Raw genomic sequence first — 114,660 nt, 5'->3', positions numbered from 1 at the left:
TGGTGGCACTGCCGGAACCCTGCCGCGGGGGCGCCGCGGCATTCGAGACTAGGAGGTGGATTTGATGGCTGACTCATCAAACGTCTCACTTTCGGGTCTGACCGAAAGCGAAGCTCGCGAGGTCCATTCGTTCTTCATCCAAGGCTTCCTGATCTTCACGGCGATCGCTATCGCCGCGCATGTTCTGGTCTGGATGTGGCGCCCGTGGATCCCTGGGCCCAATGGTTATGCCTCTCTGGAAGGCATTGGCCAAACGGCACAATCACTGCTGCCGATGATCGGCTAAGGAGAAAGCGACATGTGGAGAATCTGGCTGATGTTCGATCCGCGCAAGGCGCTGGTCGCACTGTCCGTGTTTCTGTTCACGCTCGCCATCCTGATCCATTTCGTCCTGTTGAGCACTGAACGGTTCAACTGGCTGGAGGGCAAGCCCCTCAAGACCAGCGCGATCGAACATTCGCTCTCCTTGGATGCGGATCAACCGAGCGTCGGCTGAGAACCTCAAGACGGCAGCAGGCGTGGCCGGTGACGGCCCCGCCCGCCGCCAACTTTCACCAAAAGACATCGCCAACTGGATGACCAACTGGCTGGCCTCTCTCGGAGGGCACGTACATGGCGCTGCTCAGTTTTGAACGCAAATATCGCGTGCGCGGTGGAACGCTGATCGGCGGCGACCTGTTCGACTTCTGGGTCGGGCCCTTCTATGTCGGGTTCTTCGGCGTCACCACCGCCTTTTTCGCCGCTTTGGGTACGGCGCTGATCCTGTACGGGGCGGCGATCGGGCCAACATGGAATATCTGGCAGATTTCCATTGCTCCCCCTGACTTGTCCTATGGGCTGGCGCTTGCGCCGCTGAAACAAGGGGGGCTTTGGCAATTGATCACCGTCTGCGCCTTGGGGGCCTTCTGCTCCTGGGCATTGCGCGAGGTGGAAATCTGCCGAAAGCTGGGGATCGGGTACCACGTGCCGTTCGCCTTCTCCTTCGCCATCTTCGCCTATGCAACGCTGGTGGTGTTCCGCCCGCTGCTGCTGGGCGCCTGGGGGAACGGCTTCCCATACGGCATCTTCAGTCATCTCGACTGGGTGTCGAATGTCGGGTACCAGTATCTGCACTTCCACTACAATCCTGCACACATGATCGCCGTGTCGTTCTTCTTCACGACGACGCTGGCGCTGTCGCTGCATGGTGGTCTGATCCTGTCCGCCGCCAATCCCGGCGCCTCGCTCGACGAGCCGAGTAAACAGGCAGAGGTGAAGACGCCGGAATATGAAGACACCTTCTTCCGCGACATCATCGGCTATTCGATCGGCACGCTGGGTATCCACCGTCTGGGCCTTGTCCTGGCGCTGAACGCCGGCTTCTGGAGTGCCGTCTGCATCATCATTAGTGGGCCCTTCTGGAACAAGGGCTGGCCCCAGTGGTGGAGCTGGTGGCTTGAACTTCCGATCTGGCGCTGAGGAGGAAGTGTGATGGCACAATATCAGAACATCATCACCCCGATCCAAGTCAGCGGCCCCGCCGAAGAAGGCATGCCGCTGCCCCGGGGAGACAGTCCGCGAACCGGTAAACCGTTCTTCGTGCGTCTGTTCGGCATGATCGGCAATGCCCAGATCGGGCCGATCTATCTGGGATATCTGGGTACCCTGTCGCTGGTCTTCGGTTTCATCGGCTTTGAGATCATCGGCCTCAACATGCTGGCCTCAGTCGGGTGGGACCCGATTGAGTTTGTCCGGCAGCTATTCTGGCTGGGCCTGGAACCGCCGGCGGCCAAATATGGTCTGAAGGTGCTGCCGCCGCTGGCGGAAGGGGGATGGTGGCTGATTGCCGGCTTCTTCCTGACCCTGTCGGTCCTGCTCTGGTGGGTTCGGGTCTATCGCCGCGCCCGGCAGCTGGAGATGGGCACGCATGTGGCCTGGGCCTTTGCGGCGGCCATCTGGCTGTTCCTGGTGCTGGGCTTCATCCGCCCGCTGCTGATGGGCAACTTCTCCGAGGCCGTGCCGTTCGGCATCTTCCCGCACCTGGATTGGACGGCCGCCTTCTCCATCCGCTACGGCAATCTCTACTACAACCCCTTCCACTGCCTCTCCATCGTCTTCCTGTACGGATCCGTCCTGCTGTTCGCCATGCATGGCGCGACGATCCTTGCGGTGGGCAAGTATGGCGGCGAGCGTGAGTTGGAACAGATCACCGACCGGGGCACCGCCTCGGAACGTGCGGCCTTGTTCTGGCGCTGGACGATGGGTTTCAACGCAACCATGGAATCCGTTCACCGCTGGGCCTGGTGGTTCGCCATCCTGACCCCGCTGACGGGCGGCATCGGCATCCTGCTGACCGGCACCGTGGTCGACAACTGGTACCTGTGGGGCGTCAACCACGGGCTTGTCTCACCGCTGCCCGATATGTGGCCCAACGTCGTCGATCCGGCGCAATAAGGGAGGGAGGACCATGAAACTCTGGTTACCATTCGCCGCCTCCGCCGGCGCCCTGCTGGCCGTGGCCAGCTTCGTCGGGGCCGGCTGGGATGCACCGCCTGTCGCCACCGATCAGCTCGGGTTCCGCGGAACCGGCATGTATCACCACCGCGACGTGGAGACGGAGGCTGCCCTGAAGGCCGCCAACGTCGCCCCGCCCGCCCCGTGGGAAGCTGATCCGTCAGGTGACAAGGCCTCTGCCCTTTATCAGAATGTCCAGGTCCTGGGCAATCTGTCGGGCGACCAGTTCAACCAGTTCATGGCGTCGATCACCGAATGGGTGGCGCCGGAAGCTGGCTGTAACTACTGCCATAACCCGGACAATATGGCGTCGGACGAGATCTATCAGAAGGTCGTCGCCCGCCGCATGATCCAGATGACCCAGTCGATCAATGTCGACTGGAAGGCCCATGTCGCGGAAACGGGCGTCACCTGTTACACGTGCCATCGCGGCAAGGGTGTGCCGGCACAGGTGTGGAGCACCACCCTGGACCCCAAGCCGGCGGGCAACATGACCTCTAACCGCAGCGGCCAGAATGTCGTCGCGGTCAATGCCGGCAAGACTTCCCTGCCGCAGAACGCCCTGTCGGATTATCTGCTGGGTGAGAAGCCGATCCGGGTCCATTCCACAACGGCCCTTCCCACGGGCATGAACCCCGCCGGAACCAAGGAAACCGAGGAAACATGGGCGCTGATGGTGCACATGTCGGAATCGCTCGGCGTAAACTGCACAACCTGCCACAATACCCGCGCCTTCAATGACTGGGACCAGAGCCCGCCGCAGCGGGTAACCGCCTGGCACGGCATCAAGATGGCCCGTCATCTGAACGTCAACTATATGCAGAGTCTCACCCCGGTATTTCCGGCCAATCGTAAGGGTCCGGAGGGCGATGTCCTGAAGATCGGTTGCGCGACATGCCATAACGGCGTGCAGAAGCCGCTCTATGGTGTGTCCATGCTGAAGGATTATGTCGACGCGGTCGCGGTCAAGGGTTCGACCGACGTCCCGAACTTCAGCACCTATATTCCGGGCAAGACCGAAGTGCTGGGTGGCAGCGCCGCCACGCCCGTTACCCAGCCTTAAAGGGCCTGCGGGCGGGTCCCGCAGCTTCCCTGTCATGGGCCGTCGTTCCCCCATGACGGCGACAACTTCAGGGGAGGCCGCAAAGCCTCCCCTGATTTCTTTTGTGCGGCATCTTCACAGGCATGGCACAAGGCGGACACGATTTTACGCCAGCAGATGGGCTGCCGGTGCTCGCATTGAACTGCGTTTTTGAAAATCAGGCCGCTTGGCCGAAGGACAGGTCGGGAAACCGGTCCAGATAGATCCGCAACCACGGTGTGAAGCTGTTCGGATCGCGCGTGATTTCGCGCCGAAGGTTGGCCAAGCTGATCCAGCGGGTGGCCTCAACCTCTTCCGGGTCGGGAAATGGGACCAGACAGGTCCGGTCGGCCGATGCGCTGAACAGCGTCACACGCTCATGTTCGCGCAGGCCGGCGCCGACATCGGCCTGATAATCGACGGTCTGGTGACGCCGCAGGGGCAGCGTGATCCCCAGTTCCTCCGTCAGACGGCGGGCGGCGCAATCTTCTACCGTTTCCCGCCAATGCGGGTGGGAGCAGCAGGTATTGGCCCAGAGGCCACCGCAATGATACTTGCCCTGCGCACGCTTCTGCAGCAGCAGCCGGTCCCCGTCAAAGACGAAGACCGACACCGCCAAGTGCAGCTGGCCCGTGATATGGGCCTGCATCTTTTCAATCGGATAAAGCGATCCGTCGGCGGCCACCGCCGGGATGACGATTTGTCGATCAATCATGCCCATGGCCGCCTCCCGTGATCAGGCGACCTTGCGCGCCAGGGCACATTGCGACCAGAGCGACGACAGCGCATCGGCCAGATGCTTAATCTCAGCATCGGTATGCAGCGGCGTCGGCGTGATGCGCAGGCGTTCGGTGCCGACCGGTACGGTGGGATAGTTGATGGGCTGCACATAGATTCCGAACTGATCCAGCAGGATATCGGAAATCCATTTGCACTTGGCGGCATTGCCCACCATCACCGGCACGATATGGCTGGGATTATGCATATGCGGGATGCCGCGAGCGTCCAGCGCTTGGCGCACCTTGGCGACGGCGGCCTGGTGGCGGGCACGCTCGACCTGGCTGTCCTTCAGATGGCGGATCGCTTCCGTTGCACCGGCGGCCAACGCCGGCGGCAGGGCCGTGGTGAAGATGAAGCCCGAGGCGAAGGAGCGGACGAAATCCACCAAGACCTCGGTGCCCGTGATATAGCCGCCCATGCAGCCATAGGCCTTGCCCAGCGTACCTTCGATGACCGTGATCCGGTCCATCAGGCCTTCGCGTTCGGCAACACCACCGCCACGCGGCCCGTACATGCCCACGCCATGGACCTCGTCCAGATAGGTGATGGCGCCGAACTCATCGGCCACGTCACAAATCTCACGCATCGGCGAGATATCGCCATCCATGGAATAGACGGATTCAAACGCCACCATTTTCGGCAGCTTGGGATCGTCGGCGGCCATCAACTGCCGCAGATGCCGATAGTCATTGTGGCGAAACACGCGGCGCTCACAGCCGGAATGGCGGATACCCTCGATCATGGAGGCATGGTTCAGCGCATCCGAATAGACGATGATCCCCGGAATACGCGACAGCAGGGTGCCCAGCGCGGCCCAGTTGGAGACATAGCCAGAGGTGAAGATCAGGGCCGCTTCCTTGCCATGCAGGTCGGCCAGCTCCTTCTCCAGCTGTACATGATAATGGTTGGTGCCGGAGATGTTGCGGGTGCCGCCGGCCCCTGCCCCACACTTGGCGATGATCTCTGTCATCCGGGCGGTCACCTTCGGGTGCTGGCCCATGCCGAGATAGTCATTGGAGCACCACACGGTCACTTCGCCTGTCTCGCCATCGGCCCGGTGGACGGTCGCCCTGGGAAAGGCTGTGCATTGACGCTCCAGTTCGGCGAAGACCCGGTAATTGCCCGCTGTCTTCAAGTCGCGCAATGCCTGCTGCATATGAGCGAAAACGTCCATCTTTAATCCCCTTTCCGTCCCTGTGTCCCAGAATTATTGCTGCTTGTCGGCTGCCGGCCCGACGATGGGCGGCCGGCCATGTTTAACCCCACCCGGTACCGCCCAGCGCCAGAGCGCCGTATCGGAAACGGGAAGGACGAGAACCAGATGTTCAAGGATGGCCAGCGCCATGAAGGTCGCCAGCAGTGAGTGCCCGACCACCGAATGATCCTGTGTCGCCTCATTGGCCGCGATGACCAGAAGGACGAACAGGGCCACCGCCCCCCCCATCAGAAGATAGAAAAGCGGCGTCAGGTGATCGGTCTTGAAGTAGCTTTTCAGATGCGCGATGCGGCTTGGCATCAATTCGCTGATCGCGTTGGGCGCCCCGAAGAAGATCAGCAGCTTTGCGGAAATCCGCATCCCCCACAGCAACCCGAATGCCGCCAGACCGAACGGGTTGGGACTGTCCGACAGCATCAGCCATAGTATCAGCCCCGTGATCAGGATGGCGATCTCATGATCGCAGACCGCCTCCCACGCCGCGCGGAACCGCGCGAACCCAGACAGGGCCGGCGGGCATTCCCCAGACCGACCGCCCATCAGCACGCCGGTCAGAAACGCCGCCTCATGCCAAGCCCATACCAGCAGGGCGCCAAAGAACCCGGCATAGGACCCGAAGGATGTTTTCTCCTGCGCCCCGATCCACATCAGACCGACGCCGGCGACACCGAACAGCGTCATCAGCGGCATGACCTGCACCGGACCCCAGCCACCACGTTCGGTCCGATGGACCATGGCCAGCACAAGCCCGGTCGACAGCCACCAGACCCCGATAGCGATCAGCACAACGATGACCGGGTTGGCGACTTCCATGGCGCCCTACCAGACCGGCTGAAGGCGCGAGGTCGCGGGGATCGCGTTCGTCTTTGCCGGGATCATGTACATGCGCAGGAAGTTGACGCCCGCAGCCGCGCCCCACAAAGCCTTGCCGACCGCGCCCACCACGCCACCGCGCTGCTTGGCCGCCATCATGCGCTGGTTGATCCGTTCCATGCGCCGGAACCCCTCGCACAGAGCGGGATTGTCCAGGTCCAGGACCAGCGGGAAGCATTGGCGCGAAATCTCCGACGTCAGGCGGAAGACGCGCATGTCGTAATCATCGATATTCACGCCCATGGCGGCATGGAAAGCCGGGCGCATATGGTCGCGCACATACATGGTAGCGAACACGGCCAGCAGGAAGAACTTGATCCACAGCTTGTTGACGCCCTGCATCAGCCGTTCATCCGAACGGATGATCAGGGAGAACGCCTCACCATGCGAGAATTCGTCGTTACACCATTCCTTGAACCATTTGAAAATCGGGTGAAACCGGCGATCCGGGTTCTTTTCCAGATGGCGGAAGATGGTGATGTATCGGGCATAGCCGATCTTTTCCGACAGATAAGTGGCGTAATAGATGAACTTGGGTTTGAAGTAAGTGTACTTCTTGGCCTTGGCCAGGAAGCCCATATTGACGCCGATGCCGAAATCCTTCAGCGCGTCATTGATGAAGCTGGCATGGCGGGACTCATCCCGGCTCATGTAGCCGAATAGCTCACAGATTTCCTTGTTAGTCCCCCGGCGCTTCATTTCCTTGTAAAGGACGCAGCCGGAAAATTCCGACGTCAGTGACGAAACCAGGAAATCGGTCAGTTCTTCGCGCAGCGCCGGTTCAAGATCGTTGATGTCGATATTGTCCCAGTCGGCATTGCGGCGGAAATGGCCCCTGTTCGGATCGCTGCGCATCTGTGCGATCAGGGCGTCCCATTCGGCGCGCACCGGCTCCACATTGATCCGATCCATCTCGTCGAAGTCGGTGGTGTAGAAGCGCGGCGCCAGCATGGTGGAGACCAGCGCGCTGCGCGTGGTGTCATTGACCGCGGCCAGCTTTTCCTCGATCGAGGGTTCATGGTCGTGGAGATCGGCCCTCAGTGCGTTGCTCATGACAGTGCCCTCTCCGTGAAGTTGAATTCGCACAGTTCCAGCATGTCCAGGTCACCGGTCGCCCGCGTCCAGGCACGTTCCAGCGCACCGGCGCGGGTGATGGTCGCCTGCCGCCGGAAGCTTTGGCTTTGGCCGTAGGGCACCTGCACCGGCGCGCCATGCACCAGGACCTCATCACCAGGATGGACAATCACACCATTGTCGAAGCGCAGATGGGCTCCCAACGCCTCAAACGTATTGTTGATCTCGACAGTGCAGTCGACGGTCTCGCGCCGCCGCATCATGGCAAAGACGGGGTTCATGGCTTTGCTCCCCCTTTCAGGCCGAGCAGGGCGGCAAAGGCTGCCGCATTGTCCCGGCCAAATGCGTCAAGATAGATGCGTTCGCCCGTCGCGGTGTCGGACAGGCTGACCCGCCCGGACTCCCAACGGATCAGACGGTAGGGCGCGTCCTTGGGTGCCGCCGCCACATCGCGCATCCGTTCAAAGGCCCGCAAGGAGCCACGGACGAACCCGCCCTCATCAACGGGGTAGTCAGCGATCACCACACCCGTCGTGGCGTCCGTGACCATCACCCTGTCGCCTGCGGCGCGGGTGATGGTGATGTCGCGGATCGCGACAGGACGGCTCGCCTCCTCCCGCACCACGCCGATGCCCGTTTCCTGACCGAACATCACGGCGGCAGTGGCGAAGATCAGAAGCGTGGCGGTGGACAGCAATATCCAGCGCGGGAACCGGTTCGTCCCCCGCCGCTTCCGGCTGTCGAGATAACCCAGGCTAAGCGCGGATGGCATCATCCCCTCCTATTCCGCATCAACAGCATGCGGGATGGTATCAACCGAATTGGCGGCCACCCGCAGACGCGGATGGTCGGACCGGGCGCTGGCATTCTGCCCATAGGCCAGGGTCATGATGGCGGCCACCGCTTCGGCGTCGGCCAAGCAGATCAGACTGGGTTCCGGGGATGCAAACCGCCAGCCGCGCACATGCGGCCATTGCACCATCCAGGACAACCGGTAGCCCTTGCGCAGGGCCATGGCGATGGTTCCCGCCTTACCGCCCAAACGGCCCAGGGCCACCGTATCAATCTGGCTGAAGGGCAGGTTGAGGGTCATCGACAAGGCGACACCGAACCGCATCACCACCCTTTCGCTGGTGACGGTGTAAAGCGTCGTCCGCTCCACCGCCCAGGCGAACAGTTCCAGCAGGCCAAGCGCCAGCGCCGCCAGACCGATCAGGACAGCGACAGAGAACAGGATGCCGCCCGCCGGCTGGCCGTCAGCCATACCGGCAGCGGCGGCCCACAGGCCCAGGATGACGAAATAGCCGCCGATCCAGTTGCTTTTGAGCACATGCTTGGCTACCAGCCGGGCAGAGGGACGCCCCTGCCAGAGGATCTCCTCACCTGCCGGCAGATTCCCCGGCAGGCCGGGGACCGGCTCAATCTCATGTTCGCGGGCAATGAACTGTTTCACAGCAGCGACTCCTGTCTGTCACTGACGGCGTACAGAAGACCGGCGCCGAAATAGGCGGCGATCTTGTCTTCCTCACGCAGGGTCACAATCCCGTCCTGCGCCGTGGCCGGCACATCCGCGAACTGCGCCGCGGTGACGGCGTGAACATAAAGCTGACGCCGGTTACCGCGACCCGTCTGGATCACAACGAAGTTGTTTGGCAGCAGCACGTTGCGCGCCGTTTCACCGGCGGCGACGGCCACTTCGTAATAGCGGATCAGATGCTCTGACCGGTCCACCCAGACATCGGCAACGGTGCCCGCCACCTTGCCATCACAGGCGACGACGGACAGGCCGCGCGGATCGGTTTCGCCTTCGGCAATCGCAAAGCCGGCAGCCAGGCGCAGCGGCACGATGCGCGGATCGCCATGGGCCGTCATATCAGGATGTTCGGCACGTTCCGCCCAGGAACCCGGACCGACACCAGCCAGAAGCGGGTTACCCAGCGGCTCGATCGGGGAACCCGGCGCCTTGGCAAAACGCTTGGCCGACAGGGGGCGCGTGTCGCGCACAAAGTCCGGCACCTGCCTGGCACCCTGACCATGCGGCAGAACGAAGGTCTTTTTCGGGGGAATGAACAGAAACGGGTTCTTGTTGTACCGTCCCGTCGCATCCTCCTCCAGCGGGTAGCCTTCCCGCCGGTCCTCCTGCCGCAGATACCAGATAAGGCCCGCAAAGAAGAGCCAGAAGGCGTAAAGCACCATCTGCGCCACATCAAGGCTGCCGCCGAGAGAACCGGTCATTTTTGTCCCTCCAGTTGATGGCGCTTGCGCCGGCGATCAGCCGGGCATCTCCGCCAGGCCCAAACGCATGTCACCAGAACCCACCGCCCGATAGCGCAGGCCCGTCAGGGGGCCGATCACTGCCAGGCAGACGAAAAGCAGTATAATTTCAAAACTGTAGACAGTGAGATAGCCGGCAGCACGGGTCGTCATCGCCTCACCCAGGCGCCCATCAAGCGCCAGCGAGTTGACGCCATTCTTGATCAGACCCGCCGCCAGAAGGGAGCAGCCCATGGCCGTGGACTGAACCGCCCCCCAGGCACCGACCACGATGCCGCTTTCCGACCGTGCCGATACCGCCATGGCCCCCAGCAGAGTGCCAACGGAGAACAACCCGCCCCCCAACCCGACACCGGCAGCGCCCACATAGAACAGGCCGTGAATTTCCAGCGGCTCCGCCAGAATGATCACCGAAAAGGCGCTGATCCCGATCAGCAGGCCGCGTGCGGCGATGCGGTACATCTCCCCGCCCCGGCCCAGGCTTTTGGCGGCCCAGGCGAAACCCGCCATTGTGCCCATCGCCCAGAATCCGGTGAGCAGGGTCGTGCGCCCCACCGACATGCCCAGTATTTCACCGCCATAGGGTTCCAGCAGGATATCCTGCATGGAGAAGGCGGCCGACCCGACCGCAACGGCCAGCAGCAGACGTACCGTTCCGGCATCGCTGCGATACTGGGCAAGCGCGTCCCAGAAGCCGGCGCGGGTACCGCGTTCGGCGACCCGGGCGGGATTGCGGGCCTCCTGCTTCCAGATGGCGATGACATTGAGGACGATGGTGAAAACCGCTGTCCCCTGGATCACCTGGATCAGGTGCATGGCGGAGAAATCAACCAAGGCCACGGAGTAGAAGGCAGACGCCCCGATCATGCCGACCAGCAGCATCACATACAGCAAGGCCACCACGCGCGGACGCTTGTCCGCCGGGACCAGATCACTGGCCAGCGCCAGCCCCGCCGTCTGTGACATGTGCATGCCAAAACCGGTCAGCATGAAGGCAGCGAAGGCGCCAACCGCACCCGCCCATTCTGGCCCCACCGTCTGCGATTGCAGCAACAGCAGGGCGAACGGCATGATGGCCAGCCCCCCGAACTGCAATAGGCTGCCCAGCCAGACATAAGGCACGCGACGCCAGCCAAGGACGGAGCGATGAGCATCAGACCGGTAGCCGAAGAACAGGCGCAGCGGCGCGGCCAGGACCGGGATGGCGATGGCCGCAGACACCAGTTCCACCGGCACACTCAGTTCCACGATCATCACACGGTTCAAGGTGCCGTTCAGCAGCACCATGACGCAACCCACCGAGATCTGGAACAGGGCCAGCCTCAGCAGGCGCGAAAGCGGCATCTCCGTAGACGCCGCATCCGCGAACGGCATGTAACGGGTCCCCAGCTTTTGCCAGAGCCCGATAATCCTGCGGTTGGCGGCGCCCATGCTCATGGCCGGAAGACCTCCATGGCCTGGGATTTGTAGAAACCGATGGAGACGCGTTCCGTCCGCCCCACCAGCCACCCCGCCATGTCCGAGCCGGCGACGAGGTTGGCGACAAGATCGTCAGTATCCACCGGATAGATAGAAGGAGAACGGTTGCCGCGCGGGAAGGCCCGGCCTGCCGCCAGCATGGTGCGCAAGAAGCGCGAACCCGGCGCCAGCGTAAAAACCATCTTGCGGTCGGTACGTGCCGCCAGTTGTTCCAAGACGCGCGTCGCGTGCGCGGCCTCATAATGGATCAGCACATCCATGGCCATCACGGCATCAAACCGGCCATGCCGCACATCCAGCATGTCGCCGCTGTCGAACCGCACCGTGCCCACATGCGCGCCAGCGGACCGATGCTCCGCCGCGCGCTGACGGGCGAATTCCACCATCTGTGCCGACAGGTCGATACCCAGAACATCGGCACCGCGATCCATCAGTTCCAGCGACATCACGCCTGATCCGCAACCGGCGTCCAGAATACGCCAGCCCGTCAGATCCTTCGGCAGCATGCCCATCAAGATCCGGCGCATGGTGTCCCGGCCCCGCCGGACAGTTGCGCGGATGCCGCTGACCGGCTGTTCACCGGTCAGCTTCTTCCAGGCGTCCAGTGCGGTGCGATCGAAGTAATGTTCGATCTCTCCGGTTCGGCGTATGTGATCGACATGCGTCATCGCGGGCTCCCTGTCACTCGAACCCAAGAAAATCAAAGATCTGCCGGTCCTTCATCGGCTCCACCAGCAGCCCCGGCGTCCCCGCCCATAGCGTTTCGGCCAGTTTCAGATATTCCTGCTGAATGGCCACGATCTCCGGGCTGTCACCCATTTCGAACAGGGTGCTTTTCTTCAGGCGGCTCAGGCGCACCTGATCGCTGTCCGGGATATGGGCCAGTCGCTTCAGGCCGATGGCGGCGTTGTAGCGATCGATCTGGTCCGTCTCCCGTGACCGGTTGGCGATCACGCCACCTAGCCGCACTTCGTAATTCTTGGACTTGGCCTTGATCGCCGCCACGATGCGGTTCATGGCGAAGATGCTGTCGAAATCATTGGCCGCCACGATCACGGCCCGTTCGGCATGCTGCAGCGGAGAGGCGAAGCCACCGCAGACGACATCGCCCAGCACGTCGAAGATCACGACGTCGGTATCGTCCAGCAGGTGATGTTCCTTCAGCAGCTTGACCGTCTGCCCCACGACATAACCGCCGCAGCCGGTACCCGCCGGCGGGCCGCCCGCCTCGATGCATTGCACGCCGTTATAGCCCTGGACCATGTAATCCTCGGGCCGCAACTCCTCGGAATGGAACCCCACCTTCTCCAGCACGTCGATGACGGTGGGGATCAGGCTTTTGGTCAGGGTGAAGGTCGAGTCATGCTTGGGATCGCAGCCGATCTGAAGCACGCGCTTGCCCAGCTTGGAAAAGGCGACGGCCAGGTTGGAGGAGGTGGTGGATTTGCCGATCCCGCCCTTGCCATAGACGGCGAAGACCTTGGCCCCGTCGATCTCCATGGTGGGATCGAGATGGACCTGCACGCTGCCCTCCCCGTCGGCGCGCTCGCGCAGCGACTGAACCAGCCGTGCATCCTGTTCCACGCTACGGGTATTGATTTGAATGTTCATTCGGCAGCCTCCCTTGCCACGCCTTCCAGACGGTCTTCCAGTTCCTCGCCCGCCCGACGCAGGGCATTGAGGGTTTCTGTGTCCGGCTGCCAGTAATTGCGCTCATGCGCCTCCATCAACCGGGCCGCGACGCGGGCCGTAGAGGCGGGATTAAGGCTCGACAGACGCTGGCGCATCTCGGGGTCGAGCACGAAAGTCTCGGTCATCTGCTGATAGACCCAGGGGTCGATGCCACCCGCCGTAGCCGACCAGCCCAGTGTGTTGGTCACCTGCGCCTCGATATGGCGCACGCCCTCATAACCATGTTTCAGCATCCCCTCGAACCATTTCGGGTTCAGGGTGCGGGTACGGGTTTCCAGCGCCACCTGTTCGCCGAGCGTGCGAACCTTGCCCTCACCCTGCGTCTGGTCAGAGATGAAGACCGGCAGGTTGGCCTCTCCCTTGGCCCGCGATACGGCCTTGGTCAGGCCGCCAAGCGTATCGAAATAATGTTCGATGGTGGTGACCCCGACCTCGACCGAGTCCAGGTTCTGATAGGCCATGTCCACATCGCTGAGGATGGAGTCCAGCACTGCAGCCTGATGGCTGGTCTTGCCCTTGCGGTTGATGGCAAAGCTTTTGCGCTGTGTATAGGTCTCGGCAATTTCCTCATCATCCGTCCAGGAGGAGGAGCCGATCAGCATGTTCACATTGGCGCCATAGGCCCCTTCGGCATTGGAGAACACGCGATAGGCTGCCGCCTCCAGCACGCAGCCATGCGCCGCGCAATAGGCCAGGGCATGCTTGCGGATAAAGTTCATCTCCACCGGCTCGTCCGCCGTGGCGGCCAGGTAACTGGCCTCGGCCAGCATGCTGGCCTGGATGGGGAGCAGGTCGCGGAAGATGCCCGACAGGGTCATAACCGCGTCGATGCGGGGACGCTTCAGTTCCGACAGAGGGATCAATTCCGCCCCACAGACGCGGTTATAGGCGTCCAGACGGGGGCGGGCCCCCATCAGGGCCAAGGCCTGCGCCATCGGCGCGCCGCCGGTCTTCAGATTATCCGTACCCCAGAGGACGATGGCGACCGTTTCCGGCAGACGTCCGTCGATCTGACGATACCGTTCCAGGACGCGGGCCGCCTGCCGCTCCCCATCCTGCAAGGCATAGGCGCTGGGGATGCCGAACGGGTCGAAACCGTGGATATTGCGGCCCGTGGGCAGCAGGTCGGGCGTGCGCAGCAGATCGCCCGAGGGTGAGGGCATGATGAACCGCCCATCCAGGGCGCGGACCAGCCCGTCCAGTTCCTCATTCCGTGCGAGACCGGCATTCATGGTCGAAAGGCGGGCAATGGTGGCACGCTTGGCGTCGTCGGCACCACGCAGCGCCAGGTCGATGGTGCGGGCATCCTGATCGACAATGGCGGTGGTCAGGGTGGCATCACCGCGCAGGAAGGCCGCATCGTCCATCCCCGTCACGACATGACCCAGCAGTTCAAGCCGCTGTGCCCGATCCATGCCCTGGCCTGCGACATGCAAGCCGTGGGGGATCAGGGCATATTCCAGCTCCATCATCTGCTGCATCAGATACTGCACCACCTGCGCCTCATCGGCGTCGGGTGGAGCGGGGCTGAGGTCCAACTGTTCGGCCTGTACCCGGATAAGGGCCATCATCCGGCTGCGTTCCACCGCCGCATCGGGTTCGGTCGTGCGGTAACGGTCGAGGCTGATCTTCAACTCGCTCAACCCCTTATACAGCCCGGCCTGGGTGATGGGCGGGGTCAGGTAGGAGACGAGCGTGGCCGCTGACCGGCGCTTGGCGATGGAGCCTTCGGACGGGTTATTGGCGGCATAGAGATAGATATTGGGCAAGGCGCCCAGGATGCGGTCGGGCCAGCAGGTGGCCGACAGGCCCGTCTGCTTGCCCGGCATGAATTCCAACGCGCCATGCGTGCCGAAATGCAACACGGCATCGGCGCGGAACGTTTCGCGCAGATAGGTGTAATAGGCGGCGAAGGCATGGGTGGGGGCGAACCCACCCTCAAACAACAGCCGCATCGGGTCGCCCTCATACCCGAAGGAGGGTTGCAACCCGACCAGCAGATTGCCGAACTGCCGGCCCAGCACAAAGATACCGCGCCCGTTGCTCAGGATACGGCCCGGTGCCGGACCCCATTGCGCCTCGATATCGGCCAGATGGCGTTCGCGGCGTACATGATCATCCGCCGTTACCACGGCATGGACATTGGCCTCCGTCCCGTGAAGGGCGGCGTTGCCTTCCAGCAGCATGGTACGCAGCGTGTCGACGCTGTCGGGCACAGCAACATCATAGCCTTCGGTGGCCAGACGCTGCATCGTGGCATACAGGCTTTCAAATACCGCCAGGAAGGCGGCAGTGCCGATGCTGCCGCTGTTGGGCGGATAGTTGAAGATGGTAACGGCGATGCGCCGTTCCCGCCGCTGCTTGCGGCGCAGGTCGACCATGGCAGCCAGCCGACCGGCCAGCAGTTCTACCCGTTCCTCATCCGGCTGCATGCAGGCACGGTTGGTTGGGCATTGGCCCAGCTGGCGGGCACAGGTGCAGGTTTTGGGCTTGGTGCCCCCCTCCGACCGACCGCCGATGACCATGGCACCCGTGGCCCCATCCAGCTCCGGAATGGCGACCATCAGTGTGGTTTCAATAGGGGTCAGGCCCTGACCGGATTTCTGCCAGCCTTCCTTGGACTGAAACTCCGTCACGAAGGCGGAAATATAGGGAACGTCCAGCTTGCCCAGGGTGCGGGCAGCAGCGGCACTGTCACTATAGGCCGGACCACCGACCAGCGAGAAGCCGGTCAGCGAGCATAGCGCGTCGACGGCCACACCGCCGCCATCCGTTTGCATGAAACGCTCCACCGCCGACCGCATGTCCAGGCCGGAACAGAAGGCCGGCACCACACGATAGCCCCGACCCTCCAGCGCCGCGATCACCCGGTCATAATGGGCGGTGTCGCCCGACAGGATATAGGTGCGCATCAGCAGCAGGCCGATGGTACCGCGCGGTGACGGCACGCCGGGCAGTATCGACAGCTGCGTAGTGACACGCGGGTTCAGGCGCGGATGGTAAAGGCCGACATCGGGATATTCGACAGGATCGCCCGCCGTGACGCGGGTTTGCAGGCCTTTACGGTCGCCGCGCGCATATTTGGCGACCAGCAGGCGGATCATGTTGGCGACATTGTCTTCCGACGCGGCGATCCGGTACTGCAGGGTCAGGAAATAGTTGCGCACATCCTGCGCCGTGCCGGGGATGAAACGCAGCAGCTTGGGCAGGCGGCGCAACATGGCCAACTGCCGCTCGCCCGCCGTCTTGCCGCTGTCCCGCCCGCCACGCGAACTGGAGCCCCGGAGCTTCTTAAGAAGCGCCAGGGGGCCCTTCTGCTCGTCACTCATGCTGAAGCGGCCCATGGTCGTGTATTTCATGACCGTGCCGGCGGACATGCAGCAGACCATGGCGTCGCATTCGCGGTGCCGTGCCTCCAGCACATCCGCAATGGCCTTCACATGTTCTTCCACGAAGATCATGGAAACGATGATGATGTCGCCGGCCAGAATGTCCGACCGGCAGGCCGCCAGACGGCCCGGATTCTCCGCCCAATCCGTGGCGGCATGGACCGTCAGCGTCAGACCCGGCAATTCGCGCGTCAACGCCAGACGGGCCGCGTCCACGGCCGCCACAATGTGATTGTCCAGCGTTACCAGCACCACCCGAACGGGAGTGCTGTCAGCGGGCGAAATGAGCTTTCGCGTCATACAGCGTCTCCACGGTTATCGGATGAATCCCATTGCCCTGGGCAAAGAGTTCGGTGTTGCGGCGGGCCTTGCCCCGGACAAAGAACGGGACCTTCTGCAGTTCCCTTTCCGCCTCCAATGTCCAGGTGGCGATCACCCCGATCGGGGCGGCTGCCACGACCGGGGCCGGCGCTGCCTCCACCGGCTTGATGGCCGGTGCCTGCGGATGCAGGTGCGATGCCGACGCGCCGTCGTTGAATTCGAAATCATCCCGGAACATCTGCAACAGATGTTCCTCCAGCCCCATCATCAACGGATGAACCCAGCTGTCGAAAATGACATTCGCCCCTTCGAACCCCATCTGGGGGGAATAGCGGGCCGGGAAATCCTGCACATGCGTCGGCGCAGAGATGACGGCGCAGGGCACACGCAGCCGCTTGGCGATATGGCGTTCCATTTGTGTGCCCAGCACCAGTTCGGGCCGGGCGGCCACAATCGCGGCCTCCACCTCCAGATGATCATCGCTGATCACCGCCTCGACGCCATATTTGGCGGCGGCATCGCGCACATCGCGCGCAAATTCACGCATATAAGTGCCAAGACCGCAGACGCGGAACCCCAGTTCCTCCGACGCGATACGAGCAGCGGCGATGGCGTGGGTGGCATCGCCGAAAATGAAAACCCGCTTGTTGGTCAGATAGTTGCTGTCGATGGAGCGGCTGTACCAGGTCAGGCGGTCGCGGGTGCGGCCCTCGCGCGCCGGCAGGCCGGCCATGGCCCGCACCTCATCAACAAAACTCTGCGTCGCCTGCACCCCGATGGGAATAGTGGAGATGAACGGCATGCCATGCGCGGTTTTCAGCCAGCGGGCCGTGACATCGGCAATTTCAGGATAAAGCACGATGTTGAAGGCCGCTTCCGGGATACGCGCCAGATCGGCGGGCGTCGCCCCCATCGGGGCCACGACGCGCACGTCCAGCCCTTCTTCCGTCAGCAGCTTCACGATTTCCGTCACGTCATCGCGACAACGGAAGCCCAGCGAGGTGGGGCCCAGAATATTGCAGCTGTTGGCGGGAATGTTGTCGGGGCGCGGGTTACGGCCCACAAAGGCACGAACCAGACGATAGAACGTCTCCGCCGCACCCCAGTTTTCCTTCTTCTGGTACGACGGCAATTCCAGCGGCACCACCGGCACTGACACATCAAGGGTGCGGGCCAGACCGCCCGGATCATCCTGCAACAGCTCCGCCGTGCAGGACGCCCCGACCAGCAGCGCCTCCGGCGTGAAGCGGGCCACCGCATCACGGCAGGCCTTCTTGAAGATATCCGCCGTGGACCCGGCCAGATCGCGGGCCTGGAAGGTGGTATAGGTGACCGGCGGGCGGGACTGCCGCCGTTCGATCATGGTGAACAGAAGGTCGGCATAGGTATCGCCCTGCGGCGCATGCAGCACATAATGCACGCCCTGCATCGAGGCGGCGATGCGCATGGCGCCCACATGCGGCGGGCCTTCATAGGTCCACATGGAAAGCTTCATTGCACAGCCTCCCGCCGTTCGACACCATTGGTCAGGATGGCATTGCGCATCAGGGGGCGGGCGAACAGCTCCGCCAGATCGCCTGCCTGTTCAAAGCCCTGGATGGGGGTGAAGCTGAACTCGATGGACCATTTGCTGACCCGTCCCTCCGCCTCAAACGGATTGGCAAGGCCAAGGCCGCAGACAATCAGATCGGGGTTGGCGGTACGGCAGCGATCGATCTGTTCATCGACATCCTGGCCCTCCGACAGGGTGACACCCGGCGGCAGCAGGGCCAACTCACCGGCTACATGCTCACGATGCAAATAGGGGCTGCCAACCTCCAGTAGTTCCGACCCCATTTCCCGCGACAGGAACCGCGCCAGCGATGGCTCCATCTGGGAATCGGGGAAGAAGAAGACGCGGCGCCCTTCCAGCCAGGGCCGGTAATGGGCCATGGCCTCTGCGGCGCGGCGGCGCGGCTGTGCCACCACCGCATCAAGCAGGGCCATGTCGACTCCAAATGTCATGCAGATGGCGCGCAGCCAGGCACTTGTCCCCTCCGCACCCAGCGGAAAGATGGAGTCGATGCGCCGCGCACCGCGCGCTTCCAGCGCAGCGGCAGCGGCCCCCAGATAGGGCTGCGCCAGGATGAAACGGGTTTCGGGACCGACCACCAGACCCTCGATGGCATCCCGGCCCGGCAGGAAGCTGACACCGGACAGGCCCAGCTCCGCGAACAGGCGGGAGAATTGATCCTCCACCACATCGGCCAGACAGCCCAGAACCACCAGCTTCGCGGCCTCACCAGCCGACCGGGTCGACGCCTTGTCAGCGATCAGGGCGGCCAGGAAATTATCCTCACCCTGGGTAAAGGTCGTCTCAATCCCGCTTCCGGAATAGGCGATCACGCGATGGCGGGGGGCATGCACGGCATTCAGCCGGGATGCCGCCCGTGACAGGTCCAGCTTGATGACTTCCGACGGGCAGGAGCCGACCAGGACCAGCATGCGGATATCGGGCCGGCGCTCCAGCAGGCGGGCAACCACATTGTCCAACTCATCATGCATGTCGGCCATCCCGGCCAGATCACGTTCTTCCATGATGGCGGTGGCAAAGCGCGGTTCGGAAAAGATCATCACGCCCGCCGCCGATTGCAGCAGATGTGCGCAGGTGCGCGACCCGACGACAAGGAAGAAGGCGTCCTGCACCTTGCGATGCAGCCAGATGATGGAGGTGAGGCCGCAGAAAACCTCATGCTGGCCGCGTTGACGGATGGGGGCGGGCTCGTTGCAGGCGACAGGTTGGGCCACGCTCATGACACCCTCCCAGCGGCGGACAGAACCGCCTCAATGCTACCGGGATTGCCATCCGCCAACGTATTGGCGCGCCGTGCCGCGTCCAGCCGCGCAAGGCGCAGCTTCCACACGAACTGTCCTGCATTGACGATGTAGGTGGCATAAGCCGCCAGGGCCAAGACCATCAGTCCGGCAGCACCCAGGCCACCCATCCACAACGCCACCAGATAGGCGCTGTGCAGGGCCAGGACCAGCATGGAGAACACGTCTTCCCAGAAGAAGGGACGGGCGAAGAGGTAAACCCCAAACACCTCCTTCTCCCAGATCGAACCGGTGATCATGATCGCATAGAGGGTCAAGGTTTTGACCACGACCGACATCTGCGCCATGGCCAGACCTTCGCCGGTGGCGAGGTAGCGCATGATCAAACCCAGGCTGATCAGGAAGACCAGGAACTGAACAGGGGCAAGTATGCCCTGGACCAGAGTCCAACCGCTCGCGTCGCGACGGCGCCGTTCCTCGTCGGTGTACAGAGCAGGGCCCGGATGAGGTTGGTTGATCTTACCGATCACGCTGTCTCCTTCTCCCCGTCCGGCTGTCCATCGGGCTCTCGGGATAGGCAACAGTCCCATCGAAATGCAAAAGTGTCAATCTAAGTTGACGTAAATTTTGATTTACATCGTCGGGCAAGCCGGCCATTCTGAGGACGCTCGCCAGTGTGCTGGTCCCCTGAACCACACCCGCACCTTGCGCCGCGCAGGCTCTGGGTTGATAGGGGGGCGTTCTCGCGGCGGACAAATGGGCAGAATATTCGCAGACACCGACCATCATTACCAAGAGCGCTCGGCCCTGCGGGCCGAGGGGCCGATGGGAGGGGTATCGCTTGCCCCCCAAGGCCAACCAGGGTACCTAGCGTCAAGCGAACGGGACGGGCTCCGCCGCATTATCCAAAGGACCGTGGCGCCAATGACCGCCGGAAAGCTGGCAGCGCGCTATGACATCGGACTTGAGCATGACCGTCGTTACGACGCGGCTCTGTCGGATTTCTGCGCCCAGGTGGTCCGACCGGGGGTGCGCGCGTCGGCCCTGCGCGAGTTCATGCGGCGCGAAATCCCCCACGACCAGCCGGATATCGTCTCGGTCCTATTCATCGAGGCGGTGGCCCGCCTTCTTGGCCGCAGATGGGTCGATGACGATTGCGACTTCATCGATGTAACCATCGGCACCGCCCGGCTTCAGGAGATTATCCGACTGCTCTCCTTCGAGTTCCGTGGCCGGCAGCCACGCAGTTGGGTGCCGTTTGTCGCGCTGGTCACTCCGTTCGGCGAGCAGCACACATTGGGCTCCCACATTCTAGGGCTGCTATTCGATGCCATGGGCTGGTCCAACCAGATCCTTGAAGGGAACGATCCGCAGGGGGCGAACCTGCGCTCCACCCTGAAGCGGGCGGACATCGTCTGCATCGGGTGGAGCAACCACCGGCTCAAGAAGGAATTCGAGGATATTGTGGTCGCGGTGCGAGCTGTGTCGCCCGGTGCGCGGACACCGATTGTCGCAGGCGGGGTCGCTGCATTAGAGTTTGTTGATTTTCTTGTGGGTTTGGGGATTGACTGCATCTGTGACAGTGTTTACTCCGCGTCAAAGATATGTGAGAAATTTTATGAGCTGGAAGCATTCGGCCATCAGGCACAAGCATCTGGCCAAAGGGTCCTTGTCAATGACAGACGACCTGATTGGCTTCTGAGATGAAGACGCTCAACGGTAAGAACGCGATGCACGGCACCGAAGTTGCCCTCAGCCTGCTGAAATCGCTGGATGCCGATTCTATTTTGGCTCTTGTTGGACTGGGCGCCGATATCGTCATGCTGGTCGGTCAGGATCATACCGTCCATCGTATTCATTTTGCAGATCCTGATATGGGCAGCTATGGCCTGACCAAGGCGGTCGGCAAGCGGCTTCAGGATCTGGTGACTGTGGAATCCGTGCCCAAGATCGACGCCATGCTGACCGGTCAGGACAGCGCGCGGCAGGCCCGTGGCTACCAGGTAAACCATAGCTGTGATGGCAAGCCGGACCTGCCCGTACTCTATTCGGGTTTTTCCGTGGCCGATTCCCCCTACATGCTGGTGGTTGGTCGTGAATTGCGCCAGCAGATGAAGGATCAGCAGCGTCTGGTAGAAACCCAGATGGAGTTGGAGGCTGATTACCGCGAGCTGCAGGAGGCGGAGGCCCGGTACCGCACCGCCTTCCGCGTCTCAACCATCGCGCATGTCATGCTGGATGGTGAGCGTAAGACGGTGCTGGACGCCAATGCCGCAGCCATGAGTCTGGTCGGCGGCGGTTCGACCGGTATCGTCGGCAAGCCGTTCCGCGACCTGTTCCGCAAACAGGATCGCGACGCGTTGAGCGATGCCATCGGCGAGGCGCGCCACAGCGCCAGTCCCGTCCGGCTGGATACGCTGAAAACGGTCAAGGGCGAACCTGTATCGCTCTCCCTGCGTTCTTACCGCGAGAACGGCATCACCAATCTCATCATCTCTGCCTGGCAGAGTAGCGACGCGCAGGAAGCCCGGCGTCAGCAGGTGGAAAAGCGGAACGAGCGGCCGGTCGATCTTACCGATGTGCCGGAACCCGCAGTCCAGACCAATGATCAGGGCCAGATCGTGGGTGCCAACACCCTATTTCTGGATCTGGCGCAGGCACCGTCCATCGCACAGGTCGTTGGACGCAATCTGGGAACTTGGTTCTCCAAGACATCGCTCGACCTGCATGTTTTCTATTCCAGATTGGCCGAAGAACAGGTGGTGCGGGGCTTTGCCACGACCCTGACCGACAATCTGTCCGGTGATCGTCCGGTGCTGGTTTCGGCGCGGCGCAATCCGGAAACCAGCCTGACCCAGGTGATTTTTGTTCCGCAACCGGTCGTCACGACGGAACGGCTGTCCATACCCGCCCCCGGCGCGCCGGAACAGGCCGATGGCTTTGCCAACCTTGTCGGGCGCGTTCCGCTGAAGGATCTGGTGCGCGAGTCGCTGGAAGTGATTGAGAAAATCTGTATTGAGGCGGCGCTGGACCAGACCAACAATAACCGCGCATCAGCGGCGGAGATGTTGGGCCTGTCACGTCAGAGCCTCTATATCAAGCTGCGCCGGCACGGTCTGGAAGATTACCGCCCTTCCAACTGACCCTAATCCGCCCTCCACTCCCCACCCCCGGCCCTCCTGGTCCGGGGTTTCTGCGCGCGTGCGCAGACAATGGCATGCAGCAAAAGTGTCAAATCGGCGAAGTGTCAATTCAGGTTGACACTTCCCTTTGGGCAGGCATAGCATCGCCCCATGGAAATCACCCGCACCGAGATATTGCGACGTGACTGGCCGGGCCCCTCAGCGGTGCTCGCGCTGCTGAAGCCCATTACCTGGTTTCCGCCGATGTGGGCCTATGCCTGCGGGGTGATTTCGTCGGGCCAACCGCTAAGTGCGGCTTTCATCGCGGCGGCACTGGGCGTTCTGCTGGCCGGCCCCCTGCTCTGCGGGACCAGCCAGGCCGTCAATGACTGGTTTGACCGGCATGTGGACGCCATCAATGAACCTGATCGTGTCATTCCATCGGGCCGGATGCCCGGGCGATGGGGTCTGTATATCGCGATCCTGATGTCGCTGCTGTCGATGGCCGTTGCCTCCTTGCTGGGGCCGCTGGTTTTTATCGCGGCACTGGCCGGCCTTGCACTGGCCTGGGGATACAGCGCCCCTCCCTTCCGGTTTAAACAGAATGGCTGGATCGGCAACGCCGCTGTCGGGTTGAGCTATGAGACATTGCCCTGGATCACCGCAGCGACAGCCATGACAGGGCTGATGCCGGCGAACCCCATCCTTATGGTGGGCCTGCTCTATGGCATCGGCGCGCATGGCATCCTGACCTTGAATGATTTCAAGTCGATCCGGGGCGACAGCGAAATGAAGATTTCGACACTGCCCGTCCTGCACGGCGCACAGGCAGCGGCCCGCATCGCCTGTATCGTGATGGCGCTGCCGCAACTGACCGTGGTCGGGCTTCTGGCCTATTGGTCGCTGCCCTACCACGCCCTGGCGGTCGGGGGATTACTGGCGGTGCAGATGGTGTGCATGCGCCGCTTCCTGGGCGATCCGGTGGGGCGTGCCGTCTGGTATTCGGCGGTCGGCGTCGGCCTTTATGTAACTGGCATGATGGTGACCGCCTTCGGCCTGCGTTACGCCGCGCTCTACCCCTCTCTCGGTTGAGGATACTGAAATGAGCCAGAGCGCAAAGGCCCTGTCCCACCGCGACGGTTCCCGGAAAACAGGTCCAAGTGGCAGGCTGGGCTGGATCGATATCCTGCGCCTGGGTCTTGTCCAGGCGGCGCTGGGGGCCATTGTGGTCCTGACCAACTCAACCCTGAACCGCGTGATGATTGTCGAACTGGGGTTGGCTGCCATTGTGCCGGGTCTGCTGGTCGGTGTGCATTACGGCGTCCAGATTACGCGCCCCCTCTGGGGTCATCGCTCGGATACGGGCGGTTCCCGTACTGTCTGGATTCTACTGGGTCTGGCGCTGCTGGCATTGTCGGGCACGCTGGCATCGGCGACCACACTGCTGTTTGCAGACAGCCACGCCCTGGGCCTGACCATCGCCTTTATCGCCTATGTGCTGATTGGCGTTGGAATTGGGGCCAGCGGCACCTCGCTGCTGGCGCTGCTGGCCACACGTACCCCGCCGGAACGGCGGGCGACGGCGGCCACGATCACCTGGATGATGATGATCATGGGCATCATCGTGACATCCATCATCACCGGGATAGCACTGGAGCCCTACTCCCACCTGCGCTTGATCGAGGTTACGGCGGCCACAGGTGCCGTCGCCTTCCTGATCGCCTGGCTGGCCGTGCTGGGGATCGAGCGTAAGCCGGCGATCACGCCGATGCAGACCGCATCAGGACCGCCGGCCCGGTTCAGCGACAGTCTGCGGGAGGTCTGGCACGATGGCGAGGCACGGCTGTTCACGCTGTTCATCGCCATGTCGATGCTGGCCTATTCAACACAGGACCTGATCCTGGAACCTTTCGCAGGCTTGCTATTCGGCATGTCACCCGGCCAGTCCACGCAATTGTCGGGCACGCAGCATGCGGGCGTTTTCGCCGGCATGGCCGTGGTCGGGCTTGGTGGTTTTCTGTTGGGCAAGCGGGTGCCGGGCCTGTCCCGGCTGTTCATCATTGCTGGCTGTCTTGGCTCCGCCGCCACATTGGCGCTGCTCTGTCTGGCGTCCACCGTCGCGCCGCATTGGCCGCTGGCCCCGCATATCTTCGTGCTGGGCTTTGCCAACGGCATGTTCGCGGTTGCCGCCATCGGCACCATGATGCAACTGGCGACACGCGGACGGACTGGCAATGCCGGCATGCGGATGGGCGTGTGGGGCGCAGCACAGGCGATATCCTTCGGGTTTGGCGGTCTGCTGGGCAGCATCGCACTGGACCTGGGCCGGCTTATCACCGGTTCGGATGGCAGTGCCTTCGGTCTGGTCTTCGGCCTGGAGGCGCTGCTTTTCCTGGCCTCCACCATGGTGGCCCTGCGGATCGGGCGGGGCGCCGCGCGGTCCGGCGGCATGGCGACAACGCATTCCCCCTCCATCCAGGCGGCGGAGTAGATGATGATTACGACTGGTACACACACGAACCACACCATGATTGGGAATGACTGGCCACCCTTGTTCGATGTGGCAGTGATTGGCGGCGGCCCCAGCGGGGCGATGGCGGCAGAGCGTCTGGTGGAGCTGGGCCATGATGTGTTGCTGGTCGATCCAGGCAACCGGATCAAACCCTGCGGCGGCGCCATCCCATCGCGCACCTTGCGTGATTTCGGCATTCCAGAGGAAATGCTGGTGGCGCGCGCCGGCGCGGCGCGGATCATCGCACCGTCGGGCCGCGAGGTCGAAATGCGGATCGGCGATATCGGATTTGTCGGCATGGTGGACCGTGCCACCTTCGACCCCTATCTGCGCGCCCGCGCCGAACGGGCCGGTGCACGCCTGTTTGTCGGCAAACTGGCGGGGCTGGAAGAGCGGTCGGACAAGACCTTGCTGCTGACCCTGACCGCCACGGGTGCCGATCCCGCGTCCGTGCCAGTTACATTGTCCGCCCGGATGGTGATCGGTGCGGACGGCGCCAATTCCACTGTTCGCCGCCTGATGTTTCCCGCCGGCAAACGGCCGCCCTATGTCTTTGCCTATCATGAGATCATTGAAAGCCCCCCCGATGGCGAGGTCCGGGCCTTTGCGCCCGATCGCTGCGACGTCATCTATGACGGGCGCATTTCCCCCGATTTCTATGGCTGGGTTTTCCCCCATGGAAGCCACACATCGGTCGGGTGCGGATCCGGCGTGAAGGGCCATGACCTGCGTGGTGCGACGCAGGATCTGCGACGTGCCGCCGGTCTTATGCACTGCAAGGTCATCCGCCGCGAAGGTGCGCCATTGCCGTTGAAACCCATGCGCCGGTGGGATAATGGCCGCAACGTCCTGTTGACCGGTGATGCCGCCGGTACCGTCGCTCCGGCCTCGGGCGAGGGTATCCATTACGCCATGCTGTGCGGGCGCCTTTGTGCGGATGCCGTCCATACCAGCCTGGAAACGGGGCACGCCTCCGCGTTGCGGCAGGCAAGGCGGCTTTTCATGGGGGCGCATGGCCGCGTCTTCCTGATCCTCGGGATCATGCAGGCGGTCTGGTACCGCAATGACCGGTTCCGGGAGAAATTCGTCGCCATGTGTGCCGACCCCGATGTGCAGCGCCTGACCTGGGAATCCTACCTGAACAAGGCCCTGGTGCGGCGCGATCCGCTGGCCCATATCCGCGTGTTCTTGAAGGATACGCTGGCCTTGCTTGGTATCCGGGCAGGTGGACATGACCCTGTTGCTTGATGGGCTGGCGAACGGCTGGATCAGCCTGATCGCCATCCTGATCCTTTGGGTGGAAACGCTGGTCCTCTCCCTGCTGTCCAGCCGACCCCAGCGGCGGTTTCGCGCCCTCTGGGCCAATGCCTGTTCAGGAACTTGCCTTCTTGCCGCTCTCGGGCTTGCCCTTCGCGGGGTTGGACCTATCTGGATACTCGTCTTGCTGGCAGGCTCTCTGGTCGCGCACGGCATTGACATCCTGCTGCGCGCACCGTCTCACGGACGGGTGTTCAGTCGCAGGACGGAATAGTTGAGAAATCCAGCTGTTGTGACCCACGCCAGATAGGGGAGGAACAGAAGTGCCGCGAGGTCCGAAACCGGCCAGGCCGTCAGGATGAAGCCGAGAATAGAGGCCCAGAGAACTATGATATCCGCCAGCGCCAGGCGCATCCGGCGCAACCCGAAAAACATCCATGACCACATGGCATTGACCACAATCTGGAGGCCCCAGAAAACCATCGGCAGCGACCATCCGGCCAGGGTCCAGACCCGCCAGCCGGCATAGGCGATGGCCATGTAAAGCAGCGTCCAAACGACCGGAAAGGCCCATTTAGGTGGGGTCCAGGATGGCTTGCGGAGGCTCTCATACCACTCTCCGGGCTTGAAAACAGCCCCGCTGGAAGCGGCAGCGAATACGACCAAAATAAAGACGAGCGCCGCCATGGAATGCTCCTTTGTCCCGATAGGCAGTTGCGACAGTAAACGAATGACGAGTTTGTGCAACGACGTGTTCGGGCTGTTGCCGTAATCGGCCATCAGCCACTGAAAATCTTGTTGGCCCTTCGGCCTCAAGAACTGCAACTACGTTTCGGGAGGTAAGTATGCCGAAATTCCTCATACTCGCTTGTTTGATGACCCTGGCCATTACGCCTACGGTCGCCCATGCCGATGACGGCGATGCAGCAGCGGGCAAGCTTGTATTCAACAGATGCATGGCCTGCCACAATGCCGAAAATGACAAGCCGAAGGTCGGGCCGTCGCTGATGGGCCTTTTCGGGCGGCAGCCGGGAACGGTCGCAGGCTACACCTATTCCAAATCGATGGTCGATTTCGGGGCCGGCAAAACCTGGGATGAGGCGCTGCTGAAGACCTACCTCCCCAACCCCAAGGCGCTGGTCAATGGCACGAAGATGGCCTTTCCCGGCCTGAAGACCGACAAGGAAATCGCCGACCTGATCGCCTATCTGAAGCAGTTCAGCCCCCGGAAATAAGGGCATAAAGGGCGCCACCCGTTTATCGGGTGGCGCCAAAATCATCAAAAAGTGTAAATAAAAGTTTACACACAAGCTGGTTTACCTGACAATCAATCTTGTCACGCCTTGCCATAAAGGCTTCTGGCGTCCACGCAAAAAGAACGCAGGAACCACCTGCGTGCGCGGGGCGGTTGGTGCTCATGCGCGGGAGGATACGCAATGAGCCTTGTATCCCTATATTCACAGACGCCGCTGCTCGACGCCATTCAGGAACCGTCGGACATGCGGGCCTTATCGGATACCGATCTCCTGTGCCTTGCCGGGGAATTACGGTCGGAAACCATCGATGTGGTCTCCCAAACGGGGGGGCATCTGGGTTCGAGCCTGGGGGTTATCGAACTGACCGTGGCCATCCATGCCGTTTTCGATACGCCACGGGACAAGCTGATCTGGGATGTGGGGCATCAATGCTATCCGCATAAGTTGCTGACGGGCCGGCGGGAAGCCATGCGGACGCTTCGGAAAAAGGGCGGGGCATCCGGCTTCACGCGGCGCGCCGAAAGCGCACATGATCCGTTCGGGGCCGCCCATTCCTCCACCTCCATCTCCGCCGGGCTTGGATTCGCGGTGGCACGCGATCTCGGGGCTGATATTGGTGATGTGATCTGCGTGATTGGCGATGGCGCCCTTTCCGCCGGAATGGCGTTCGAGGCGATCAATAATGCAGGTGCGCTGGGCCGTCGGATCTTCGTCATCCTCAATGACAATGCGATGTCGATCTCCCCACCCACTGGCGCCCTGTCAACCCATCTGGACCGGCTGGCCGGGCCGGTTCGGGCCGGTTCGGGGGACACAGCGCCCGCTGGCGTGACCAGTCTGTTCGAACAGATGGGCTTTGCCTATCATGGTCCGGTTGATGGTCACGACCTGACGGGTCTCCTCGACACGCTCCGCCATCTGCGGCAAACCGCCGACGGTCCTGTCCTGCTGCACGCCATAACGCGCAAGGGTGCAGGTTATGTCCATGCCGAACGGGCAGCGGACAAGCTGCACGGGGTTTCCCCCTTCGATGTCACGACCGGCACCCAGGCCAAGGCGCGCGCGACCGGCCCCAGCTTCACCAAGGTTTTCGCAACCGCCCTGGTGGCAGAGGCCGAACAGGACCCCCGGATCGTCGCGATTACCGCCGCCATGGCGGGCGGCACGGGCATCGATATTTTCGCTCGATCCTTCCCGGACCGGACATTCGATGTAGGCATTGCCGAACAACATGCGGTGACATTTGCTGCGGGCCTTGCCGCCGGCGGATTGCGCCCCTTCTGCGCGATCTATTCCACTTTCCTTCAGCGCGCCTATGACCAGATTGTCCATGATGTGGCGTTGCAGGGGTTGCCAGTAAGGTTTGCCATCGATCGGGCCGGTCTTGTCGGGGCCGATGGCCCCACCCATGCGGGGTCATTCGATATCGGCTATCTCGCCAATCTCCCCGGCTTCACGGTGATGGCCGCCAGCGACGAGGCGGAACTGGTCCATATGGTGGCGACGGCCGCCGCGCATGACGCCGGGCCGATCGCCTTTCGCTATCCACGGGGCGAAGGATCGGGCATCGACATGCCCGCACGCGGCACCGTTCTGCCCATCGGCCGAGGCCGTGTGATCGAAACGGGCTCTACGGTGGCACTGCTGTCCTTCGGCACGCGGCTTGGCCAATGTCTTGCCGCCCGTCAGGCGCTGGAGGCACAGGGTATCTCCGTCACCGTCGCGGATGCCCGCTTCGCCAAGCCGCTGGACAAGGCCCTGATCGAAGATCTGGTGTCCCGGCACAAGCTGCTTGTCACGATTGAGGAAGGGGCGACAGGCGGATTCGGGGCGCTTGTTCTGCACCACCTCGCCGCCCGCGGCATGCTGGATGGCCGCTGCGGCCTGCGAACCATGACGCTGCCGGACAGCTTCATTTCACACGCCGCACCGGATGAGATGTATGCGGCAGCGCGCCTGAACGCTGAACATATCGAACGTCTGGTCCTGGGGGCATTGGCCCATTCCCGGCGGCGGCATGCGCTGCCCCTGCCCTATGACGGGACCAATGGCGCAGTCAACGGTTCACGAACCATCGCTGCGGAGTGAGTAATCAGCGCCGATCAATGACTAATATCAATCGATCGATGAAAAAAATTGCAGAAACGTGGGGATACGGTAAGCTTTCCAAATAAGGGAGGCTTACTTCCCAGGCCAATCACCGGGGGGGACATGGCCGAGAATGATGACAGCGGACTGCACGGGTTGCAAAACCCGGCGAGATCCGCCAGATCCGGACATACGAAACCAGCCGCCACAGAGCCGCAGCTTAGTAGCAGCGATCATCGCACGCTTGAGCGGGCGATCCGTGGTTCGGTTTCCAGCATTGTCGGCGCCAGTCACCCGGACAGCACGGCCCCCCATCACGGGCCAAACAACGGGCATGACCTCGCCCTGCATCCGGAACATCATCCGCTGGCACGCCAGATGCCGGGCGCTGAACAAGCCATAGGTTATCGTGACAGCCTTCTGGCCTGTCTGATCGATGCAGATCCGCGCCGCCACCGCAGTTTCATTGAGGAACTGGTACGCGCGTCGGTTCCCGTGCGTACGCTTGCCGTGCATCTTTTCGCGCCCGTCGCGGCAGAGCTTGGCAACCGCTGGTGCACGGATGAGGCTGATTTCATGCAGGTTGCCGTGGCCTCCACACGCCTCAGCATGGTCGTCAACCATGTGTCCCATGCCGCCGCCCATTCAACCGTGGAACCCCGGGCGCAGCGTCGGATTCTGTTGACCCGCACACATGGCGCTCAGCACACGATCGGCGTGTCCATCGTCGCCTCTTGCTTTCGCGACATGGGGTGGGCGGTCGAAGGCGGCAGCGATCTTGAAATCGATGAAAGCCTTTACACACGCCTGTCCGACAAACCCTATGACCTGCTGGGTATTTCCGTCAGCCGCGTGGACGAGGTGCGTAACTGTTCGGAAGTGATCCGTCGGGTGCAGGCCACACCAAAGATCAGGAAGATGAAAATTGCCGTCGGCGGCCCCGCCGTCGTCGCCTCGCCCCTGGCGTTTCAGCGTATCGGTGCGGATTTCGTGACGCGCTCCGCCCTCGACGTCATGCAACTGGCCAGCCACGTCTGAAATATCAGCGACAGCCACTAAGTTTCCGCCCGATAGGGGGTAAAACGCGTCGTCGTCTCGTCAACGGCGAGGGGGCGACCGATAGCCGGAAACGCGCGTTGCGCGCAATCCCGCCGCTCACACACCTTGCAGCCGGCACCGATGGGCGTCGCGGCATCCATATCCGACAGGTCCATTCCCTTGGCATAGACTAGCCGCCCCGCATGCCGGATATCGCAGCCCAGGCCGATGGCAAACTGTTTGGCCGGGGTGCCATAGCCGCCGGCACCATGGCTCACCGTCCGCGCCACCCACAGATATTGGCGGCCATCCGGCATCACGGCCCGTTGCGTCAAGATGCGGCCGGGCTGGGCAAATGCCTCATACACATTCCAAAGGGGACAGGAGCCGCCCACGCGGGAAAAGTGGAAATCGGTGGCCGATTGTCTTTTTGAAATATTGCCGGCCCTGTCGACCCTGACAAAGAAGAAGGGCACGCCGCGCGCGTCCGGGCGTTGCAGCGTGGACAGCCGGTGGCAGATCGTCTCGTACCCCACCCCAAACTGCCGCTCCAGCCGCTCAATGTCATAGCGCAGGCTTTCCGCCGCCGACAGGAAGGGCTGGTAGGGCAGGATGACGGCGCCCGCGAAGTAATTGGCAAGCCCGATCCGGGCAAGGCGCCGCGCCTCCTCACCGGAGAAGTCAGCCTGGGCCGTCAGTTGTTCCAGCGCCTCTGCCTGCTCCAGGAAGGCTACCTGCGTTGCCATGTGAAAGGCACGCTGCCCCGCCGTCAGATCGGCGGACAGGTAAAGCGTGCGGCTGGAGCGGTCAAAACGGCGGGAAGCACCATCACTCTCCAGCCCGCGTTCCACCATCACCACCCTGACATCATGTCGCCGTTCCAGATGTGCCTGAAGCCCGGGTGCCATGTTGCCGATGGTCAGGTTGGCGCTGCGGTGCATCTTCTCCGCAGCGCTGTCCAGCGGTTCGACATGGTTATGGCGGGCATAGAAAAAGTCCCGCACCTCCTCAAACGGCATCAGGGGCTTTGGCGTTGCCTGCCAATCCTCTCCAAGCCGGGCCGACACCTGCTCCAACCGTCCCGTGGCCTCGCGGTAACGGCGGTGCAGGGACAGAAACGCCCGGCCCAGTGCCGGCATGCTGGACGCCAGCTCCTTCAGTTCCGCGAGCGCCACCCCCTCCTTCACGCCGGTCTCCGTCAATGCCTCCCGAAGGTCGGCCACCAGACGCGCTTCCTCATCCTCGGAGAAGAGTTGCACATCGACGCCGAAAACCGCGTTGATCTTCAACAGGACGGGAACGGTGAGCGGCCGGAGATTCTGTTCCAGCTGGTTCAGATAGCTGGGCGACAGTTCCAATGCCCGGGCCAGCGCCGCCTGGCTCAGCCCCCGCTCCTCCCGCAGCCGGCGCAGCCGGACGCCCACAAACTGCTTACGCATGCCACACCATTCGCATCATTCACAAACTTGTAGAACGCTCTGCGCAAATATTCGCAATACTTATCAACAGACGCAGTCTCAATTTGCGAATATTGAGAATGATGGCGCACTTGGCAAGCGGATTGAACGGAGCACCATCACAGTGAATGTCAGCCCATACCGGCTGCCCCCTCCGATGCTTCACGATGGCTCAACGCCATGTTCACAAAGGCCCGCAGATAGTCGATGTCGGCATCAGCCTCCCGGAAACCCAGGAAAATCTGCTTGCCGACACCGTCGGGACCCAACCGCACCGGCGACACCCCGAACTTTCCCCCGAACTCCTCCACCATCCAGCGCGGCAATGCCGCGACACCGCGCCCATGTGAAACCATCAGCAGCATAATGTCAGTGGTTTCAATCTCCTTGTGCCGCTTCGGCGCCACACCCGCCGGCATCAGGAAACGGGTATAAATGTCCAACCGATCGGTCGGCACGGGATAGGTGATCAGTATCTCGTCCGCCAGTTGCCGTGCCTCGACATACTCGGCCCCACGCAGCCTGTGGTCCGGCCCGACAACCAGCACCTGCTCATAATCGAACACAGGCTCGAACCGCAGGCCGGGCTTAAATAGCGGGTCAGGCGTCACCAGCATGTCAATGTCATAGCCGAACAGCGCGCCGATACCACCGAACTGCACCTTCTGCCGGACATCGACATCGACGCGCGGCCAGGCATCCAGATAAGGTGCCACGATCTTCAAAAGCCATTGATAGCAGGGGTGACACTCCATCCCGATACGCAGATTTCCCCGCTCCCCCTTGGCGAACTGCCGTAACCTCTCCTCGGCATGGGTCAGTTGCGGCAGCAGCCGATTGGCCACCGCCAACAGCCATTCCCCCGCCTGGGTTGGACGCAGGCTGCGCCCTTCCCGGTGCCAGACCGCAATGCCGATCTGATCTTCCAGTTTGCGGATGGAATGGCTCAACGCCGACTGGGTCAGGTTTAGCTGGCTGGCGGCGGCTGTCAGCGAACCTTGGCGGTCCACCTCACGGATGATGGAAAGATGGATACGTTCCAGGATCGACATGGCGACTCACGCATGAACAGATTTCATCAATGCATGAAATCATACCATTTTTATTCATCATTTTCACATCCTATGGTCCGGGTCGTTCCCCATTTCCAAGGCGAAAACCATGGTAACGACCCACAATCTCGGTTTCCCGCGCATCGGCGCCAAACGCGAACTGAAGTTCGCCCTGGAAGCCTATTGGAAAGGCCAGAGTTCCCGCTACGCGCTGATCACCACGGGCGCTGATCTGCGAGCCCGCCACTGGCGTGACCAGGCAGCCCTTGATCTGGTGCCTGTGGGCGATTTCAGCTTCTATGACCAGATCCTGGATATGAGCTTCACGCTGGGCAATCTGCCGGAACGGGTGCGCGGCTTCCATGGTGATACGCTGGACAACTATTTCCGCGTTGCGCGGGGCCGTTCGGCGGCGGGCGGTGATGGTCACGCCGGTTGCTGCGGCGGTGTCGCCGCCGGGGAGATGACTAAGTGGTTTGACACCAACTATCATTATATCGTCCCCGAATTCGACGCCGATACAAGCTTTACCCTGGATGCGTCGCGCCTGCTGGAACAGGTTGCCGAAGCACGCGCCCTGGGCGTGCCGGCCAAGCCGGTGATCGTCGGCCCCGTCACCTATCTGGCCCTGGGCAAGACCAAGGATGGTTCCGACAGGCTTTCCCTGCTGCCACGCCTGCTACCCGTCTATGCCGAACTGCTGCGGACCCTGGCCGGCCAGGGCGTGGAATGGGTGCAGATCGATGAACCGATCCTGGTCACCGACCTGGACGCGGCGTGGGGCAAGGCCTTCACACAGGCCTATGCCGCCCTGAAGGACAGTGGCGTCAACCTTTTGCTGGCGACCTATTTCGGCGAACTGCGCGAAAACCTGACGCTGGTTGCCGGTCTGCCGGTCCAGGGCATCCATCTGGATGCCATCAATGCCCGTGAGGAGGTTGAGGCGCTGATCCGCGCCGTGCCGGATGACCGGGTGATCTCCCTGGGCGTCGTCAATGGCCGCAATATCTGGAAGACCGACCTGACGGCGGTGCTGAACTGGCTGGAGCCGGTGGCCCGGCGGCTGGGGCAACGGCTGTGGATCGCGCCTTCCTGTTCCCTGCTGCATGTTCCCGTCGATCTGGCGGGGGAGCGTAAGCTGGATGAGGAAGTGAAATCCTGGCTGGCTTTTGCAGTCCAGAAATTGGCCGAAATCGATCTGTTGGCCACGGCCCTGCGCCGGGGGCGTGATGCGGTCGCGGCGGAACTGGCCGCCAATGCAGGCGCCATCGCCGCACGCCGTGCGTCGGCGCGTGTCAACGACCCGGCAGTGAAGGCTGCCGTGGCAAGGATCGATGCCGCGATGGGCCGGCGCAAGGGCGGTTTTGCCGACCGCACGGCCAAACAGCAGGCTCGCCTGAACCTGCCGCTCTATCCCACCACCACCATCGGCTCCTTCCCGCAGACCAGGGAAATCCGGCTGTCGCGCAGCGCCTTCAAGGCTGGCACCCTGGATCTGCAAGGCTATCAACAGGCCATGCGGCAGGAGATCGAACGGTCGGTGCGCGAGCAGGAGGCCCTGGGCCTGGACGTGCTGGTTCATGGCGAGGCCGAGCGCAACGACATGGTGGAATATTTCGGCGAACAGCTGGACGGGTTCACCTTCACGCAAGGAGGCTGGGTCCAGTCCTATGGCTCGCGCTGTGTGAAGCCGCCGATCCTGTTCGGCGATATCAGCCGCCCGCGCGCCATGACATTGGACTGGATCATCTACGCCCAGTCGCTGACGGCGAAGCCGATGAAGGGCATGCTGACCGGTCCGGTCACCATCCTGAACTGGTCCTTCGTGCGCGACGACCAGCCGCGATCCCTGTCCTGCTATCAGCTTGCCCTGGCCATCCGCGCAGAGGTGCTGGACCTGGAAAAGGCCGGGATCGGCATCATCCAGATCGATGAGGCGGCCCTGCGCGAAGGCCTGCCGCTGCGGCGGTCGCAATGGGGGGAATATCTGGCATGGGCGGTGGAAAGCTTCCGCATCACTGCCAACGGGGTGGCGGATGACACCCAGATACACACCCATATGTGCTATTCGGAGTTCAACGACATCATCGCCGCCATCGCGGATATGGATGCCGATGTCATCACGATCGAGACGTCACGGTCGGACATGGAACTGCTGAACGCCTTCGACAGTTTCAACTATCCCAACCAGATCGGTCCCGGCGTCTACGACATCCATTCGCCGAACATCCCGACCGAGGCCCAGATCATCGACCTGATGACCAAGGCGGCCCAGCGCATCCCCGCCGAACGGCTGTGGATAAACCCCGACTGCGGCCTGAAGACGCGCCAATGGAGCGAGGTTGTGCCAGCCCTTGCCAGCATGGTTAATGCCGCCCGGACCCTGCGCACCCAGGCGGCGTGACGGGGATGAAGGATGGTCCCAGTTGGCTGGGGGCCATGGGGTGAGGGTCAGCTGTACCGTTTATCCAGCGCATCCCAATGCGGTTTGCCGACAAGGCGCTGACGTTCAGCGAAAGGGGTGACGAGGCCACCGGCCTCCGTCACCTCCCGTTCATCACGCAGCACGGTCAGCGCCTTTTGCATGCCCATGACCGCGCCCTGCAGGGCGGCATTGGCGTAAAGCACGATGCCATACCCAAGACCCGCCAGTTCGGTGGCGTTGAAGATCGGGGTCTTGCCGCCGATGACCATGTTCATCAGTTGCGGGCGGTCCAGCCGTTGCGGCAGGGCGCGGACCTCCTCCGCCTTCGTCACCGCCTCCACGAACAGGATATCGGCCCCGGCCTCGGCAAAAAGCTGGGCGCGTTCCACCGCCGCCTCGAACCCGTGCACGGCGGCGGCATCGGTGCGGGCCATGATCAACAGGTCGGGGTCGCGACGCGCATCGACGGCGGCCTTGATCTTGGACACGGCCTCCTCGATAGAGATCACATCCTTGCCGTTGAAATGGCCGCAGCGCTTGGGCGCCACCTGATCTTCCAGCTGGATACAGTCGGCGCCAGCCCGCTCCAGCGTGCGGACGGTGTGATAGACGTTGAGCGCATTGCCGAAGCCGGTATCGGCATCGACCAGCAGCGGCACGTTGACCGTGTCGCGGATGCGGGCGGTGTGGTCGGCGATCTCGGCCAGACCCATGAAGCCCTGGTCGGGCATGCCGAACCACATGTTCGTGACGCCGGCCCCGGTGACATAGATGGCTTCAAAGCCAAGATCCTCCACCACCTTGGCGGACAACGCGTTGAAGGCACCGGGGACGATCACGCCGCGCCGGGCTTCCACCAGGGCTTTGAGCTGCTTGCGGGTAGACATGGCTTTTCCTTCAATCATTCAAATATGCGGGCGGGGACGCGCACCCAGCCTTCCATCAGGATGCGGGCGCTGCGGCTCATCACCGCCTTGGTCACCTGCCATCGGCTATCAATCAGGGCCGCTTCGGCCCCGACGCGCAGGGTGCCGGACGGATGGCCGAAACACACTTCATTGCGGGTGCCGCCGCCCGCCGACAGATTGACCAGGGTACCGGGAATGGCAGCCGCGGTCGCGATGGCGACCGACGCGGTGCCCATCATGGCATGGTGCAGCTTGCCCATCGACAGGGCGCGGACCAGAAGGTCGATCTCACCCGCCTGCACGGCCTTGCCGCTGGAAGACACATAATCGGCGGGCGGGGCGATAAAGGCGATCTTGGGCGTATGCTGGCGGCGGGCCGCCTCACCCGCGTCGCGGATCAGGCCCATGCGCAGGGCGCCGACGGTGCGCAACGCCTCCATCCGGGCCAGCGCCTCCCGGTCCTTGTTGATGTCACCCTGCAATTCCGTACCGCGAAAGCCGATATCGGCGGCATTCACGAAAATCGTGGGGATGCCGGCATTAATCAGGGTGGCATTCAGCCGCCGCCCCTCAAAGTCCAGCTCATCGACAGGGTTCCCGGTTGGGAACAGGGCATCGCCCGCCTCCGCCGGGTCCAGGAATTCCAGCACGATCTCTGCCGCCGGAAAGGTGACGCCATCCATCATGAAACCGCCGGTTTCCTGCACCTTGCCACCAGCGACAGGCACATGGGCGATGATGCTCTTGCCGATATTGGCCTGCCAGATACGCACCGTGCAGATGCCATCCTCCGGGACAAGCGCAGGGTCGATCAGGCCGGCATGGATGGCAAAGGCACCCGCTGCCGTGGACAGGTTGCCGCAATTGCCCGACCAGTCGACAAAGGCACTGTCGATGGCGACCTGACCGTAGAGATAATCCACATCTTGGCCGGAACGCGTGCTTTTCGACAGGATCACGCATTTACTGGTGCTGGAGGTGGCGCCGCCCATGCCGTCGATCTGCTGACCATAGGGGTCGGGGCTGCCGATCACCCGCAGAAACAGGCGGTCGCGGGCAGTGCCCGGCACGCGGCAGGGTTCCGGCAGGTCGTCCAGCCGAAAGAATACGCCCTTGCTGGTGCCGCCGCGCATGTAGGTGGCGGGAATGCGCACCTGGGGGGTGTCCGACATCAGACCGCCTCCTTCTGCAGGTTCTGCGCGGCCAGGAAATCCTGGGCAAAGCGCTGCAGAACACCGCCCGCCTCATAGATCGACACTTCTTCTTCGGTATCCAGACAGCAGGTGACCGGAACCTCCATCCGTTCCCCGTTGCGGCGGCGGATGGTGAGGGTCAGGTCGGCACGGGGCCGGCGGTCGCCCGCGACATCGTAAAGTTCCGTGCCATCCAGACCCAGGGTCAGGCGCGTCGTGCCCGGTTTGAACTCCACCGGCAGGACGCCCATGCCGATCAGGTTGGTGCGGTGGATGCGCTCAAACCCCTCGGCCACGATCACCTCCACCCCCGCCAGCCGCACGCCCTTGGCGGCCCAGTCGCGGCTGGATCCCTGGCCGTAATCGGTGCCGGCGATGATGATCAGGGGGTGGCGACGGTCCAGATAGGTCTCGATCACCTCCCACATCCGCATGACCGTGCCGTCGGGTTCCAGACGAGCCAGCGATCCCTTTTTTACCACCCCATCTACGACCGCCATTTCATTGACCAGCTGTGGGTTGGCGAAGGTGGCGCGCAGCGCAGTCAGGTGGTCGCCGCGATGGGTGGCGTAGGAATTGAAATCCTCCTCCAGCACGCCCATCCGCGCCAGATATTCGCCGGCGGCGGAATGGGCCAGGATGGCGTTGGACGGAGACAGATGATCGGTGGTGATATTGTCGGGCAAGATGGCCAGCGGCCGCATATCCTTCAACGTCCGGGGATGGGCGGCCAGTGCCCCAATCCCATCCTTATCCCAGTAGGGGGGGCGGCGGATATAGGTCGATTGCGGTCGCCAATCATAAAGCGGGCTGACCTTCGTGACCGCTTTCCGGCCCGCGCCGAACATGGGTTCATAGATCTGCCGGAACTGTTCGGGCCTGACACTGGCGGCCACGACGGCATCAATCTCCGCATCGCTGGGCCATAGGTCCTTCAGCGTGACCGGATTGCCATCGGGGCCGGTACCCAGCACATCCCGTTCAATATCGAAACGCACCGTGCCGGCAATCGCATAGGCGACGACCAGCGGCGGCGAGGCCAGGAAGGCCTGTTTCGCATAGGGATGGATACGGCCATCGAAATTGCGGTTACCGGACAGAACGGCGGTGGTGTACAGGTCGCGTGCCACGATCTCACGCTGGATGGCCGGGTCCAGCGCGCCCGACATGCCGTTGCAGGTGGTGCAGGCATAGGCGACGATTCCGAAACCAAGCCTCTCCAGCTCCGTCAGCAGGCCCGCCTCTTCCAGATAGAGCCGCGCCACCTTGGACCCCGGTGCAAAGGAGCTTTTGACCCATGGCTTGCGCAGCAGTCCCAGGGCATTGGCCTTGCGGGCCAGCAAGCCGGCGGCCACCACATTGCGCGGGTTGGACGTGTTGGTGCAACTGGTGATGGCCGCGATGATGACGGCGCCATCGGGCAGCAGCCCGCCCTGTTCCTGTGCTAATGCCTGGCCAAGGTTCCCGGCGATGCCGCGTTCAGCCAATGCCGTGGTCGGCAGATGCCGGTGTGGATTGGACGGGCCGGCCATGGCGCGGACGACACCTGACAGGTCGAATTCCAGAACCCGTTCATATTCCGCCGTCCGCAGGGCATCCGCCCACAGGCCCAGCGTCCTGGCATAGGTTTCGACCAGCGCCAACTGTGCCGGTTCCCGCCCGGTCAGGCGCAGATAATCGATGGTCTGCCGGTCGATATGGAACAGGGCGGCTGTGGCGCCATATTCAGGGCACATGTTGGAAATCGTGGCCCGGTCGCCGATGGACAGGCCATCCGCCCCCTCCCCGAAGAATTCCAGCCAGGCACCAACCACGCGCGCACCGCGCAGAAAGGATGTCAGCGCCAGGACAATGTCGGTGGCGGTGATGCCCGGCTGGCACTGTCCCGTCAGCCGGATGCCAACAATATCGGGCAACCGCATCATCGACGCGCGGCCCAGCATCACCGTTTCCGCCTCCAACCCGCCGACGCCGATGGCAACAACGCCCAGCGCGTCCACATGCGGGGTGTGGCTGTCAGTGCCGACACAGGTGTCGGGAAAGGCCACCCCGTCGCGCACCTGGATGACGGGTGACATCTTCTCCAGATTGATCTGGTGCATGATGCCGTTGCCGGCGGGGATCACGTCGACATTCTCGAACGCGTGCCGTGCCCATTCGATGAAATGGAAACGGTCCTCATTGCGCCGGTCCTCTATGGCGCGGTTCTTGGCGAACGCGTCCGGGTCGAAGCCGGCATGTTCCACAGCCAGTGAATGATCGACGATCAGTTGTGTCGGCACCACCGGGTTCACGCGCGACGGATCACCCCCCTGTTCCGCGATAGCATCGCGCAGCCCCGCCAGATCGACCAGCGCCGTCTGGCCCAGAATGTCGTGACAGACGACACGGGCCGGATACCAGGGGAAATCCATGTCCCGCCGCCGCTCCACCAGTTGACGCAGGGCTGCGGTCAGCAGGGATGGATCACAGCGGCGCACCAGCTGTTCGGCAAGGATGCGGGAAACATAAGGCAGACCCGCCCACGCCCCCGCACGGATGGCGTCCACGGCGGCAGGCGCATCGAAATAGTCAAGCCCGGTACCGGGCAGCGGTTTGCGATAATCACTATTCATGGCACTTCCGATCTTAAACCAGCCTGTGACGGTACGGTCAGGACCGCTGGTCCAGGGGTACGAAGGCGCGGTCTTCAGGGCCGACATAATTAGCGCTTGGCCGGATGATGCGGTTGTCGAGGCGTTGTTCGATGATATGGGCCGCCCAGCCGGAGGTGCGGGCGATCACGAACAGGGGCGTGAACATCGCCGTGGGCACGCCCATCATGTGATATGAAACGGCGCTGAACCAGTCCAGGTTCGGGAACATCCGCTTCACGTCCCACATCACAGCCTCCAGCCGGGCGGCGATGTCAAACATCTTGGTGGAACCCGCTTGCGTGGAAAGCTGGTGGGCCACCCGCTTGATGATTTCATTGCGGGGGTCGCAGACGGTGTAAACCGGGTGACCGAAGCCGATCACCACCTCTTTACGCTCTAGCCGCGCGCGGATATCGGCTTCCGCCTCGTCGGGATTGTCGTAGCGCTTCTGGATTTCGAACGCCACCTCGTTGGCGCCGCCATGCTTGGGACCACGAAGGGCGCCGATGGCGCCGGTCACGGCGGAATACATGTCTGATCCCGTGCCCGCGATCACCCGGCCTGCGAAGGTCGAGGCATTGAACTCATGCTCAGCATAAAGGATCAGGGATGTATGCATCGCCCGCTCCCACAGCGCGGATGGCTTCGTACCATGCAGCAGATGCAGGAAATGCGCGCCGATACTGTCATCATCGGTATCGACATCGATGCGCTTGCCATTCGTGGACCAATGATACCAGTAGAGCAGCATCGACCCCAGCGAAGCCATCAGCCGGTCGGCAATGTCACGCGCGCCGGGGATGTTGTGATCATCCTTTTCCGGCAGGGCACAGCCCAGGGCCGAGACGCCGGTACGCATGACATCCATCGGATGCGCCGATGCGGGCAGGCATTCCAGCGCCTGCCGGACATTGGTCGGCAGGCCACGCATGGCGCGCAGCCGGGCCTTGTAGGCTTTCAGCTCCGCCGCCGTCGGCAGCTTGCCATGGATCAGCAGATGGGCCACCTCCTCGAACTCGCACCGCTCCGCGATTTCGAGGATGTCATAGCCCCGATAATGCAGATCATTGCCGGATTTGCCAACGGTGCAAAGGGCAGTATTGCCGGCCGTGACACCCGACAGGGCCACGGATTTCTTCGGCTTGAACGCGGATACGGTCTCGGCCACTGCTGCACTCATGGGGCGTTTCCTGTTCTTGATGTGCGTGATGGCGCATCATCGCGGGAACGCCCCCGTCTGGTGAATGGCTGAAATGGTGAATATCCGCCGCGAAAAACCTGTTAATCGGTGAATGTTGTGAAGGCGCCCCTCATGACGGCTTGGACGCAACCCGCCATGCCGCCAGGGCCGCGATGGCCAGTGGTACCGCATAGATCAGGAACAGCATGCCGCGATCGGTACCGTTCTGCATCAGGTAACCCGCCGCCAGCGGACCCAGGATGGCGCCGCTGCGACCCACGGCCATGGCGGTGCCGATGCCTGTGGTGCGGATTTCCGTGGGATAAAGCTGTGCCGCCATTGGGTAGAAGGCGTTGAACCCGCCCTGTACCAGCACACCCAGGACCAGGATGGTGGCGAAGGTTGCCATGATCGGCAGGGAGACCCAGCCGAACAGCAGCATCGCCAGGGTCGCAGCACCCAGGAACCCAGGGATCAGCCGGTTCAACGGCAACCGGGTCGCCAGAAGGCCGATGCCCGCACTGCCGATGAAAGCGCCGATATTGAAGGTGGCACCCGCCATGATGGCCTGATCCAGCGGCAGGCCGGCATTGACGGCGATGCGGGGGATCCAGCTGATCAGGAAGTAAAGCCCGGCCCAGCCCATGGTCATACCCAGCCACAAGGCGGGGGTGGAGCGGGCCAGATGCCCCTCGAACAGGGCAGACAGTTTCACCCCACGCTTGGCCGACAGCGGCGGCGCTTCGTTCAGGGCCGGCTGACCCAGTTTCTCCAGAAGACGGTTCATGCGCGCCAACCGGTCGGGCGCATCCTGTTTGGCCAGGAACTGCAATGATTCCGGCATCAGCCAGGCGACAACCGGCAGGATGATGACCGACAGCATGCCCGATCCGACAAACAAAGGCTTCCAGCCATAGGCCTGGATCAAGACGGCGGACGCAAAGCCCGTGATGATGGCCCCGATTGGCCAACCGGCCTGCAGGAACGCAACCCAGAAGCTGCGCAGCCGGGCATTCGAGAATTCCGAGGTTATGGAGGCCATGGAGGCCAGGATGGCACCGATACCCACCCCCGTCAGCACCCGCCAGACGGCCAGCATCACCATGTCATGGGCCGTGGCCGCCAGCAGCATGCCGGAACCGATCAGGGTGATGGCGATCAGCACCACCTTGCGCCGGCCGATCATGTCGGCCACCGGCCCCATCAGCATCGATCCGAAGGCCGTGCCCAGCAGGCTAGCCGTCAGCACAATGCCCAGCGCCCCATCCTTCAGCCCCCATTCCTGGGCGATGACTGGTGCCGCATAGGTCAGCAGCACCACATCCACCCCGTCCAGCAGGTTCAGGACAAAACAGAGCAGCACCACGATCAGGCGCGTGCGCCCCATGGGAGCCGCCTCCAGGGCGGCGACACGCGCCTGGAATTCGGCGCTGGCCCGGTCGGTCTTGTGGCCCGGCTTGTTCGACATTCTTTTCCTCCCTGCACCGCGCATGGCCTTCTATCGGGCCACTCCGCTTTGCTTATCCCAGCATTGCCTTGAAATCCGCCCCCATGTCACCGGCATTCGGTTCGATGCCGGTAAACAGCTGGAAGGCGCCCACCGCCTGGAACAAGGCCATGCCGCCACCATCCAGCGTGCGGCAGCCAAGCTGGCGGGCCGTGCGCAGCAGTTCCGTCTCGATGGGGAAATAGATGATCTCCGCCACCCAGAGGTCGGGGCGCAGCAGCCCTTGTCCCACTGGCAGGCCCGGATAGTCGGCCATGCCGCGCGGCGTGGTGTTCACCAGACCATGGGCGTGGGGCAGCACCGCATCCGGTGACTGCACGGCCCTGGCGCGCCCTTCCCCGAACAGGCTGTTCAGACGGTCAGCCAGCTCCGTGGCCCGCGCCAACTGCACGTCGAAGATCGACAGGCGTTCGGCACCCAGCCGTAGCAACGCATAGCCGACGGCGGCCCCGGCCCCACCCGCACCCAATTGCACCACATGGCGCAGATCGGCATCAGGCAGGCCACGCCGGAACCCCTCGGCGAAACCCCACCAGTCGGTATTGTGGCCAGTCTTACGCCCGTCCTTCAGGACGACAGTGTTGACGGCACCGATGGCGGCGGCTTCGGGTGACAATTCGTCCAGCAGCGGGATCACCGCCTGCTTGCAGGGGTGGGTGATGTTCAGGCCGTTGAAGCCGAACCGCTGCGCGCCCGCCACCAGATCGGGCAAGGCCGTCACATCCAGACCCAACTGTTTCAGGTCGATCAGGCGATAGACGTAGCGGAGGCCCTGACGCGCCCCCTCCTGTTCATGCATGCGCGGTGTCAGGGATGCCTGTATCCCCGACCCGATCAGGCCCGCGAGGATGGATTTCCCGCTCATGATGGGCTGTTCCCCAGGCTGTTGCCGAGAAAGGTGAGGGCGGCCAGATATCCATCGGCACCAAGGCCGCAAATGACACCCGTCGCCGCCAGCGAGACGTAGGAATGGTGGCGGAAGGCTTCCCGCCGGTGAATGTTGGTCAGATGCACCTCCACCACCGGAACGGCGCAGGCCAGCAGCGCATCCATGATAGCGACCGAGGTGTGGGTGTAGGCGCCGGGATTGATGATGATCCCCGCCGCTTGCCCGCGCGCCGTGTGGATCCAGTCGATCAGCGCGCCTTCATGGTTACTCTGCCGGCAGATGACCGACAGGCCCAGCGACTGCGCATGCTGGCGGCAGCTATCCTCGATATCGGCGAGGGTGCGGCGACCGTACTTTTCCGGCTCCCGCGTGCCCAGCAAATTCAGATTGGGCCCGTTCAGGATGTGAACAGGCTTTCGTTCCACAGGGTCCGGCAAAATTCCCCCCTGCGCCCGGTGAGAGGCGGTGTTTGTCGTTGATCGGCCCATGGGATTGGCCGTTGCGTGAATGTGTACGAAATAGTACGTTCACGTCAAGGCACGTCTTTCAACGACCCGATAATCAGCAGCAATCACGAGAAGGGAGGGGCATATGGAACGGGCGGAATTGCCGACCGGCGGCCTGGCCAAATCCATCGCGACCGTGTCGATCAGTGGCACCCTGACCGGCAAGCTCGAAGCGGCGGCGGCGGCCGGGTTCAGCGGTGTCGAGATTTTCGAGAACGACCTTCTGACATTCGATGGACGCCCCGCCGATGTGCGGCGCATCGCGGCCGATCTGGGTCTGACCATCACCATGTTTCAGCCCTTCCGCGATTTTGAGGGCATGCCCGGCACCCTGCGCACCCGCACCTTCGAACGGATGCTGCGCAAGTTCGATGTGATGGCGGAACTGGGTACCGACCTGCTGCTGGTCTGTTCCAACGTCTCGCCGCAATCGCTGCCGGAACGCGGGCGCATCGTGGATGATTTCCGCGACCTGGGCGAACTGGCCGCAGCGCAGGGGTTGCGCGTGGGGTATGAGGCGCTGGCCTGGGGTCGGCATGTGCATGATCACCGCGACGCCTGGGACATTGTCCACCGTGTCAACCATCCGAATATCGGCCTGATCCTGGACAGTTTCCATTCCCTGGCCCGCAATGTGCCCATCGACAGCATCCGCGACATCGATCCGGCCAAGCTGTTCATCGTGCAGATTGCCGACGCCCCGCGCCTGGACATGGATCACCTGTACTGGAGCCGGCATTTCCGCAATATGCCGGGCCAAGGCGACCTGCCCATCACCGATTATGTGAAGGCGCTGATCGCCATAGGCTATCGCGGGCCGCTGTCGCTGGAGATTTTCAACGACCGGTTCCGCGCCGGCTCCGCCTCCGGCATCGCCCTGGATGGCTATCGCTCGCTGAAACTGGTGGAGGATGAGGCGCTGGCCCGGCTAAAGCGGCCCGCCACCATGCCTCCGCGCATTGATGTGCGTGGCGTAGAATTCATCGAATTCGCCGCAACGGAGGAAGAGGCGGGGCCGCTGGGCGCCATGCTGGCCACCATGGGTTTTGAACCGGTGGGGCGGCATATCAGCAAGGCCGTCACCCGCTGGCGTCAGGGCGACATCAACATCGTCCTGAATGGAGAGACGGAGGGCTTTGCCCACAGCCATTCCATCGTGCATGGCGCGTCAGTCTGTGCACTGGCCCTGCGGGTGCATGATGTGCCGGCGGCGCTGGACCGTGCCGACAGCCTGCGCATCCCCCGCTTCGCCCAGGCCGTGGGACCGGGGGAAATGGATATTCCCTGCGTGCGCGGGGTGGGCGGCAGCCTGATCTATTTCATCGAGGACGGGACCCAGGAACAGGTCTGGCGCAATGACTTCGTGCCGCTGACAGAGGTGCCGGTGCCCGGCGTTGGCCTGAGCCGCATCGACCATATCGCCCAGGCCATGGGGTATGAGGAATTTCTGTCCTGGCTGCTCTATTATTTCGCGCTGTTCGACGTGACCAAGACGCCGCAGCTCGAAATCGCCGATCCGCTGGGCATCGTCCATAGTCAGGCGATCGAGAATGGCGACCGTTCGTTCCGTGTGACTCTGAACGGCTCTGCGGCGGCACAGACCCTGACATCGCGCTTCCTGAACCATTATCTGGGTGCGGGCGTGCAGCATGTGGCGCTGGCCACCGGCGATATATTTGCGACCGCAAAGGCGTTGCAGGAACGCGGGCTGGAACGCCTCCCCATCCCGCGCAATTACTATGATGATATCGAGGCGCGGTTCGGCCTGGACCCCGATCTGGTGGAACGGATGGCGGCACATGACATCCTCTATGACCGGACCGACGAGGCGGAGTTCTTCCAGCTTTACTCCCGCGCCTTCGCGAAACGCTTCTTCTTCGAATTCGTGGAACGGCGCGGGTACGACGCGTACGGCGCCGCCAATGCCGCTGTCCGACTGGCGGCGCAGTCCCGATTCAACACCGACACCGTTTATTGAAGGCGCGGAACAGCGCCCACTAAAAGCAACAGAATCACGGAGGAAACATGTCCATCTGGTCCCGCCTGCTGCTGGGCGTTGCCTGCCTGTCCCTGCCCGTTATGGCATCCGCCCAGACCGTGAAGGTCGATGGCGGTGTGATTGAGGGCAAATTGCTGGACAGCGGCGTCAACGCCTTTCTGGGAGTGCCGTTCGCCGCCCCGCCCCTGCGCGATCTGCGCTGGCGCCCGCCGCAGCCGGTACAGGGCTGGAACGGTGTGCTGCATGCCGACCGTTTCGCGCCCATGTGCCTGCAACCCATGCGTGGTTCCACCATCAACCATTATTTCGGGCATGAGGCGATCAGCGAGGATTGCCTGTACCTGAATGTCTGGGCACCTAAAGAACCGGCGCCGGCGGGCAAGCCCTATCCGGTGATGGTCTGGATCTATGGCGGGGCGTTCAATGTCGGCTCCGCCAGCATGCCCAACTATTCCGGGGAGTTTCTGGCAAAGCAGGGCGTGGTCTATGTCGCCCTTTCCTACCGTGTCGGCACGCTGGGCTTTCTGGCCCATCCCGAACTGACGGCGGAAGGCGGGGGACATTCCGGCAATTACGGGCTGATGGACCAGATCCAGGGTTTGCGCTGGGTCCGCGACAATATCGCGGGCTTTGGTGGCGATCCCGGCAATGTCACCCTGGTGGGGCAATCGGCGGGATCGATGTCCATCGGCCTGCTGATGGCCAGTCCGGAGGCCAAGGGCCTGTTCCACCGTGCCGTGGGGATGAGCGGAAGCCCGTTCAGTGCCCTGCTGCCGCCCATCCCGCTCGCCGATGCGGAGGCGGACGGCAAGCGGTTGCAGGACGCGCTGAAGGCCGGCTCCCTGGCCGACATGCGCGCGGTGGCCGGCGACCGGATCATCGCCACGCCCTTGCCCCGCCGCTCCCCCATCGTTCTGGACGGCAAGGTGCTGCCGCTGCCGGCCGATCAGGCGATGAAGACGGACGGGCATAGTGACGTGCCGGTGATGATCGGCTTCACCCGCGATGAAAGCTTCCGCACGCTGGGCAGTGCCACTGATCTGCCCGCCTATGAGGCGCTGATCCGGCAATCCTTCCCCAGCGTCGCAGACAAAATACTGAAGGCCTATGCCGTCAAGGATACAGGCGGCATTTCCCGCGCCATCACCGATATCCAGCGTGACGCCACCGTGGGCCGCCAGGTCGCGGCCTGGGCACGCGCGCAGACGCAGCCGGCCTATGTCTGGCTGTTCACGCGCCGCCATCCCTACACGCCGGGCATCCGCTTCGCCGACCATGATCCGGCGACCGTGGGCGCCTATCATACCGGCGACGTGCCTTATTGGCTGGGTACGCTGAACGCGCTGAACCTGTTCCGCCGCACCCGCGACTGGGAACCGGTGGATATGGACCTCGCCACCCAGATGCAATCCATGCTGCTGTCCTTCGCCAAGGGAGCCGCCCCGTCACCCGACTGGCCGCGTTTCGATCCGAAGAAGCCGCGCCTGATGGAACTGGGCGAACAGGTGCGGGTGGCGGACTGGCCGCACTATTCCACGTTGGACCTGCTGGCCGGGTGGGAAGCACCACCCCCGCCCCCCGCCAGCACGCCGCGCGTGCGGGATTGAGGGAGGGCCGAGATGAAATACCTGCTTCTGCTGCTGATACTGCTCTGTCCCACAACCATCCAGGCCTATGAACCGGTCCCCACGCCCGGCCTGCGTCTGGTTCTGCAGGCCCGCGTCACCGTCGATCCGGCGGTGGAGGTGGGGGTGAGCGACCATGGCAAGCGCCGCTTCATCCCCATCACCGGCGGCACCTTCACGGGTGATGGGATCAAGGGGGAGGTCATGGCCGGCGGTGCCGACTGGCAGATCGACCGACCCGACGGCGTGCGGGAGATCGAGGCGCTCTATTCCCTGCGCACCGATGATGGCGCCGTCATCATTGTGCATAACAAGGGCCTGTCGGTCCCCGACCCGCGTTACCTGATGACGGTGCCGGCCTTCCACGCGCCCGCCGGCAAATACGAATGGCTGAACCGCCGCATTTTCGTGGGCAGGATCACGCCCGTGCCCAGCGGCGGGGCCGTGATCATCAGTGTCTTTGCGGCGGAAGGCTGAATTCGCTTCAAAACGCGCGGGGCCGCATTATCCTGTGGCCCCGCACCTCCATCATCCAACGGATCATCCATGAACGCCCCGGCGCCCAAGTCGAAATCGGCAACCCCGGCCCGCAATCCCCGCGCCGCCGAAGCCGATGAGACCAAGGCCAATATCCTGGCCGTGGCCCGCCGCGAATTCGCTGACAAGGGCCTGATGGGTGCCCGCATCGACGAGATCGCGGAAAAGACCGACACGTCCAAGCGGATGATCTATTACCATTTCGGATCGAAGGAAGGGCTGTATCAGGCTGTCCTGGAACAGGAATATATCGCCATCCGTGATTCGGAGGCGGCCCTGCCCATCCTGGATGTCGGCGCGGAAGAGGCATTGAAGGCCCATATCCGCCTGACCTTCGACCACCATTTCAAGAACCCGGAATTCGTCCGGCTGGTGATGAACGAAAACATCCTGCACGGGTCGTTCATCGGCAATGTCGACGGCATCAAGCGCCGCAGCCAGCATGTGATCCAGGGCCTGAAGGCCATTCTGGACAAGGGCGTGGCCGAAGGGCTGTTCCGGGCGGATATCGACCCGGTCGAGCTGCACATGACCATCAGCGCGCTCAGCTTCTACAACGTCTCCAACCGCTACACCTTCTCCACCATCTTCGGGTACGAGCTGGGGTCCGAAGAGGCTGCGGCACGACGCAAGGAACAGGTGGTGGAGATCGTCATGACCTGGTGCCGCAAGGGCTGAAAGGCGCTCCCCATAACGGATTTCCAGCATCCGCAAAGAAACGCACTGCGGCATAACAAACACAATTGACGACGTACGAACTGTTTCGTACATTAACTCCATCGAAAGAAAAGTCGGGCCGTCTGGCATCGTCCGTCGGGACCCGCAAAATCAAAAATAAGGGTCGGGGGGAAGAATGAAGCGTTCCGTCACCGCCATATCCGCGTTCCTGTGCCTGTCGGCCATGGCCATCGGGCCTGTGGCCCATGCCGGTGGCGCCGATGTCGCGGCCAGTGCCGCTGTCGGCGCCTCGGTACAGCAGGTGGGGGCAGATACCTTTTCCACCATCACGGTTCCCTTCGCCGGTGGCGTGACGGGGATGCCGGATATGGTCTATAAGACCGTGCCCGGTTACCGGCCGCTGAAGCTGGATCTGTTCCTGCCGGCAGGTGCGGGACAGGATGGCAAGACCCGGCCCGTCATCGTCTATATCCATGGCGGCGGCTGGATGGGTGGTGGCCCGCGCCGCAGTGCGGCCTTCCAGGATTGGCCCAAGGTTCTGGCCTCCATCGCGGCCCAGGGCTATGTCGTGGCCTCCGTAAGTTACCGTTTCTCCGGCGAGGCGCCGTTCCCCGCTGCGGCCAAGGATGTGAAATCCGCCATCCGCTGGCTGCGCGCCAATGGTTCCCGGTTCGGTGTCGATCCCACCCGTTTCGCCGCTTGGGGACAGTCGGCGGGCGGTCATCTGGCGGCCCTGGTGGGGGCCAGCTGCGCCGACCCGGCCTTTGCAGAGGATGCACCGGCCCCCGCCCGGCCCGCCACCGTTGAAACCGTCCCCACGGGTGCGGGCGGGGTGGAACAGGCGTCGGATTGTGTACAGGCGGTCGTCTCCTGGTTCGGGATCTATGATCTGGCCACCATGCCCAGCTACCTGAACAAGGATGCGCCGCCGACGGAGCCTATGCGCCGGTTCCTGGGCTGCACGGGTAGCGGCTGTGACGCTGACCGGGTGCGCCAGGCCTCGCCCATCGCGCATGTCGATGCCAAGGACCCGCCCTTCCTGCTGCTGCATGGAAGGGACGACAATGTCGTGCCGGTGGCACAGCAGGACCGGTTCGCCTCGGCTTTGGCCGCCGCCAATATCTCGGTAAAGACCCGCATTTTCGACGGTGCCAACCATAGCTGGATCGCCGAAAAGCCCGAACGCACCGTGGAGGTCAGCCGTCAGGCACTGGCCGACACGCTTGATTTCATCCAGACGGCAATCGGCCCCCGCTGACGGGGACCGGTCGCACAATCAGCAAAAGCAAAGCCGGGGCCCGTGCCGTTGCCGGAACGGTGACCCCTGCACGCCAAAAAGGGGAGGAAAACGTGGACAAGAAGATGATCAAGACGCGCCCGCCGGTGCATGGCCTGTTGCGGCAAACGGCCTCGCCGCTGGCCCTGTCGCTGGCCGCCGGCATGATGCTGGCATGCCCGGCGCTGGCACAGCAGGCCGATGCTGGCAAGACGGAGCTGATCGAAGAGATTGTGGTCACCGGCTCCCTGATCCAGCGGCCCAACAATGTCGCGGTCAGCCCCATCACCACCGTATCGACGGAATCCATCAAGGAAAGCGGCCAGGTAGAGGTTGAGGCGGCGCTGAACCAGCTGCCTTCCTTCACCGCCGCCGGCACGTCCAGCACAGGCGGACAGGGCGGCGGTGGCCGCGCCAGCCTCAACCTGCGCGGCCTTGGCTCCAACCGCAATCTGGTGCTGCTGAACGGCAAGCGCCTGCCGCTGTCGGACATTAACGGCAATGTCGATATCAACATCCTGCCCGAAGCCATCATCGGCAGCGTCGATGTGATCACGGGCGGTGCGTCAGCCATCTATGGTTCCGACGCCATGTCCGGCGTGGTCAATTTCAAGACCATCCAGCCCTTTGACGGTGTCCGCGCCGATGTGCAGTTCGGTCAGGATGAACGCGGCGACGTGTTCAAGAAATCCGCGTCCGTCACGTTGGGCAGCGCCTTTGCCGACGACAAGGGCCACATGATGCTGACGGCCAGCTATACGGACCGTCCGGGCCTGCAGGGGTCCAAGCGTTCCTTCTTCGAATTCGTCACCCCCTCCTCCTTCATCGGCACCGGCACCTATGTGCCCAACGCCGCCAACCTGCCGACCCAAGCCGCCATCAACAGCGTCTTTGCCAAATATGGCGTTACCTCCACCGTGGGCCGCACGCTGAACCTGGGCTTCAATAATGACGGTTCGCTGTTCGTGCAGACGGGTGCCCTGAACTACAAGGGTCCGACGGATAATGGTTATGCCATTATCGCCGGCAATGTCCGCATGCCCGTGGGACAGCAGGTTCAGTTCCAGAACTCCCTGGAACGCAAGACCGCCTTCGGTTCCTTCGATTATGAAGTGGCCGACGGCGTCACCGCCTATGGCCAGTTCATGCATGTCGATAGCGTCGTGAATACGGAAAGCGGCGGCAGCCTGACCCAGATCGGCAATCTGACCACGATCCCGACCACCAATCCCTTCATTCCCGCCGACCTGCGCGCCATCCTGGCATCGCGCCCCAATCCCAACGCGCCTTTCACCTGGAACGGGCGTTATGTCGGTATCGCCGACAAGAACTGGGACGAACAGTACAAGGTCAGTCAGTTTGCCCTGGGCCTGAAAGGCGATCTGGCCGGCAGCTGGAAATGGGATATCTACAGCTCCTATGACGAGAGCCTGCATGATCAGGCGCTGTATAATGCCGTCGTGAAAAGCAAGGTGCAGAACCTGCTGAACGCGGCGGATGGCGGCAATTCGCTGTGCGCCGGCGGGTTCAACCCGTTCGGGATCAGCAATTCCACCCGCATCTCCGACGCCTGCAAAACCTATATGACCAAGACGGCGCTCAGCACAGAAAAGCTGACCCAGAGCCAGGTGCAGGGGCAATTGTCCGGCCCCGTGGTCGAACTGCCCGCCGGTCCGTTGCAAGTGGCGTTGCTCGCCTCCTACCGCCGCAACACCTATCGCTTTACGCCCGACAGCGATCTGGCCGCCCAGAATATCGAGGCGGTGACCGGTTCGGCATCGGCACGCGGCAATATCAACCTGAAGGAAATTGCCGGTCAGGTGGATATCCCGTTGATCAGCGGGGCGGAGTTCGCAGAGGAACTAGCCATCGGTGCCGCCGCCCGCTATTCGGATTATTCCACAACGGGCAGCGTCAAATCCTATGAAGGCGACATGCGCTGGAAACCCGTTGAAGCGCTGATGTTGCGCGGGTCGTATCAGCGGGCGGTGCGTGCGCCGAATATCGGGGAACTGTTCTCCCCGCCGACGGGCACGCAGGTGCAGTTCGGCACACCGCCGGCCTCTGTCGGTGATCCCTGCGACGTGCGCTCCATCGCCCGCACGGGCGCAGGCGGGGCACAGGTCCGCGCCCTTTGCATCGCACAGGGCGTACCGGCCAACGTCATCGACACCTACACCTTCCCCACCACGGCGACCGGCGGCACCATCCGTGGCAATCTGGGCCTGACCCCGGAAAAGGCCGACACGTTCAATATCGGCACCGTCCTGACCATGCCGGGCGACAGCCCGTGGTATGGCGGCACCACCATCTCCGTTGATTATTACAACATCAAGATCAAGGAGGTGATCTCCGGCGTGCCGGGCCTCACCACCCTGTCCAAGTGCTACAATCTCGACGGTTCCAACCCCACCTATGCCGCGACGAACGAGTTCTGCCAGTTGCTGACCCGCGATGCACAGGGTCAGTTGCAGGATGTCAGCCTGCCCTTCCTGAACCTGGGCGGGCTGGAAACCGACGGTATCGATGTGCAGATCAACTGGTCGGCCAGCCTGTCGGATATCGGTGCCGATGTCGGCGATCCCAGCGCCGAGATCTATGTCACGCCCGTCATCGGCTGGGTGAACCACTACAATATCCAGACCCTGCCCGGCAGCGCATTCCAGGATTATGTGAATACCAGCACGCTGGGCCGCGCCCTGCCGCGCTGGAAGGCGCTGACCACCGTCGGCTACCGCTCCGACCTGTTCGGCGTCGGTCTGCGCTGGCGGTATCAGGGGGCGATGGACGACGTGACGGCGGTGACCACGCCCACCAACCCGTCGCGCGGCGTGCCGGCCTATAACCTGTTCGACCTGTTCGGCAATGTCCGGGTCAATGAGAGCATCGAACTGCGCGCCGGCGTCACCAACCTGTTCGACCGTGGCCTGCCCATCGTGGCCAGCTCACAGAACAGCACCGATGTCGCCGTCTATGACGCGGTTGGCCGCTCCTACTATGTCGGCCTGCGGGCAAAGTTCTGATGAATGGTCGCTGCTGATCCAGATCAGCAGCGACCCAATTCCCCCTCGCACAGACGGCGGCACAGGATATCACCTGTGCCGCCGTCTGCATTTCCGCAACAGAAAACGCATCGGATACATCCCCGTCGAAACTGCGCGCATGCATGTGTCGCACATATGCATGTTGACCCGCTGCCTTTCACCCGCTATCGCATCTGCGAATTATTCGCAATTTCAAGTGGGGGTTCTAAAAATGCGGGCATGGTGGATGATGGGCGTTTGCGCCGCCACTTTGATGGGTGGTGCCGCGATGGCGGAACCGGCGGCAACGATGACGGAGGAAATCATCGTCACGGGCCGCGTCCAGCGCCTGTACCGGGTGGAAGGAACCACCATCGGCAAGGTGCCCGCCAACATCCTGGACATCCCGCAGTCGGTACAGGTGATCAACGCGGAACTGATCAAGGATCTAGGCGCGCGCAACGTCACAGACCTGTACCGCAACATTTCCGGCCTGTCCTTCTTCACCTATGCCGGCGTCACCTTCCGCGGCTTCCGCCAGGAACAGGCCTATTATGACGGGATGCGCGGTGACCCGTTCATCGGCTTTGCCGTACCGCAGCTGTTCAACATCGAACGGGTGGAGGTGCTGAAGGGTCCGGCGGGTATGCTGTACGGCCCGGCGGCACCGGGCGGGTCCCTGAATTATGTCACCAAGACGCCCCAGGACGATTTCCGGGGCGAGGTGCGGGCCTTTGCCGGCAATTATGACCGTCTGGGCGGTGCGGCGGAGGTGACGGGTCCCATCGATGAGGAGGGCCGCTTCGCCTACCGCGTCGGCGCCTATTATGAGGAGATGGACAGTTTCCGGATCGGCGCCGGTAACGAGACGGCGATCGGCGATGCCAGCCTGCGCATCCGTCTGGCGGATGAGACGAAGCTGACGCTTCAGGTCATCCATTATGACCAGGACCTGCCCGCCAACCGCCTGCGCGGCATACCCGTCACCGACGACGGCGTCTATCTGGCCCCCATCACCTGGAACCATAATGAGCCGACGGATTATTCGAAGCTGAAATCCGATGTGCTGCAGGCCAAGCTGGATACGCGGCTGACCGACGCCATCCGCATGGATGCCGGCGTGCGCTGGTTCAAATCCAACGAGGTGCAGCAATATCACGAACCGCGCGGCACCTATGACAGCAACCGCGACGGTATCCTTGACATGGTCCGGCGTGAATTCCGCGACCAGAAGCGGGACAGCGATGCCCTGGCCACTGCCGTCAACTTCATCGCCGACACGGAACTGGCAGGCCTGGACCACCAGTTCCTGTTCGGTGGCGACTGGTACCGCGAGGATGCGATCCTGTTGCAGCGGACCGCCCGCGCCAGCAATGCCGGCGGCCCCGTGCCCGATGCCAGCCTGACCAACCGCGTCTATGGCCTGACCTCCGGTGCCGCCTACAACCTGTCCAATGTGCCGTTCAGCCGGACGGACACGCGCGCCGAACGCCAGGGCGTCTACCTGCAGGATCAGGTGGGGCTGGGCCAGCACTGGATCGCCCTGGCCGGCATCCGCTACGACCATTTCAAGGATGTGAACCGGGTCAATGGCTCGGACTTCTCCGATGGCGACTACACATGGCGGACGGGCCTGATCTACAAGCCCACCGACGAAGTGTCTCTCTATGCCAGCTTCGCCAACAGTTTCGAACCGCAGGCCATCGCCAGCCAGGCGGAAAATGCCGGCGGTCCCTTTGACCCGATAACGGGCCGGCAGGTGGAAGCTGGGGTAAAGACGGCGCTGCTGGGTGGCCGCATCCAGGCCAACGGCGCCATCTACCGCATTGTGCGCGAAAACATGGTGCAGACCGACACCACCAAGGCACCCGTCAATGGCGTCAACCAGTTGAGCCCTGTGGGCGAGGTGACAGCGAAGGGGCTGGAACTGGACCTTTCCGCCGATATCACGCCCGACTGGGTGTTCACAGCCAATTACGGCTATAACGATACCAAGATCACGGGCACGGTGCCGGGGCAGAGCCTTACCAATGCCGTGGGCAACCGCTTTGCCAATGCCCCGCGCCACAAGGTTGGCTTCTGGACCCGCTATCAGGTGCCGGCCATCGATACCGGCTTCGCCTTTGGTGGGGAACATGTCTCAAGGCGCCTCAGCCTGAACGGCCAGACGGTGAAGCCCTATACGATCTTCGACGCCTCCATCATCACGGATCTGGGCTTCGCAGAGGCGATGTTCCGGGTGAAGAACCTGTTCGACAAGGAATATGCCGCGTCGGGATTCACCACCCATAACGGCCATTTCCCCGGTGAGCCGCGCACCTGGTTCGTCGAACTGCGCCGGACCTTCTAAACCATGGCGGCGGCGAAAGAACGGAAGCGGCGGTCGGTCTGGTGGGCGGTGCATGCCTGGGCCGGGCTGAAACTATCCCTGTTCATGACCTTCATCCTGGCAACGGGCACGCTGGCCGTGTTCTCCGCCGAACTGGACTGGCTGGTCACGCCATCGATGCGGGTGATGCCGCAGGAGGGACCGAAGGCCTCCTGGGGTACGCTGGCGGCATCGGCGCGGGAGGCCGTGCCCGGTGGGCGGCTGGCACAGATCTATGCGCCGCCGCATCCCGGCTTCACAGCGGAGGCCTGGCTGGACACCGGTACCGCCCGCCCCACCCGCGTGCATCTGGACCCCTACACGGGCCGTGTCACGGGGGTTGTGGGCTGGTACAATATCCAGCGCTTCCTGCGGGAGACGCATCGTCATCTGATGTTGCCCGTGAAGCTGGGGGTGCCCATCGTCTGCACCCTGGCCTTCCTGCTGCTGGCATCGCTGGTCAGCGGCATCGTCACCTACAAGAAATGGTGGCGCGGCTTTTTCAAGCGACCGCGCGGCGGGGACGGGCGCAGATTGTCAGGCGACCTGCACCGGCTGGCCGGGCTGTGGAGCCTGTGGTTCGTGGCCCTGATCGCGGTGACCGGTGTCTGGTACATGGTGGAATCACTGGGTGGCGACGCGCCTGACCATCCCAAGGCCCCTGCCCTCTCCATCACGGCGGTACAGCCGGTGGGACCGGCCCTTGACGCCCTGATCGAGACGGGCCTGCGCGCCTATCCCGGCCTGGATATCCGTGAAATCCGCTATCCCACGGCCAAGGGTGGGCGAGGCCTGGTGCTGATGGGGCAGGCCGATGCCTGGCTGGTGCGTGACCGGTCGAACGCGGTCTGGCTGAACCCCGATGACGGCGCGGTTCTGCTGGTCAGCAGGGGGGAGGAACTGACGGCCCATCAGCGCATCTCGGAAATGGCAGACCCCCTGCATTTCGGCACGCTGGGCGGCTTTGCCACAAAGATTGTCTGGTTCCTGGCGGGCATCCTGCTGACCGGCCTGTCGGTGACCGGGGTGATGATCTACAGCCTGCGCCTTCGCGCCGCCGCCGCATCGGGGACCGAAAGCAGCAATGGCTGGGTCCGGGCCTGGCGCGGCATGGGCTGGTGGGCATATCCGGCATTGGGCCTGATCATCCTGTCACTGGCCCTGGCCCCCGGCGCCATGCTGGCATGAAGGGGGCTTAACGGGGCAAGGCCCCGGATACAGGACAGCTTACCCGAACCAAAACATTGAAATATATGGATTTTTAAGAATCAGGAATTTTAAGCTCCTGAATATCCAAAATTGGCTACCATTGGGCGCCGAGATTGGCTACTATTTCTTGGCAGCCGACATCCAAGCCGGCATCATGGACACGGGAGTACTGCACATGAGGAATTTGAAGCGGCTGATGCTGCTGGGTGTCGCGGCGGGAGCCGGGATGGTCCCCGCCGCGCATGGCCAGGACATGGCCCTGGAAGAGATTGTGGTCACCGGGTCGCGCCTGTCCGCGACGATTGAGACTTTCCCCGGCTCCTACACGGTCGTGGGCCGCAAAGATCTGGAGGATCAGTTGTCGACGACGGCTGATATCGGGTCTGTCCTGGCCAACATGGTGCCCGGCATCGCCGCCTCCAACGGCACCGCCGCGAATGTCGAACAGAGCCTGCGCGGTCGTCCCCTGCGCGTCTTTATCGACGGCATCCCCGTGTCCAACCCGCTGCGTGACGGTGGCCGCGACCTGCGCCTGATCTCCCCTTCCGTGATCGGCTCGATTGAGGTGATCCGTGGTGCCTCGGCCCTTTACGGTCAGGGTGGTGCCGGCGGCATCGTCAATTACATCACCAAGGACGCGCCCTCGACCCAGGAATTCCGTTTCAAGACGGAGATCGGGACCAGCCTGTCGACAGAGCATCTGGCCGATAGCGCACGGCCCAGCATTTCGCAAAGTGCGTCGGGCGCCATCGGTGGTTTCGACGTCAACCTGAACGGTTCGTATGAGCGGGTGAACGGCCAGTTCGACGCCGATGGCGACCGTCTGGCCCCCGACCCGCACAATTTCGGCGGCATCGCCGATAGCAACATCTATAACCTGTTCGCAAAGCTGGGCTATTCCTTCGGTGACCAGCGCATTGAGGCGATGGTCAATTATTACCAGCAGAAGCAGGACACCAATTACGTCACGGTCAGCGGCAATATCGCCAGGGGCATCAAGGAAACGGCGATCAAGGGCATGGCCGATCCCCGGGCCCTTGACCCGGAAAACCGCAACACAATCTCGTCCCTTGCCTACGAGAATAGCGACATTCTCGGCTCTGCCCTGAATAGCAAGATCTACTATCTGGAGAATTACAGCGTCTTTTCCTTCGATGCGGCGCGCCTGGGCGGGACCCAGACCACCATCACCTCGGAAAAGATCGGATGGCAGACCGATTTCACCACCAAGCTGGATGATTGGGGCCTGGACGGGGGTACCGCGCTCTGGGGCTTCGACATTGCCCGCGACACCACCGAACAGCCGCTGATACCGCTGACCAACAAGCCGGGCGATGGCCGCACCTTCACGCCGCCGCTAAAGCAGATGAACTATGCGGCCTTCATTCAGCTGGACGTGCCGGTCACCGACTGGTTCACCCTGCGCGCCGGCATCCGGCATGACGAATTCAAGATGAAGATCGATGATTTCGTGGCTGGCCTGACCAATGTGAAGGTGGCGGCGGGCGAACTGGATTACAGTGCCACGCCGGTCAATATCGGCGGCACGCTGCATATCCTGCCCGAAGCGGAAATCTTCGGCGGCTTCTCCCAGGGTTTCTCCATCCCCGATATCGGCGCGCCCCTGCGCCGCGTGACGGCACGCAATCTGGACAATTTCGATCCCAAGCCGCAGCTGGTGAATAACTACGAAATCGGCCTGCGCGGATCGGTTCTCGATATCGGCTACACGGTCGCCTATTTCATCAGCAAGTCGAAATACGGCACCGATTTCGTGATCGACACCGTGAACCCGACCGAGGCCGCGACCCTGCGCGAGAAGGAACGCATCCACGGCATCGAGGCGACCCTGAGCGGCAAGATCGGCGACAGCACCAGCTGGGGCGGTAGCTTCGCCTGGTCGGAGGGCAAGCGCGACGCCAATCATGACGGCAAGGTCGACACCCCCCTGACCGGGCGCCGCATTGGGCCGGAACAGTATAATGCCTGGCTGGAACAGGAATTCACCGCTGACTGGACGGGCCGTTTGCAGGTGAACCGTACCGGTTCGCGCAACAAGTTCCCGACCGCAAAGATCAATGACTTCTACACGGGCCGTGTGCGTCCCGTGACGCGTGTCGATGCGTCCACCCAGTACAGCATGAACAAACTGCTGTTCACGCTGGGTGTGAACAACCTGTTCAACAACGACTATTATTCCGTCACGTCCCAGATGATCAACCGCGACCAGCTGTACAGCAAGGCGGAGGGCCGTACCCTCTTCCTGAAGATGTCTGCGGAATACTGATCCGGCTGTCCCGGTCCTGCGGCTTTGTCCGCACCCCGGCACCGGGCCGATCCCTCCCGACATGGATGACAAGAATGACTCTGCCCGTGAACGGCGCGGAACGGGGCTTCACGCCCTATGATATCGGCAGGACACCGGCAACGGCCTGCCGTATCGACCAGCGCTTCTCCTACTGCCTCTATGTACCTTCCCGGCTGGTGGAAAACCCGGCCGGCGGGCGCATCCTGGCGGCGGTCCATGGCACGGACCGTGGCAATCAGGCGCTGCGGGACCTGTTCATCCCCTATGCCGAGGCAACGGGCAGCATCATCCTGGCCCCCTTGTTCCCCTGTGGGATCGGCGAGCCGCAGGAACGGGACAATTACAAATACATTGAGTACCAGGGCATCCGCTTTGACCATCTGTTGCTGGACATGGTGGCGGAGGTGGCGGCGCGCTATGGCGTCGATGCCGGGCGGTTCGACCTGTTCGGCTTCTCCGGCGGGGCACATTTCGCCCATCGCTTTCTCTATCTGCATCCCGGTCGGCTGCGTGCCGTGTCGGTCGGGGCACCGGGTTCGCCGACGCTGCTGGATACGGGCCGCCTCTGGTGGCTGGGCGTGGCCGATATGGAGCAACGGTTCGGCGTGCCGCTGGACCTAGACGCCATGCGGAAGGTGCGGGTGCATCTGGCCGTCGGGTCGGATGATACCGACACCTGGGAAATCACCCACACGCCGGGCTCCCGCCATTGGATGGAAGGCGCCAACGATGCCGGGGCGACGCGGGTCGAACGGCTGCATACGCTGGCCGCCAACCTGACGGACAATGGCATTGATGTGCAGCTGGACATTCTGGACGGGTTCCGCCATTCCCGTGACGCCCTGGTCGGAGCTGCCATCGCCTTCCTGAACGGGCTGGCGGCGGAAGGGGGTGGCGATGTTTCGACCTAACCGCCTGAAGCGCCTGCTGCGGGAAAAGCGACCGGCGCGCGGGGCCTGGCTGTTCATGGGCAGCCCCGCCGTGACCGAAGCACTGGCCCCGCTGGGTTTCGATGCCCTGATCATCGACCATGAACATTCGCCGGGCGGGCTGGAAACCGCCATCCACCAGATGCGGGCCATGGCGGGTACCGGCACCACGGTCCTGGCCCGTCTGCCAGACAATCACCCTGCCCCCGTCCGACACCTTCTGGATGCCGGTGCCGAAGGATTGCTGGCCGCCAACCTGGAAAGTGCGGATGCCGCCGACCGGCTGGTGAAGGCCACACGCTATCCCCCGCACGGCATCAGGGGCGCGCACTACACCGTCTCCCGCGCCGCCGGCTGGGGCGCCTGGAGCTGGGAGGTGGCGGAATTCGGGGAGGCGGAAACCCTGACCATCGGCCTGATCGAAAGCGTGAAGGGTGTGGATGCCATCCCGGAGATGGCGAAGGTGCCAGGCCTGGACATGCTGTTCATCGGCCCGCTGGACCTGTCGATCAGCGCCGGCGTGCCCGGACAATATGACGCCCCCGCATTCAAGGCTGTTCTGGAAGCGGCGGAACGGCGCATTCTGGAGGCCGGGCTGGCCCTGGGTGGAACCACGCTGCCGGGCCAGACGGCGGAGATGATGTTCGATCGTGGTTATGGCTTCGTCACGCTGGGCGCCGATGTCACCTTTCTGCGTCGGGGGGCCGGATTGGCCCTGGGCCAGACGGGTTGAAGGGGGAGAGATGATGAAGGACCGATCACCAGCCGCCCCTTCCCCCCCGATGCCGTCGCGCCGACAGGTCATGGCCGGCATCGCCGCCGCCGCCTTGTTGCCGGGCATGGCCCGCGCCGATGATCCGGTCACGGTATCAAAGGCCGAAAACGGCCTACTGATCTACTCGATCATGGCCGAGTATAATTGGCGCCCCCTGCTGCGCGGGTTCCAGGCGCTGTATCCCTGGATCAAGGTCAATTGCCTGGACATGGGCCCGTCGGAAGTGTTCGAGCGTTACTACGCCGAAACCTCCGTCAACCGGCCCTCGGCTGACATCATCGTGTCCAGCGCACCTGATGCCTGGATGCGCTTCGCGGCCAAGGGCGGCATCGGCGCCCATGTCAGCCGGGAAGAAGCCAGCCTGCCGGCCTGGAGCCGGCCCATGCCCGGCCTCTACACGCTGTCGGCTGACCCGATGGTGATGATCTACAACAAGCTTCTGCTGAAGCCCGACCAGTATCCCGACGGGTTGAACCGGCTGGCGGCCCTGGCGGCGGAAAATCCGCTGAAATTCCGCAAACGCGTCACCACCTATGACGCTGCCGCCCATGCGCTGGCCTATGCCGTGCATTGGGCCGCCATCACCAGCGGACGCCCCGGCGGCTGGGACCTGATGCAGCGCCTTTCGCCCGCCGTACGGGTGGAAAGCGGTGGGGCCGCTATGATGGAAAAGGTCACGACGGGCGAATATCTGGTCGGCTTCAATGTCTCCGCCGTCACCGTCTGGCCGCAGATGGCGACCAAGGGCCGGTCGGAGATCGTGGACTGGACTCTGGACAAGGACGGAACGGTACTGGTGCCGCGCGGCATGGCCGTCACCGCCGGCAGCCGCAGCCCGGCCAGTGCCCGGCTGATGCTGGATTACCTGCTGTCGCATGATGGTCAGGTAGCGGCGGCTCAAGGCGGGTTGATGCCCTACCGGTCCGATGTACGGCCCGATGAGGTGCCGTACCTGACCTATGATGGTCTGGTCCGGCGGCTGGGCGGCGAGGACAGGATCGTCCATGTCGGTTACGACCCCACCATGCTTGACCATTACCAGGACTTCATCGCCCGCTGGAACGCCACGTTCAAGGCGCGGCGGTGAGGGTGGCCGCTCTCTCTACCGTCACCCCGGCGAAAGCCGGGGCCCAGTGTAAGGCGCGGTCAGCGCCGATATGACTCTTACCGCGGCAGACGCCCCTCTACGCCTGGGCCCCGGCTTTCGCCGGGGTGACGGTGGATGAAGCGGGATGACGCAACGAACACTACCCCCACCCTCTGACATTAAGGACCGGACCGGCCCATGTCCCTGGCGGAACCCCAATCCCGATTTTTCCGGCCCGACCGGGCGCTGCTGATCCAGGCGGCGGTGGCGCTGGCGACGCTGGCCCTGGTGCTGGGGCCGTTGGTGCCCGTGCTGTGGCAGTCGCTGCTGGACCGCCCGCTGTATGAGGCTGACCCGCTGTTCAGCCTGGACAATTATGTCCGGCTGTTCGGCAATCCCCGCTTTCATGACGCATTGGGCAATTCGGTGCTGCTGGCGCTGCTGTCCACGCTGATCGCCACGGTTCTGGGCGTGGCCTTCGCGCTGTTCCTGGAACGCACCGACATGCCGGGGCGTGGCTGGCTGCGCAACCTCACCCTTTGGCCCATGTATGTGTCGCAACTGGTGTTGGCCTTTGCCTGGTTCATCCTTTACGGCCCGTCCGGCTATGTCACTCTGGCGGTGGAACGTATGGCCGGCGTGCCGCTATGGGACATGTATACGATCCTGGGCATGGGGCTGCTGGCCGGCACCTCGCAGGCGCCCGTCGTCTATCTGTTCTGCTCCTCATCCGCCCGGATGGCCGATGCCACGCTGGAGGATGCGGCCCGTTCCGTCGGTGCTGGCCCCCTGCGCGCGCTCTGGTCCGTGTCCCTGCCCCTGATGCGGCCATCCATCATCTATGCAGCCTTGCTGACCTTCATCGGCTCGCTGGAAATGCTGGCGGTTCCGCTGGTGTTCGGCAAACCGGTGGGTTTGGAGTTCTTCACGACCTTCCTCTATATGGAGGGACTAGGCGCTATCACCCCGGATTACGGGCTGATCGGGGCGGCGGCGACCCTGCTGCTGGTCGTGATTTCCATTCTGCTGGTGATCCAGGGCCTGCTGCTGCGCCAGTCGAAGCGTTTCGTCACGGTGCGCGGCAAGGCCCAGCGGCCCAAACTGGCGCCCATCGGTCGGGTCGGCTGGGTCGTCTGCGGATTGATGAGCCTCTACACCGCCCTTGTGCTGCTGCTGCCGCTGGCCGGCATCGTGCTGCGCTCGGTCACCAGTTTCCTCACCCCCCTGATGTCACCCTTCGACCTGCTGACGCTGGACCATTTCGAGATTCTGTTCGGGTACGAGGCCTATCGCCGCTCCATCCTGAATTCGGTGTTCATCGCGGCCTTTGGCGGGGCGCTGGCCACCCTGTTCGTGGCCATGGTGGCGCTGGTGGCCCACCGGTCGGAATTCCGGTTCCGCCGCGCCCTGGAATTCGTGGCGCTCTATCCCCGCGCCATGCCGGGCATCATTGCGGGTATCGGCATGTTCTGGGCCATGCTGCTGCTGCCCTTCGCCCATGTGTTGCAAGGCACGATCTGGCTGCTGATGCTGGCCTTTACCATGCGCGGCATTCCCATGGCCTTCGGTGCACTGTCGCCCACCCTGCACCAGATCGGTCGTGAACTGGACCAGGGGGCGCGGTCGGTGGGGGCCGATTGGTGGACCACGGTCCGCGTGATCATCCTGCCCCTGATGAAGCCGGCGCTGTTTTCGGCCTATGTGCTGCTGTTCCTGGCCTTCTTGAAAGAATACGCCGCCGCCGTGTTCCTGTTCGCCCCCGGTGCAGAGATTATCGGCACGACGATGCTGACCTTCTGGACCAATGGCAGCACAGGACCGGTCGCCGCCCTTTCCGTCATCCAGCTCGCCATCACGGCCCTGTTCGTGACGCTGGCGCGCCGCAGCTTGAGGACCAACAAAGATGTCTGAGGTTGTCGTCGATCGTCTGAACAAGCATTACGGCCCGGTGCAGGCCCTGCACGAGGTCAGCCTGCATGTTCCCGACGGGGAATTCCTGACCCTGCTGGGGCCATCGGGCTGCGGCAAGTCCACGACCCTGTTCGCCATCGCCGGGCTGGACAGCCCATCGGGCGGGCGCATCACGGTGGGTGGGCGGGATTTCTACAATGGGGCCAGCGGCCTGGAACTGCCGCCGGAAAAGCGCAATCTGGGCCTAGTGTTCCAATCCTACGCCCTGTGGCCGCACATGAATGTGCGCCAGAACCTGGCCTTCCCCCTGCGCCTGCGCAAGGTTGGAAAGAAGGAGCAGGATGCGCGGATCGAGGAGGCGCTGGCCCTGGTAGAGATGGGCGCCTATATCGACCGCTACCCGCACGAATTATCGGGCGGGCAGCAGCAGCGCGTGGCCCTGGCCCGCACCCTGGTCTTCCGCCCCTCCCTGCTGCTGCTGGACGAACCCTTGTCGAACCTGGATGCCAAGCTGCGCATCAAGGCACGATCCTGGCTGAAACAGTTGCAGCGCCAGCTGGGCCTGACCACACTGTACGTCACCCATGACCAGTCCGAAGCCCTGGCCCTGTCCGACCGGATCGTGGTGATGGAGAAGGGGCGTGTGTCACAACTGGGTAGCCCGGAAGAAATCTACCGCCGCCCCGCCAACGCCTTCGTGGCCGATTTCGTGGGCGCAAGCAATTTCTTGCCCGGTGATGTGGTGGATCGCAACGCCATCACCGGCACCTGCCGGGTGAAGCTGGCGGGTGGGGATGTGCTGACGGCCCTGTGGCCCGACAACTCCGCCCCGCCTGCCGGCTGCCTGCTGACGGTGCGTCCCGAACATGTCAAGCTGTCGGCAGAACCGCCCCTGCCGGGTCCGGATGTCAATATCCTGGCAGGGCGCATCCTTGAACGGGCGTATCTGGGGGCACGCCTGCTCTACACGCTGGATTGCGGCCATGGCATGGTTGTGATGGCGGAGACGGAGACGCGGGTGGAGGGCGATACGGCCTGGCTGTGCTTCGCCGTCGACGACACGCTGCTGGTCAGGGCCTGACGGATCGGGAGGGGCGGATATGTACCGGATCGACCTGGCGGGCACCCGCCACCGCTTCCCCGACCTAAAATCGCTGCTGGCGGCGGCCACGCCCCTGCGGTCGGGGGACGAACTGGCCGGCATCGCGGCGGAAAGTGCCGAGGCACGGGTGGCCGCCCGCCACATCCTGGCCGACCTGCCGCTGAAGACCTTCCTGACCGAAACCGTGGTGCCGTATGAGGAGGATGAGGTCACGCGCCTGATCATCGATAGCCATGATCAGGCCGCCTTCGCCCCCGTGGCGAGCCTGACCGTGGGGGAATTTCGCGACTGGCTGCTAGATGACCGGGTACGGGCGCGCGACCTGACGGCCCTGTCGCCCGGCCTGACGGCGGAGATGGTGGCTGCGGTATCAAAGCTGATGCGCAATCAGGATCTGATCGCCGTGGCGCGCAAATGCCGGGTGGTCCGGCGCTTCCGCAGTTCCATCGGACTGCGCGGGCGGCTGGCGGTCCGGTTACAGCCCAACCACCCGACCGACGATCCGGCGGGCATCGCCGCCTCCATACTGGACGGGTTGCTGCATGGCTGCGGGGATGCCGTCATCGGCATCAATCCCGCCACCGACAATGTGGAGGGCGCCATCGCCCTGCTGCGCCTGATCGATGATCTGCGCCTGCGCTACGCCATTCCCACGCAAAGCTGCGTGCTGACCCATGTCACCAACAGTTTGCAGGCCATCGAACGCGGCGCCCCCGTCGATCTGGTGTTCCAGTCGGTGGCGGGCACGCAGGGGGCCAATCGCGGCTTCGGCATCGACCTTGCCCTGCTGGCAGAGGCGCAGGAAGCCGCCCTGTCGCTGAAACGCGGCAGCATCGGCAATGACGTGATGTATTTCGAAACCGGCCAGGGCAGTGCCCTGTCCGCCGGCGCCCATCACGGCGTGGACCAGCAGACGCTGGAGGTTCGGGCGCAGGCGGTGGCGCGGGCCTTCCGCCCCCTGCTGGTCAACAGCGTCGTCGGCTTCATCGGACCTGAATATCTGTATGACGGGCGGCAGATCATCCGGGCGGGGCTGGAGGATCATTGCACGGGCAAGCTGCTGGGCCTGCCGATGGGGGTGGATGTCTGCTACACCAACCATGCAGAGGCCGACCAGAACGACATGGATAACCTGCTGACCCTGCTGGGCGTGGCCGGTGTCTCCTTCGTCATGGGCGTACCGGGTGCCGATGACATCATGCTGAACTATCAAAGCACATCCTTCCACGACGCGCTTTATGTACGCGACGTGCTGGGCGTGCGTCCGGCTCCTGAGTTTGAGGCCTGGCTGGAAAGCATGGGCATGCTGGACACGCGTGGCCGCGTGGCCCCGCGTGAGATCGCCACCCTGCCACTGGCCCGCGCCATCGCCGATCAGAGGTTCACGACGCCATGAGCCAGCCGCCAGCCGACGATCCGCTGGCCCGGCTGCGGGCCGCGACCCAGGCCCGTATCGGCCTGGGCCGGGCCGGCCACGCCATGCCCACCCGCGCCTGCCTGGATTTCGACCTGGGCCATGCCCGCGCCCGCGATGCCGTCTGGACGCCGCTGGACGTAGATGGCGTGACGGCACAGGCCAGCGACTGGCCGGTGATAGCGGTCCGCAGCCAGGCGCCCGACCGCGCCACCTATCTGCGCCGCCCCGACCTGGGCCGCGAACTGGCGGCGGCGGACGGGTTGCCTGCGGGGCCGTTCGACCTGTCCATCATTATCGGCGACGGGCTGTCGGCCCGCGCGGCCCAGGCCCATGGTGCCGCCCTGGCGCTGGATCTGCGTGACCGGTTGCCGGGCTGGTCCCTGGCCCCGCTGGTGTTGGCGCATCAGGCCCGCGTGGCGCTGGGCGATGCCATCGCCGCCAGCATGGGCGCCCGCTTCGCCCTGATGCTGATCGGGGAACGGCCCGGCCTGTCGGCAGCAGACAGCCTGGGCGCCTATCTGACGATCGATCCGCGCCCCGGACGAATGGACAGCGAACGCAATTGTGTTTCCAACATCCGCCCGCCGCACGGGCTTTCCATCGCTCAGGCCGGGGAAAAACTGGCCTGGCTGCTGACGGAGGGACGGCGGATCGGGGCCACCGGCATCGCGTTGAAGGATGCCGCACCAACCAGGGACAGACCCCATGTTCACCATCAATCCCATGCCGCCGATCCCGCCCGGCCCGCTTCTGGACAAGCTGTTGCAGGTGGAGACGGCGACGGTGGGCCATTTCCGCCATGACGGCTTCATCGATCCCGCCATACGTCTGGTCCTGCCCTGGGCGCGCATCGCGGGGCCGGCGGTGACGGTACGGATCGCGGGGCCTGACAGCACCCTGCTGCACCATGCCGTCAGCAGCGCGCGGCCCGGCGACGTGCTGGTCATCGACCGCTGCGGCGACACGCGCCATGCCTGCTGGGGCGGGGTGACGACGAATGCCGCGCGGCTGGCCGGTATCGCCGGGGTCATCATCGACGGCCCCGCCACCGATTTCGGGGAAATCGTGAAGGCGGGGCTGCCCGTATGGTGCCGGGGGCCATCGGCCCTGACCACGAAATTCCTGCCCCTGGACAGCGCCATGAATGTGCCCGTCAGCGTGGGCGGGGTGGCGATCAATCCCGGCGACCTGATCCTGGCCGATGACAGCGGGGCCATCGTTCTGCCCCCGGACGCGGCGGAGGCCGCCGCCGACCGCGCCATCGGCCTTCAGGAACGCGAACGTCTGGTGCTGGCCCGGCTGGCGGCGGGTGAGAGGCTGGCCGATATCTCGGGCGCTTCCGACCTTATTCGGCGCGCAGGTGCGGCGTGACCGTGCAGCGCTGGCACCGCTGGGCCGGGCTGTTCCTAGGGCTGTTCATTGCCGTGCAGGGGCTGGGCGGTGTGCTGCTGCTGTTCCGGCAGCCCCTTAATCACCTGCTGCACCCCGCCGCCTTTACACCATCGCCCCCCGCGCTGGACGCCAATGTCGATGCCATACGGGCCAGCGGCTGCACCATCAACCGCATCGACCTGCCCGACCTTGCCACCGATCCGCTGTTCTGCCACCTCACCTGCGCGGGAGAGGCCTTCATGGCGACGGCGGGCGGCGGGCGGGTGCTGCGTCTGGCGCCGCTGGGTGATTGGCCCATGGAATGGCTGTTTCAGTTCCATTACCGGCTGGCCGCCGGCACGACGGGACAGCAGGTGGTGGGCTGGATCGGCGTGGCGCTGTTGGCGCTGTGCCTGACGGGTTTCTGGCTGCTGGCGTGCACGGCCCGTCGGGACGGGTGGCAGGCGCTGTTCCGCCCCGGTTGGCCCGCTGCCCCCTTACGCCGCTGGCGCGACCTGCACCGCGCCGCCGGCCTGTATCTAGTGCCCGTCCTGGCGCTCCTGGCCCTGACCGGCATCGGCATGGCCTGGAACCCGACCGTGACGGCACCACTGCCCGTCACACCGCGCCCGTCGCCACAGGTCCCGGTGCGTCCGGACACGCCCTTGCTGCCGCTATCCAGCATCATCGACCGGGCGAAGGGGGCGACGCCCAGCAGCATCCGCCTGCCCGGCGGGCACGGGCGGGTGGTCATGGTCATGCTGGGCCGGGCCGACAGCCCGGATTATGAACAATTCTGGTTCGATGGCTATACCGGCATCCTGCTGGGTACCCGCCGCGCGGCGGAACGGGCAGCGGCGGACCGGTTCATGGACCTGTTCTATCCGCTGCATACGGGCAGCCTTCTGGGTCCCGCGGGCACAGCCCTGATGCTGCTGACCGGCCTGTCCCTGCCGGGTTTCCTGGCGACAGGCCTCTATCTCTGGTCACGGCGGCGGGGGCCGGCAACGCTGCCGATGCGGGTTGCGGCCCTGTCGCGCGACGGCACCGGCGTGCTGCACATCACCCTGCGCCACCGGTTCGGCCTGCCCCTGCCGCGTTTTGGCGCCGGGGACCATGTGGATGTGCATCTGCCGAACGGGCTGGTTCGGCAATATAGCCTGTGTGGACGGCCCGGACGGCACCGTTCCTGGCAGATCGCGGTGCGCCTGTCGGATGTGTCCGCCGGCGGCTCGGCCTGGATTCACGCCCATCTGGCCGTGGGGTCACACCTGCGCCTGGGCCTGCCGCGCGCCCATTTCCCGCTGGCATCCGGGAACGGTCCCGTCCTGCTGCTGGCCGGCGGCATCGGCATCACGCCGCTTCTCTCCATGGCCTGGAGGCTGTGGGAAACGGGGCGGCCCTTCATCCTGCTGGTCTGCGCCCGCGACCGCGCCGCCCGCCCCCTGGCCAGGGCCATTGCCACCACGCCCCTGGCCCCTTTCGTGCGCTGGCATGACAGCGCCACGGATGGACGCATCGATCTTCGCGCCCTGATAACGGCACAGGCACCCTGCACGCATCTTTACACCTGCGGTCCCGATGCATTCATGCAGGCGGCACTGGATACGGCCCGCAGCTTGGGCTGGTCAACCGACCGGCTACATTGGGAAGCCTTCGCCCCCGCCACACCCAGCGGCCCTGCCTTTACGGCCATTATGGATGGGAAGACCATCGCGGTTGGGGCCGGTGAAAGCCTGCTGGATCGGCTGCTGGCCGACGGTATCGCCATCCCCCGTTCCTGCCGCCGGGGCATTTGCGGGCAATGCGTGGTGACTGTGCGATCTGGCGCGGTGGATCACCGCGACAGCATCCTGACCCCAGACGACCACGCCGCCGGCCGCATGACCACCTGCTGTTCCCGCGCCGCCGACGAGGGTGGAACCCTGCACCTGTCCCTGACGCCATAACGCCGCCCGACAGCGAAGCCTGTTGACACACGACAGATAGTAGCCAATTTTGGCTATATAGATTTCCGCCATGATGGAGCCTGCGATGCCCCCCCTGCCCGTCGCCTGTGTGCAAAGCACGGCGACATCTGACCCACAGCATAATCTGGCCGCCATCACGCCGCTGATCCGTCAGGCGGCGGCGGGTGGGGCGACGCTGATCTGTCTGGCCGAAGCGTTCGATTATCTGAACCCCTCCTTCGTGGCCCTTCGCGACTATGCGCTGCCGGAGGCGGAGCATCCGGCCCTGATCCTGCTGTCGCATCTGGCGCGGGAACTGTCGGTCTGGCTGTTGGCGGGGTCGGTGTCGGTGAAGCTGGCGGATGGGCGCATGGCCAACCGGTCGGCCCTGATCGGCCCGGATGGTGCGATCACCGCCCGCTATGACAAGATCCACCTGTTCGATGTGGACCTGCCCGACGGGTCACGCTTCCGCGAAAGCGACTTCTACCGCCCTGGCGACCGGGCCGTGGTGGCGGATGGGCCGGATGGCGCCCGGATCGGCATGGCCATCTGCTATGATGTGCGGTTCCCGCATCTGCACCGGACGCTTGCCCAGACGGGCGCCCAGATCATCACCGTGCCCGCCGCCTTCAGTTCCATGACAGGCCCCTTGCATTGGGAGGTGCTGCTGCGCGCACGTGCCATCGAAACCGGCTGTTTCGTGCTGGCCCCGGCGCAATGCGGCGACAATTACCCCGGTCGCCGCTCGCACGGGCAAAGCCTGATCATCGACCCCTGGGGCCGGGTTCTGGGCCGGCTGGGGGACGAGCCGGGGGTGCTGTTGGCCAGCCTGGACCTGGATCAGGTCGTTGCCTTCCGTGCCGCCATCCCTTCCCCCGTCACCAACAATCCGTTCCGGATCGGAGCCTGAAACCCATGCAGACCATCACACGCCGCATCACCCTGCGCGAAGGCCACGAGGTCGTGGCTTACATTCATGGTGAGGGTGAGCGGACCCTGTTCCTGGCCAATGGCGGCCCTGGCCTGCCCAACCGCTACTTGCGTGAACCGCATCTGCGGCTGGCGGAGAAGGGCTATCGCATTGTGGGCTGGGATCAGTTGGGCTGCGGCGCCAGCGACCGGCCCACTGATCCCGGCCTCTGGACCCTGGAACGCTATGTGGATGAAGCCGAACAGGTCCGCCGCGCGCTTGACCTGGGGCCGGTGGATTTCCTGGGCCATTCCTGGGGCACCTGGCTTGGCACCGAATACTGCCTGACATGTCCCGAGGCCGTGCGATCCTACATCATCGCCGACGGCGCCTGCGACATCCCGCATCTGGTGGGCGAACTGAACCGCCTGCGTCTGGCCCTGGGGTCGGAGACGGTGACCATGATGGTGGCGCATGAAGCCGCCGGGACCCTGGACCATCCGGAATATCAGGCAGCCGTCACCTTGCTGAACCACCGCCATGTCTGCCGTCTGCGCATCTGGCCGGAACCGCTGACGGCATCGCTGGCCGACTGGAACATGGGCCCCTATGTCACCATGCAGGGGCCCAATGAATTCACCTATACCGGCAATATGAAGGATTGGAACCGCGTGCCCGCCATGGGCGCCATCAAGGTCCCCTGCCTTGTCCTGGCCGGCAAGCACGATGAACTTACGCCCGCCTGTTCGCTGCGCATGCATATGGCCCTGCCGGACAGTCGCATCCGCATCTTCGAGAACAGTTCCCATATGCCCTTTTACGAGGAACCGGACGCCTATTTCGCGGAACTGGAAGGTTTTCTGGCATCGGTTGAGACGTGAGGACGCGGGACAACCGGCTCTTGGCGATTGGTTTGGCGGTCTGCTAATATGTTGAGCAGAAATCAGATAACAAATTGGCTACCGCAACCATGGCAACGACCAAGGAAACCTCCAGGGACAAAGAAGCCGAGGCCGCCAGCCTTGTCAGCCGGCTGGAAGCGGACCTGCTGGGTGGGGTGTTCCGACCGGGAGAATGGCTGAAACAAACCGATATCGAAACAAATTACGACGCACATCGTTTCGATGTCAGAATGGCCCTTCTGGACCTTAAGACACGCCAGCTTCTGGAACATGTCCCCAATCGCGGTTACCGCGTGGCCAGCCTGTCGCAGCAGGACCGCGAGGAGTTGATTGAGGCGCGCACAGTGCTGGAGGTGGCGGCGGCCCGGCGCGTGGTGGAGCGGGCGACTGATGATGATGTGGCCGAACTGGACCAGATCGTCGCGGAATTCGACGCCAATATGGAAGATGCCGACCTGCCGCTGCTGCGCGCCCTCAATGCGAAGTTCCACGACCGGCTTTACGCCATCTGTGGAAACCGCGTGATGATGGAAGAGATCAAGGCCCTGCGCCATCGCGGCCTTCCGGGTGTTCGCGGCTGGCGTGCCAATTCCGCCATCCAACGCTCCAACCGTGACCATGGCGACATGGTGGCCATGATCCGCGCCCGCGATGCCGACGGCCTAGTCCATGCGATCGAACGTCACCTCAATCGCTGGCGGGAGGAGTGATACCGGGGGGGCCGCACCTTTATGAATGCGTCAGGATCACATCCAGAAAATATTCGCCATAACGCTCCAGCTTGCGCGAACCCACGCCTTGCAGAGTGCCCAGCTCGTCAAGGTCGGTCGGCTTCTCCCGCACCATCTCCATCAACGTCGCGTCGTGGAAGATGACATAGGGCGGAACCCCCTGTTCGCGCGCCAGTTCCAGGCGCAGCGCCTTCAGCGCGTGCCACAGCGTATCGTCGGCGGGTGACAGGTCGGCGGTGGATGTCTTCGGCTTGGAAGAACCGCCGCTGCCCGACCAGGAGGCCTTGCCCTTCCCCTTGGCCTCCGCCGCCGGGTCCCGGCGCAGACGCACGACTTCCTGGCTTTTCAGGACGGCAGTCGCCGTCTCCGTCAGGATCAGGCCGCCATGCCCCTCCGGATCAGCACAAAGCAGGCCGTTGGCCACCAGCTGCCGGAACACGCTATGCCATTCCTGCTTGCCCAGTTCGGTGCCGCAGCCAAAGGTCTTCAGCTTGTCATGGCTTTTTTCAACCACCTTGTCGGTGGCAACCCCGCGCAGCACATCGACAAGATGGCCCACCCCGAACCGCTGCCCCGTGCGGTACACCGCTGACAGCGCCTTCTGCGCCACCACCGTCCCGTCATAGGTCTCGACGGGCTGGAAACAGGTGTCGCACTTGCCGCAGGGCTTGGGATATTCCTCATCGAAATAGGTCAGAAGCGTCTGCCGCCGGCAGCGCGCCGTCTCGCAGAAGCCCAGCAGTGCCTCAAGCTTCTGCCGTTCGGTGCGTTTGAAGGCCGGCGGACTGTCGGACCCCTCCACCATCATGCGCATCTGTACGACATCGGCAAAGCCGTAGAGCATCAGTGCTTCCGCCGGCAGCCCGTCGCGGCCCGCACGGCCCGTTTCCTGGTAATAGGCTTCAAGGGACCGGGGCGGGTCCATATGCACCACGAACCGCACATTCGGCTTGTCGATGCCCATGCCAAAGGCGACGGTGGCGACCATCACCACGCCTTCGCCCTTGATGAAACGGTCCTGATTGGCCTGCCGCGTGGCGGGGTCCAGCCCGGCATGATAAGGCAGCGCATCGACCCCCTGGTCGGCCAGATATTGCGCGATGGCGTCCACCTTGCCCCGCGACAGGCAATAGATGATGCCCGCGTCCTCTGGCCGGCGGCGCAGGAAATCCAGCAGCTGCCGGCGCTCCTGATCCTTGGGCAGAATGCGATAGGTGATGTTGGGCCGGTCAAAACTGGCCAGGAACAGCCGGGCATCGGTCAGGCCCAGGCGCGCCGCGATGTCGGTGCGCGTCTGCGCGTCCGCCGTCGCCGTCAGCGCCACGCGCGGCACATCGGGGAATTTTTCGTGCAGGATGGAGAGCTGCAGGTATTCCGGGCGGAAATCATGGCCCCACTGGCTGACGCAATGCGCCTCGTCCAGGGCGAACAGCGCGATGCGCGACCGTTCCAGCAGTTCCAGGAAGCGCGGCGTCACCAGCCGTTCGGGAGCGACATAGAGCAGGTCCAGATCGCCCCGCTCACACGCCCGCTCCACCTCCTGCGCCTCCCGCCAGTCCAGCGTAGAGTTCAGGTAGGCGGCGCGCACGCCCAACTGGCGCAGCGCATCCACCTGATCGCGCATCAGGGCGATCAGGGGCGAAACGACAATCCCGACACCGGGCCGCACCAGGGCCGGGATTTGATAGCAAAGCGACTTGCCACCGCCCGTCGGCATCAGGACAAGGGCGTCACCCCCGGCCACGACATGCTCGACAATGTCGGCCTGCATGCCGCGAAAGGCCGGATAGCCCCAGACCTTGCGCAACGCATCCTGGGCCGCCTCCAGCGGCGACAGGGCGAAAGTCTCGGCAAGGGCGTCGGGCATGGCGCTACGGCTTGTGGGTTACATCTGTGTGGGGACACCAGATAAGGTGGCCGCAGACAGGTTTACGGCACCCGCCGCATGCGGTCCAGGGCTTTGACGATCTCAGTGGTGGCCGTGGCCGCCATGATGACCATGACCGTGCCCACCATCGCCTTCCGGGGCCTTGATGGCGCTGATGCAGATCACGGCCAGAACGCTGGCGGCGAAGAACAGGCCGATACCGACGAAGCTCATATCAAATCCTCCAAAACGAATTCCGGCGGCACACTAGCGGCGCGATGCGACGGACGCAACCGGGCCATCATGCCAACAACCATTCCCGCATCAACCCCGTCACCCGCTCCGGCTGCTCCAGCGGGGCAAGGTGCCCGCAGCGGGGGATCACATGCAGGCTGGCACCCCGCACCGCCGCCGCAATCTCCTGCGACCGGTCGGGCGGCGTCTGCGCATCATCGGCGCCGACAATGACCAGGGTGGGGACCGTGATGGCGGCAAGGCCGGGCCGGCTATCGGGCCGCGACAGGATGGCCGCCTGCTGCCGGCAGAAGGCATCGCGGCCCACCCGCTCCGTCATGGCCAGGACGACACCACCGATTTCCGGCACCGCCACATGGTCGGGATGCACCTGCGTAGACAGAAGGCGCGGCGACATGCCTCGGAACTTGCCGATCCGGGCCAGTTTCAGCATGGCCTCCCGCCGCTGCCGCTGTTCCACCGTGTCGGGCCGGGCGGATGTGTCGACCAGGCACAGACGGGTCACCCGTTCTGGCGCGCGTCGCAATATCTCGAACGCGACATAGCCGCCCATGGACAGCCCGGCCAACGCAAACCGCTCCGGCGCCCGCGCCAGAATCGCCTCGGCCAGCGCCGCCATCGAGTCTGCCTGTGTCAGGTCGGGAACGGTGCAATCGGCGATGTCGGACAGGTTGTTTATCTGGTGCGCCCACAAGGCTTCGTCGCACAACAGGCCCGGCAACAGATAGAGGGGCTGCCTTGCGTGCGGCGTGGGGGGTGTCATCGCCCGAAATCCTTGCTCTCAAAGGCCGAAATTGATATCGAAGGCGCGACCGTATTCCATTGTGTTCCGGCAATTCAAATGCTGGGGACGCAGGGTTGCCAGCGGTCGATCCATTATCGCCGCCGACGTCACGGTGTTTTTGTTCGACGTCGCCTCCAGAATGATGAAGGCCTAATGCTGTTCTCGGAACTTGGACTCGGGTCCGAAGTCCTTCGCGCTGTTGAAGAAGTCGGCTATACCACGCCGACGCCGATCCAGGAAAAAGCCATCCCGTGGGTCCTGCAGGGCCGGGATGTGCTGGGCTGCGCCCAGACGGGTACGGGGAAGACCGCTTCCTTTACCTTGCCCATGATCGAAATTCTGGGCCGTGGCCGCGCCAAGGCGCGCATGCCCCGCTCCCTGATCCTGGAGCCGACGCGCGAACTGGCCGCCCAGGTGGCGGAAAATTTCGAGCTGTATGGCAAGTACCACAAGCTGAACATGGCGCTGCTGATCGGCGGCGAAAGCTTTGGCGACCAGATCAAGAAGCTGGAACGTGGCGTTGACGTGCTGATCGCCACGCCGGGCCGCATGATGGACCTGTTCGACCGTGGCAATATCCTGCTGACCGACATCAAGGTCCTGGTGATCGACGAGGCGGATCGCATGCTCGACATGGGGTTCATCCCCGATATCGAGCGTATCGTCAGCCTGCTGCCGCGCAAGCGTCAGACCCTGTTCTTCAGTGCCACCATGCCGCCGGAGATCAAGCGTCTGGCCGACAAGTTCCTGACAACGCCCGAAGAGGTGACGGTCAGCGCGCCCGCCAGCACAGCCACCACGGTTGCCCAGCATCTGCTGGTCGTGGATGAACAGGACAAGCGCGAGGCGCTGCGCCGCCTGATCGCCACCGACGATGTGAAGAACGCCTTCATCTTCTGCAATCGCAAGAAGGACATCGCCGTCGTCCATGGTTCGCTGGTCAAGCACGGCTTCAATGCCGGCGCCCTGCATGGCGACATGGTGCAGTCCAAGCGCACCGAGACGCTGGAAGCCTTCAAGGCCGGTAGCATAGATCTGTTGGTCTGTTCCGACGTGGCGGCGCGCGGCATCGACATTTCCAATGTCAGCCACGTGTTCAATTTCGACACGCCGCACCATTCCGAAGATTACGTCCACCGCATCGGTCGCACGGGCCGTGCGGGCAAGACGGGCCGCGCCTTCACCATCGCCACGCCGGAAGATGGCAAGCTGGTGCAGGCCATTGAAAAGCTGATCGGCAAGGAAATCCCCCGCTTCAACGTTGAGGGGATCGAGACCGCCGAACTGTCCTTCGATGCCGATCCGCGCCGCCGTGGCCGGGGTGCCCCGAAGAAGGAAGATGGCCGCCGGGGTGGCCGGGAGCGCGGCGAACGGGCACCCAAGGCCGAACGCCCGGTGCATGTCCATGTGCAGCCCGAAGTGGTAGAGGCCGCGATTGAGGCGAACCAACCGAAGCGGGAGCGTCCCGACAACCGGGGTGAGCGTCACGAGAGCCGTGGCGAGCCGCGCGGTGAGCGCAATCGCGACCGGTACGAGAATCGTGGTGAAGGCCGTGGCGAAGCACGCGGTGAAAATCGCGGTGAGGGCCGCAGTGACAACCGGGGCGAGCCCCGTGCTGAAAATCGTGGCGAAGTCCGCAATGAGGGCCGGGGTGAGTTCCGCCGCGATGAGCATCGCCGCGACGAATTCCGTCGTGACCGCGATGACCGCCGCGACCGTCGTCCCCGCCGGGACGAGGATGATGACCGTGGCCCGCCCGTCGTCGGCTTTGGCGATGACGTGCCCGCCTTCATTCTGCGCGCCGCCCGTCCGCCCAAGGCACCCGCCGTCGACGTGGCGGAAACGTCGGAAGACTGAGCCATGCAGACGATCTTCATCATGGTCAAATGCGATCTCGGCCGCGCCTATGACGTGGCCGACCTCGCGGTGCAGAGCGTAGCGGAAGTGTCGGAAGTGCATTCCGTCTCCGGTCAGTACGATCTGATGATGAAGTGCTTTCTGGAGGATGGGGAGGATATCGGCCATTTCGTGACGGGCCAGATTCAGACCCTGGATGGGGTGAAGGACACCTTCACCATCATCACCTTCAAGGCGTTCACCTAAACAGTCTCACAGTATCCCATGGCCAGGGGGCCGGTCCGCCGCAGCCCCTTGTATGCCGCCACATCGTCCGGTACCGAGCGCAAGACCGACGCGAACTGGTGCCGTTGCGCCCCTGTCAGGGCGGATAGCGGGCGCTGATGTGTGCGGATCGTGAACAGGACCGCGCCACTCTCGGGTAGCTTGGTCAGCGTCTGCCGTTCCACTCGTAGCCATAGCCGCTCACCAGCATTCCCCTCATGAATGTCGGCGTCGGGTGGCGCGTGCGCCTTGGTTCCCGGCTGGAACAGGGTGGGATCGTCCGAGAGGGTCCAGTTGGCCCGCCATACCACCCGCCCCGGCGACAGCGTATCAAAGAACCGGTCAACCGGTGTCGCCAGCATCGCGTCATAGCGCGCGACAGGCCGGTGGATGCCGGGCAACGGCTTGCCCAGCTTATGCGGCAGCATCCAGTGCGACGGAAAGCACACAACCCCGCCCGTCAGCCGCCATCCACCCGGCGACGGCGTCATCAGGCACAGATCATCGGGCAGCAGATGTGCCAGCAAATGCAGCGGATGCTCAAAATCCGCGGGGTCCAGGCGGGCACCATCCACCCGGCTTTCCACACCCTGCCCCACCCGGCAAAACCAGTCCGGAAACCGTACCGTCAGATGGGCGAACAGCAGGCCCATCACCTCCACCGACGCCGCCCGCGCCTCTGGCATCAGGGCCATGACATCCCATTTGCGGTCGCGGATCAGGCGGGCGCGTTCAGCCAACTGTTCCGGCCAGCCGGCATCAGGCGCCAGCCAGCCCTCCATCTCCTGCGCCCGTAACCCCATGGCCATGCGCCAGACATCGCCATCGAAGGGCCAGGGAAACGGTTCGGACGGCAAGGTCGGCATCGATTGGGCATATCAGGGACCGGGACGGCGCATCATGCCCCATCCCGGTCCCGATCATCCTTAGAAATCGACCGTCGTGGAAAGTTTCACGGTGCGCGGCGCGCCCTGCAGAAGGGTGCTGCTGAAACTGTCATAGGCCGACGCCCAGTAGCGCTTGTTGGCGACATTATCGATGTTGAAGCGCAGGCTGACCGGCCTGTCATTCATCTCGAACACATAGCGCGCGCCAATATCAAACCGGGTCCAGGACCCGATTTCCAGGGTGTTGGCGGCATTCACCTTCTGCTCCCCCGTCCGCACAACACGGCCCGTCAGGGTTGCCGCCGGCAGGAAAGGCAGGTCCCATTCGACATTACCGTTCAGGGTGTAGGACGGCACACCGGGCGCCCAGTTGCCCTCATTCACACCACCACCGGTACGGCGCAGTTCCGCCTTGCCGACTGATAGGCCGCCGATCAGGCGCAGGCCTTCCACCGGTTCCCCATCCATACTGAACTCCACACCCCGGTTGCGCTGCTCGCCATCCAGGACATAGATCTGCTGTCCTGCCGGGTTGGCCGGGTCCACGGGCCGGGTAAAGGCGCTGGGCTGCTTCGTCTGATAGAGGGCCAGCGACAGGCCGACACCGCCAACGGCCAGCTTGCCCCCCATCTCATACTGCGTGGACTTGTAGGGCGCGAACACCTCGCCAGAATTGACCAGCTTGGGATCGATGGGCGCACTCGATCCCTGGGCCAGCCCCTGGATACGGTTGATGTAGAGAGAGACGCCGTCGGTAGGCTTGATCACCAGACCGATGACGGGCGTATTGGCACTCTCGTCATACTTACCGGTGCGCGACCCGTCGGCATAAGAATAGGACTTAACCTGGATTGCCTGATGGCGCAGGCCCACGGTCAGAAGGGCGCGGTCATCGAAGGCGCCAATCGTGTCGGAGATGAACAGGCTGCCCAACTGCGTCCGGCTCAGCGGGAATGGGTCATCCAGTTCACCGCCGGCAAACCAGCTCTCCGGCTGCGTAGCGGTCGGCGTGTTGTACAGGTTGGTGGCATAGCCCCGCAGGAAATCATAGGCGTTGCGATTGACCTGCCAGATCATGGAGGCGCCGGCATTCATCTCATGGCTGATCGTGCCCGTCTTGAACTTGGCCCGAATGCCGGCCTGCCCTGCCTCGTTATTGTCGGTGCGTGGCACAAACATGCCGTCACCCGTGGCCGCCCCGGTCACGACATCGGTGACGGTGATGCCGCCATAGAGCCCCCGCTCCGCCCCGTCGCGCGCGCCGAACGCGGCATAGGCGGTGACATCGTCGGTCAGGTCATATTCGCCCTTCACCATGCCATACAGGTCGCGCAGCGTGGAGTAGGTCCAGGGCTGGCCGTAATTGGCATCGGCCTCCGGCACCTTGGGAATGGCCGTGGACACCGTCACCTTGGGCCGCAACTGCCGCACATGCATGCGCTGATAGGCCAGATCCAGGCCCAGACGCGCCCGCTCACCTGTCCAGTCGATGCCGGCGCCCAAGACATAGGCGCTGCGGAACTCACCATCCACCGCCACCTCGCCCCGGCGGGCGGCGCCGTTCACGCGAATGCCGACGCTGTCGTCCGGCCCCGTACGGCGGGAAATGTCAAAGCTGCCGCCGACATGCTCATCCCCCGTATAGTTCAGGGTGGCACGGGTCAGCGGCTTGGCCCCGGCCCGCTTGGGCGTGAGGTTGACGCTACCGCCGATGCCTGACCCGCCGGGCGCAGCCCCGTTCAGGAAGGCGCTGGCGCCGTTCAGCACCTGCACCTGCTCATACAGTTCCGGCGCGATCAACTGGCGCGGCGTCAGGCCGTACAGACCGTCCAGCGCGATGTCGTCGCCATAAAGCGGAAAGCCGCGCAGGATGAACAATTCTGCCGCATTGCCAAACGCATAGCCGGTGCGGATCGAGGGATCGTTCTCCAGCACCTGCCCCAGGGTCTGCGGCTGCTGGTTCAAGATCAGGGCGGAACCATAGGATTTGATGGTGAACGGCACATCCTCCGCCGCCTTGTCGCCCAGCACGCCGACGGACCCGCCCCGGATCACCTGTGTCTGGTTGCCCCGCTGGGCCGTCACCACAATCTCCGACAGGCTGTCCGCCGTCTGGGCCAGGGCTGGCAACGGTGCCAGCGCCGCAGCACTTGCCAGGATCAAAGCACGAAAACGCATCCGAAACCCCCATGCGGCCGTCCCAGCCGCCCTTTAAGGACAAGATTGAAAGTGCAAGCGACAGTCAGTCGCGTTCTTAAGGTGAAAAATTCAGGAACGCCGTGCCTTCATGGCCCAGGCCACGGCCAGGACTGGCACGCCCAGCGCCGCCCAGGACAAGGCGTCGCGCCAGTCATCGCCCGTCAAGGCCGCGACAAGCCCGATGGTGCTGAACAGCGCGATGGCGATTGGGGCCGCGAACACGGCCCACAGCGATTGCCGTTTCATTCCGCGGCTCCCTGCGCGACCGACGCCTCGATCTCCCGCAGGCGCGCTTCGGACGCCATGCCGCGTTTGGCCAGCCACAGATACAGGCCCGATCCCAGGATGATGATGCTGAAAAGGTCCAGCACGGCCCACAGCAGCTTCAGCGGCAGTCCACCATAATCCCCGAAATGAAGCGGCTGCGACATCAGCAGCGTCTGCACGTACCAGGGCAGCGGACGCATCGCCGTCAATTCGCCCGTCCGGGCATCAACCAGGGCAGGCGTAAGCAGCTTCTGCGTCAGGGGCGTGTCCCCTTGCAGGAACACGGCATAATGATGCTGGGTGCTGAACGCGCCACCGGGAAAAGCCACGAACTGCACCCAGTTGCCGGGCGCCGCCCGCCGCGCCGTCGCCACCGCGTCATGCAGGGAGGCCAGCCGATCATGCGGGATCGGCTCCAGCCCCCGGTAGGCACCCGTCAGTTCGGCCAGCTCACCCCGCTGCCACACCTGGACGATGGGGGTGGCCAGCGTATTGATCACGCCCGTCAGGCCGACCACGCTGACCCAGGCCAGGGTCACGATGCCCAGAAGATTATGATAATCCAGCCATCGGACGCGCCTGGACCGGCTGGCCCGCACGGTTCCGAAGGCCAGCTTGCGCATGAAGGGCGCATACAGCACTACACCCGATACAGTGGCCACGAAGAACAGCACACCCATGAAGCCCAGGAACAGCATGCCGGGCAGGCCCAGGAACATGTCGGTGTGAAGCTGCAACAGGAAATGCATCACCCCGTCATCGGTGATTACGCCGACCAGTTCGCCGGTGCGCAGATCGTATGACCGCAGGGTCATCTCCCCTTCCGGCGAATCCGGGCGGGGCGCCGTTGTGACATTCACGACGGGCCGATCCTCATCAAAGCTCATGAACAGACCGGCATGGCCTGGCCGGTCGGCCAGGGCGATTGCCATAATCTCGTCCAGCGACCGGTTCGGCGCATCCGTGACGGTCAGGGCCTGTTTCTCCCCCGCCATCGCCTCGATCTCGTCATGGAAGATCAGGGGCAGGCCGGTAAGGCACAGCATCAGCAGGAATGCCGTACAGATCAGGCTGGACCATTTATGGACCCAGAACCAGGCACGGATCGTCCGGGAGGACATTGATGAGACCGCCAAGCATGATATTGCGATTAATTCGCATTTATAGGCATCGTAAGCAGGCCGTTCAAGCGCCCGGCGCAAATTGGGTCCGCGCGTTCGGGCCATTTAATGCTGATTTTGGGCCAGATGCTGACGGGGTCCCGGCCCCGTCACACTTCCATCACCGGGTAATCTTCCGGCAGATCCACCACGGTGGGTGACGGGATCGGCCCGATATCGGTCAGGATCGTACCCCAGGACCAGCCGACGCCGAACCCGGCCAGGAGCAGTTTCTTGGCTCCCCCCTCCAGTTCTGTGCCCAGGCGCGAACAAAGGGCCAGCGGCACCGACGCGCTGCTGGTATTTCCGTACTTTTCCATGTCGATGATGTATTTGGCGGGATCGGCGCCGATCTTCTTGCGGATATGATCCAGCATCATCTTGTTGGCCTGGTGCGGGACGACATAATCCAGATCGCCTACCGTCACGCCCGCATCGGCCATCGCCTCTTTCAGCAGGCCCGGCACCGCGCGCAGGGTGAAGGTAAAGACCTCTGCCCCGTTCAGATGCAGACGGGCATCCCGGTAAAGCCGCGTCATCTCCGCCTCCGACCGGGGCGGGTCGGTGGGGATCAGGCAGTCGCGCTTGCCCCCTGCCTTCACGAAAATATGCTTGGCCCCGCCGCCATCGGTGCCCAGGCTGACATGGATGGGGGACGCACCCAGATCAATCTCCAGCGCTGTGGCCGAGCCTGCATCCCCAAACAGCGGCAGGGTCGCCTTGTCTTCGGGATGCAGCCAGCGGGTGGAATTATCCCCGCACAGGACCAGCGCGCGCTTGGCCGTACCCGCCAGCAGCCGTGCCGCCATCCAGACGCCATAGACGAAGCCCGAACAGCCCAGGGTGACATCAAAGCACGCGGCAGATGTCGGCAGACCCAGATGACGTTGCAGCACCGCCGCCGTGACCGGCAGCACATAATCCACATCCTGGCTGACGAAAATCAGGACATCGACAGATGATGGTTCCCAGCCCAACTGTTCCAGCAGCCCCTCCGCCGCGGCCCGGCACATGTCGGACGCGCAATAGGGCCGGGGCAGAATGCGGCGTTCATAAACACCGATACCGGCATGCAGCTTGCGCGCCTCCTCCGGCGTGAAGATGCCCGGTTCCTCGACAAAGGAATGGCGCTGACGCGGCACCACGGCCCGCACACCGGCGATCCGTACCCCTTCGATGGTGGCCTTCATGGCTTCACTGTCCTGACCTTCATGTCGTCCATCCAATAGACCACAAACCGATAGGGTGATCCAAGCGGGCGCATGGCCGTTGGGGCCACTCTTGCGCCCCGCACACCCGCCATGATACAAATATCCCAACGATTTCTGTTATTTATCCCCGGTGAAACAGGGTCTGTTTTTGTGTTGCATTCTGTTGCACGGGGGTTCTTGCACCGATGGCCCTGATCCTGATCCGCGCCGATGCCAGCCCGGCAAAGGGCACCGGTCATATCATGCGCTGCCTTGCCTTGGCGGAGGCGCTGCGGGACCAGGGCGACCATGTGGCCTTCGTCACGGCGGAGATTACGCCATCGTTGGCTGATCGCCTGACTGATGATGGATGGGACCACTATGCCGTTACCGGTGACGATCCGGCGGCGATACAGGCGCTTTCCAGTCGGTTGAAGGCCGACGCCCTGGTCGTTGACAGCTACTGGCTGGATGCCGATTGGCGCGCCGCCGTGCGACCTGGGTTCCGCGCCGTGCTGGCGCTGGATGATCTGGCAGACCGTCCCCTGCATGCCGATCTGGTCTGGAACCCCTCCCCGATCGCCGACACCCTGCCCTATGACCGGCTGGCGCCCGGTGCGGGGCTGCTGTTCGGGGATGCGTACCTGCTGCTGCGTCGGGAGATTGCGCGGGCGGCGTCGGGGCCACGGCTGCCCCTGGCCGACCGCGACAGCATCCTGCTAACCTTCGGCGGCTCCGACCCGGCGGGCCTGACGGTGCCGGTAGTAAAGCGTCTTGCCCCAGCCCTGCCCGCCGGCATCCATCTCGACGTGGTGGCTGGGGGCAGCAACCCGTCACTGGACTGTATCCGCGCGGCCTGCGCCCGGTTTGCGGGACAGGTACGGCTGCATGTGGACAGCCGGCGGATGGGGGCGCTGATGGCTGGCGCAGGGCTGGCGGTGACGGCGGGCGGTGGCACCGTCGCTGAACTGGCGGCCCTGGCCGTGCCATCTCTGCTTGTCGTCATCGCTGATAACCAGGCCCCCGCCGCCGCCGATGCGCGGGCCAAAGGCTGGGCATCGGTGATCGATGCGCGGGGCGACCGGACGGCGGCAGCAGACGCGGTTGCGGCCAGCGCCCTCTCGCTCTGGGCGGACCTTCCCGCCCGCACAACCCTGTCCCACCGCATCAGTGCCGGCGGCATCGACGGGCGCGGGGCGCAACGGGTGGCGGCGGCGCTGCGGGTGAGGCTTTCCGCTTAAACCAACCCTTCCAGCACACCCCGCAGATCGGCGGGCAAAGTGACGGGCCGGCGACTGTCGCGGTCGACATAGACATGGATGAAATGCCCGGCGGCGGCGGCACTGTCTGCCCCCTCCCGGAAGATACCGACCTCATAGCGTACGGAGCTGTTGCCCAAATGGGCAACCTTGACGCCGGCCTCCAGAATGTCGGGGAAGGCCACCGACGCGAAGTACCGGCACCCCGTCTCCACAACCAGCCCGATGGTGCCGCCGCCATGGATGTCCAGGACGCCCTTTTCGATCAGATAGGCGTTCACCGCTGTATCGAAATAGGAATAGTAGGTGACGTTGTTGACGTGACCATAGACGTCATTGTCCATCCAGCGCGTGTCCAGCCGGCGGAAATGCCGGAAATCGGCGCGGGTCGGGGCGGTCGGACGGGACATGGGTTCTCCTTCTCAACTCATCTTGCGGATCACGCCTTCCTGCGCCGTGCTGGCGATCAGGCGGCCCGTCCGGTCATAAATACGCCCCTGGTTCAGGCCGCGCCCGCCGCCCGACCAGGGGCTGTGTGTGGTGTAAAGCAGCCAGTCATCGGCCCGGAATTCGCGTTCATGAAGCCAGACGGCATGGTCCAGGCTGGCGCCCTTGGCGGTCCCCGCCAGCCAGTTCAGCCCGTGCGGCAGCAGCGAGGAGCCCAGCAGCACCATGTCAGAAACATAGGCCAGCGCCACCCGATGCAAATCGGCATCATCAGACAGCGGGGCCACCACGCGGAACCAGACATGCTGCACCGGGTCGTGCGGCTGCCCATCCGTCGGGTCCACACGATTCACATGGCGCAGTTCCACGGCCCGGCGGCGGCGCAGAAAGGCCTGGGCCGGGGCCGGCAGCTTGTCGATGAAGCTTTTCACGATCTCCGCCTCGGGCGGCAGATCCTCGGGCCGGGGAACAGCGGGCATGCGGTAATCGGTATGGGCAAGCCCTTCTTCGGGCCGGTGGAAGGAGGCGGTCAGGGTCAGGATCGGCTCGCCGCCCTGGATCGCCTCCACCCGGCGGGTGGCAAAGCTTCGTCCATCGAAATCGCGGTGAACACGCAGGTCGATGGGGAAATTCTCATCCCCCCCGCGCATGAAATAGGCATGCAGAGAATGGGCAATGCGCCCGCCCTCCACGGTACGGATGGCCGCCGCCAGCGCCTGCGCCACCACCTGGCCGCCGAACACGCGGCCCTTGCCGCCGATCTGGCGTGACCCCTGATAAAGGTCCGGACCTTGTTCGCTGACTGTCAGCAGGCGGACCAGCCGCTCCACCATCTCTTCCGGGCCGGGACCCGTCTCTGCCGCTTCCATCGCGGTTACCCCATGTTCAAACATACGTATTACTATCCCGGTCACGGGGCTTGGCTGGCAAGTCCGGTGGCGGCATGGGTGATTTGCTTGTAGAAAGTCTGCCCATCCACATTGCAGCCTGGGACCATCATGGACCGCCTGACCATCGACGCCTCGCCCCGCCCCCTGATCGATGGGGTGCCCGCCATTTCCGCGCTGGGCTGGGGTATGTGGCGGTACCATGATGACAATGTCGCCGCCGCCACGGCACGGTCCATGGCCGCCCTGGAGGCCGGGATTACCCTGTTCGATACTGCCGACATCTATGGCTTCGGCCATGAACACGGGTTCGGCGCGGCAGAGGCTTTGTTCGGGCGGGTGCTGGCCGCCAATCCGGGCCTGCGCGACCGGATTGTGCTGGCCAGCAAGGGCGGCATCCTGCCTCCCATCCCCTATTGGTCGCGCGGGTCCCGCCTGATCGAGACCTGCGAGGCGTCGCTGCGTCGGCTGGGGGTGGAAACCATCGACCTGTATCAGATCCATCGCCCCGACCTTCTGGCCCATCCCGCCGAACTGGCCGCAGCATTGGACACACTGCGCCAGCAGGGCAAGATCAGGGCGGCAGGCGTGTCGAACTATACCCCGACGCAATTCGCGGCCCTGGCCGCCCACATGCCCTTCCCCCTGATCTCCATTCAGCCGGAATTCTCCCCCCTGCATACCGATCCGCTGTTCGACGGGGTGCTGGATCAGGCGCTGGAACGCAATCTGGCGGTCCTGTCCTGGTCGCCCCTGGGCGGCGGACGTTTGCTGGGTGCTGCCGATGATGCCCGCACGCAAACGGTGGCAGCGGCCCTGGACGCGATTGCCACCCGCCAGGAGGCGACGCGCGCCGCCGTCGCCTATGCCTGGGGCATGGCCCATCCGTCCCGCCCCATCCCCCTGATCGGCAGCCAGACCCCGGACCGCATCCGGGAGGCCACCGACGCCTTCAAGGTGGAGATGACGGGGGCCGAATGGTACGCGGTATTGGTGGCCGCCATGGGCAAACCTTTGCCCTAACGGCCCGCCCGCCAACCGCGCAGCAGCAAAGCGTTGCCCACCACACAGACGCTAGATGCCGCCATGGCGGCCCCCGCCAGCATGGGGTTCAACAGGCCCGCCATGGCCAGCGGCACGCCCACCAGATTATAGATGAAGGCCCAGAACAGGTTCTGGCGGATCTTCGTGACGGTACGGCGGGACACGGCGATGGCGTCGGCCACCAGGGCTGGGTCGCCCCGCATCAGGGTGATGCCCGCCGCCCGCATGGCGATATCGGTGCCGGTGCCCATGGCGATGCCGATATCGGCGGCGGCCAGGGCGGGGGCGTCATTGATGCCGTCACCGACCATGGCCACCACACGGCCTCCCGCCTTCAGCCGGGCCAGCGCCTGCCCCTTATCCTGCGGCAGCAATTCCGCCAGAACCTCATCCACACCCAAGGCCGCCGCCGCCGCGGCCGCCGCCCCGGCATTATCGCCGGTCAGCATGATGGTCCGCACGCCCAGCGCCTTCAGCCGGGCAATGGCCGCCGGTGCTGTCTGCTTGACCTTGTCACCAAAGGCGATCAGGCCCAAAACCCGTCCGTCGGCGGCCAGCCATGACAGGCTATGCCCTCGCGCCGTCAGTCCCCGCGCCACGGTGTCCAGCGACGCAACATCCACCCCACGCTCTGCCATCAGACGACCATTGCCCAGCAGCAGGACACGCCCGTCTAGCGTACCCTCCACGCCCAGACCCGGTAGGGCACGGATGGCCCCCGCCGCCGTAACATCCGGCATGGCGTCACGCACGGCCTGGGCCAGGGGATGGAGGCTGGCGGCCTGGAGGGCAGCGGCAAGACGTAGGACCGTGTCCTTGTCCATGCCCGTCACCGGCTGCACCACCGCGATGGCGGGCCGGCCTTCGGTCAGGGTACCGGTCTTGTCGAACGCCACGACACCGATATCCCGCGCCCGTTCCAGCGCCTCTGCATCGCGGATCAGGATACCTGCCCGGGCGGCAGCCCCCGTCCCCACCATCAAGGCCGTCGGCGTCGCAAGACCCAGGGCACAGGGACAGGCGATGACCAGCACGGACACAGCATTGATCATCGCCGCCTCCACCCCGGCCCCGGCCAACAGCCAGCCTGTCAGGGTCAGCAGTGCCAGGATCAGGATGACCGGGACGAACACAGCACTGACCTTGTCCACAATCCGCTGGATCGGGGCCTTGGCCGCCCCCGCCTCCTCCACCATGCGGATGATGCGGAACAGGGTGCTGTCGGCACCCAGGGCGCCCGCCGTCACTGCGATGAACCCGTCCAAGTTCATCGACCCGCCCGTCACCGCAGCCCCCACACCCTTGGCAACCGGCAGGCTCTCACCCGTAATCATGCTTTCATCCAGATGGGTGGCGCCCTCCAGGATGCTGCCGTCCACGGGCACCTGCTCGCCAGCCCGCACCAGCGCCACATCGCCGCGCCGCAGTTCGGCAATGGGCAGCGTCACCTCCACCCCATCGCGGCGCACCCGTGCCACCTGCGGACGCAGTTCCATCAGCGCCTCAATGGCGGCACCGGTCTTGCGCTTGGCCCGCGCCTCCAGCCAGCGGCCCAGCAGCAGCATGGCCACAATGGTGGCCGACGCCTCATAATAAAGGTGCGGCGCATGCCCTTCATGGGCGGTCAGGGCCATCCAGCCTGACAGGCCCCACCCCGCCAGCGTGCCCAGCACCACCAGCACATCCATATTGGCAGCACCGTGGCGCACAGTGTTCCACGCCCCGGCATAGAAGGGCCAGCCCAGCCCGAACTGCACCAACGACCCCAACAGCAACTGCGCCCAGACCGGCAGCACCGGCCCACCCAGCATGGGCAGCAGCAGTGGTGCCGCCAGCAACAGGGCCAGCGCTGCCCGCGCGCCCTCCCCTATCACTGGCTCCCGCGCCCCACCGGACGCCCTGCCGGACGGGGCCGTGGCATCCTCCGCCACCACTGGTGCCGCCCCATAGCCCGCCGCCGTCACCGCCGCGATCAGGTCAGCCTCGGCCACGTCCGCGGCATCGATCAGAGCGGTACCCGTCGCCTGGGAGATTTTCACATCGATAACGCCGGGTACGGCCCGCAGCGCCTTTTCCACCCGCCCGACACAGCCGGCACAGCGCAGTCCTGTCAGCTTCAGGCGCAGCGGTTCGACCAGCGGGGTATAGCCGGCGGCACTGATAGCAGCCACCACAGCCGCCGGCATTTTTACGTCCGCATCAGCAGATGGGGTCACCATCACGCGCCCGCTGGCCAGATTGATGCTGACACCGGCCACGCCGGACAGTTTGCCGACCGCCTTCTCCACCCGGCCAACGCAGGAAACACAGTTCATGCCCTTCACAGGCAGGGAAAGAATTGCAGACATGATACCCCCGAACCAGAGCAGGCCGGATCAGACAAGCATGGTGGAAAGTGCTGGTCATTGACCAGCCGCAATCCATGCCCTTCCGGCAATGTCTCTGGGTTCTGAACCTTCCCACAATAGGAAGGTCAAGGGGCTTTTTTATGGCGCAATGAGATGCCGGACCAGAGGTGGTTCGGTGCCGAGATGGAAGCCACGCACCGCCTCCTGATCCTCCCGGTCGGCATGGGTGACGCGTTCATGCTGGCGCAGATGTTCCAGCCAGCTTTCCAGGACGAAGCTTTCGACCATGCGGCCCGGCTCGGCGGCATCCTCATACAGCGCCCAACTGATGGCGCCATCGCGGTGACGGATGCGGCGCAGGGTGCGCATCGCGCGGATGAAGTCGGCCTTGAGGGCCGGGTCGATCAGATATTCCACCGTGATCATCACCGGGCCCCGGTCGGTCGGGCTGTCCACCGCCACGATGGGCGAGGGCCAGTGCGAGGAGGGCGCGATATTGCCGGCCATATCACCCTTGATCTGCCAGCGCAGCGCCAGACCCAGGGCCAGCACCATGCCGGATGCGGCGATCAGCAGGGTGTCGGGAATGCCAAGGTGCCCAGCGGCAAAGCCCCAACCGGCACTGCCCGCCGCCATCGATCCCTGGAAAACCAGAAGATTGATGGCGAGCGCGCGGGCCTTCACCCAGCTGGGGGCCGCCGTCTGTGCGGCGACATTGAAGCTGGACAGCATGGTGATCCAGGCCATGCCGGCCAGGGCCATGCAGGATGCCGCCTGCGCGAAACTATGGGCGAAGGCCAGGGCCGTACTGACGGCAGCGAAAAGCAGGGTGGCCGCCACGGTCAGGCCGTTGGCCGACAGCACCTTACGCACATGCGGCAGCAACACGGCCCCGACAATGGCACCCGCCCCCATGCTACCCAGCAGCGCGCCATATTCGGCGGCCCCCAGGCCCAGTTCACGGCGTGCGATGATGGGCACAAATGCCCAGAGAGCGCTGGCAAACACGAAGAACCCGACCGACCGGATCAGAACCGTGCGCAGGGCCGGGGAATGGCGGACATAGCGGGCGCCGGCCCGCAAAGCACCGGTGAAATGCTCCGCCGGCAGGGTGGCAGGCTTCGCATCGCGCTTCCAGGCGATCAGCACGATCCAGACACCCAGCACCGAAAGGGCGTTCAGCGCGAACACTGCCGCCGGCCCCGCCGCCGCAATGATGAAGCCGCCAAGCGCCGGGCCAATGGCGCGAGAGATATTGATGCCCAGACTGTTCAGCGAGATCGCTTCCGGCAGGGCCGACTTCGGCACCAGTTCCGGCACGATGGCCTGAAAGGCTGGGGCTGACAGGGCCGCCCCGGTGGCCAGCGCGAAGGTCAGGCCCAGCAGCAGGCCCGGCCCCGTCAGCCCCTGAAAGGTAGCCAGGGCCAGCAGCCCGGCGCAGATCAGCGCCCAGAGCTGCGCCAGGATCAGAAGCCGGCGACGGTCGACAATATCGGCCAGCGCCCCACCGGGCAGGGCGAACAGGAACATGGGCAGGGTGGTGGCCGCCTGGACCAGGGCCACCATTATGGGGGCGTCGGACAGGCTGGTCATCAGCCAGCCGGCCCCGGCATCATGCATCCAGGTACCGACATTCGACACGATGGTGGCAATCCACAGCGCTCGGAACAGGGGCAGCCGCAAGGGGCTTTGCGTCGGGCTGTTGGTATCCGCCATCAGTTCCGGCCTTTGCGATGGGTCAGGATGGCGGCCAGGATCAACCCGCCAACCAGCCCGACATGTTCCAGAAAGGTGTTGCGCTCATGAAAACGGGCCACCGGGTCGGCCACGGTCCAGAATGGATGCACGATCAGAGTGGCCAGCGCCGTGAACACACCCAGCGCCCCTGCCCCCAACCAGGCAAACCGCCCCGTGATGAGTGCCGCCGCCCCACCCAATTGCACGGCCAGCGTGGCGATGACCGTCACCCAGGCAGGTTCCAGCCCGAAATGCGCCGCCTCTGCCAAGGCACCATCAATGTCCAGTAGCTTGGCAATGCCGCTGCTCCAGAAAGGCAGGGTCAGCAGGATGCGGCCCGCAATGTTGAGCGCGGGGCTTTCCAGCAGGGCAGCAATGGGCGGCGGGGTGTTGGGCATCTCAGACCGCCCAACAGCCGCAACCGAACGCACCCCAAAACCCCGCCTCGTCCGCTGCCGGTGCAGGGCTAGCGTAAGCGGCAGCATGGTCATGACCGTGGACGGCGCAGGACGACGCGCAGCCGCAGAGCGACGCCATCTTCAAGAGCTTGCCATCCTTGTCCCGCGCCGGCTGCCAATAGCCGCCAAAGGTACGGACGGGCGACCAGTCGGGCATGGGCTTGGGCAGATCGGGGGCCAGATCGCGGTAATCGCCCGCGCCATGCACGACCTTACCCCCCAGCAGGGTCAGAACGGAGGTGATGTGCGGGATATCGCTTTCCGCCACGCTGAAATAATCGTCCGACAGGACAATCAAATCAGCCAGTTGACCGGCCTTGATCTGCCCTTTCTTGCCCTGCTCGTTGGAAAACCAGGTATTGGCCTCAGTCCACAGGCGCAGGGCCGTCTCGCGGTCCAGACGGTTGGCGGGCGGATACAGGCTGGTCCCGCCCACTGTCTTGCCGCTGACCAGCCAGGATAACGACACCCAGGGGTTATAGCTGGCCACCCGCGTGGCATCGGTGCCGGCCCCGACGGGGATGCCCGCCGCCATCATCTTCGCGATGGGCGGCGTCGCCTCGGCTGCCTTGACGCCATAGCGTTCGACGAAATACTCGCCCTGATAGGCCATGCGGTGCTGAACCGCGATACCGCCGCCCAGCGCCGCGATACGGTCGATATTGCGCTGATCGATAGTTTCCGCATGATCAAAGAACCAGTGCAGCCCATCAAAGGGCACGTCGCGGTTCACCTTCTCGAACACGTCCAGCGCGCGGGTGATGGTCTCGTTATAGGTGGCGTGCAACCGCCAGGGCCAGCGGTTCTCCACCAGCAGGCGGACCACAGGCTCCAGGTCTGTTTCCATGTTGGGCGGCATCTCGGGCCGCTCCACCCGGAAATCCTCAAAATCAGCGGCGGAATAGACCAGCATCTCGCCAGCGCCATTATGGCGGTAGGTATCGTCCCCCTGCCCCGGCGTTACCTGCTTGGCCCAGCCGGAAAAATCCGCCAGCTCCTGCTTGGGCTTCTGCGTGAACAGATTGTAGGAGATGCGCAGGGTCAGTTCCCCATCGCCATGCAGCTTTTCGATGATGGCGTAATCGTCGGGATAATTCTGGAACCCGCCGCCGGCATCGATAACCCCGGTGACGCCCAGCCGGTTCATCTCCCGCATGAAATGGCGGGTGGAATTCAGCTGGTACTCCGGCGGCAACTTTGGCCCCTTGGCCAGCGTCGCATAGAGGATGGTGGCGTTGGGCTTGGCCAGCAGCAGACCCGTCGGCTCCCCATTTTGATCGCGCTGGATCTCACCGCCCGGCGGGTTGGGCGTGTCGCGCGTGTAGCCGACGGCACGCAGGGCGGCCCGGTTCAACAGGGCGCGGTCATAGAGATGCAGAATGAAGACGGGCGTGTCGGGGGCGGCCTGGTTGATCTCGTCCAGGGTGGGCAGGCGCTTTTCCACGAACTGATGTTCGGTGAAGCCGCCGACGATGCGCACCCATTGCGGCGGCGGCGTCACCTCGGCCTGCTTCTTAAGCATGGCCATGGCGTCGGCCAGGGTCGGCACCCCGTCCCAGCGCAGTTCCATATTGTAATTCAGGCCGCCCCGGATGATGTGCATATGGCTGTCGATCAGGCCGGGGATGACGCGGCGGCCCTTGGCATTGATCAGGGTCGCATCGGGGCCGGCAGCGGCGCGCACCTCCGCTTCCGTGCCCACGGCCAGGATACGCCCGTCGCGGATGGCAACCGCCTGGGCCTGCGGATTGGCGCGGTCCAGCGTTGTGACCTTGGCATTGGTAAGGATCAGGTCTTTGGTCGGCATGGCGGCTTTCCCCGGATCGGCCAGAAAAGGTGTCATCAGCAGGGACGCAGCCCCGGCCAGTGTGGTACGGCGGTCCGGCCCGGTCATGCGTTCCGGTCCTGGTCGCCGGGCAGGCGGCCCATCACGTGCTTGGCACAATCCTCGCGCAGATAAGCGGTCACCGCCTCACCCGCATAAAGACGCTTGGCCAGCGGCACGATCTGTTCCCCCAACAGGATGCCCAGAAGCCCGATCAGCGCAATGGTCGGCGGCGCCGGGGAGCGCACATTCAGCAGGCTGTAGATGACACCGACCAGCAGGCCGGCCCCCAGCGACAGGAGATAGGGCTTCATGGGAATGGCTCCCCGGTGGGTGGAGGAAGGAAAGTGCTGGGTTACCCTCACCCTCCCAAGCCTTCCGGCTTGGGCCCCTCCCTCTCCCACGTTCGTGGGCGAGGGGTGAAATTCTACCCTCGCCCGCTTGCGGGAGAGGGAGGGGCCCGTTGGCGCCAGCCGACGGGAGGGTGAGGGAACGAACAGTCGTCTTCGGGAAAATCAGTGCCCTTCAGACGCCCCGAACATGGTCTTGGCATAGATGATACCCAGGCCATAGGCGCCGCCGAACTTCTTGGCGATACCCGTGGTCAGGTCATAGGTCTCGCCCCGTGCCCAGTCGCGCTGCAATTCCAGCATGTATTGCAGCGAGGTCATCGGACGCACGCCCGCCTGGATCATGCGTTCCATGGCGCGCTCATGCGCCTCGTCAGAGACATCGCCGCAGGCATCGGCGATGACATAGACCTCATAGCCCTGGGCCAGGGCCGACAGGGTGGGGCCGACGATGCAGACCGACGTCCACAGGCCGCAGAAGACAAGACGGTCCTTGCCGATCTTGTTCACCACCTCAATGACGCCCGCATCCTCCCAGGTGTTCATGGAGGTGCGGTCCAGCAGCTTTTCGCCGGGGAAAGCGTCGGTGATTTCGTTGAACATGGGGCCGGAGAAGCTCTTCTCCGCCACGGTCGTCAGGATGGTGGAAACGCCGAAGCCCTTGGCGGCATGGGCCACCAAGGCGGCATTATTGCGCAACTGCACGGCATCGATGGACTTGGTGGCAAAGGCCATCTGCGACTGGAAGTCGATCATGATCAGGGTGTGATCAGCGGGCGACAGCAGCAGCGGACCGGGGGTCGGGGTGGCGACGATGGACATGGGGGCGTTCCTTCTGCCAGGGCACGGGGCGGGTCTTATGTTCAAGAACCCTGCCGTCCTGAATTCATGGAAAAGGCGGTATGGATGGCGACGGGTGTTTCCCGTTCAGCGCCAATCCTAACCACCAACACCCCGCCGGTGCTTGCGCGAAAGTCCGGCTTTTAGAACTTTTAACCTAAGGGGTCACGCGGATATCGACCCGTCGGCGCGATATCTCCGTCAACCCGTCAAAAGCCGGATCGGCCAGGGGGACCGGGTTCTGTTTCCACTCAACACGCACCTTGTCCGTCGGCACGCCCAGGCTGACCAGCCAGAGCCGCGCCATCTCCGCCCGCGTCTTGCCAAGACCCGCCGGCTCGGCAAGGCTTTGCCCTGAAACGTGCACGGGCTCGGTCTCCGCGTAACCGGTAATAACGACATTGCCGCCCGATGCCTTGGCATAGGTGGCAGCCCTCACCAGCATCCAGTCGCTTTGCTGATAGACCACAAAATCGCGACCGAAATCGAAGGGAATGGGGAACAGCTGGGCGGTGTAGGGCGGCGGCGGAGCCGGTTCGGGCGCGTAAAGCGGACGGATATTGCGGGACGGCAGGACGAAGCGCCGGCCCGGAAAACCCTCTGCCGGGATCATCGCCCGCGTACAGGCCTGTGCGGGCAGGATCGATACCCGCACCGGTTCCAGCACCATGGCACCGCAGGCATTATCCTGGTTGTCTGCAATCCGCCCTTCAACCAGTACCGCCATGGACCAGTCCGGCTTGGTCGCCGACTGGGTGATATCGAAACGCCGGCCCGTCTCCCGCTCCTCGGCCAGCCAGCAGCCGGATTTGCGACCCGCGTCGGTGTCGCGATAGACGGGACAAGAAATGAAGCGTACGGCGTCTGCCGCCTGCGCAACACTATTGAACGACAGAAGCGCCAGCAGCGCCGTCATGATCCGCCGCATGTCAGAGCGCCCCCATCAGATTGACCAGATCGCGCTTTTCCTGCTCCGTGTAGCCGATATTGTAGCGCCGGTCGTAATAGTCGATCACGGCCCGCAGGTCAGGGGCAGAACCGCTGGCGAAATAGGGCGCCCTGCCCGTCAGGCCGCGCAGGGTCTGCAAGGTGATCTTGCCCACATCCTCACACCGGCCTGTGGTCAGGGCGTATCCCGGATCATGGGTATGGATGACGCGGCCATAATGCGGATGCGCGGGCCCCTTGCAGGTGAGGCGGAACAGGGGCAGATGCGGCTGCGGGTCGGCAAAGGGCATGGTGGTAGTGCCCAGATCGACCTGGCCAGGAGCCACATCCATGCCCATCTGGCTCATGTTATGGCAGAAGACGCAGGAATTGCGGACCGGATTGCCGAAACCGACGGGGGAATTGATCCCGGCACTGTCGGTGATCAGAAACATCTTCTCCCGGAAGACACGCGCCCCACGGGCAACGGATTCCCGCCATGCCCGCTGTTCCGGCGTGATGTCGGCATCGGCGGGGATTTTCTCCCACGCCGCAAACTCGCTCCACACCGCCGCACCCTGGCTGCCCAGGCGGCCAGGTGCAGACCTCGCAAGGGTTTCCGGGCCGCCACGGGCGCCCATCGCATCCAGATCGCCACCGACGCGGTCCCGCTGCCGGGCCACGAAGATACGATCCTCGAAATCACGGATGCGTTTGATATCGTCCGGGGTCAGCGCATCGAAGCCCAGATGCGAATGGGCCGCGTCGCGCATCTGCGCTTCCAGCGACAAGGCGCGTCGGTCGGCCATCAGATTGCCGCTGACCATCTGCCCGGTTTCGGGATCGATGGGCAGGGGTTTGCCGACCTTGGGATCGATCGCAAACCCCATGGCCAGGATATATTTGAAGTTCGCCACCGGACGGGGCCGGCGGAAGACGGAAACCTGCGGGTTGGGCGATGACAGGCCCCAGACCTTGGAGGCATTGCATCCGGTCGGGTCGCGCACAACCTCCAGCGTGAAGTCGGGTTCGATCTTCTGCCCGTCATGATCGACGGGCGGCCAGGGCCGGGCGATACGGAACAGGCCATGATCCAGCAGCAGGGAATGCGATGCCCGCTCCCCCTGTGCCAGATCGGGGCAGTTGGCCCCGTCGATGGCCGCGAAAAGCGGGTCCATGCCAGCCGTCTCCTGCCACCGGATGCGGGCGGTTTCAGCCGACAGGCTCATCCCGTCCGACGGCTGGTGGCAGGTGACGCAGGCACGACCGTACTTGCCTTTGGGTTCGAAGAAGGGGTGGCCCTTCGTTTCCATCGGACCGCCATCCAGCAGCAGGCGGGTGACACCATCGGCGTCGGCATCATCATACTGTGCCGGAAAGGGCTTGCCGTCGCCGGGCGACCACCAAGTGGCCCCCGCCGGCAGGGTGAAGGCCGCCAGCAGGGCCAGGACGGAAACGAAGGACCGCTTCATAAAGACACCCCCGCTTTAGAACCGGTAGGTCAGGCGGCCGCCATACTGACGACGCGCGCCATAGATGATGCCGCCATCAGCAGAGGAAGAGTTCTGAAGCTGGCTGGCAATGTAGGTTTCGTCAAACAGGTTCGTCACGAACAGTTCCAGGCGGACGGCATCCGTGGGTTCAATGGACAGACGTGCATCGACCACATCGCGCGACGGCAGGGTGGTGACAAGGCTGGGGAACGGGGTCGCATAGCTTTTGCCAACGTGGCTCCATTGCAGGCGCGGGGTGATGGCCGTTTCACCCGCCAGGATTTCATATTGGACCCCGGCATTGATGGTCCATTCCGGGGAGAAGGGCAGCGTGCTGCCCTTGGTCACCAGCTCATTGCGGTTGGCGACCGTGTTCTGAAGCGTCGTATTCTTTGCAAACTCGGCATCCAGATAACCAAGACCCGCATTGAAGCCCAACGCGCCGAACCGCCCCTCCAACTCCAGCTCACCGCCCATCGACTTGCCGGCAGCGGCGTTCTGGGTCAGCGGCAGGCCGTTGGCCAGGCTGGCCAGCTGCATGTCCTTATAGTCGGAATAGAACACCGACCCGTTCAGGCGCAGGCGGCGGTCCAGCAAGGTGGTCTTCCACCCCGCCTCATAGACCAGATTGGTTTCCGGGCCAAAGGCCGGGCTGGAAGCCGGCAGATTGCCGCCGCCGGCCTTGTACCCGCGCGAGAGGCTGGCATAGAGCATCGTGTCGTCTGTCGCGTGGTAGTTCGCCCCCACCTTGCCCGTCAGCTTGGTGGAGCTAAGCTTGCTGATGCCCGTGCCGCCGGCGGAAACAATACGGTTATAGGTCTGGTCATCCCAGGAGTGGCGGGCACCAACGATCAGTTCCCACTGCTCCGTCGCGAAATAATTCGCCTGACCGAAAACCGATTGCGACTTGTTCGTCACCTTCGAAATGATGGTGGAGGTGGAGGAGACGAAATTGACGGTGTTGTTGTTGTCGCGCAGGACGGTGATGGGAATATCCTCATCCATGCGGAAAGCACCGACCACCCAGGTCAGCGGACCGTCGCCGGTGGAAAGAAGGTTCACCTCGTTGATCAGTGTTTCAATGGTGGTGTCGGTATAACCGACACGTCCGACATTGGATGCCGGCGGACGCGGGCGGGCCGTGGATGTGCGGTCGCCGTCGGTCTGGTCCGTCGTGCTGCCATCCTGCCAGGAGGTGAGGGCACGCAGATCGACGCTGTCCGACAAGGCGAGTTTCAGTTCCCCCGACAGCCGATAACCTTCCTGCTTCAGGTAGGAGATGGCGTCTTCCTGAATGACATAGGGATTGGTGCTGACCGTATCGTTGCGGCGCTTGACGGCGTTATTGTCACTGTCGCTGTTGAAATACTCACCGCGCAGGTTGATGCGCAGCGTCTCCGCGTCATTGCGCAGCGCGATGTTGAGGCGGGCACCCTCCAGATCGATATTGCCCGGATCGCTGGGGCTGGGTCCGATATTCTTGGAGAAGCTGTCGCGCTTGTCGCGGACGGCTGCAACGCGCACGGCAACATTGTCACCCATCCCGACATTCAAGGCGCCGGTGGTGCGATACCAGTCATAGGATGCGATGGTCTGGTCGACAAAGCCCTTCACGACACCGAATTCCGGGTCCGGCGTGCGCACATAGATGGCGCCACCCGTGGAATTCTGGCCCGTCAGCGTGCCCTGCGGCCCGCGCAGCACTTCCAGCGAGCCGATATCGTAGAAGGACTGGCTGATGAACTGTTCATGCGGGATAAGCTGTCCGTCGATGTAATAGGCGACACCGGGGCTGGAGCTGGGCGCGGTCTGCGCGATACCGACGCCGCGGATATTCACATAGGTGGAACGGTTCACCTGATTGATGGCGATGGAGGGGGAGACCTGCTGGATATCGGCCAGATTGGCCACACCCTTGCGGACGATGTCCTCACCCGACAGGACGGTGGCGCTGATCGGCACGTCCTGAAGGCTCTGTGTCCGGCGTTCCGCCGTCACCACGATCTCTTCCAGAACAGGGGTGCTGTCGGCCTGGGCCAAAGCCGCCGGAACGATGGCACTACCGGCCAGCAAAAGGGTAAGCAGACGCACTGCCGGGCGCGATGCCAGCTTCTTCATAGGGCTTCTCCCTTGGGATGGCCCGGACGCGCAAGGCGAAGCGGGCTCTTGATTCGTTGAATTACGCAACGATACGACAGCGCAACATGTAATGCAATATAACAAATTATAAGCAGGACGAATTTTCAACGCGCTCTGTCCAGGCGCAAAAAAAGCCCGTGACGCGGAGCGCCACGGGCCATAACTCGTTACAGGGGATAATGGTTTATCCGTTGTCTACATAACGGCCACGAATGGTCATCACCGCCGCTGACACACCTGCGGCCAGTACGACAGGCACCATGGCCATGGCGACGCCCGCCGGTCCCCATCCCTGGCTCAGCAGATGACCCGCGACCAGCGGGCCGGCGATGGAGCCCAACCGACCAACGGCAATGGATGCACCCGTAGCCAACCCCCGGACGATACCGGGATAATAGAGCGGGATGATCCCATAGAGCGAATATTGCGCGCCCAGCAGGAAGAAGCCCGCAAGCCCGGCCAAAACCAGCACCGGCACCAGATTCTCCGCCCCCGCCAGCCCGAACATGGCCAGCGCCAGGCAAGGATATGCCGCGATGATGGGAATGCGCGGCCCCAGCCGGTCGACCAGAAAGCCGATCCCCAGGGCCCCGACAATACTGCCGGCATTGAAGGCAAAGGCAGCCCCTGCCCCACCAACACCGCCCAACCCCTTGGCCGCGACCAGCGACGGCAGCCAGTTCAGCAGCAGATACAGCACCAGCAGCGTCATGCCGAAGGTGAACCAGGCCAGCAGGGTAATCAGCAACCGCCCCTCACCGAACAGGGCCTTCGCGGCACCCGGACGCTCCGCCAGGGAAGTATGAACCACCCGGCTGTCGGGCATCAGCTTCCACATCGCGGGCAGCAGCAACAAGGGCAACACGCCACCGGCCAGGAAGATGGAGTGCCAGCCATATTGCTCCAGCAGACCCGCCGCGAACAGCGCGGCCAAGGCGCCGCCCGCCGGCATGCCGGAAAACATCAGGGTGATGGTCCGGGTGCGGCGTTCCGGTGGCGCAATTTCCAGGGCAACCGCCACCAGGCTGGGCATCGCTGCCCCCATGCCGGCACCTGCGAAGAACCGGAAGACGCCAAGCGATACCGGACCGGCAGCGACCAGTGTGGCCAAGGTGAAAAGCCCGAAAATGGCAACGCAGACCATCAGCAGGCCCTTGCGCCCCATCCGGTCGGCCAGCCAGCCGCCCGTGAATGCACCAAGGACAAGGCCCGCCATGCCGGCCCCGAACACCACGCCCGCCTGTCCAGGCGTCAGGCCCAGTTGCGGGATCAGATACGGGGCGGCAACGCCGATGGCTTGAATATCAAAGCCTTCCAGCAGCGCAATCAGGAAGCAGAGAAGCAGGGTGATGCCGCCACGCGGCACGGATTGGGCGGGTGCGCCCATGGGTAACCTCCCGTCTATGCCCCTCGTGGCGGGGGCTTTGGCTATTCTGATGACATCATAATACAGAATCTTGTTATCATGCATAATCATTTTATTGGACAAGGGTTGGCGTTGATGCTTTTAATCAACTCACGCATCCGCCCCTGTCTGTCCTGCTTATCAAGGGCTTGAGTGTGGAGCGGAGAACACCCGACAGCGACCGAGCGCGTTCCTTAAGCACCCCCTCTTGCGTCGCTGCAAAATTCATTATATAACATAACTAATAACGGGCCGATGGCCCCATATGGGAGGAAATGGCGCATGAGCACGCAATTGGACGCCGCCCTGCTGATCGGCGGCAAGACCCGTCCGGCCGCCGAGGGCCGCAGCTTCACCCGTCTCAATCCCCTGACCGGGGAGGTGGCAAGCACCGCCGCCGCCGCCAGCATCGATGATGCACGCGAAGCCGCGGATGCCGCCGCCGCCGCCTTTCCCGCCTGGTCGGAAACCGGCCCCAATGCCCGCCGCGCCCTGCTACTGAAGGCGTCTGAGGCCCTGACGGCCCGCATGCCGGACTTCATCGCCGCCATGGCCGCCGAAACCGGTGCCACCGCCGGCTGGGCCGGGTTCAACGTCACGCTGGCCGCATCCATGCTGCGCGAAGCCGCGTCGATGACCACCCAGATCAATGGCGAGGTAATCCCCTCCGACAAGCCGGGCTGTATCGCCATGGCGGTGCGCCAGCCCGTGGGCGTGATTCTGGGTATCGCGCCCTGGAATGCACCGGTCATCCTGGGTGTGCGCGCAGTGGCCACGGCGCTGGCCTGCGGCAATGCCGTGATCCTGAAGGCATCCGAACTGTGCCCGCGCACCCATGCCCTGATCGGCGCGGCGCTGGCCGATGCCGGCTTCCCGGCGGGCGTGGTCAATGTCGTAACCAATGCGCCGGAGGATGCCGGCGCCATTGTCGGTGCCCTGATCGACCATCCGGCGGTTCGCCGGATCAACTTCACTGGTTCCACCCGCGTGGGCCGCATCATCGCCGAACGCGCGGGCCGCAATCTGAAGCCGGTGCTGCTGGAACTGGGTGGCAAGGCGCCGTTCGTGGTGCTGGATGATGCCGACCTGGATGAGGCGGTGAAGGCAGCCGCCTTTGGCGCCTTCTTTAATTCCGGTCAGATCTGCATGTCCACCGAACGCATCGTGGTAGACAACAAGGTGGCCGACGCGTTCGTTGAGAAATTCGCGGCCAAGGCGGCCACCCTGGTGGCCGGCGACCCGCGCGAAGGCAAGACGCCGCTGGGTTCCGTGGTCGATCCGCATGCCGTGACCAGCATCCAGTCCCTGATCGATGATGCCGTGTCCAAGGGGGCCAAGCTTTATCAGCCGAACCCGACCAAAGGCACGCTGATGTCGGCGGCCATTCTGGACCATGTCACACCGGCCATGCGCATCTATGCCGAGGAGAGCTTTGGCCCCGTGACCACCATCGTGCGGGTGGACGGGGAGGATGCGGCCATCTGTACCGCCAACGATACCGAATACGGCCTGTCCGCCTCCATCTTCACCCGCGATGCGGCCCGTGGCCTGCGTTTAGCCCGGCGTGTCCAGTCCGGCATCTGCCATGTCAACGGTGCCACCGTCCATGACGAGGCGCAGATGCCGTTCGGCGGCGTCAAGGACAGCGGCTATGGCCGGTTCGGCGGCAAAGCCGGCATCGATGCCTTCACCGAACTGCGCTGGATCACGCTGGAAACGCTGCCCGGCCATTTCCCGATCTGATGAATATCCCCATTCAGGATGAACATGATGAGCACCGCTGACACTGTCGCCTTTGATGTCGTGGACGGCATCGCCTGGGTGCGTTTTAACCGCCCGGAAAAGCGCAATTGCATGAGCCCGACCCTGAACCGCCGCATGATGGAGGTTCTGGACGAACTGGAATTCCGCGAGGATGTGGGAGTCCTGGTCCTGTCGGGCGAGGGCACGGCGTGGTCCGCCGGCATGGACCTGAAGGAATATTTCCGCGAGACGGAGGCCAAGGGGCTGGGCGCCACCCGTCAGGCGCAGCGTGAAAGCTATGGCTGGTGGCGCCGCCTGCGCTGGTACCAGAAGCCGACCATCGCCATGGTCAATGGCTGGTGCTTTGGCGGTGGCTACGGCCCGCTTTATTCCTGCGATCTGGCCATCGCGGCGGAAGAGGCGAAGTTCGGCCTGTCGGAGATCAACTGGGGCATCCTGCCGGGTGGCGGCGCCACCAAGGTGGTCGTTGACCTGATCCCCATGCGCGACGCCATGTACCACGCCATGACGGGTGAAGCCATCGATGGCAAGAAGGCCGCCGAATGGCGTCTGGTGAACGAGGCGGTGCCGCTGGCCCAGTTGAAGGACCGCGTGACCGAGATTGCCAAGGTCCTGCTGGAAAAGAACCCTGTGGCGCTGAAGGCCACCAAGGATGCGGTACGCCGGGTCAAGGAAATGACCTATGACAATGCCGAGGACTTCCTGGTCCGCGCGCAGGAGGCTGCGAATTCCTTCGACAATAATGGTCGCAAGGAAGGCATCCGTCAGTTCATCGATGAGAAGAGCTACAAGCCCGGCCTTGGCGCGTACAAGCGCGGGTAATCTGATGAACGCTGCTTGTGCCGGGTCGCCCCCATAGAGGGGACCCGGCACCTGTCAGGTCGGTATTGTTTGAGGGCTGTTCCATGGTTACCCCCCATCTTCCCGCCCCCGATCCGCTGGCCTTTCAGGCGGCAGCGCAGCCAGACAAGATCGCCATGATCGATCTGGTCGGCGGGCGCCGGTTCACCTATGCCGGGCTGGATGCTGCCGTGAACCGTTGCTGTGCCTGGCTGTCGGCCCAGTTGGGTGATGCGGCGGGACAGCGTATCGCGGTTATCGGGCGCAATGACGCGGCCATGCCCGTGCTGCATCTGGCCGCCGCACGCCTGGGCGCGATCTTCGCCCCCTTGAACTGGCGCCTGACGGTGCCGGAACTGGCGTTCCAGGTCGCGGATGCGTCCCCGGCCCTGCTGCTGGCCGATGCGGAGTTCCTGGATACTGCGAAACTGGCGGCGCAAGGCTGCACAGGCACGGAAATCCTGGAACTGTTACAGGCCGATGCAGCCTGGACCGCCATGGAGCCGGCGCACCCGGCGGTGCCACCATCCGTGGATCAGCCCTCCACCCTGCTGTACACGTCCGGCACGTCTGGACGGCCCAAGGGGGCGTTGCTGACCGAGAGCAACCTGTTCTTCACGAACATCAATTTCGGTCTGATGAACCGCCTGAATGCCGAGAGCGTCGTTCTGTGCGACATGCCGCTGTTTCATGTCGTGGGGCTGGTCACCATGGTGCGGACCCCGCTGGCACAGGGCGGAACGCTGCTGTTGTCGCGCGGGTTTGACCCGGCGGTGACCCTGTCCCGTCTGGCAGACCCCGACATGCGCGTCACCCATTACATGTGCGTGCCGCAGATGGCGCAGACCCTGCGTCAGCATCCCGATTACAACCCCACACGGCTGAGCCGTCTGGTGGCGCTGTGCACCGGCGGCGCGCCCATGCCCGCCGCCTTGATCCAGCGGTTCAGCGAGGATGGCATCACCATCGCCGACGGCTATGGGATGAGCGAGGCTGGAACCGTGCTGGGCATGCCCATCACCGACCGCGCCCGTATCGTGGCCAAGGCCGGTTCCGCCGGCATCCCCGGCCCCACTCTACGTCTGCGTCTGGTCGATGATGAGGGTCGGGACGTGCCGGATGGCGGTGTCGGGGAAATCTGGATCAACGGCCCCAACCTGTCGCCCGGCTACTGGAACCGTCCCGAACTGCCGACCCTGGCGCAGCAGGGCGGCTGGCTGCGCACTGGCGATGCGGCGCGGCGGGATGCTGACGGCTTCTACTATCTGGTGGACCGCAAGAAGGACATGTTCATCTCCGGCGGCGAGAATGTGTATCCGGCAGAGGTGGAGGCCGCCATCCTGGAACTGGACAGCGTGGCGGAGGCCGCCGTCATCGGCGTACCCGATGAACGCTGGGGCGAGGTGGGCTGGGCCTATGTCGTGCCCCGCGCCGGCCATGCGGTGATGGCGGAACAGGTCCTGACGCACCTGGACGGGCGCTGCGCCCGGTATAAACGGCCACAGCGCGTGTTCATCACCGACAGCCTGCCGCGCACCGGATCGGGCAAGGTCCAGAAACATCTTCTGCGCCAACAGGCCGCGGACACCACGAATCCCTCGAAATCCGCCTGACTTGGCGATAGTTTGCACCGGCAAATGCGCAAAGGTGGAGTGAGCGGTATGGATGAACGCGGCGGTATCGATCTTTCGGCCCTGCAGGGATCTGTTGGTTACAGGTTGCGGCGGGCCCAGATTGCGGCATTCACCCTGTTCACGCAGTTCATGTCGGAATTCGATATCCGCCCGACGCAGTTCGCCATCCTGACGGTGATCCGTGACAATCCGGGCCTCAGCCAGTCGCAGATCAGTGACGCGCTGGGCCTGAAACGTGCCAATCTGGTGCCGCTGCTGGATGGGCTGGAGGGCCGTGGACTGCTGGTCCGCTCCCCCTCCCCCGCTGATCGGCGTTCCTACTGTCTGCACCTGACCGACCATGGCCAGGAACGGATGCGGGAAATCCAGGCGCGGCACGATGCCTATGAACAGGAACTGACAACGGCGCTGGGCGTTGCCGGACGCACCGCCCTTCTGGCCCTGCTGGACGGGTTCAAGATGGCGGGCGGGGACGGCGGGGATGAAGGCTAAGGGTCACGCCCGCCGCCAGACACGCCAGCCCAGCAGGGCAACAACGATCGCCAGATAGACCAGCGGCTCCACCGGCCAGCTTTTCACCAGCATCACATAATGCACGGCCCCGGCCAGCACCGCCGGATAGACCAGCTTGTGCAGCCGGTTCCAGTTGCGGCCACCGACCCAGCGGATGGCGGCATTGAAGCTGGTTACGGCCAGCGGCAGCAGCAGGACAAAGCCCGCCATACCGATGGTGATATAGGGCCGCTTGACGATGTCGGCCCAGATGGCGGGCCAGTCTAACCCCTGATCCAGCAGCAGATAGACGGTCAGGTGCAGGATGACATAGAGAAACGCAACCAGCCCTACCGCACGCCGGTATTTCAGCAGCCCGATACCCAACTCACGCCGCAGCGGCGTGATGGCCAGCCCCAGGATCAGGAACCGCAGGGCCCATTCGCCCATGGCATGTTCCAGCGTCTTGGCCGGATCGGCCCCCAGATCGCCATAGAATATCTGGTAGATATAGAACAGCGCCGGCAGCAGCCCGGCCAGATAGACGGGCCAGGTTGGAAAGCGCGGCTGGATACGCAGATTGGCGATGGCCATCAATAGAATTTCCGCAGGTCCATGCCGGTATAAAGGCTCGCCACCTGATCGGCATAGCCATTGAACGGTAGGGTCGGTCGGCGCTTGGCGAACAGGCCGCCGCCATCCCCAATCCGCCGCTCCGTCGCCTGGCTCCAGCGCGGATGGTCCACCTCGGGGTTCACGTTGGAATAGAAGCCATATTCCTGCGGCGCCTGAATGTTCCAGCTGGTGGCCGGCTGCTTGTCAGTCAGGCTGATGCGGACGATGGATTTGATGCCCTTGAAACCGTATTTCCACGGCACGACAAGGCGCAGCGGCGCGCCGTTCTGGTTGGGCAGGCTCTCCCCGTAAAGGCCGGTGGCCAGCAGGGTCAGGGGGTTCATCGCCTCATCCAGGCGCAACCCCTCCACATAAGGCCAGTCGAGGATCTTGAAGAAGCCGCCCTGGCCCGACATTTCCGACGGGCGGACCAGGGTTTCGAAGGCCACGAACTTGGCGCCCGACTGCGGCTCCACCCGCTTCAAAAGGCTGGCCAGCGGAAAGCCGTTCCAGGGGATGACCATGGACCAGCCTTCGACGCAGCGCATACGGTAGATGCGCTCCTCAATCGTCATGCCCTTCAACAAATCATCCAGGTCATACTCGCCCGGCTTGCCCACCATGCCGTCGATCTTCACCTTCCACGGCTTCACCGTCAGACGGCCAGCATTGCGGGCCGGGTCGGACTTGTCGGTGCCGAATTCGTAGAAGTTATTGTAGCTGGTGATGTCTTTCAGGCTGGTCGGCGTTTCATCCGTGCTGAACGGGCTTTTCACCGCCGCCTGTGCAGCGCCCGCGCCTGCCAGCATCATCCCCCCGAACCCGGCCAGAAGGTGGCGGCGGTTCAGGTACAGATCGCGCGGCGTTACCTCGCGCTCGCTCAGATCGGGGGCATGGCGCAGCAGCATTGGGGGCATTCCTCTGTCGGACACAGGTACTGACAGACAGATATGCCGCTGGGCCGGGTCTGAACAGTGCGCCCTGTCACTTGCTGCGTCAATTTAGCTTCCGCGTTTGCGAGTAATTTGCAATATAGCCAGAGTCAATGGAGGATCGAATGCGGATCAATGCGAAGCTTTGGGTGGGTGTGGGCCTGTGCGTGGCGATGGGCCAGACCGGTATGGCAATGGCCCAGGGCCATCACGCCGGCCATGGCGCCGCCGTGCCCGCCGCCGCCGAGGGTGGCGAGGGCGGAGAGCTGGGCGCCTTCGACAACCTGTCCGAAGATCAGCAACTGCAAGGCTCCCTGGGCCTGATCCGCGGTCACCTGTCGGTGGGCCGGGAGCTTTATCAGGCTGGGCGCGGCAGTGATGCCATTCCGCATTTCCTGCACCCGGCGGAAGAGATCTATGACGGCGCCCGCCCCGTGCTGGACGCCCGCAAGGTCGGGTTCGAGGCGGATCTGGATGGCCTGGTCGCCCTGGCCCGTGCCAAGGCCCCGGCGGCTGATGTGGCCAAGGCGCTGGACAAGGTCGAACAGGCCATCACCAAGGCCGAGGCCACAATCCCGGCGGGCGACCGTGCCAAGCCCACCTTCCTGACCCCTGTCATCGCCACCTTGCTGCGCACGGCGGCGTCGGAATATGCGGCGGCGGTGGAGGATGGGGTGATCACCAGCCCTATCGAATATCAGGATGGGCGCGGCTTCTATGCCATCGCCAAGGTCTATCTGGCCCGTCTGTCCGCCTCAACGGCGGCCAGCGACCCGTCCGGCAATGCCGTGAAGGCCATGGACAAGCTGGCTCCCGTCTGGGCAACCCTGCAGCCGCCCAAGGGCAAGGTGACCCCACCGGGTGAGGTGTCGGCCCTTGTCTCCAATGTCGAACTGGCGTTGAGCCGGCTGCGGTAAATCACAACAGAGTGTCATCATGGGTAAGGCGCGGCGTTCTCTTTCGGCATTGGCAGCCGTCATGCTGGCCTTCACCCTGGGGCTGGCCGGGCCGCAGGCACAGGCCGACCGGCCCGGCAATCTGGCCGCCTGGACCCGGCCCGACAGCGCGCCCTACCCTGCGGATAACCCGTTCTCCGACGCCAAGCTGGAACTGGGCCGGCGCCTGTTCAACGACACGCGCCTGTCCGGCGGCAATTCGATGTCCTGCGCCAGTTGCCATGACCCGGCCAAGGGCTTCTCCGACGCCCGCCCGCGTGCGGTGGGTGAGGGCGGGCAGGCCGGTCCCATGCATACGCCAACCCTGTGGAATCTGGCCTGGGCGGAACAGCTATTCTGGGATGGGCGGGCGGGCAGCCTGGAAAAACAGGCACTTGGCCCCATTGCCAATCCCATCGAGATGAACCAGCACCTGGCCGCCCTGCCTGGAGAATTGCGCGGAGACCGGGATCTTGAAGCCGCCTTTGCCCGCGCCTTCCCGCAGGACCCGGTGATCAGCCTGGACAATATCGCCAAATCGCTGGCGATCTTCGAACGCACCCTGGTGTCGCCCATCACGCCCTTTGACCGGTGGGTCGCGGGGGATGAAGCGGCCATTCCCAACGCCGCAAAGCGCGGTTTCGCGCTGTTCGACGGCAAGGCGGCGTGCAGCAACTGTCACAAGGGCTGGGCCTTTACCGACGGTGCCTTCCATGATATCGGCCTGCCCGTCACGGGTCCGGGCCGGGGCGGAGTGGTCGGGCATGCCGAACTGGCCAATAGCTGGAAAACCCCGACCCTGCGGGAGATTGGCCGCACCGCGCCCTACATGCATGACGGCTCCATCGCCGATCTGAAGGATGTGTTGCGCCATTACGTGAACGGCGTGGTGCATCGCCCCACCCTGTCACGCGATCTGCCGCCGCATCTGGACCTGACCGATGCAGAGCAGGCCGACATCCTTGCCTTCCTGGGCACGCTGAACGCCGATCCCGCCGCCCTGCCGGTGCAGGTGAACGCCGTGGCGGCCCTTGATCCCGGCCCCGTCACCGCCGGCCCCGCACCCGCCCGGCTGGAGGTAACGCAGCGCGACACGGCGTTCAGCGCCGCTGCCGTTCGCTTGCGCAAAGGCGGCACCCTGGTCATCCATAACGAGGATACGCGCGTCCACAATATCCGCGTCTTCGCCGCCGACATGGATTATGACAGCGGCGTGCAGGACCCTGGCCAGTCGGTGGAGGTCCTGTTCGACCATCAGGGCCGTTTCCGGGCCGTCTGCAACATCCATCCCAAGATGAAAATGAGCGTTGAGGTGGTGGAGTAACCTATCGGCGTGAAAGGCGGTTGCCGCACCCGTCTAATTCGGAGAGGGTGACGGGTGCTCTCCGACCGCTATCGCGTTCATGCAACCAGATGAAACACAAAAAAAGGGGGTGTTCCATGCCCCCTGGGCTACGCCACTCTAGGAACCGATGCATCGGTTTGGCTCTGGACGCGGGTGTGGCGGTGATGGCGCCATCATAGCAAAGAGAGGCCCGGAAGTCAGCAATCCCGCCCGGCCCACACGATAACGGCCTGTTGATTGTGGCCCCCGGTGAACGTGAAGGCAGACCTTCGCCGGGGGCTTGTGAGCTTCATGTAATATCAAAAACTCCCGCCTACCCCACAAACACCAGCAGGGGTTCCCAGTCCGCGCGCAAATCAGCCGCGCGCTTGGCCTTCTGGTCGAACAGGGTCAGGCCGTCGGCGGCAAGGTCGGTATACATCTGGCTATCGCGCAGCCGGGCCACCACCTGATGCCCCGCCCCGGCCAGGAACGTATCCAACCGATCCGCCGCCTTGGTGCGCGCCCGCAGCCGGTTGCCGACGATGGCGACGGGCACCTTGGCCTTGGCGATGGCCTTCACCTCTTCCAGCTTTTCCAGGAAACGGGCCGTCGCCGCCTCGTCAAAGGCGCCGGGCAAGACGGGCAGCACCACGATGTCGGACAGGCGGATCAGGTCTTCCACATCCTTGGGCCGCATGGCCGCCGGCGCGTCGATGACCAGCCGGCCCGTGCCCGACGGCGGCTTGCCGATCTCCTTCACCCAATCCAGCCCCTGGATGGGAGCCGCCGTTTCAGGTCGGACTTTCAGCCAGCCCAAGGATGATTTCTGCCGGTCAAGATCGGCCAGGGCCGTCTTGTGACCATGGCCCGCGAAAAAGGCGGCCAGATGCGTCGCAATGGTCGTCTTGCCGACACCGCCTTTGATGTTGCTGACCAATATTGTGCGCATCACCCAACCCCGCTGTGTAACAGATTCATGTCAAATCCGGAAAAAGGTCGTATAAAGTTACAAACAAATAACTTGAGTAATTTCATTGCCGATAACAAAAAACCAGCAACAAAACACTTGGAGTTGGCAAGATGAATATCAAGAATATTGCAATTGTTTCTACACTCATCGCTCCACTGCTCTTCGCAGCACCGATGGCCGCCGCGCAATCCGCCCTGGTCGACAGCCGCCCCGTCAAGACGGGCAGCGAGACGGAAAAGGCCATCATCGGGGTCGTGGAGGATTATTTCTGGGGTCGGCAGAACGGCGACCAGGAGCGGCTGCAGCGCGGCTTCCTGGATACGGGCGACCTGAAGGGCATCCGGCAGCAGGATGGGCAGGATGTCCTGAACATCGAGCCGCTGTCCGCCTTCCGTGGCCGGCTGGCCAAGCCCATGACCATGGACACGAAAGGCGAAATCCTCGCCCTCGATATCGTGGATGACAAGCTGGCCTGGGTGAAACTGACCTTGGACAGCAAGGTCAACACCTATACCGACTATCTGATGATGTACAAGATCAACGGGCAATGGAAGCTGGTGAACAAGATGTTCACGAACAAGCGCAAGTGAGTGTTCCGCTGGCACGCGCTCAGCCCTCATCCGGAAGGTCTGTCTGCCAGAACGGCTTGGCATCGGTGAACCGGTGCCAGTCGGCGACGATATGTTCTTCCAGATCATGCAGGCCGCGCGCGTGCCAGCCTGTGACCAGACCGGCACCCAAACGCCAGGCTGGCGGCAGCGTCTCCTCGCCCGTCCGCTCCAGCTCCGCCACCAGCTTGTCCACGGTGGCGACATCCTGCAAATGGCCCAGATGCTCCTGCAGAGTCGATAGTTCGTCCAGGAACCGTCGTAGGGCCTTTCCTTCATAAAGCGAACGGAAGAAATCCGCCGCATAGCGCAGCTTTTTCAAGGAAATGCGCAGCTCATGCCGGGGGGCGGCGGCCAACTTGGCGAAACCACGTCCCCGCCTGCGCGCCTGCTTATGCCGCTTGCCCAGCAGAGCGCCGGCCATTTCAGTCACGGGTGACAGAAGCAGGGTGGACTGCTCGCTGACCGGCTGGTTACGCCATTGCCGGCCATCGACCCAGGCCGCCAGATCCAGCAGCAGTGCCGTATGGGCCGGATCGGCCAGGGTCGTGCGGACCAGCGCATAACCGCGTTCGCGTGCTGCCCGCGCCGCCATCTCCAGTTCCGCCAGACCCGCATGGCCCGGCAGGGCCGTAGCAACAGGATGCAGCAGGTCACCCAGGAACACATCCCATTCCCGCGCCGATCCCAAGGCATCGGCCAGGGCCTTTACACGCGGCCCCAGATCATCCAGTTGATCCGCCGGTATGAAGGGCCGGAAGATTTGCAGGGCGGAGCGCAAGCGGCGCAGGGCCACGCGCATCTGATGCACCCCCTCCGGGTCCTGGCCCAGCCGCGTCACCGGCTCATTCGCCATCAGATGACCCAAGCAGTGGCGCACGATGGTGGACAGCGTCTCCTCCACCGTCGCTTCCGGGTCCAGGGTCAGCTTGGCGGCCTTCACGCTGACCGGCGTAGCACCCGACGACAGGGCATAGCCGCGCGCCGACTTGGTCTGCATCTCCAGCCGCACGGGCACATCGGCATGGATGGCGCGGGCGAGATCGTACAGGGCGGCGGTGTCGGTACCTTCCGACAGTTCCAGTTCCAGTTCATGCACCGGCAGGGTGAGGCCGCCCGGAGCAACAATCTCCCCCTGGTCCAACGCTACCTCTATGGTAATGCCGGGGCGGGGCGACAGGTGCCGGATCTGCCGGCGGATGCGGGTCTCGAACACCGGCACCAGATCGTCATTGCCAACCCCATCCAGACCGTCCAGCACGCTGGCATCAGGCAGAAGCGACAGGTCGGGGCGCGGATGCGCCACCTCTACCTCCCACTCGCCGCGCACCAGGGCGCCGGCCCCCGGCTGTGGTGCGGATTTCAGGGTCTGTATCAGCGTGCGGCCCACGCGGCGCACGCGCAACGACAGGCCATTGGCCAGAAACCGCCGGTCCTCAGTATCAAAATAGATGCTGTCGAGCGGCTTGACCTTCGGCTTGGCGATGGTGTCGGAGAGGCAGGCAAGCCCCCGCAGCCGGTCCATGTCGGACGGCGCCACCGCCAGTTTCAGTTCAATCTCCAACCCAGACATAACGCACCGCACACATGACAAAACACGGCCGGCGGGCTGATTCGCCCCGAATTCCGGTCGCTTCAGGACGACGATGACAATTCCATGAAGCCCTGTCTATCGCAGCAGCCGATTTTTTTGCACATGTCCCCGCCTTGCCTGTGTGTTGAAAGGCTGCGCGCAATGGTGTTTCCTTCGGCCCCGGTATTTCATACCCAACGCATCCTGACGGGGACTTCTTCCATGCGCTTCCAGACCCTCGATACTATCGATGTCACCGGTAAGACGGTGCTTGTCCGCGCCGACCTGAACGTGCCTGTCGCCGATGGGCAGGTGACCGACACGACCCGCATCGACCGTCTGGTCCCGACATTGAAAGAGATCGCGGCCAAGGGCGCCAAGGTCGTCGTCATGTCGCATTTCGGTCGTCCCAAGAACGGCCCAGACACGAAGAACAGCCTGCGTCAGGTGGTGCCCGCCGTGGAAAAGGCGCTGGGTGCCCCGGTCGCCTTTGCCGAGGATTGCGTGGGTGAGAAGGCCGCATCCGCCATCGCCGCCCTGCCCGCCGGCGGCGTGCTGATCTTGGAAAACACCCGCTTTCATGCAGGTGAGGAAAAGAACGATGCCGATCTGGCCAAGGGTCTGGCAGCACTGGGCGATGTCTATGTGAACGACGCCTTCTCGTCCGCCCACCGCGCGCACGCCTCCACTGAAGGCATCGCCCACCTGCTGCCGTCGGCTGCCGGTCGCCTGATGCAGGCGGAACTGGAAGCGCTGGGCAAGGCGCTGGCCGCCCCGGAACGTCCCGTGGCCGCCGTGGTCGGTGGGGCCAAGATCTCCACGAAGCTGGACCTGCTGCTGAACATGGTGTCGAAGGTCGATATCCTGATCCTGGGCGGCGGTATGGCCAACACCTTCCTGTTCGCCAAGGGCGTGGCCGTCGGCTCCTCCCTGTGTGAGCGCGACATGGCCGATCAGGCCCGCGCCATCATGGAAAAGGCAGCAAGCGGCGGGTGCGAGATCGTGCTGCCGGTCGACGGTCTGATGTCGCGGGAGTTCAAGGCCAATGCCGATCATCGCGTCGCCGCCGTCACCGATATCCGCGACGGCGAGATGATGCTGGATGCCGGCCCCGCAACGGTGGAACTGGTCGGCAAGAAGCTGGAAGGGGCCAAGACCCTGGTCTGGAACGGCCCGTTCGGCGCGTTTGAGCTGGTGCCGTTCGACAGCGCCACCAACGCGGTTGCCGCCATTGCCGCCAACCTGACGGCACAGGGTAAGCTGCTGTCGGTGGCCGGTGGTGGCGATACCGTCGCCGCATTGGAACATGCCGGCGTGGCTTCGGGCTTCTCCTATGTCTCCACGGCCGGTGGTGCCTTCCTGGAATGGCTGGAAGGCAAGGAGCTGCCGGGCGTAGCGGCGCTGGAAAAGCACGCCTGATCGCTTCGCCTTAATGGCAAACAAAAAGGGGGCCGCATGGCCCCCTTTTTTATTCACCAGCCCTATCCGTCTGCGGCCATGCGCCGCTTGGCCTTCTGCGGTGTTGGTGACATGTTTGTGTTACCAACCCCAAACGGAGGGCCGATCATGCCGCCCCTGGTCCGTTTCATGCTGCGCCACGCCGCCATTGGCTTTGCCATGGGGCTGCTGGTTGCCGCCATCATTGTCGCCACCGATGCGCTGCATCTGCGCAGCCTTGCCATGGCCACCCAGACGGGCTGGCTGGGTCTGGGCGTCTTCTGTTTTCTGACGGGACTGACCATCGGTTCCCTGCAAATCGGCTTTGCCGTGATGCTGCAAGGGACCGGCGATGATCGGGATGGTCCCGGCGGCGGACACGGGGGCCGGCTGGTGCCGGTCCCCGTGCGGGTCCACCGCCGGCGGTAACCGTCAGGCCTTCTGTACGACCCCATCCACCCGGCGGTTCAGGCCCAGCGGATTGTCACGCTTCAGCGCCGCCGGCAGCAGGGCATCGGGGATGTCCTGATAACAGACGGGGCGCAGGAAGCGGTCGATAGCCAGCGACCCGACAGAGGTGCTGCGCGGGTCGCTGGTGGCCGGGAACGGACCGCCATGCACCATGGCGTGGCAAACCTCCACGCCCGTGGGCCAGCCATTGGCCAGGATACGGCCCGCCCGACGCTCCAAGGTCGGCAGCAGGGTGGCGGCGGCGCCATGGTCACCCTCATCCAGATGCACCGTGGCCGTCAGCTGACCCTCCAGATGCTCCAGCACGTCCTTCAGCACGCCCAGGTCCGGGCAGCGGATGATGACGGAGGAAGAGCCGAACACTTCGGCACCCAGCGCATGATCGGACAGGAAGTCGGCGGCGGTCGCGGCGAACAGGGCGCCTGCCCCCTTGTTGCCCCCGACCTCGGCCACGCGCGCCACCGTCGTCACCTTTTCATTCCCCGCCAGAGCGGCCACACCGGTGCGGTAGGCCTGGCAGATGCCGGGCGTCAGCATGGTGATGGGGGCGA

At 63.9% G+C, this 114,660-nt stretch carries 99 protein-coding genes (1 of these 99 cut by a window edge); 49 read left to right on the top strand and 50 right to left on the bottom strand.

The features are described 5' to 3' along the window. Positions 1–64 precede the first annotated feature (64 nt). From pufB to pufC, 5 genes are all read left to right on the top strand, one after another. The gene (gene pufB, locus ACT6Q8_RS10300; RefSeq protein WP_054166378.1) at positions 65–286 is read left to right on the top strand and encodes a light-harvesting antenna LH1, beta subunit; all 222 of its coding nucleotides are present in this window, start codon (positions 65–67) and stop codon (positions 284–286) included. A gap of 12 nt (positions 287–298) precedes the next feature. Next, entirely contained in the window at positions 299–496 is a 198-nt protein-coding gene (pufA, locus tag ACT6Q8_RS10295) for a light-harvesting antenna LH1, alpha subunit (protein ID WP_054166377.1), read from the top strand. Positions 497–612: 116 nt separating this feature from the next. Further along, a complete protein-coding gene (gene pufL, locus ACT6Q8_RS10290) occupies positions 613–1,458 on the top strand; it encodes a photosynthetic reaction center subunit L (protein ID WP_444732295.1) in 846 nt (281 codons plus the stop codon). Between the two features lie 12 nt (positions 1,459–1,470). Further along, positions 1,471–2,433, top strand: coding sequence for a photosynthetic reaction center subunit M (gene pufM / locus ACT6Q8_RS10285; RefSeq protein ID WP_054166375.1), 963 nt, complete (start codon positions 1,471–1,473; stop codon positions 2,431–2,433). Between the two features lie 13 nt (positions 2,434–2,446). Beyond that, on the top strand, positions 2,447–3,556 hold the full coding sequence (gene pufC / locus ACT6Q8_RS10280) for a photosynthetic reaction center cytochrome PufC (protein ID WP_054166374.1): 1,110 nt from the start codon (positions 2,447–2,449) through the stop codon (positions 3,554–3,556). A gap of 196 nt (positions 3,557–3,752) precedes the next feature. Here the strand turns inward: pufC and idi are convergent, their stop codons facing one another. The 15 genes from idi to bchF all read right to left on the bottom strand — a co-directional run bounded on the left by idi (position 3,753) and on the right by bchF (position 20,016). Continuing rightward, a complete protein-coding gene (gene idi, locus ACT6Q8_RS10275; protein WP_054166591.1) occupies positions 3,753–4,289 on the bottom strand; it encodes an isopentenyl-diphosphate delta-isomerase in 537 nt (178 codons plus the stop codon). A 21-nt stretch (positions 4,290–4,310) separates the two neighbouring features. Beyond that, complete coding sequence (hemA, locus tag ACT6Q8_RS10270; RefSeq protein WP_054166373.1) at positions 4,311–5,528, bottom strand: 5-aminolevulinate synthase; 1,218 nt, start codon at positions 5,526–5,528, stop codon at positions 4,311–4,313. Positions 5,529–5,561: 33 nt separating this feature from the next. Then, entirely contained in the window at positions 5,562–6,383 is an 822-nt protein-coding gene (gene puhE / locus ACT6Q8_RS10265) for a putative photosynthetic complex assembly protein PuhE (RefSeq protein ID WP_054166372.1), read from the bottom strand. A gap of 6 nt (positions 6,384–6,389) precedes the next feature. Next, complete coding sequence (gene acsF, locus ACT6Q8_RS10260; protein ID WP_082372003.1) at positions 6,390–7,496, bottom strand: magnesium-protoporphyrin IX monomethyl ester (oxidative) cyclase; 1,107 nt, start codon at positions 7,494–7,496, stop codon at positions 6,390–6,392. Then, positions 7,493–7,798, bottom strand: coding sequence for a hypothetical protein (locus ACT6Q8_RS10255; RefSeq protein WP_082372002.1), 306 nt, complete (start codon positions 7,796–7,798; stop codon positions 7,493–7,495). Before ACT6Q8_RS10255 ends, acsF begins: the two co-directional genes overlap by 4 nt. After that, entirely contained in the window at positions 7,795–8,289 is a 495-nt protein-coding gene (gene puhC, locus ACT6Q8_RS10250; RefSeq protein ID WP_444732296.1) for a photosynthetic complex assembly protein PuhC, read from the bottom strand. Before puhC ends, ACT6Q8_RS10255 begins: the two co-directional genes overlap by 4 nt. 9 nt (positions 8,290–8,298) lie before the next feature. Next, positions 8,299–8,970: a photosynthetic complex putative assembly protein PuhB gene (puhB, locus tag ACT6Q8_RS10245; protein ID WP_054166371.1), complete on the bottom strand. Its 672-nt coding sequence runs from the start codon at positions 8,968–8,970 to the stop codon at positions 8,299–8,301. Further along, positions 8,967–9,752 (bottom strand): photosynthetic reaction center subunit H, encoded by a 786-nt coding sequence (gene puhA / locus ACT6Q8_RS10240; protein ID WP_444732297.1) that lies wholly within the window; start codon positions 9,750–9,752, stop codon positions 8,967–8,969. Before puhA ends, puhB begins: the two co-directional genes overlap by 4 nt. Before the next feature lie 36 nt (positions 9,753–9,788). Beyond that, complete coding sequence (locus ACT6Q8_RS10235) at positions 9,789–11,228, bottom strand: BCD family MFS transporter (RefSeq protein WP_444732298.1); 1,440 nt, start codon at positions 11,226–11,228, stop codon at positions 9,789–9,791. Next, a complete protein-coding gene (bchM, locus tag ACT6Q8_RS10230; protein WP_444732299.1) occupies positions 11,225–11,938 on the bottom strand; it encodes a magnesium protoporphyrin IX methyltransferase in 714 nt (237 codons plus the stop codon). The genes ACT6Q8_RS10235 and bchM overlap by 4 nt, the downstream gene beginning before the upstream one ends. A 13-nt stretch (positions 11,939–11,951) precedes the next feature. Further along, positions 11,952–12,770 (bottom strand): ferredoxin:protochlorophyllide reductase (ATP-dependent) iron-sulfur ATP-binding protein, encoded by an 819-nt coding sequence (gene bchL / locus ACT6Q8_RS10225; protein ID WP_444732431.1) that lies wholly within the window; start codon positions 12,768–12,770, stop codon positions 11,952–11,954. 107 nt (positions 12,771–12,877) lie between these two features. Beyond that, on the bottom strand, positions 12,878–16,651 hold the full coding sequence (locus ACT6Q8_RS10220) for a magnesium chelatase subunit H (RefSeq protein ID WP_444732300.1): 3,774 nt from the start codon (positions 16,649–16,651) through the stop codon (positions 12,878–12,880). Continuing rightward, positions 16,623–18,167 carry a ferredoxin:protochlorophyllide reductase (ATP-dependent) subunit B gene (bchB, locus tag ACT6Q8_RS10215; protein WP_444732301.1) on the bottom strand — a complete coding sequence of 515 codons (1,545 nt, stop codon included), beginning with the start codon at positions 18,165–18,167 and terminating at the stop codon, positions 16,623–16,625. The genes ACT6Q8_RS10220 and bchB overlap by 29 nt, the downstream gene beginning before the upstream one ends. Then, positions 18,164–19,465 carry a ferredoxin:protochlorophyllide reductase (ATP-dependent) subunit N gene (locus tag ACT6Q8_RS10210; protein ID WP_054166364.1) on the bottom strand — a complete coding sequence of 434 codons (1,302 nt, stop codon included), beginning with the start codon at positions 19,463–19,465 and terminating at the stop codon, positions 18,164–18,166. Before ACT6Q8_RS10210 ends, bchB begins: the two co-directional genes overlap by 4 nt. Beyond that, the gene (gene bchF, locus ACT6Q8_RS10205; protein ID WP_444732302.1) at positions 19,462–20,016 is read right to left on the bottom strand and encodes a 2-vinyl bacteriochlorophyllide hydratase; all 555 of its coding nucleotides are present in this window, start codon (positions 20,014–20,016) and stop codon (positions 19,462–19,464) included. The genes ACT6Q8_RS10210 and bchF overlap by 4 nt, the downstream gene beginning before the upstream one ends. A 394-nt stretch (positions 20,017–20,410) precedes the next feature. Here bchF and ACT6Q8_RS10200 point away from each other — a divergent pair, with 394 nt between their 5' ends. From ACT6Q8_RS10200 to ACT6Q8_RS10175, 6 genes are all read left to right on the top strand, one after another. Further along, on the top strand, positions 20,411–21,193 hold the full coding sequence (locus ACT6Q8_RS10200; RefSeq protein ID WP_054166586.1) for a cobalamin-binding protein: 783 nt from the start codon (positions 20,411–20,413) through the stop codon (positions 21,191–21,193). Further along, positions 21,190–22,629: a transcriptional regulator PpsR gene (gene ppsR / locus ACT6Q8_RS10195; protein WP_054166363.1), complete on the top strand. Its 1,440-nt coding sequence runs from the start codon at positions 21,190–21,192 to the stop codon at positions 22,627–22,629. Before ACT6Q8_RS10200 ends, ppsR begins: the two co-directional genes overlap by 4 nt. A 150-nt stretch (positions 22,630–22,779) precedes the next feature. Then, positions 22,780–23,700 (top strand): chlorophyll synthase ChlG, encoded by a 921-nt coding sequence (chlG, locus tag ACT6Q8_RS10190; protein ID WP_054166362.1) that lies wholly within the window; start codon positions 22,780–22,782, stop codon positions 23,698–23,700. 10 nt (positions 23,701–23,710) lie between these two features. Continuing rightward, positions 23,711–25,099 (top strand): BCD family MFS transporter, encoded by a 1,389-nt coding sequence (locus tag ACT6Q8_RS10185; protein ID WP_444732303.1) that lies wholly within the window; start codon positions 23,711–23,713, stop codon positions 25,097–25,099. 36 nt (positions 25,100–25,135) lie between these two features. Next, on the top strand, positions 25,136–26,368 hold the full coding sequence (locus tag ACT6Q8_RS10180; protein ID WP_444732304.1) for a geranylgeranyl diphosphate reductase: 1,233 nt from the start codon (positions 25,136–25,138) through the stop codon (positions 26,366–26,368). Further along, positions 26,352–26,651, top strand: coding sequence for a hypothetical protein (locus tag ACT6Q8_RS10175; RefSeq protein ID WP_102113828.1), 300 nt, complete (start codon positions 26,352–26,354; stop codon positions 26,649–26,651). The genes ACT6Q8_RS10180 and ACT6Q8_RS10175 overlap by 17 nt, the downstream gene beginning before the upstream one ends. On the opposite strand, the gene ACT6Q8_RS10170 is transcribed toward ACT6Q8_RS10175, so the two are convergent. Beyond that, entirely contained in the window at positions 26,618–27,157 is a 540-nt protein-coding gene (locus ACT6Q8_RS10170) for a TspO/MBR family protein (protein ID WP_444732305.1), read from the bottom strand. The two genes, ACT6Q8_RS10175 and ACT6Q8_RS10170, sit on opposite strands and share 34 nt — an antisense overlap. A gap of 95 nt (positions 27,158–27,252) precedes the next feature. On the opposite strand from ACT6Q8_RS10170, the gene ACT6Q8_RS10165 reads away from it, so the two are divergent. The 3 genes from ACT6Q8_RS10165 to ACT6Q8_RS10155 all read left to right on the top strand — a co-directional run bounded on the left by ACT6Q8_RS10165 (position 27,253) and on the right by ACT6Q8_RS10155 (position 30,759). Then, on the top strand, positions 27,253–27,612 hold the full coding sequence (locus ACT6Q8_RS10165; protein ID WP_444739376.1) for a c-type cytochrome: 360 nt from the start codon (positions 27,253–27,255) through the stop codon (positions 27,610–27,612). Between the two features lie 201 nt (positions 27,613–27,813). Next, a complete protein-coding gene (locus ACT6Q8_RS10160) occupies positions 27,814–29,721 on the top strand; it encodes a 1-deoxy-D-xylulose-5-phosphate synthase (RefSeq protein WP_444732306.1) in 1,908 nt (635 codons plus the stop codon). A 123-nt stretch (positions 29,722–29,844) separates the two neighbouring features. Then, a complete protein-coding gene (locus ACT6Q8_RS10155) occupies positions 29,845–30,759 on the top strand; it encodes a cobalamin B12-binding domain-containing protein (protein ID WP_444732307.1) in 915 nt (304 codons plus the stop codon). A 17-nt stretch (positions 30,760–30,776) separates the two neighbouring features. On the opposite strand, the gene ACT6Q8_RS10150 is transcribed toward ACT6Q8_RS10155, so the two are convergent. Both ACT6Q8_RS10150 and ACT6Q8_RS10145 read right to left on the bottom strand, forming a co-directional pair. Further along, entirely contained in the window at positions 30,777–32,198 is a 1,422-nt protein-coding gene (locus ACT6Q8_RS10150; RefSeq protein WP_444732308.1) for a short-chain fatty acyl-CoA regulator family protein, read from the bottom strand. A 149-nt stretch (positions 32,199–32,347) separates the two neighbouring features. Continuing rightward, on the bottom strand, positions 32,348–33,268 hold the full coding sequence (locus tag ACT6Q8_RS10145; protein ID WP_444732309.1) for a LysR family transcriptional regulator: 921 nt from the start codon (positions 33,266–33,268) through the stop codon (positions 32,348–32,350). 109 nt (positions 33,269–33,377) lie between these two features. On the opposite strand from ACT6Q8_RS10145, the gene metE reads away from it, so the two are divergent. Then, on the top strand, positions 33,378–35,672 hold the full coding sequence (metE, locus tag ACT6Q8_RS10140; RefSeq protein WP_444732310.1) for a 5-methyltetrahydropteroyltriglutamate--homocysteine S-methyltransferase: 2,295 nt from the start codon (positions 33,378–33,380) through the stop codon (positions 35,670–35,672). A gap of 47 nt (positions 35,673–35,719) precedes the next feature. Here the strand turns inward: metE and ACT6Q8_RS10135 are convergent, their stop codons facing one another. The 7 genes from ACT6Q8_RS10135 to aroQ form a co-directional block, all read right to left on the bottom strand. Beyond that, positions 35,720–36,580 carry an isocitrate lyase/PEP mutase family protein gene (locus tag ACT6Q8_RS10135; RefSeq protein WP_054166354.1) on the bottom strand — a complete coding sequence of 287 codons (861 nt, stop codon included), beginning with the start codon at positions 36,578–36,580 and terminating at the stop codon, positions 35,720–35,722. 14 nt (positions 36,581–36,594) lie between these two features. After that, positions 36,595–37,773 carry a 2-methylaconitate cis-trans isomerase PrpF gene (gene prpF, locus ACT6Q8_RS10130; protein WP_444732311.1) on the bottom strand — a complete coding sequence of 393 codons (1,179 nt, stop codon included), beginning with the start codon at positions 37,771–37,773 and terminating at the stop codon, positions 36,595–36,597. Beyond that, entirely contained in the window at positions 37,773–40,409 is a 2,637-nt protein-coding gene (gene acnD, locus ACT6Q8_RS10125; RefSeq protein ID WP_444732312.1) for a Fe/S-dependent 2-methylisocitrate dehydratase AcnD, read from the bottom strand. Before acnD ends, prpF begins: the two co-directional genes overlap by 1 nt. A gap of 37 nt (positions 40,410–40,446) precedes the next feature. After that, complete coding sequence (prpC, locus tag ACT6Q8_RS10120) at positions 40,447–41,610, bottom strand: bifunctional 2-methylcitrate synthase/citrate synthase (RefSeq protein ID WP_444732313.1); 1,164 nt, start codon at positions 41,608–41,610, stop codon at positions 40,447–40,449. A gap of 130 nt (positions 41,611–41,740) precedes the next feature. Continuing rightward, positions 41,741–43,078, bottom strand: a complete 1,338-nt coding sequence (locus ACT6Q8_RS10115; protein ID WP_444732314.1) for an MFS transporter — start codon at positions 43,076–43,078, stop codon at positions 41,741–41,743. Positions 43,079–43,130: 52 nt separating this feature from the next. Then, entirely contained in the window at positions 43,131–43,982 is an 852-nt protein-coding gene (locus ACT6Q8_RS10110; protein WP_054166351.1) for a shikimate dehydrogenase, read from the bottom strand. After that, the gene (gene aroQ, locus ACT6Q8_RS10105; RefSeq protein WP_444732315.1) at positions 43,979–44,443 is read right to left on the bottom strand and encodes a type II 3-dehydroquinate dehydratase; all 465 of its coding nucleotides are present in this window, start codon (positions 44,441–44,443) and stop codon (positions 43,979–43,981) included. Before aroQ ends, ACT6Q8_RS10110 begins: the two co-directional genes overlap by 4 nt. 154 nt (positions 44,444–44,597) lie before the next feature. On the opposite strand from aroQ, the gene ACT6Q8_RS10100 reads away from it, so the two are divergent. From ACT6Q8_RS10100 to ACT6Q8_RS10000, 21 genes are all read left to right on the top strand, one after another. After that, on the top strand, positions 44,598–46,490 hold the full coding sequence (locus tag ACT6Q8_RS10100; protein WP_444732316.1) for a bifunctional sugar phosphate isomerase/epimerase/4-hydroxyphenylpyruvate dioxygenase family protein: 1,893 nt from the start codon (positions 44,598–44,600) through the stop codon (positions 46,488–46,490). 47 nt (positions 46,491–46,537) lie between these two features. Further along, positions 46,538–48,118 (top strand): carboxylesterase/lipase family protein, encoded by a 1,581-nt coding sequence (locus ACT6Q8_RS10095; RefSeq protein WP_444732317.1) that lies wholly within the window; start codon positions 46,538–46,540, stop codon positions 48,116–48,118. 12 nt (positions 48,119–48,130) lie between these two features. After that, entirely contained in the window at positions 48,131–48,613 is a 483-nt protein-coding gene (locus ACT6Q8_RS10090) for a DUF3237 family protein (RefSeq protein WP_444732318.1), read from the top strand. A 69-nt stretch (positions 48,614–48,682) separates the two neighbouring features. Then, positions 48,683–49,351 carry a TetR/AcrR family transcriptional regulator gene (locus ACT6Q8_RS10085; RefSeq protein WP_082371997.1) on the top strand — a complete coding sequence of 223 codons (669 nt, stop codon included), beginning with the start codon at positions 48,683–48,685 and terminating at the stop codon, positions 49,349–49,351. Positions 49,352–49,526: 175 nt separating this feature from the next. Then, positions 49,527–50,609, top strand: a complete 1,083-nt coding sequence (locus ACT6Q8_RS10080) for an alpha/beta hydrolase fold domain-containing protein (protein WP_444732319.1) — start codon at positions 49,527–49,529, stop codon at positions 50,607–50,609. Positions 50,610–50,701: 92 nt separating this feature from the next. Next, positions 50,702–53,650: a TonB-dependent receptor domain-containing protein gene (locus ACT6Q8_RS10075; protein WP_444732320.1), complete on the top strand. Its 2,949-nt coding sequence runs from the start codon at positions 50,702–50,704 to the stop codon at positions 53,648–53,650. Between the two features lie 232 nt (positions 53,651–53,882). Continuing rightward, a complete protein-coding gene (locus ACT6Q8_RS10070; protein WP_444732321.1) occupies positions 53,883–56,000 on the top strand; it encodes a TonB-dependent siderophore receptor in 2,118 nt (705 codons plus the stop codon). 3 nt (positions 56,001–56,003) lie between these two features. Further along, a complete protein-coding gene (locus ACT6Q8_RS10065) occupies positions 56,004–57,206 on the top strand; it encodes a PepSY-associated TM helix domain-containing protein (protein WP_444732322.1) in 1,203 nt (400 codons plus the stop codon). 196 nt (positions 57,207–57,402) lie between these two features. Continuing rightward, the gene (locus tag ACT6Q8_RS10060) at positions 57,403–59,514 is read left to right on the top strand and encodes a TonB-dependent receptor (RefSeq protein WP_444732323.1); all 2,112 of its coding nucleotides are present in this window, start codon (positions 57,403–57,405) and stop codon (positions 59,512–59,514) included. Between the two features lie 74 nt (positions 59,515–59,588). Beyond that, positions 59,589–60,446: a hypothetical protein gene (locus ACT6Q8_RS10055; protein WP_054166342.1), complete on the top strand. Its 858-nt coding sequence runs from the start codon at positions 59,589–59,591 to the stop codon at positions 60,444–60,446. After that, entirely contained in the window at positions 60,433–61,197 is a 765-nt protein-coding gene (locus tag ACT6Q8_RS10050; RefSeq protein ID WP_444732324.1) for an HpcH/HpaI aldolase family protein, read from the top strand. The genes ACT6Q8_RS10055 and ACT6Q8_RS10050 overlap by 14 nt, the downstream gene beginning before the upstream one ends. 10 nt (positions 61,198–61,207) lie before the next feature. After that, on the top strand, positions 61,208–62,326 hold the full coding sequence (locus ACT6Q8_RS10045) for an ABC transporter substrate-binding protein (protein WP_444732325.1): 1,119 nt from the start codon (positions 61,208–61,210) through the stop codon (positions 62,324–62,326). Positions 62,327–62,524: 198 nt separating this feature from the next. Beyond that, positions 62,525–64,237 carry an ABC transporter permease gene (locus tag ACT6Q8_RS10040; protein ID WP_444732326.1) on the top strand — a complete coding sequence of 571 codons (1,713 nt, stop codon included), beginning with the start codon at positions 62,525–62,527 and terminating at the stop codon, positions 64,235–64,237. After that, on the top strand, positions 64,230–65,318 hold the full coding sequence (locus ACT6Q8_RS10035) for an ABC transporter ATP-binding protein (protein ID WP_444732327.1): 1,089 nt from the start codon (positions 64,230–64,232) through the stop codon (positions 65,316–65,318). The genes ACT6Q8_RS10040 and ACT6Q8_RS10035 overlap by 8 nt, the downstream gene beginning before the upstream one ends. 19 nt (positions 65,319–65,337) lie before the next feature. Next, positions 65,338–66,735 carry an ethanolamine ammonia-lyase subunit EutB gene (locus ACT6Q8_RS10030; protein ID WP_444732328.1) on the top strand — a complete coding sequence of 466 codons (1,398 nt, stop codon included), beginning with the start codon at positions 65,338–65,340 and terminating at the stop codon, positions 66,733–66,735. After that, positions 66,732–67,559: an ethanolamine ammonia-lyase subunit EutC gene (eutC, locus tag ACT6Q8_RS10025; protein ID WP_444732329.1), complete on the top strand. Its 828-nt coding sequence runs from the start codon at positions 66,732–66,734 to the stop codon at positions 67,557–67,559. The genes ACT6Q8_RS10030 and eutC overlap by 4 nt, the downstream gene beginning before the upstream one ends. Beyond that, positions 67,462–68,127: an RraA family protein gene (locus ACT6Q8_RS10020; RefSeq protein WP_444732330.1), complete on the top strand. Its 666-nt coding sequence runs from the start codon at positions 67,462–67,464 to the stop codon at positions 68,125–68,127. The genes eutC and ACT6Q8_RS10020 overlap by 98 nt, the downstream gene beginning before the upstream one ends. Next, positions 68,124–70,076, top strand: a complete 1,953-nt coding sequence (locus ACT6Q8_RS10015) for a PepSY domain-containing protein (RefSeq protein ID WP_444732331.1) — start codon at positions 68,124–68,126, stop codon at positions 70,074–70,076. Before ACT6Q8_RS10020 ends, ACT6Q8_RS10015 begins: the two co-directional genes overlap by 4 nt. 85 nt (positions 70,077–70,161) lie before the next feature. Then, positions 70,162–70,989: a carbon-nitrogen hydrolase family protein gene (locus ACT6Q8_RS10010; RefSeq protein WP_054166334.1), complete on the top strand. Its 828-nt coding sequence runs from the start codon at positions 70,162–70,164 to the stop codon at positions 70,987–70,989. A gap of 5 nt (positions 70,990–70,994) precedes the next feature. Then, entirely contained in the window at positions 70,995–71,870 is an 876-nt protein-coding gene (locus tag ACT6Q8_RS10005) for a proline iminopeptidase-family hydrolase (protein ID WP_444732332.1), read from the top strand. Positions 71,871–71,959: 89 nt separating this feature from the next. After that, positions 71,960–72,601 (top strand): GntR family transcriptional regulator, encoded by a 642-nt coding sequence (locus tag ACT6Q8_RS10000; RefSeq protein ID WP_054166332.1) that lies wholly within the window; start codon positions 71,960–71,962, stop codon positions 72,599–72,601. 19 nt (positions 72,602–72,620) lie between these two features. Here the strand turns inward: ACT6Q8_RS10000 and recQ are convergent, their stop codons facing one another. From recQ to ACT6Q8_RS09985, 3 genes are all read right to left on the bottom strand, one after another. Then, complete coding sequence (gene recQ / locus ACT6Q8_RS09995) at positions 72,621–74,489, bottom strand: DNA helicase RecQ (protein ID WP_054166331.1); 1,869 nt, start codon at positions 74,487–74,489, stop codon at positions 72,621–72,623. A 102-nt stretch (positions 74,490–74,591) separates the two neighbouring features. Beyond that, positions 74,592–74,723, bottom strand: coding sequence for a hypothetical protein (locus ACT6Q8_RS09990; RefSeq protein ID WP_281262375.1), 132 nt, complete (start codon positions 74,721–74,723; stop codon positions 74,592–74,594). A gap of 67 nt (positions 74,724–74,790) precedes the next feature. Beyond that, positions 74,791–75,507: an alpha/beta fold hydrolase gene (locus tag ACT6Q8_RS09985; protein ID WP_444732333.1), complete on the bottom strand. Its 717-nt coding sequence runs from the start codon at positions 75,505–75,507 to the stop codon at positions 74,791–74,793. Positions 75,508–75,681: 174 nt separating this feature from the next. On the opposite strand from ACT6Q8_RS09985, the gene ACT6Q8_RS09980 reads away from it, so the two are divergent. Both ACT6Q8_RS09980 and ACT6Q8_RS09975 read left to right on the top strand, forming a co-directional pair. Beyond that, positions 75,682–77,385, top strand: coding sequence for a DEAD/DEAH box helicase (locus ACT6Q8_RS09980; protein WP_444732334.1), 1,704 nt, complete (start codon positions 75,682–75,684; stop codon positions 77,383–77,385). Between the two features lie 3 nt (positions 77,386–77,388). After that, on the top strand, positions 77,389–77,631 hold the full coding sequence (locus tag ACT6Q8_RS09975) for an Lrp/AsnC ligand binding domain-containing protein (protein WP_054166328.1): 243 nt from the start codon (positions 77,389–77,391) through the stop codon (positions 77,629–77,631). On the opposite strand, the gene ACT6Q8_RS09970 is transcribed toward ACT6Q8_RS09975, so the two are convergent. From ACT6Q8_RS09970 to ACT6Q8_RS09950, 5 genes are all read right to left on the bottom strand, one after another. Continuing rightward, positions 77,628–78,515 carry a heme-dependent oxidative N-demethylase family protein gene (locus tag ACT6Q8_RS09970; RefSeq protein WP_444732335.1) on the bottom strand — a complete coding sequence of 296 codons (888 nt, stop codon included), beginning with the start codon at positions 78,513–78,515 and terminating at the stop codon, positions 77,628–77,630. The genes ACT6Q8_RS09975 and ACT6Q8_RS09970 overlap by 4 nt on opposite strands. A 60-nt stretch (positions 78,516–78,575) precedes the next feature. Beyond that, on the bottom strand, positions 78,576–80,714 hold the full coding sequence (locus ACT6Q8_RS09965; RefSeq protein ID WP_444732336.1) for a TonB-dependent receptor: 2,139 nt from the start codon (positions 80,712–80,714) through the stop codon (positions 78,576–78,578). A gap of 90 nt (positions 80,715–80,804) precedes the next feature. After that, positions 80,805–80,981: a hypothetical protein gene (locus ACT6Q8_RS09960; RefSeq protein ID WP_444732337.1), complete on the bottom strand. Its 177-nt coding sequence runs from the start codon at positions 80,979–80,981 to the stop codon at positions 80,805–80,807. Further along, positions 80,978–82,123, bottom strand: coding sequence for a PepSY-associated TM helix domain-containing protein (locus ACT6Q8_RS09955; RefSeq protein ID WP_444732338.1), 1,146 nt, complete (start codon positions 82,121–82,123; stop codon positions 80,978–80,980). Before ACT6Q8_RS09955 ends, ACT6Q8_RS09960 begins: the two co-directional genes overlap by 4 nt. A 149-nt stretch (positions 82,124–82,272) precedes the next feature. Then, positions 82,273–83,352 (bottom strand): 3-oxoacyl-ACP synthase III family protein, encoded by a 1,080-nt coding sequence (locus tag ACT6Q8_RS09950; protein WP_444732339.1) that lies wholly within the window; start codon positions 83,350–83,352, stop codon positions 82,273–82,275. Between the two features lie 206 nt (positions 83,353–83,558). Here ACT6Q8_RS09950 and pseG point away from each other — a divergent pair, with 206 nt between their 5' ends. Beyond that, the gene (pseG, locus tag ACT6Q8_RS09945; RefSeq protein WP_444732340.1) at positions 83,559–84,593 is read left to right on the top strand and encodes a UDP-2,4-diacetamido-2,4,6-trideoxy-beta-L-altropyranose hydrolase; all 1,035 of its coding nucleotides are present in this window, start codon (positions 83,559–83,561) and stop codon (positions 84,591–84,593) included. Here pseG and ACT6Q8_RS09940 read toward each other — a convergent pair. Both ACT6Q8_RS09940 and ACT6Q8_RS09935 read right to left on the bottom strand, forming a co-directional pair. Then, positions 84,590–85,021: an acyl-CoA thioesterase gene (locus ACT6Q8_RS09940; RefSeq protein WP_444732341.1), complete on the bottom strand. Its 432-nt coding sequence runs from the start codon at positions 85,019–85,021 to the stop codon at positions 84,590–84,592. The two genes, pseG and ACT6Q8_RS09940, sit on opposite strands and share 4 nt — an antisense overlap. A gap of 12 nt (positions 85,022–85,033) precedes the next feature. Further along, complete coding sequence (locus ACT6Q8_RS09935; protein WP_444732342.1) at positions 85,034–85,951, bottom strand: acyl-CoA thioesterase; 918 nt, start codon at positions 85,949–85,951, stop codon at positions 85,034–85,036. A 105-nt stretch (positions 85,952–86,056) separates the two neighbouring features. Here ACT6Q8_RS09935 and ACT6Q8_RS09930 point away from each other — a divergent pair, with 105 nt between their 5' ends. Next, positions 86,057–86,968: an aldo/keto reductase gene (locus tag ACT6Q8_RS09930; RefSeq protein WP_444732343.1), complete on the top strand. Its 912-nt coding sequence runs from the start codon at positions 86,057–86,059 to the stop codon at positions 86,966–86,968. Here the strand turns inward: ACT6Q8_RS09930 and ACT6Q8_RS09925 are convergent. The 10 genes from ACT6Q8_RS09925 to ACT6Q8_RS09880 form a co-directional block, all read right to left on the bottom strand. Then, complete coding sequence (locus ACT6Q8_RS09925; RefSeq protein ID WP_444732344.1) at positions 86,965–89,337, bottom strand: heavy metal translocating P-type ATPase; 2,373 nt, start codon at positions 89,335–89,337, stop codon at positions 86,965–86,967. The genes ACT6Q8_RS09930 and ACT6Q8_RS09925 overlap by 4 nt on opposite strands. A gap of 138 nt (positions 89,338–89,475) precedes the next feature. Then, positions 89,476–91,053, bottom strand: coding sequence for an MFS transporter (locus ACT6Q8_RS09920; RefSeq protein WP_444732345.1), 1,578 nt, complete (start codon positions 91,051–91,053; stop codon positions 89,476–89,478). Next, positions 91,053–91,472 carry a DoxX family protein gene (locus ACT6Q8_RS09915; RefSeq protein ID WP_444732346.1) on the bottom strand — a complete coding sequence of 140 codons (420 nt, stop codon included), beginning with the start codon at positions 91,470–91,472 and terminating at the stop codon, positions 91,053–91,055. Before ACT6Q8_RS09915 ends, ACT6Q8_RS09920 begins: the two co-directional genes overlap by 1 nt. Before the next feature lies 1 nt (position 91,473). Then, positions 91,474–93,426, bottom strand: a complete 1,953-nt coding sequence (locus ACT6Q8_RS09910) for an amidohydrolase (protein WP_054166316.1) — start codon at positions 93,424–93,426, stop codon at positions 91,474–91,476. After that, on the bottom strand, positions 93,423–93,671 hold the full coding sequence (locus ACT6Q8_RS09905; RefSeq protein WP_054166315.1) for a DUF1427 family protein: 249 nt from the start codon (positions 93,669–93,671) through the stop codon (positions 93,423–93,425). Before ACT6Q8_RS09905 ends, ACT6Q8_RS09910 begins: the two co-directional genes overlap by 4 nt. 201 nt (positions 93,672–93,872) lie before the next feature. After that, a complete protein-coding gene (locus ACT6Q8_RS09900; protein ID WP_102115353.1) occupies positions 93,873–94,529 on the bottom strand; it encodes a hydrolase in 657 nt (218 codons plus the stop codon). 175 nt (positions 94,530–94,704) lie between these two features. Further along, positions 94,705–95,475: a hypothetical protein gene (locus ACT6Q8_RS09895; protein WP_444732347.1), complete on the bottom strand. Its 771-nt coding sequence runs from the start codon at positions 95,473–95,475 to the stop codon at positions 94,705–94,707. A 1-nt stretch (position 95,476) separates the two neighbouring features. After that, positions 95,477–96,946, bottom strand: coding sequence for a hypothetical protein (locus ACT6Q8_RS09890; RefSeq protein WP_444732348.1), 1,470 nt, complete (start codon positions 96,944–96,946; stop codon positions 95,477–95,479). A 15-nt stretch (positions 96,947–96,961) separates the two neighbouring features. Beyond that, the gene (locus ACT6Q8_RS09885) at positions 96,962–99,085 is read right to left on the bottom strand and encodes a TonB-dependent receptor (protein ID WP_444732349.1); all 2,124 of its coding nucleotides are present in this window, start codon (positions 99,083–99,085) and stop codon (positions 96,962–96,964) included. Between the two features lie 205 nt (positions 99,086–99,290). Further along, positions 99,291–100,493 (bottom strand): MFS transporter, encoded by a 1,203-nt coding sequence (locus ACT6Q8_RS09880; RefSeq protein WP_054166312.1) that lies wholly within the window; start codon positions 100,491–100,493, stop codon positions 99,291–99,293. Between the two features lie 300 nt (positions 100,494–100,793). Here ACT6Q8_RS09880 and ACT6Q8_RS09875 point away from each other — a divergent pair, with 300 nt between their 5' ends. The 4 genes from ACT6Q8_RS09875 to ACT6Q8_RS09860 all read left to right on the top strand — a co-directional run bounded on the left by ACT6Q8_RS09875 (position 100,794) and on the right by ACT6Q8_RS09860 (position 105,241). Continuing rightward, positions 100,794–102,254 (top strand): aldehyde dehydrogenase, encoded by a 1,461-nt coding sequence (locus ACT6Q8_RS09875; RefSeq protein WP_444732350.1) that lies wholly within the window; start codon positions 100,794–100,796, stop codon positions 102,252–102,254. A gap of 24 nt (positions 102,255–102,278) precedes the next feature. Further along, on the top strand, positions 102,279–103,097 hold the full coding sequence (locus ACT6Q8_RS09870) for a p-hydroxycinnamoyl CoA hydratase/lyase (RefSeq protein ID WP_054166576.1): 819 nt from the start codon (positions 102,279–102,281) through the stop codon (positions 103,095–103,097). Between the two features lie 83 nt (positions 103,098–103,180). Then, positions 103,181–104,728 (top strand): AMP-binding protein, encoded by a 1,548-nt coding sequence (locus ACT6Q8_RS09865; RefSeq protein ID WP_444732351.1) that lies wholly within the window; start codon positions 103,181–103,183, stop codon positions 104,726–104,728. A 48-nt stretch (positions 104,729–104,776) separates the two neighbouring features. Then, positions 104,777–105,241, top strand: a complete 465-nt coding sequence (locus tag ACT6Q8_RS09860) for a MarR family winged helix-turn-helix transcriptional regulator (RefSeq protein WP_054166310.1) — start codon at positions 104,777–104,779, stop codon at positions 105,239–105,241. A 3-nt stretch (positions 105,242–105,244) separates the two neighbouring features. Here ACT6Q8_RS09860 and msrQ read toward each other — a convergent pair whose 3' ends face one another. Together msrQ and msrP are read right to left on the bottom strand one after the other, a co-directional pair. Continuing rightward, positions 105,245–105,835 (bottom strand): protein-methionine-sulfoxide reductase heme-binding subunit MsrQ, encoded by a 591-nt coding sequence (gene msrQ, locus ACT6Q8_RS09855; RefSeq protein WP_444732352.1) that lies wholly within the window; start codon positions 105,833–105,835, stop codon positions 105,245–105,247. Next, entirely contained in the window at positions 105,835–106,764 is a 930-nt protein-coding gene (msrP, locus tag ACT6Q8_RS09850; RefSeq protein WP_444732353.1) for a protein-methionine-sulfoxide reductase catalytic subunit MsrP, read from the bottom strand. Before msrP ends, msrQ begins: the two co-directional genes overlap by 1 nt. Before the next feature lie 149 nt (positions 106,765–106,913). Between msrP and ACT6Q8_RS09845 the strand changes: the two genes are divergently transcribed. Both ACT6Q8_RS09845 and ACT6Q8_RS09840 read left to right on the top strand, forming a co-directional pair. After that, a complete protein-coding gene (locus ACT6Q8_RS09845) occupies positions 106,914–107,705 on the top strand; it encodes a hypothetical protein (protein WP_444732354.1) in 792 nt (263 codons plus the stop codon). A gap of 19 nt (positions 107,706–107,724) precedes the next feature. Then, positions 107,725–109,047: a cytochrome c peroxidase gene (locus tag ACT6Q8_RS09840; RefSeq protein WP_444732355.1), complete on the top strand. Its 1,323-nt coding sequence runs from the start codon at positions 107,725–107,727 to the stop codon at positions 109,045–109,047. 334 nt (positions 109,048–109,381) lie between these two features. Here ACT6Q8_RS09840 and ACT6Q8_RS09835 read toward each other — a convergent pair whose 3' ends face one another. Further along, positions 109,382–109,999 (bottom strand): ParA family protein, encoded by a 618-nt coding sequence (locus ACT6Q8_RS09835; protein ID WP_054166305.1) that lies wholly within the window; start codon positions 109,997–109,999, stop codon positions 109,382–109,384. Between the two features lie 131 nt (positions 110,000–110,130). On the opposite strand from ACT6Q8_RS09835, the gene ACT6Q8_RS09830 reads away from it, so the two are divergent. Beyond that, positions 110,131–110,610 (top strand): nuclear transport factor 2 family protein, encoded by a 480-nt coding sequence (locus ACT6Q8_RS09830; protein ID WP_082371991.1) that lies wholly within the window; start codon positions 110,131–110,133, stop codon positions 110,608–110,610. Positions 110,611–110,629: 19 nt separating this feature from the next. Here the strand turns inward: ACT6Q8_RS09830 and ACT6Q8_RS09825 are convergent, their stop codons facing one another. Further along, positions 110,630–112,201 (bottom strand): CYTH and CHAD domain-containing protein, encoded by a 1,572-nt coding sequence (locus ACT6Q8_RS09825; RefSeq protein ID WP_444732356.1) that lies wholly within the window; start codon positions 112,199–112,201, stop codon positions 110,630–110,632. 222 nt (positions 112,202–112,423) lie between these two features. Between ACT6Q8_RS09825 and ACT6Q8_RS09820 the strand changes: the two genes are divergently transcribed. Beyond that, positions 112,424–113,620, top strand: coding sequence for a phosphoglycerate kinase (locus ACT6Q8_RS09820; protein WP_054166302.1), 1,197 nt, complete (start codon positions 112,424–112,426; stop codon positions 113,618–113,620). A 147-nt stretch (positions 113,621–113,767) separates the two neighbouring features. Continuing rightward, positions 113,768–114,067 carry a hypothetical protein gene (locus ACT6Q8_RS09815; RefSeq protein WP_444732357.1) on the top strand — a complete coding sequence of 100 codons (300 nt, stop codon included), beginning with the start codon at positions 113,768–113,770 and terminating at the stop codon, positions 114,065–114,067. 3 nt (positions 114,068–114,070) lie between these two features. Here the strand turns inward: ACT6Q8_RS09815 and ACT6Q8_RS09810 are convergent, their stop codons facing one another. Further along, positions 114,071–114,660, bottom strand: the 3' end of a protein-coding gene (locus tag ACT6Q8_RS09810; RefSeq protein WP_444732358.1) for an aldehyde dehydrogenase (NADP(+)). 985 nt of this gene lie beyond the right edge of the window; only the last 590 of its 1,575 coding nucleotides appear in the window; its start codon lies off the right edge, out of view; the stop codon is at positions 114,071–114,073.

Source organism: Niveispirillum sp. (genome assembly GCF_052437035.1).
GTDB lineage: Bacteria > Pseudomonadota > Alphaproteobacteria > Azospirillales > Azospirillaceae > Niveispirillum.
The sequence above is the reverse complement of the archived record's forward strand: the minus strand, read 5'-3'. Positions and strand labels throughout refer to the sequence as shown.

What these genes read in the sequence shown, in the direction of transcription:
- pufB (WP_054166378.1), top strand. Translation starts at nt 65, where the DNA reads ATGGCTGACTCATCAAACGTCTCACTTTCGGGTCTGACCGAAAGCGAA.
- pufA (WP_054166377.1), top strand. Translation starts at nt 299, where the DNA reads ATGTGGAGAATCTGGCTGATGTTCGATCCGCGCAAGGCGCTGGTCGCA.
- pufL (WP_444732295.1), top strand. Translation starts at nt 613, where the DNA reads ATGGCGCTGCTCAGTTTTGAACGCAAATATCGCGTGCGCGGTGGAACG.
- pufM (WP_054166375.1), top strand. Translation starts at nt 1,471, where the DNA reads ATGGCACAATATCAGAACATCATCACCCCGATCCAAGTCAGCGGCCCC.
- pufC (WP_054166374.1), top strand. Translation starts at nt 2,447, where the DNA reads ATGAAACTCTGGTTACCATTCGCCGCCTCCGCCGGCGCCCTGCTGGCC.
- idi (WP_054166591.1), bottom strand. Translation starts at nt 4,289, where the DNA reads ATGATTGATCGACAAATCGTCATCCCGGCGGTGGCCGCCGACGGATCG.
- hemA (WP_054166373.1), bottom strand. Translation starts at nt 5,528, where the DNA reads ATGGACGTTTTCGCTCATATGCAGCAGGCATTGCGCGACTTGAAGACA.
- puhE (WP_054166372.1), bottom strand. Translation starts at nt 6,383, where the DNA reads ATGGAAGTCGCCAACCCGGTCATCGTTGTGCTGATCGCTATCGGGGTC.
- acsF (WP_082372003.1), bottom strand. Translation starts at nt 7,496, where the DNA reads ATGAGCAACGCACTGAGGGCCGATCTCCACGACCATGAACCCTCGATC.
- ACT6Q8_RS10255 (WP_082372002.1), bottom strand. Translation starts at nt 7,798, where the DNA reads ATGAACCCCGTCTTTGCCATGATGCGGCGGCGCGAGACCGTCGACTGC.
- puhC (WP_444732296.1), bottom strand. Translation starts at nt 8,289, where the DNA reads ATGCCATCCGCGCTTAGCCTGGGTTATCTCGACAGCCGGAAGCGGCGG.
- puhA (WP_444732297.1), bottom strand. Translation starts at nt 9,752, where the DNA reads ATGACCGGTTCTCTCGGCGGCAGCCTTGATGTGGCGCAGATGGTGCTT.
- ACT6Q8_RS10235 (WP_444732298.1), bottom strand. Translation starts at nt 11,228, where the DNA reads ATGAGCATGGGCGCCGCCAACCGCAGGATTATCGGGCTCTGGCAAAAG.
- bchM (WP_444732299.1), bottom strand. Translation starts at nt 11,938, where the DNA reads ATGACGCATGTCGATCACATACGCCGAACCGGAGAGATCGAACATTAC.
- bchL (WP_444732431.1), bottom strand. Translation starts at nt 12,770, where the DNA reads ATGGAGATCGACGGGGCCAAGGTCTTCGCCGTCTATGGCAAGGGCGGG.
- ACT6Q8_RS10220 (WP_444732300.1), bottom strand. Translation starts at nt 16,651, where the DNA reads ATGACGCGAAAGCTCATTTCGCCCGCTGACAGCACTCCCGTTCGGGTG.
- bchB (WP_444732301.1), bottom strand. Translation starts at nt 18,167, where the DNA reads ATGAAGCTTTCCATGTGGACCTATGAAGGCCCGCCGCATGTGGGCGCC.
- ACT6Q8_RS10210 (WP_054166364.1), bottom strand. Translation starts at nt 19,465, where the DNA reads ATGAGCGTGGCCCAACCTGTCGCCTGCAACGAGCCCGCCCCCATCCGT.
- ACT6Q8_RS10200 (WP_054166586.1), top strand. Translation starts at nt 20,411, where the DNA reads ATGACCGCCGGAAAGCTGGCAGCGCGCTATGACATCGGACTTGAGCAT.
- ppsR (WP_054166363.1), top strand. Translation starts at nt 21,190, where the DNA reads ATGAAGACGCTCAACGGTAAGAACGCGATGCACGGCACCGAAGTTGCC.
- chlG (WP_054166362.1), top strand. Translation starts at nt 22,780, where the DNA reads ATGGAAATCACCCGCACCGAGATATTGCGACGTGACTGGCCGGGCCCC.
- ACT6Q8_RS10185 (WP_444732303.1), top strand. Translation starts at nt 23,711, where the DNA reads ATGAGCCAGAGCGCAAAGGCCCTGTCCCACCGCGACGGTTCCCGGAAA.
- ACT6Q8_RS10180 (WP_444732304.1), top strand. Translation starts at nt 25,136, where the DNA reads ATGATTGGGAATGACTGGCCACCCTTGTTCGATGTGGCAGTGATTGGC.
- ACT6Q8_RS10175 (WP_102113828.1), top strand. Translation starts at nt 26,352, where the DNA reads ATGACCCTGTTGCTTGATGGGCTGGCGAACGGCTGGATCAGCCTGATC.
- ACT6Q8_RS10170 (WP_444732305.1), bottom strand. Translation starts at nt 27,157, where the DNA reads ATGGCCGATTACGGCAACAGCCCGAACACGTCGTTGCACAAACTCGTC.
- ACT6Q8_RS10165 (WP_444739376.1), top strand. Translation starts at nt 27,253, where the DNA reads ATGACCCTGGCCATTACGCCTACGGTCGCCCATGCCGATGACGGCGAT.
- ACT6Q8_RS10160 (WP_444732306.1), top strand. Translation starts at nt 27,814, where the DNA reads ATGAGCCTTGTATCCCTATATTCACAGACGCCGCTGCTCGACGCCATT.
- ACT6Q8_RS10155 (WP_444732307.1), top strand. Translation starts at nt 29,845, where the DNA reads ATGGCCGAGAATGATGACAGCGGACTGCACGGGTTGCAAAACCCGGCG.
- ACT6Q8_RS10150 (WP_444732308.1), bottom strand. Translation starts at nt 32,198, where the DNA reads ATGCGTAAGCAGTTTGTGGGCGTCCGGCTGCGCCGGCTGCGGGAGGAG.
- ACT6Q8_RS10145 (WP_444732309.1), bottom strand. Translation starts at nt 33,268, where the DNA reads ATGTCGATCCTGGAACGTATCCATCTTTCCATCATCCGTGAGGTGGAC.
- metE (WP_444732310.1), top strand. Translation starts at nt 33,378, where the DNA reads ATGGTAACGACCCACAATCTCGGTTTCCCGCGCATCGGCGCCAAACGC.
- ACT6Q8_RS10135 (WP_054166354.1), bottom strand. Translation starts at nt 36,580, where the DNA reads ATGTCTACCCGCAAGCAGCTCAAAGCCCTGGTGGAAGCCCGGCGCGGC.
- prpF (WP_444732311.1), bottom strand. Translation starts at nt 37,773, where the DNA reads ATGTCGGACACCCCCCAGGTGCGCATTCCCGCCACCTACATGCGCGGC.
- acnD (WP_444732312.1), bottom strand. Translation starts at nt 40,409, where the DNA reads ATGAATAGTGATTATCGCAAACCGCTGCCCGGTACCGGGCTTGACTAT.
- prpC (WP_444732313.1), bottom strand. Translation starts at nt 41,610, where the DNA reads ATGAGTGCAGCAGTGGCCGAGACCGTATCCGCGTTCAAGCCGAAGAAA.
- ACT6Q8_RS10115 (WP_444732314.1), bottom strand. Translation starts at nt 43,078, where the DNA reads ATGTCGAACAAGCCGGGCCACAAGACCGACCGGGCCAGCGCCGAATTC.
- ACT6Q8_RS10110 (WP_054166351.1), bottom strand. Translation starts at nt 43,982, where the DNA reads ATGAGCGGGAAATCCATCCTCGCGGGCCTGATCGGGTCGGGGATACAG.
- ACT6Q8_RS10100 (WP_444732316.1), top strand. Translation starts at nt 44,598, where the DNA reads ATGGAACGGGCGGAATTGCCGACCGGCGGCCTGGCCAAATCCATCGCG.
- ACT6Q8_RS10095 (WP_444732317.1), top strand. Translation starts at nt 46,538, where the DNA reads ATGTCCATCTGGTCCCGCCTGCTGCTGGGCGTTGCCTGCCTGTCCCTG.
- ACT6Q8_RS10090 (WP_444732318.1), top strand. Translation starts at nt 48,131, where the DNA reads ATGAAATACCTGCTTCTGCTGCTGATACTGCTCTGTCCCACAACCATC.
- ACT6Q8_RS10085 (WP_082371997.1), top strand. Translation starts at nt 48,683, where the DNA reads ATGAACGCCCCGGCGCCCAAGTCGAAATCGGCAACCCCGGCCCGCAAT.
- ACT6Q8_RS10080 (WP_444732319.1), top strand. Translation starts at nt 49,527, where the DNA reads ATGAAGCGTTCCGTCACCGCCATATCCGCGTTCCTGTGCCTGTCGGCC.
- ACT6Q8_RS10070 (WP_444732321.1), top strand. Translation starts at nt 53,883, where the DNA reads ATGCGGGCATGGTGGATGATGGGCGTTTGCGCCGCCACTTTGATGGGT.
- ACT6Q8_RS10065 (WP_444732322.1), top strand. Translation starts at nt 56,004, where the DNA reads ATGGCGGCGGCGAAAGAACGGAAGCGGCGGTCGGTCTGGTGGGCGGTG.
- ACT6Q8_RS10060 (WP_444732323.1), top strand. Translation starts at nt 57,403, where the DNA reads ATGAGGAATTTGAAGCGGCTGATGCTGCTGGGTGTCGCGGCGGGAGCC.
- ACT6Q8_RS10055 (WP_054166342.1), top strand. Translation starts at nt 59,589, where the DNA reads ATGACTCTGCCCGTGAACGGCGCGGAACGGGGCTTCACGCCCTATGAT.
- ACT6Q8_RS10050 (WP_444732324.1), top strand. Translation starts at nt 60,433, where the DNA reads ATGTTTCGACCTAACCGCCTGAAGCGCCTGCTGCGGGAAAAGCGACCG.
- ACT6Q8_RS10045 (WP_444732325.1), top strand. Translation starts at nt 61,208, where the DNA reads ATGATGAAGGACCGATCACCAGCCGCCCCTTCCCCCCCGATGCCGTCG.
- ACT6Q8_RS10040 (WP_444732326.1), top strand. Translation starts at nt 62,525, where the DNA reads ATGTCCCTGGCGGAACCCCAATCCCGATTTTTCCGGCCCGACCGGGCG.
- ACT6Q8_RS10035 (WP_444732327.1), top strand. Translation starts at nt 64,230, where the DNA reads ATGTCTGAGGTTGTCGTCGATCGTCTGAACAAGCATTACGGCCCGGTG.
- ACT6Q8_RS10030 (WP_444732328.1), top strand. Translation starts at nt 65,338, where the DNA reads ATGTACCGGATCGACCTGGCGGGCACCCGCCACCGCTTCCCCGACCTA.
- eutC (WP_444732329.1), top strand. Translation starts at nt 66,732, where the DNA reads ATGAGCCAGCCGCCAGCCGACGATCCGCTGGCCCGGCTGCGGGCCGCG.
- ACT6Q8_RS10020 (WP_444732330.1), top strand. Translation starts at nt 67,462, where the DNA reads ATGTTCACCATCAATCCCATGCCGCCGATCCCGCCCGGCCCGCTTCTG.
- ACT6Q8_RS10010 (WP_054166334.1), top strand. Translation starts at nt 70,162, where the DNA reads ATGCCCCCCCTGCCCGTCGCCTGTGTGCAAAGCACGGCGACATCTGAC.
- ACT6Q8_RS10005 (WP_444732332.1), top strand. Translation starts at nt 70,995, where the DNA reads ATGCAGACCATCACACGCCGCATCACCCTGCGCGAAGGCCACGAGGTC.
- ACT6Q8_RS10000 (WP_054166332.1), top strand. Translation starts at nt 71,960, where the DNA reads ATGGCAACGACCAAGGAAACCTCCAGGGACAAAGAAGCCGAGGCCGCC.
- recQ (WP_054166331.1), bottom strand. Translation starts at nt 74,489, where the DNA reads ATGCCCGACGCCCTTGCCGAGACTTTCGCCCTGTCGCCGCTGGAGGCG.
- ACT6Q8_RS09990 (WP_281262375.1), bottom strand. Translation starts at nt 74,723, where the DNA reads ATGAGCTTCGTCGGTATCGGCCTGTTCTTCGCCGCCAGCGTTCTGGCC.
- ACT6Q8_RS09985 (WP_444732333.1), bottom strand. Translation starts at nt 75,507, where the DNA reads ATGACACCCCCCACGCCGCACGCAAGGCAGCCCCTCTATCTGTTGCCG.
- ACT6Q8_RS09980 (WP_444732334.1), top strand. Translation starts at nt 75,682, where the DNA reads ATGCTGTTCTCGGAACTTGGACTCGGGTCCGAAGTCCTTCGCGCTGTT.
- ACT6Q8_RS09975 (WP_054166328.1), top strand. Translation starts at nt 77,389, where the DNA reads ATGCAGACGATCTTCATCATGGTCAAATGCGATCTCGGCCGCGCCTAT.
- ACT6Q8_RS09970 (WP_444732335.1), bottom strand. Translation starts at nt 78,515, where the DNA reads ATGCCGACCTTGCCGTCCGAACCGTTTCCCTGGCCCTTCGATGGCGAT.
- ACT6Q8_RS09965 (WP_444732336.1), bottom strand. Translation starts at nt 80,714, where the DNA reads ATGCGTTTTCGTGCTTTGATCCTGGCAAGTGCTGCGGCGCTGGCACCG.
- ACT6Q8_RS09960 (WP_444732337.1), bottom strand. Translation starts at nt 80,981, where the DNA reads ATGAAACGGCAATCGCTGTGGGCCGTGTTCGCGGCCCCAATCGCCATC.
- ACT6Q8_RS09955 (WP_444732338.1), bottom strand. Translation starts at nt 82,123, where the DNA reads ATGTCCTCCCGGACGATCCGTGCCTGGTTCTGGGTCCATAAATGGTCC.
- ACT6Q8_RS09950 (WP_444732339.1), bottom strand. Translation starts at nt 83,352, where the DNA reads ATGAAGGCCACCATCGAAGGGGTACGGATCGCCGGTGTGCGGGCCGTG.
- pseG (WP_444732340.1), top strand. Translation starts at nt 83,559, where the DNA reads ATGGCCCTGATCCTGATCCGCGCCGATGCCAGCCCGGCAAAGGGCACC.
- ACT6Q8_RS09940 (WP_444732341.1), bottom strand. Translation starts at nt 85,021, where the DNA reads ATGTCCCGTCCGACCGCCCCGACCCGCGCCGATTTCCGGCATTTCCGC.
- ACT6Q8_RS09935 (WP_444732342.1), bottom strand. Translation starts at nt 85,951, where the DNA reads ATGTTTGAACATGGGGTAACCGCGATGGAAGCGGCAGAGACGGGTCCC.
- ACT6Q8_RS09930 (WP_444732343.1), top strand. Translation starts at nt 86,057, where the DNA reads ATGGACCGCCTGACCATCGACGCCTCGCCCCGCCCCCTGATCGATGGG.
- ACT6Q8_RS09925 (WP_444732344.1), bottom strand. Translation starts at nt 89,337, where the DNA reads ATGTCTGCAATTCTTTCCCTGCCTGTGAAGGGCATGAACTGTGTTTCC.
- ACT6Q8_RS09920 (WP_444732345.1), bottom strand. Translation starts at nt 91,053, where the DNA reads ATGGCGGATACCAACAGCCCGACGCAAAGCCCCTTGCGGCTGCCCCTG.
- ACT6Q8_RS09915 (WP_444732346.1), bottom strand. Translation starts at nt 91,472, where the DNA reads ATGCCCAACACCCCGCCGCCCATTGCTGCCCTGCTGGAAAGCCCCGCG.
- ACT6Q8_RS09910 (WP_054166316.1), bottom strand. Translation starts at nt 93,426, where the DNA reads ATGACCGGGCCGGACCGCCGTACCACACTGGCCGGGGCTGCGTCCCTG.
- ACT6Q8_RS09905 (WP_054166315.1), bottom strand. Translation starts at nt 93,671, where the DNA reads ATGAAGCCCTATCTCCTGTCGCTGGGGGCCGGCCTGCTGGTCGGTGTC.
- ACT6Q8_RS09900 (WP_102115353.1), bottom strand. Translation starts at nt 94,529, where the DNA reads ATGTCCATCGTCGCCACCCCGACCCCCGGTCCGCTGCTGCTGTCGCCC.
- ACT6Q8_RS09895 (WP_444732347.1), bottom strand. Translation starts at nt 95,475, where the DNA reads ATGCGGCGGATCATGACGGCGCTGCTGGCGCTTCTGTCGTTCAATAGT.
- ACT6Q8_RS09890 (WP_444732348.1), bottom strand. Translation starts at nt 96,946, where the DNA reads ATGAAGCGGTCCTTCGTTTCCGTCCTGGCCCTGCTGGCGGCCTTCACC.
- ACT6Q8_RS09885 (WP_444732349.1), bottom strand. Translation starts at nt 99,085, where the DNA reads ATGAAGAAGCTGGCATCGCGCCCGGCAGTGCGTCTGCTTACCCTTTTG.
- ACT6Q8_RS09880 (WP_054166312.1), bottom strand. Translation starts at nt 100,493, where the DNA reads ATGGGCGCACCCGCCCAATCCGTGCCGCGTGGCGGCATCACCCTGCTT.
- ACT6Q8_RS09875 (WP_444732350.1), top strand. Translation starts at nt 100,794, where the DNA reads ATGAGCACGCAATTGGACGCCGCCCTGCTGATCGGCGGCAAGACCCGT.
- ACT6Q8_RS09870 (WP_054166576.1), top strand. Translation starts at nt 102,279, where the DNA reads ATGATGAGCACCGCTGACACTGTCGCCTTTGATGTCGTGGACGGCATC.
- ACT6Q8_RS09865 (WP_444732351.1), top strand. Translation starts at nt 103,181, where the DNA reads ATGGTTACCCCCCATCTTCCCGCCCCCGATCCGCTGGCCTTTCAGGCG.
- ACT6Q8_RS09860 (WP_054166310.1), top strand. Translation starts at nt 104,777, where the DNA reads ATGGATGAACGCGGCGGTATCGATCTTTCGGCCCTGCAGGGATCTGTT.
- msrQ (WP_444732352.1), bottom strand. Translation starts at nt 105,835, where the DNA reads ATGGCCATCGCCAATCTGCGTATCCAGCCGCGCTTTCCAACCTGGCCC.
- msrP (WP_444732353.1), bottom strand. Translation starts at nt 106,764, where the DNA reads ATGCTGCTGCGCCATGCCCCCGATCTGAGCGAGCGCGAGGTAACGCCG.
- ACT6Q8_RS09845 (WP_444732354.1), top strand. Translation starts at nt 106,914, where the DNA reads ATGCGGATCAATGCGAAGCTTTGGGTGGGTGTGGGCCTGTGCGTGGCG.
- ACT6Q8_RS09840 (WP_444732355.1), top strand. Translation starts at nt 107,725, where the DNA reads ATGGGTAAGGCGCGGCGTTCTCTTTCGGCATTGGCAGCCGTCATGCTG.
- ACT6Q8_RS09835 (WP_054166305.1), bottom strand. Translation starts at nt 109,999, where the DNA reads ATGCGCACAATATTGGTCAGCAACATCAAAGGCGGTGTCGGCAAGACG.
- ACT6Q8_RS09830 (WP_082371991.1), top strand. Translation starts at nt 110,131, where the DNA reads ATGAATATCAAGAATATTGCAATTGTTTCTACACTCATCGCTCCACTG.
- ACT6Q8_RS09825 (WP_444732356.1), bottom strand. Translation starts at nt 112,201, where the DNA reads ATGTCTGGGTTGGAGATTGAACTGAAACTGGCGGTGGCGCCGTCCGAC.
- ACT6Q8_RS09820 (WP_054166302.1), top strand. Translation starts at nt 112,424, where the DNA reads ATGCGCTTCCAGACCCTCGATACTATCGATGTCACCGGTAAGACGGTG.
- ACT6Q8_RS09815 (WP_444732357.1), top strand. Translation starts at nt 113,768, where the DNA reads ATGCCGCCCCTGGTCCGTTTCATGCTGCGCCACGCCGCCATTGGCTTT.